The organism is Allorhizobium undicola ORS 992 = ATCC 700741, assembly GCF_000621665.1.
GTDB lineage: Bacteria > Pseudomonadota > Alphaproteobacteria > Rhizobiales > Rhizobiaceae > Allorhizobium > Allorhizobium undicola.
Genome location: NZ_JHXQ01000014.1, coordinates 1 through 115,343, shown reverse-complemented (window position 1 = coordinate 115,343; position 115,343 = coordinate 1). Strand labels below are relative to the sequence as shown.

At 59.3% G+C, this 115,343-nt stretch carries 88 protein-coding genes, 11 pseudogenes and 1 other annotated feature (1 of these 100 running past the window's edge); of the genes and pseudogenes, 42 read left to right on the top strand and 57 right to left on the bottom strand.

What is annotated here, in order from left to right:
* Both T424_RS0113340 and T424_RS0113335 read left to right on the top strand, forming a co-directional pair.
* Positions 1-277, top strand: the 3' portion of a protein-coding gene (locus T424_RS0113340; RefSeq protein WP_027488174.1) for a sensor histidine kinase. The gene continues 2,432 nt to the left of window position 1, outside the view; the window shows 277 of its 2,709 coding nt (coding positions 2,433-2,709); the start codon falls outside the window, past its left edge; its stop codon occupies positions 275-277.
* Complete coding sequence (locus tag T424_RS0113335) at positions 274-981, top strand: response regulator (protein ID WP_027488173.1); 708 nt, start codon at positions 274-276, stop codon at positions 979-981. Before T424_RS0113340 ends, T424_RS0113335 begins: the two co-directional genes overlap by 4 nt.
* 211 nt (positions 982-1,192) lie before the next feature.
* Here the strand turns inward: T424_RS0113335 and dhbA are convergent, their stop codons facing one another.
* The 4 genes from dhbA to T424_RS0113315 all read right to left on the bottom strand — a co-directional run bounded on the left by dhbA (position 1,193) and on the right by T424_RS0113315 (position 5,723).
* Positions 1,193-1,948 (bottom strand): 2,3-dihydro-2,3-dihydroxybenzoate dehydrogenase, encoded by a 756-nt coding sequence (gene dhbA / locus T424_RS0113330; protein ID WP_027488172.1) that lies wholly within the window; start codon positions 1,946-1,948, stop codon positions 1,193-1,195.
* A gap of 14 nt (positions 1,949-1,962) precedes the next feature.
* Positions 1,963-2,832 carry an isochorismatase gene (locus T424_RS0113325; RefSeq protein WP_027488171.1) on the bottom strand — a complete coding sequence of 290 codons (870 nt, stop codon included), beginning with the start codon at positions 2,830-2,832 and terminating at the stop codon, positions 1,963-1,965.
* A 72-nt stretch (positions 2,833-2,904) separates the two neighbouring features.
* Positions 2,905-4,524 (bottom strand): (2,3-dihydroxybenzoyl)adenylate synthase, encoded by a 1,620-nt coding sequence (locus T424_RS0113320; protein ID WP_027488170.1) that lies wholly within the window; start codon positions 4,522-4,524, stop codon positions 2,905-2,907.
* A 26-nt stretch (positions 4,525-4,550) separates the two neighbouring features.
* A complete protein-coding gene (locus T424_RS0113315; RefSeq protein ID WP_084268500.1) occupies positions 4,551-5,723 on the bottom strand; it encodes an isochorismate synthase in 1,173 nt (390 codons plus the stop codon).
* 79 nt (positions 5,724-5,802) lie between these two features.
* Here T424_RS0113315 and T424_RS0113310 point away from each other — a divergent pair, with 79 nt between their 5' ends.
* Both T424_RS0113310 and T424_RS0113305 read left to right on the top strand, forming a co-directional pair.
* Positions 5,803-10,281: an amino acid adenylation domain-containing protein gene (locus T424_RS0113310; RefSeq protein ID WP_245269554.1), complete on the top strand. Its 4,479-nt coding sequence runs from the start codon at positions 5,803-5,805 to the stop codon at positions 10,279-10,281.
* A gap of 183 nt (positions 10,282-10,464) precedes the next feature.
* Positions 10,465-11,805 carry a condensation domain-containing protein gene (locus tag T424_RS0113305; RefSeq protein ID WP_027488167.1) on the top strand — a complete coding sequence of 447 codons (1,341 nt, stop codon included), beginning with the start codon at positions 10,465-10,467 and terminating at the stop codon, positions 11,803-11,805.
* Between the two features lie 36 nt (positions 11,806-11,841).
* On the opposite strand, the gene T424_RS0113300 is transcribed toward T424_RS0113305, so the two are convergent.
* From T424_RS0113300 to T424_RS0113280, 4 genes are all read right to left on the bottom strand, one after another.
* On the bottom strand, positions 11,842-12,342 hold the full coding sequence (locus T424_RS0113300; protein ID WP_027488166.1) for an RES family NAD+ phosphorylase: 501 nt from the start codon (positions 12,340-12,342) through the stop codon (positions 11,842-11,844).
* Positions 12,343-12,348: 6 nt separating this feature from the next.
* Positions 12,349-12,699 carry an antitoxin Xre/MbcA/ParS toxin-binding domain-containing protein gene (locus tag T424_RS0113295; RefSeq protein WP_027488165.1) on the bottom strand — a complete coding sequence of 117 codons (351 nt, stop codon included), beginning with the start codon at positions 12,697-12,699 and terminating at the stop codon, positions 12,349-12,351.
* Positions 12,700-12,767: 68 nt separating this feature from the next.
* On the bottom strand, positions 12,768-15,629 hold the full coding sequence (locus tag T424_RS0113290) for a condensation domain-containing protein (protein ID WP_051558972.1): 2,862 nt from the start codon (positions 15,627-15,629) through the stop codon (positions 12,768-12,770).
* A gap of 280 nt (positions 15,630-15,909) precedes the next feature.
* Positions 15,910-16,746, bottom strand: a complete 837-nt coding sequence (locus tag T424_RS0113280) for a siderophore-interacting protein (protein WP_027488162.1) — start codon at positions 16,744-16,746, stop codon at positions 15,910-15,912.
* Positions 16,747-17,279: 533 nt separating this feature from the next.
* On the opposite strand from T424_RS0113280, the gene T424_RS0113275 reads away from it, so the two are divergent.
* Positions 17,280-19,367 carry a TonB-dependent receptor gene (locus T424_RS0113275; protein WP_027488161.1) on the top strand — a complete coding sequence of 696 codons (2,088 nt, stop codon included), beginning with the start codon at positions 17,280-17,282 and terminating at the stop codon, positions 19,365-19,367.
* 417 nt (positions 19,368-19,784) lie between these two features.
* Here T424_RS0113275 and T424_RS0113270 read toward each other — a convergent pair whose 3' ends face one another.
* The 3 genes from T424_RS0113270 to T424_RS0113260 form a co-directional block, all read right to left on the bottom strand.
* Complete coding sequence (locus T424_RS0113270) at positions 19,785-21,125, bottom strand: MFS transporter (protein ID WP_027488160.1); 1,341 nt, start codon at positions 21,123-21,125, stop codon at positions 19,785-19,787.
* A 306-nt stretch (positions 21,126-21,431) separates the two neighbouring features.
* Entirely contained in the window at positions 21,432-22,607 is a 1,176-nt protein-coding gene (locus tag T424_RS0113265; protein ID WP_027488159.1) for a LysR family transcriptional regulator, read from the bottom strand.
* A 250-nt stretch (positions 22,608-22,857) separates the two neighbouring features.
* Complete coding sequence (locus T424_RS0113260; protein ID WP_027488158.1) at positions 22,858-23,742, bottom strand: NAD(P)-dependent oxidoreductase; 885 nt, start codon at positions 23,740-23,742, stop codon at positions 22,858-22,860.
* Between the two features lie 176 nt (positions 23,743-23,918).
* Here T424_RS0113260 and T424_RS0113255 point away from each other — a divergent pair, with 176 nt between their 5' ends.
* From T424_RS0113255 to T424_RS0113210, 9 genes are all read left to right on the top strand, one after another.
* Positions 23,919-24,653 carry a PIG-L deacetylase family protein gene (locus T424_RS0113255; protein WP_027488157.1) on the top strand — a complete coding sequence of 245 codons (735 nt, stop codon included), beginning with the start codon at positions 23,919-23,921 and terminating at the stop codon, positions 24,651-24,653.
* 280 nt (positions 24,654-24,933) lie between these two features.
* Positions 24,934-25,893, top strand: coding sequence for a VOC family protein (locus T424_RS0113250; protein WP_027488156.1), 960 nt, complete (start codon positions 24,934-24,936; stop codon positions 25,891-25,893).
* Position 25,894: 1 nt separating this feature from the next.
* Complete coding sequence (locus T424_RS0113245; protein WP_027488155.1) at positions 25,895-26,566, top strand: 4-carboxy-4-hydroxy-2-oxoadipate aldolase/oxaloacetate decarboxylase; 672 nt, start codon at positions 25,895-25,897, stop codon at positions 26,564-26,566.
* Positions 26,559-27,614 (top strand): 4-oxalomesaconate tautomerase, encoded by a 1,056-nt coding sequence (locus tag T424_RS0113240; protein ID WP_027488154.1) that lies wholly within the window; start codon positions 26,559-26,561, stop codon positions 27,612-27,614. The genes T424_RS0113245 and T424_RS0113240 overlap by 8 nt, the downstream gene beginning before the upstream one ends.
* A 299-nt stretch (positions 27,615-27,913) precedes the next feature.
* Positions 27,914-28,768, top strand: coding sequence for a branched-chain amino acid ABC transporter permease (locus tag T424_RS0113230; protein ID WP_027488153.1), 855 nt, complete (start codon positions 27,914-27,916; stop codon positions 28,766-28,768).
* On the top strand, positions 28,765-29,811 hold the full coding sequence (locus T424_RS0113225; protein ID WP_051558970.1) for a branched-chain amino acid ABC transporter permease: 1,047 nt from the start codon (positions 28,765-28,767) through the stop codon (positions 29,809-29,811). The genes T424_RS0113230 and T424_RS0113225 overlap by 4 nt, the downstream gene beginning before the upstream one ends.
* A complete protein-coding gene (locus T424_RS0113220) occupies positions 29,808-30,560 on the top strand; it encodes an ABC transporter ATP-binding protein (protein WP_027488151.1) in 753 nt (250 codons plus the stop codon). The genes T424_RS0113225 and T424_RS0113220 overlap by 4 nt, the downstream gene beginning before the upstream one ends.
* Entirely contained in the window at positions 30,553-31,263 is a 711-nt protein-coding gene (locus T424_RS0113215; protein ID WP_027488150.1) for an ABC transporter ATP-binding protein, read from the top strand. The genes T424_RS0113220 and T424_RS0113215 overlap by 8 nt, the downstream gene beginning before the upstream one ends.
* Before the next feature lie 49 nt (positions 31,264-31,312).
* The gene (locus T424_RS0113210; protein ID WP_027488149.1) at positions 31,313-32,479 is read left to right on the top strand and encodes an ABC transporter substrate-binding protein; all 1,167 of its coding nucleotides are present in this window, start codon (positions 31,313-31,315) and stop codon (positions 32,477-32,479) included.
* A gap of 345 nt (positions 32,480-32,824) precedes the next feature.
* Here the strand turns inward: T424_RS0113210 and T424_RS22895 are convergent, their stop codons facing one another.
* Both T424_RS22895 and T424_RS23075 read right to left on the bottom strand, forming a co-directional pair.
* The gene (locus tag T424_RS22895; RefSeq protein WP_169737301.1) at positions 32,825-33,592 is read right to left on the bottom strand and encodes a siderophore-interacting protein; all 768 of its coding nucleotides are present in this window, start codon (positions 33,590-33,592) and stop codon (positions 32,825-32,827) included.
* A 249-nt stretch (positions 33,593-33,841) separates the two neighbouring features.
* Positions 33,842-34,156: pseudogene (locus T424_RS23075) on the bottom strand (PadR family transcriptional regulator); the annotation flags it as partial.
* A 134-nt stretch (positions 34,157-34,290) separates the two neighbouring features.
* Between T424_RS23075 and T424_RS0113200 the strand changes: the two are divergent.
* The gene (locus T424_RS0113200; protein WP_051558969.1) at positions 34,291-35,112 is read left to right on the top strand and encodes an ABC transporter ATP-binding protein; all 822 of its coding nucleotides are present in this window, start codon (positions 34,291-34,293) and stop codon (positions 35,110-35,112) included.
* 20 nt (positions 35,113-35,132) lie between these two features.
* Here the strand turns inward: T424_RS0113200 and T424_RS0113195 are convergent, their stop codons facing one another.
* Genes T424_RS0113195 through fepB form a run of 3 tightly spaced genes read right to left on the bottom strand, consistent with a single transcriptional unit; the run spans position 35,133 to position 38,169 of the window.
* Positions 35,133-36,173, bottom strand: coding sequence for a FecCD family ABC transporter permease (locus tag T424_RS0113195; protein WP_027488146.1), 1,041 nt, complete (start codon positions 36,171-36,173; stop codon positions 35,133-35,135).
* A gap of 2 nt (positions 36,174-36,175) precedes the next feature.
* On the bottom strand, positions 36,176-37,228 hold the full coding sequence (locus T424_RS0113190; protein ID WP_084268497.1) for a FecCD family ABC transporter permease: 1,053 nt from the start codon (positions 37,226-37,228) through the stop codon (positions 36,176-36,178).
* Positions 37,225-38,169: a Fe2+-enterobactin ABC transporter substrate-binding protein gene (gene fepB / locus T424_RS0113185; RefSeq protein ID WP_027488144.1), complete on the bottom strand. Its 945-nt coding sequence runs from the start codon at positions 38,167-38,169 to the stop codon at positions 37,225-37,227. The genes T424_RS0113190 and fepB overlap by 4 nt, the downstream gene beginning before the upstream one ends.
* 448 nt (positions 38,170-38,617) lie before the next feature.
* On the opposite strand from fepB, the gene T424_RS0113180 reads away from it, so the two are divergent.
* Complete coding sequence (locus T424_RS0113180) at positions 38,618-38,800, top strand: DUF3008 family protein (RefSeq protein ID WP_027488143.1); 183 nt, start codon at positions 38,618-38,620, stop codon at positions 38,798-38,800.
* A gap of 15 nt (positions 38,801-38,815) precedes the next feature.
* Here T424_RS0113180 and kdgD read toward each other — a convergent pair whose 3' ends face one another.
* The 9 genes from kdgD to T424_RS20980 all read right to left on the bottom strand — a co-directional run bounded on the left by kdgD (position 38,816) and on the right by T424_RS20980 (position 56,768).
* Positions 38,816-39,733: a 5-dehydro-4-deoxyglucarate dehydratase gene (kdgD, locus tag T424_RS0113175; protein ID WP_027488142.1), complete on the bottom strand. Its 918-nt coding sequence runs from the start codon at positions 39,731-39,733 to the stop codon at positions 38,816-38,818.
* Between the two features lie 172 nt (positions 39,734-39,905).
* On the bottom strand, positions 39,906-40,652 hold the full coding sequence (locus T424_RS20985) for a FadR/GntR family transcriptional regulator (protein WP_037067622.1): 747 nt from the start codon (positions 40,650-40,652) through the stop codon (positions 39,906-39,908).
* Between the two features lie 250 nt (positions 40,653-40,902).
* Complete coding sequence (locus tag T424_RS0113165) at positions 40,903-41,862, bottom strand: mannonate dehydratase (RefSeq protein WP_027488141.1); 960 nt, start codon at positions 41,860-41,862, stop codon at positions 40,903-40,905.
* A gap of 279 nt (positions 41,863-42,141) precedes the next feature.
* Positions 42,142-48,573, bottom strand: a complete 6,432-nt coding sequence (locus tag T424_RS0113160; protein WP_027488140.1) for a beta strand repeat-containing protein — start codon at positions 48,571-48,573, stop codon at positions 42,142-42,144.
* Positions 48,574-49,234: 661 nt separating this feature from the next.
* Positions 49,235-50,422: a UDP-galactopyranose/dTDP-fucopyranose mutase family protein gene (locus tag T424_RS0113150; protein ID WP_051558967.1), complete on the bottom strand. Its 1,188-nt coding sequence runs from the start codon at positions 50,420-50,422 to the stop codon at positions 49,235-49,237.
* Positions 50,419-52,440, bottom strand: a complete 2,022-nt coding sequence (locus T424_RS0113145) for an O-linked N-acetylglucosamine transferase, SPINDLY family protein (RefSeq protein WP_027488138.1) — start codon at positions 52,438-52,440, stop codon at positions 50,419-50,421. Before T424_RS0113145 ends, T424_RS0113150 begins: the two co-directional genes overlap by 4 nt.
* Positions 52,441-52,604: 164 nt before the next feature.
* Complete coding sequence (locus T424_RS0113140) at positions 52,605-53,519, bottom strand: amino acid ABC transporter substrate-binding protein (RefSeq protein WP_161712575.1); 915 nt, start codon at positions 53,517-53,519, stop codon at positions 52,605-52,607.
* Positions 53,516-54,376 carry an amino acid ABC transporter substrate-binding protein gene (locus T424_RS0113135; RefSeq protein ID WP_154664907.1) on the bottom strand — a complete coding sequence of 287 codons (861 nt, stop codon included), beginning with the start codon at positions 54,374-54,376 and terminating at the stop codon, positions 53,516-53,518. The genes T424_RS0113140 and T424_RS0113135 overlap by 4 nt, the downstream gene beginning before the upstream one ends.
* Before the next feature lie 187 nt (positions 54,377-54,563).
* Positions 54,564-56,768, bottom strand: coding sequence for an EAL domain-containing protein (locus T424_RS20980; RefSeq protein WP_161712573.1), 2,205 nt, complete (start codon positions 56,766-56,768; stop codon positions 54,564-54,566).
* A 453-nt stretch (positions 56,769-57,221) separates the two neighbouring features.
* On the opposite strand from T424_RS20980, the pseudogene T424_RS22585 reads away from it, so the two are divergent.
* Positions 57,222-57,685 (top strand): annotated as a pseudogene (locus T424_RS22585) (M20/M25/M40 family metallo-hydrolase).
* Here the strand turns inward: T424_RS22585 and T424_RS22885 are convergent.
* From T424_RS22885 to T424_RS0113080, 4 genes are all read right to left on the bottom strand, one after another.
* Complete coding sequence (locus T424_RS22885; RefSeq protein WP_169737300.1) at positions 57,644-58,093, bottom strand: hypothetical protein; 450 nt, start codon at positions 58,091-58,093, stop codon at positions 57,644-57,646. The pseudogene T424_RS22585 and the gene T424_RS22885 sit on opposite strands and share 42 nt — an antisense overlap.
* Before the next feature lie 600 nt (positions 58,094-58,693).
* Positions 58,694-60,790 (bottom strand): catalase, encoded by a 2,097-nt coding sequence (locus T424_RS0113090; protein ID WP_027488132.1) that lies wholly within the window; start codon positions 60,788-60,790, stop codon positions 58,694-58,696.
* A gap of 271 nt (positions 60,791-61,061) precedes the next feature.
* The gene (locus T424_RS0113085; RefSeq protein ID WP_037067618.1) at positions 61,062-63,338 is read right to left on the bottom strand and encodes an FdhF/YdeP family oxidoreductase; all 2,277 of its coding nucleotides are present in this window, start codon (positions 63,336-63,338) and stop codon (positions 61,062-61,064) included.
* Positions 63,339-63,609: 271 nt separating this feature from the next.
* Positions 63,610-64,542, bottom strand: coding sequence for an MYG1 family protein (locus T424_RS0113080; RefSeq protein WP_027488130.1), 933 nt, complete (start codon positions 64,540-64,542; stop codon positions 63,610-63,612).
* Positions 64,543-64,744: 202 nt separating this feature from the next.
* Between T424_RS0113080 and T424_RS0113075 the strand changes: the two genes are divergently transcribed.
* Together T424_RS0113075 and lldD are read left to right on the top strand one after the other, a co-directional pair.
* Positions 64,745-65,494, top strand: coding sequence for an FCD domain-containing protein (locus T424_RS0113075; RefSeq protein WP_027488129.1), 750 nt, complete (start codon positions 64,745-64,747; stop codon positions 65,492-65,494).
* Positions 65,491-66,627, top strand: a complete 1,137-nt coding sequence (gene lldD, locus T424_RS0113070) for an FMN-dependent L-lactate dehydrogenase LldD (protein WP_027488128.1) — start codon at positions 65,491-65,493, stop codon at positions 66,625-66,627. The genes T424_RS0113075 and lldD overlap by 4 nt, the downstream gene beginning before the upstream one ends.
* 13 nt (positions 66,628-66,640) lie before the next feature.
* On the opposite strand, the gene T424_RS0113065 is transcribed toward lldD, so the two are convergent.
* From T424_RS0113065 to T424_RS0113050, 4 genes are all read right to left on the bottom strand, one after another.
* Positions 66,641-68,041 carry a BNR-4 repeat-containing protein gene (locus T424_RS0113065; RefSeq protein WP_154664905.1) on the bottom strand — a complete coding sequence of 467 codons (1,401 nt, stop codon included), beginning with the start codon at positions 68,039-68,041 and terminating at the stop codon, positions 66,641-66,643.
* A 241-nt stretch (positions 68,042-68,282) separates the two neighbouring features.
* Positions 68,283-69,905, bottom strand: coding sequence for a ribosomal protection-like ABC-F family protein (gene abc-f / locus T424_RS0113060; RefSeq protein ID WP_027488126.1), 1,623 nt, complete (start codon positions 69,903-69,905; stop codon positions 68,283-68,285).
* 145 nt (positions 69,906-70,050) lie between these two features.
* Positions 70,051-71,013: a dihydrodipicolinate synthase family protein gene (locus T424_RS0113055; RefSeq protein WP_027488125.1), complete on the bottom strand. Its 963-nt coding sequence runs from the start codon at positions 71,011-71,013 to the stop codon at positions 70,051-70,053.
* Between the two features lie 95 nt (positions 71,014-71,108).
* A complete protein-coding gene (locus tag T424_RS0113050; protein WP_037067616.1) occupies positions 71,109-71,804 on the bottom strand; it encodes a GntR family transcriptional regulator in 696 nt (231 codons plus the stop codon).
* Positions 71,805-72,044: 240 nt separating this feature from the next.
* Between T424_RS0113050 and T424_RS22160 the strand changes: the two are divergent.
* Positions 72,045-72,161 (top strand): annotated as a pseudogene (locus T424_RS22160) (IS481 family transposase); the annotation flags it as partial.
* On the opposite strand, the gene T424_RS22950 reads toward T424_RS22160, so the two are convergent.
* Genes T424_RS22950 through T424_RS0113040 form a run of 3 tightly spaced genes read right to left on the bottom strand, consistent with a single transcriptional unit; the run spans position 72,147 to position 73,029 of the window.
* On the bottom strand, positions 72,147-72,467 hold the full coding sequence (locus T424_RS22950; protein WP_210164396.1) for a hypothetical protein: 321 nt from the start codon (positions 72,465-72,467) through the stop codon (positions 72,147-72,149). The pseudogene T424_RS22160 and the gene T424_RS22950 overlap by 15 nt on opposite strands.
* A 58-nt stretch (positions 72,468-72,525) precedes the next feature.
* Positions 72,526-72,756: a CRISPR-associated endonuclease Cas2 gene (gene cas2 / locus T424_RS20960; protein ID WP_245269549.1), complete on the bottom strand. Its 231-nt coding sequence runs from the start codon at positions 72,754-72,756 to the stop codon at positions 72,526-72,528.
* 39 nt (positions 72,757-72,795) lie between these two features.
* Positions 72,796-73,029 carry a hypothetical protein gene (locus tag T424_RS0113040; protein WP_027488123.1) on the bottom strand — a complete coding sequence of 78 codons (234 nt, stop codon included), beginning with the start codon at positions 73,027-73,029 and terminating at the stop codon, positions 72,796-72,798.
* 737 nt (positions 73,030-73,766) lie between these two features.
* On the opposite strand from T424_RS0113040, the gene T424_RS20955 reads away from it, so the two are divergent.
* The 12 genes and pseudogenes from T424_RS20955 (at position 73,767) to T424_RS0112990 (ending at position 87,438) form a co-directional block, all read left to right on the top strand.
* Entirely contained in the window at positions 73,767-74,189 is a 423-nt protein-coding gene (locus tag T424_RS20955) for a recombinase family protein (protein WP_084268496.1), read from the top strand.
* Positions 74,173-75,522, top strand: coding sequence for a hypothetical protein (locus tag T424_RS0113030; RefSeq protein WP_027488122.1), 1,350 nt, complete (start codon positions 74,173-74,175; stop codon positions 75,520-75,522). The genes T424_RS20955 and T424_RS0113030 overlap by 17 nt, the downstream gene beginning before the upstream one ends.
* A 306-nt stretch (positions 75,523-75,828) precedes the next feature.
* The gene (locus tag T424_RS0113025) at positions 75,829-76,920 is read left to right on the top strand and encodes an RHE_PE00001 family protein (protein WP_051558965.1); all 1,092 of its coding nucleotides are present in this window, start codon (positions 75,829-75,831) and stop codon (positions 76,918-76,920) included.
* Positions 76,921-76,999: 79 nt separating this feature from the next.
* Positions 77,000-78,022 (top strand): LysR family transcriptional regulator, encoded by a 1,023-nt coding sequence (locus tag T424_RS0113020; RefSeq protein WP_245269546.1) that lies wholly within the window; start codon positions 77,000-77,002, stop codon positions 78,020-78,022.
* Between the two features lie 109 nt (positions 78,023-78,131).
* A complete protein-coding gene (locus T424_RS0113015; protein ID WP_027488119.1) occupies positions 78,132-78,986 on the top strand; it encodes a transketolase in 855 nt (284 codons plus the stop codon).
* Entirely contained in the window at positions 78,983-80,017 is a 1,035-nt protein-coding gene (locus tag T424_RS0113010; RefSeq protein WP_027488118.1) for a transketolase family protein, read from the top strand. The genes T424_RS0113015 and T424_RS0113010 overlap by 4 nt, the downstream gene beginning before the upstream one ends.
* Before the next feature lie 247 nt (positions 80,018-80,264).
* Complete coding sequence (locus tag T424_RS0113005) at positions 80,265-81,017, top strand: SDR family NAD(P)-dependent oxidoreductase (RefSeq protein WP_027488117.1); 753 nt, start codon at positions 80,265-80,267, stop codon at positions 81,015-81,017.
* A 239-nt stretch (positions 81,018-81,256) separates the two neighbouring features.
* Positions 81,257-82,282, top strand: coding sequence for a TRAP transporter substrate-binding protein (locus T424_RS0113000; RefSeq protein WP_027488116.1), 1,026 nt, complete (start codon positions 81,257-81,259; stop codon positions 82,280-82,282).
* Between the two features lie 454 nt (positions 82,283-82,736).
* The gene (locus tag T424_RS0112995) at positions 82,737-84,617 is read left to right on the top strand and encodes a TRAP transporter large permease (protein WP_037067613.1); all 1,881 of its coding nucleotides are present in this window, start codon (positions 82,737-82,739) and stop codon (positions 84,615-84,617) included.
* A 290-nt stretch (positions 84,618-84,907) separates the two neighbouring features.
* Positions 84,908-85,012, top strand: a pseudogene (locus T424_RS22580) (IS481 family transposase); the annotation flags it as partial.
* A 62-nt stretch (positions 85,013-85,074) separates the two neighbouring features.
* Positions 85,075-85,167, top strand: a pseudogene (locus T424_RS22150) (AAA family ATPase); the annotation flags it as partial.
* Between the two features lie 897 nt (positions 85,168-86,064).
* Positions 86,065-87,438, top strand: coding sequence for a radical SAM/SPASM domain-containing protein (locus tag T424_RS0112990; RefSeq protein WP_084268494.1), 1,374 nt, complete (start codon positions 86,065-86,067; stop codon positions 87,436-87,438).
* Between the two features lie 181 nt (positions 87,439-87,619).
* Here T424_RS0112990 and T424_RS0112985 read toward each other — a convergent pair whose 3' ends face one another.
* The 4 genes from T424_RS0112985 to T424_RS0112970 form a co-directional block, all read right to left on the bottom strand.
* Positions 87,620-87,829, bottom strand: coding sequence for a hypothetical protein (locus T424_RS0112985; protein ID WP_027488113.1), 210 nt, complete (start codon positions 87,827-87,829; stop codon positions 87,620-87,622).
* Between the two features lie 90 nt (positions 87,830-87,919).
* Positions 87,920-89,065 (bottom strand): tyrosine-type recombinase/integrase, encoded by a 1,146-nt coding sequence (locus tag T424_RS0112980; RefSeq protein WP_027488112.1) that lies wholly within the window; start codon positions 89,063-89,065, stop codon positions 87,920-87,922.
* Entirely contained in the window at positions 89,062-89,466 is a 405-nt protein-coding gene (locus T424_RS0112975) for a type II toxin-antitoxin system VapC family toxin (RefSeq protein WP_051558964.1), read from the bottom strand. The genes T424_RS0112980 and T424_RS0112975 overlap by 4 nt, the downstream gene beginning before the upstream one ends.
* Positions 89,463-89,720, bottom strand: a complete 258-nt coding sequence (locus tag T424_RS0112970; protein WP_027488110.1) for a type II toxin-antitoxin system VapB family antitoxin — start codon at positions 89,718-89,720, stop codon at positions 89,463-89,465. Before T424_RS0112970 ends, T424_RS0112975 begins: the two co-directional genes overlap by 4 nt.
* A 193-nt stretch (positions 89,721-89,913) precedes the next feature.
* Here T424_RS0112970 and T424_RS0112965 point away from each other — a divergent pair, with 193 nt between their 5' ends.
* The 3 genes and pseudogenes from T424_RS0112965 to T424_RS20950 all read left to right on the top strand — a co-directional run bounded on the left by T424_RS0112965 (position 89,914) and on the right by T424_RS20950 (position 91,697).
* On the top strand, positions 89,914-90,153 hold the full coding sequence (locus T424_RS0112965; RefSeq protein WP_027488109.1) for a type II toxin-antitoxin system Phd/YefM family antitoxin: 240 nt from the start codon (positions 89,914-89,916) through the stop codon (positions 90,151-90,153).
* Complete coding sequence (locus T424_RS0112960; protein WP_027488108.1) at positions 90,153-90,572, top strand: type II toxin-antitoxin system VapC family toxin; 420 nt, start codon at positions 90,153-90,155, stop codon at positions 90,570-90,572. The genes T424_RS0112965 and T424_RS0112960 overlap by 1 nt, the downstream gene beginning before the upstream one ends.
* Positions 90,562-91,697, top strand: a pseudogene (locus tag T424_RS20950) (tyrosine-type recombinase/integrase). Before T424_RS0112960 ends, T424_RS20950 begins: the two are co-directional and overlap by 11 nt.
* A gap of 345 nt (positions 91,698-92,042) precedes the next feature.
* Here T424_RS20950 and T424_RS0112940 read toward each other — a convergent pair.
* From T424_RS0112940 to msuE, 8 genes are all read right to left on the bottom strand, one after another.
* Positions 92,043-93,290, bottom strand: a complete 1,248-nt coding sequence (locus tag T424_RS0112940; protein ID WP_027488105.1) for an SfnB family sulfur acquisition oxidoreductase — start codon at positions 93,288-93,290, stop codon at positions 92,043-92,045.
* A gap of 31 nt (positions 93,291-93,321) precedes the next feature.
* Positions 93,322-94,116, bottom strand: a complete 795-nt coding sequence (locus T424_RS0112935) for an ABC transporter ATP-binding protein (RefSeq protein ID WP_027488104.1) — start codon at positions 94,114-94,116, stop codon at positions 93,322-93,324.
* A 92-nt stretch (positions 94,117-94,208) separates the two neighbouring features.
* Complete coding sequence (locus tag T424_RS0112930) at positions 94,209-95,543, bottom strand: ABC transporter substrate-binding protein (RefSeq protein WP_027488103.1); 1,335 nt, start codon at positions 95,541-95,543, stop codon at positions 94,209-94,211.
* A gap of 92 nt (positions 95,544-95,635) precedes the next feature.
* Positions 95,636-96,688 (bottom strand): branched-chain amino acid ABC transporter permease, encoded by a 1,053-nt coding sequence (locus T424_RS0112925; protein WP_027488102.1) that lies wholly within the window; start codon positions 96,686-96,688, stop codon positions 95,636-95,638.
* 3 nt (positions 96,689-96,691) lie between these two features.
* Positions 96,692-97,588: a branched-chain amino acid ABC transporter permease gene (locus T424_RS0112920; protein WP_027488101.1), complete on the bottom strand. Its 897-nt coding sequence runs from the start codon at positions 97,586-97,588 to the stop codon at positions 96,692-96,694.
* Positions 97,588-98,481 (bottom strand): ABC transporter ATP-binding protein, encoded by an 894-nt coding sequence (locus T424_RS0112915; protein ID WP_027488100.1) that lies wholly within the window; start codon positions 98,479-98,481, stop codon positions 97,588-97,590. Before T424_RS0112915 ends, T424_RS0112920 begins: the two co-directional genes overlap by 1 nt.
* Positions 98,482-98,644: 163 nt before the next feature.
* Positions 98,645-99,748 (bottom strand): dimethylsulfone monooxygenase SfnG, encoded by a 1,104-nt coding sequence (gene sfnG / locus T424_RS0112910; RefSeq protein WP_027488099.1) that lies wholly within the window; start codon positions 99,746-99,748, stop codon positions 98,645-98,647.
* Between the two features lie 17 nt (positions 99,749-99,765).
* The gene (gene msuE, locus T424_RS0112905) at positions 99,766-100,341 is read right to left on the bottom strand and encodes an FMN reductase (RefSeq protein ID WP_027488098.1); all 576 of its coding nucleotides are present in this window, start codon (positions 100,339-100,341) and stop codon (positions 99,766-99,768) included.
* 418 nt (positions 100,342-100,759) lie between these two features.
* Here msuE and T424_RS20945 point away from each other — a divergent pair.
* The 3 genes and pseudogenes from T424_RS20945 to T424_RS23250 all read left to right on the top strand — a co-directional run.
* A pseudogene (locus tag T424_RS20945) lies at positions 100,760-101,530 on the top strand (IS5 family transposase).
* A 330-nt stretch (positions 101,531-101,860) separates the two neighbouring features.
* Positions 101,861-102,658, top strand: a complete 798-nt coding sequence (locus T424_RS0112890; protein WP_027488096.1) for a calcium-binding protein — start codon at positions 101,861-101,863, stop codon at positions 102,656-102,658.
* A gap of 176 nt (positions 102,659-102,834) precedes the next feature.
* Positions 102,835-102,945 (top strand): annotated as a pseudogene (locus T424_RS23250) (invasion associated locus B family protein); the annotation flags it as partial.
* Here T424_RS23250 and T424_RS0112885 read toward each other — a convergent pair.
* The 8 genes and pseudogenes from T424_RS0112885 to T424_RS0112855 form a co-directional block, all read right to left on the bottom strand.
* Complete coding sequence (locus T424_RS0112885; RefSeq protein ID WP_027488095.1) at positions 102,943-103,344, bottom strand: hypothetical protein; 402 nt, start codon at positions 103,342-103,344, stop codon at positions 102,943-102,945. The pseudogene T424_RS23250 and the gene T424_RS0112885 sit on opposite strands and share 3 nt — an antisense overlap.
* A gap of 323 nt (positions 103,345-103,667) precedes the next feature.
* Positions 103,668-105,080, bottom strand: a pseudogene (locus tag T424_RS20940) (M10 family metallopeptidase C-terminal domain-containing protein); the annotation flags it as partial.
* A gap of 364 nt (positions 105,081-105,444) precedes the next feature.
* Positions 105,445-106,761: an HlyD family type I secretion periplasmic adaptor subunit gene (locus T424_RS0112875; RefSeq protein WP_027488094.1), complete on the bottom strand. Its 1,317-nt coding sequence runs from the start codon at positions 106,759-106,761 to the stop codon at positions 105,445-105,447.
* Positions 106,758-108,533: a type I secretion system permease/ATPase gene (locus T424_RS0112870; protein WP_051558974.1), complete on the bottom strand. Its 1,776-nt coding sequence runs from the start codon at positions 108,531-108,533 to the stop codon at positions 106,758-106,760. The genes T424_RS0112875 and T424_RS0112870 overlap by 4 nt, the downstream gene beginning before the upstream one ends.
* A 162-nt stretch (positions 108,534-108,695) precedes the next feature.
* Positions 108,696-108,917, bottom strand: coding sequence for a hypothetical protein (locus tag T424_RS0112865; protein ID WP_027488092.1), 222 nt, complete (start codon positions 108,915-108,917; stop codon positions 108,696-108,698).
* A 379-nt stretch (positions 108,918-109,296) separates the two neighbouring features.
* Positions 109,297-109,460: pseudogene (locus tag T424_RS23070) on the bottom strand (IS3 family transposase); the annotation flags it as partial.
* A 96-nt stretch (positions 109,461-109,556) separates the two neighbouring features.
* Positions 109,557-111,062: an SDR family oxidoreductase gene (locus T424_RS0112860; protein ID WP_027488091.1), complete on the bottom strand. Its 1,506-nt coding sequence runs from the start codon at positions 111,060-111,062 to the stop codon at positions 109,557-109,559.
* A 120-nt stretch (positions 111,063-111,182) separates the two neighbouring features.
* Positions 111,183-111,755 (bottom strand): nuclear transport factor 2 family protein, encoded by a 573-nt coding sequence (locus tag T424_RS0112855; RefSeq protein WP_027488090.1) that lies wholly within the window; start codon positions 111,753-111,755, stop codon positions 111,183-111,185.
* 619 nt (positions 111,756-112,374) lie between these two features.
* On the opposite strand from T424_RS0112855, the pseudogene T424_RS22145 reads away from it, so the two are divergent.
* The 3 genes and pseudogenes from T424_RS22145 to T424_RS0112835 all read left to right on the top strand — a co-directional run.
* A pseudogene (locus T424_RS22145) lies at positions 112,375-112,853 on the top strand (transposase); the annotation flags it as partial.
* Positions 112,602-112,718 (top strand) — a sequence feature (AL1L pseudoknot). (Overlaps the previous pseudogene by 117 nt.)
* Entirely contained in the window at positions 112,840-113,217 is a 378-nt protein-coding gene (locus tag T424_RS21775; protein ID WP_027488088.1) for a hypothetical protein, read from the top strand. The pseudogene T424_RS22145 and the gene T424_RS21775, both read left to right, overlap by 14 nt.
* A gap of 54 nt (positions 113,218-113,271) precedes the next feature.
* A protein-coding gene (locus T424_RS0112835; RefSeq protein ID WP_407921399.1) for an IS3 family transposase occupies positions 113,272-114,454 on the top strand; the annotation gives its coding sequence in 2 pieces (ribosomal slippage) (positions 113,272-113,531 and positions 113,530-114,454; 1,185 coding nt in all).
* Positions 114,455-114,760: 306 nt separating this feature from the next.
* Here T424_RS0112835 and T424_RS20925 read toward each other — a convergent pair.
* Positions 114,761-114,964 (bottom strand): hypothetical protein, encoded by a 204-nt coding sequence (locus T424_RS20925; RefSeq protein ID WP_051558963.1) that lies wholly within the window; start codon positions 114,962-114,964, stop codon positions 114,761-114,763.
* A 126-nt stretch (positions 114,965-115,090) separates the two neighbouring features.
* Between T424_RS20925 and T424_RS0112825 the strand changes: the two genes are divergently transcribed.
* On the top strand, positions 115,091-115,343 hold a 253-nt coding region (locus tag T424_RS0112825; RefSeq protein WP_037067467.1), incomplete at its 3' end, for an IS5 family transposase.

Genomic DNA, 115,343 nt, shown 5'->3' with positions numbered 1-115,343 from the left:
GCGCGACCTCTTGCTGTCTGTCACGGATATGGGCCGGGGGATTCCGCCGGAAGATCTCGACAGGATTTTCGAGAAATTCTATCGTCGGGGCAAGCCGGACGGCCGCGCGCCCGGAACGGGCCTTGGTCTTTCCATTGCGCGCGGCTTCGTCACCGCCATGGAAGGGCGCATTCATGCCGAAAGCCCGGCACTGCGCAAAAAGGGCACCCGCATCGTCATGCGCTTTCCCGTCCATGACGATAAATCCGCCACGGAAAACGAGGAGCAGAGGGCATGAGCGCATCGCGGATTCTCGTGGTGGATGACGAACCGCAAATACAGCGTTTTCTGAAACCGGCGCTGACGGCTGCGGGCTTCGACACCGTGGAGGCGCTGACGGGGGCGGAAGCGTTGAAAGCGGTTGCAACCCAGGCGCCCGATCTCGTCATTCTCGATCTTGGCCTGCCGGACATGGATGGCAAGGACATCATCGCCAATCTGCGTGGCTGGAGCGATGTGCCGATCATCATTCTTTCCGCCCGTGACCGCGAAAGCGAAAAGATCGCCGCCCTCGATCTCGGGGCCGACGATTACGTGGAAAAGCCCTTCGGCATTGGCGAGTTGACCGCCCGCATCCGCACGGCGCTGCGCCATCGGGGACGCACAGACTCCGTTCCAGGCCCGATCCGCGCCGACGGCCTGCTGATCGACCCGGTCAAGCGGATCGTCAGCCGCGATGACGAAGCACTGCATCTGACACCGAAGGAATATGACCTCCTCACCCTGCTTGCCCGCCATGCCGGGCGGGTGGTGACGCACCGCACCCTGCTGACCTCCGTTTGGGGGCCTGCCCATACCGATGACCTGCATTATCTGCGCGTCTTCGTGGGTCAATTGCGCCAGAAAATCGAACGCAACCCCACCGAACCGCACATTGTCAGAACGGAACCCGGCGTGGGCTATCGCTTCGTCAGCGATCAGGACTACTGCATAATTCCTTAAACCGGAATCGATTTAAGGTGAAAATTATGCAGCAGATTTAAAGTGTTACAGCGTCCTTTGTGCGTTTGATAAAACGCACGGCGCTGTAATGTGTCCTTCGCGCATTTCCAGCAAAGATATATTCGGTTTGTGTTCGCAAATGCGTAAAATCAAAAGGCTGGAATGGTCAGGCGGCAGAGCAGACAGTTCTTGCCGCCCTGCCGCTTATGGTTCATGCGGCAAGCGTTGCTCCGCCATCCACCACAATATCCTGAAGGGTGACATGGCTTGCCGCATCGGAGGCAAGGAACAGCACCACATTGGCAATCTCGTCAGGCCTTGCGATCTTGCCCAGCGGAATGCCGAGCTTGAACTGCTCGGGCAGGCCGGAAATCAGCTTCGCCTGACCGGAAGGGTCGCCCAGCATTCCGGCAAGCATCGGCGTATCGGTCGAGCCGGGAGAAACGACATTGCAGCGAACGCCAAAGGGGGCAAGCTCCAGCCCGATACAATGGCTGAGGCTGGCAAGAGCAGCCTTCGAGGCGCAATAGACGGTCATGCCCGTGCGCGGCACATGCGCCGCATTGGAGGCAATGTTGACGATTGCGCCGCTTCGCTGCGCCTTGAACCGGCCGATCCACTGGCGCATCAACAGATAAGGCCCGCCAGCATTGACAGCCATGGAGCTTTGCCAGTCTTCCGGGGTCAGCTCCTCGGCGGCACCGATGCGCAGAATGCCCGCCGCATTCACCAGCACGTCGAGATGGGGGATCTCGCGCATCAGGCTCGCGCAAACTCTCTCGACATCATCGGGCTTTGCCAGATCGACCGCCACCAGCCGGAAACCCTCATCCCCGTTTGCCGGTTTGAGGTCGAGGCCGATCACATCGGCCCCTTCCTCCACGAAACGTTCGGCAATGCGCCGTCCAATCCCGCTGGCCGCACCGCTGACCAGCACGCGCTTTCCGGAAAATCTCTGCTCGCTCATGGGTCTTCCAGCACTCATGCCGCCTGCCGCTTGGCTTCGATCAGCGACCACCAGCCATTGAGGGTGGGAACGCGGGCCAGTTCATCGAAGCCAACCACGATCCCATGGCCTTTCAGCTCGCCTGCCAGCGTCATGACCTGAATGGAATCGAGCCCGTAGAGAATGAGGTTTTCCTCCGGATCGATTTCCGTCCCCTCCTCCACCATTTGCAGCACACGCGCTTCAAGCCAGCTGCGCGACGGCGCCGATGCGCCTTGCCCGGCAAAATGCGCCGACGGCACCACGACGCCGCAGCGGGTTGCCACATAGGTCAGCGCCATGCGGTGTTCCTGCTCGGAAAAATCGGCTACCGCATCCCCCAGCATGAAGGGTTGAATGTCACGCATGAAGGCATCCACCGCCGTCATCATGCAGCCGATATGGGCATAGACTCCGCCGATAATCAGCTGATCGCGGCCCCACTGCGCCATGCGCTCCTGCAAGTCGGAACGGTGAAAGGCGCTGTAGCGCCATTTCGTCAGCACCACGTCGTTTTCGGTGGGCTTCAGCGGCTCCACCACCTGTTGCAGCGACGGATCGGCAACCGTCAGGCCCGGCCCCCACATGTCGTTGAGGAGGGCGCGGTCACGGGCAGGCTGGTCATGCGGCTGGGCGGTGTACACCACCGGCACACCATTGGCGACAGCCCATGCCTTGACCTTTTCGAGATTGGCGACAAGGGCCGGCAAAAGAGCGCCATTTTCCTCGTAAAAGCGCAGAAAATAGCGCTGCATGTCATGGATCAGCAACACGGACCGCTTCGCCTCCGGCTGCCACTTCACCTTGTTTTGCGGAAAGCTTTCCGGCTGCGGCATCCGGTAATCGGCAATTTTAGGAATAGTCATCGAATATCTCCGTATTTCAGGGCCTTTCCGTGGCGCAATGAGACCGGATGGAAAGGCTCAAAATCTCTGTTCTCAGGGAAGGGCCAGTTCGTTGGCCATTTGGCGCAGAATTTTCTTGTCGATCTTGCCCACCGGTGTCAGCGGCATGGCATCGATGAAGCGCACGCGGTCGGGCAGTTTGTAATCGGCAACACCAAGGCCCATCAGATGACGGCGCAGGGCCACCGCCTTCAGTTCCTCGTTGCGCGACACCACGAAGGCGCAGCTTTTTTCTCCCAGCAGCTTGTCTTCCACGGCCACCAGGGCGGCATGGGTGACATCCTGATGGCGCAGCAGCAGGTTTTCGATTTCCTCCGACGCCACCTTCTCACCGCCGCGATTGATCACGTCCTTCACCCGGCCAACCACCCGTAGATTGCCCTCCGGCGTGCGCTGCACGACATCGCCGGAATAATAGAAGCCGTCGCGGTCGAAGACGCGGCCATTCTGCTCGGGGCTGCGATAATAGCCGCGGAAGGTGTAGGGGCCGCGCGTGGCAAGAAGCCCGGCCTCCCCCTCCGGCACGGCATTGCCGCTTTCATCGACAATGCGAACCTCGTCATCCGGGCTGATCGGCCTGCCCTGCGTAGTGAAGACAAGCTCGTCGGGATCATCGAGACGGGTGTAATTGACCAGCCCCTCCGCCATGCCGAAAACCTGTTGCAGCTTCGCGCCCAGTTTTTCCGGCACCTGCCGCGCAAGCGCCTCGGCAAAGCTTGCGCCCCCCACCTGCACAAGCGCGAGGCTGGAAAGATCGTGCGACGACCCGGCGGCGGCATCGAGCCACAGCGAAACGGCGGGCGGCACAAGCGCCACCATGGTAACGCCATGGGCAGCGATCAACCGAAAGCAGGTCTGCGGATCGGGATTTGGCGCCATCACCACGGTTCCACCCGCATGGAATACCCCAAGCGCGCCCGGCGAACTCATCGGATAGTTATGCGCTGCGGGAAGGGCGCAGAGATAGCGCGTGTCCGCCGTGACGCCACAAATGTCCACACTGGCGCGCACACTGTAATCATAATCGTCATGGGTGCGGGGAATGAGCTTGGGCTGCCCGGTGCTGCCGCCGGACAACTGGAAAAACGCCACCTGCGAGGCCGGGGATGGCCGATAGTCCACGACGCGCGCAGGCGCCTCGCCCATCAACGCCTCAAGGCTTTCATCTTCTTCCCCCGCGCCATGGAAAAGCACATGGGTCAGCTCCGGCACCTCCCGGCGCAACTCGCCCAGGAAGCGGTCATCGGCAAAGACGGAATGGCGCCGGTCTGCAATGAAAAGCCGGGGCCGAAGCTGCGATGCGTAGGCCAGAAGCTCGCTCTGCTTGTGGCTGAACAGCGCGTTGACCGGGGCAATTCCAGCCTTCAGCAAGGCAAAGAAAGTGATGTAGAATTCCGCGATATTCGGCAATTGCACGACGGCGCGATCGCCGTGGCCGAGGCCTCGCAGCGCAAGCTGCCCGGCAAGATTGCCCGAAAGCCTGTCAAGCTGGCCATAGGTGATGGTGCGGTCGCCGCAAATGACCGCAACGGCCTCTGGACGCTCGGCGGCCTGGCGTTCCAATGCCTCTGTCAGCGGCTGGCCGATCCAGTAGCCTTTCTTGCGATAAAGCGCGGCCAGATCATCCGGCCAGGGGGTAAATTCAATGCTCATGAGGAAATCCGTTTGCTTCGAAAGGCTCAATCGCCAAGCCCGAAGGCCTTGAGCATGGTGCCGAGCTTGGTCTGCACCTCGTTCCACTCCGCTTGCGGATCCGAGGCTTCCACGATGCCGGCGCCAGCAAACAGGCGAACGCGGTTTTCATGCACCGTACCGCAGCGGATCGTCACCACCCATTCGCCATTGCCCTGAGCATCCATCCAGCCGACCATGCCGGTGAAAAGACCTCGCTCGAAGGGTTCGACAAAGCGAATGAGCCGCCGGGCGCGCTCCGTGGGGAAGCCGCAAACGGCAGGCGTCGGATGCAGGACAGATGCCAGTTGCAAGGCATTCTGGCGGGCATCGGCCGCCGTGCCTTCAATGCGGGTGGAAAGATGCCAAAGCGCCGCCGTGCTGATCAGCGACGGCTTTTCCGGCACGTCGAGCAAAGCGCAATGCGGGGAAAGGCGATCGCGAATATCCTCGATGACGAGGCTGTGTTCGTAGTGATCCTTCTCGGATGCGGCAAGCTGATCGGCATTGGCGCGGTCTGCCGCCGGATCGGCAAGACGGCGCGCCGAACCGGCCAGCGGATTGGACACCACAGACGCCCCCTGCTTGCGCAGCAGAAGTTCAGGGCTGATACCGACCAGCGTACCGCCATCGGCCATCGGCACGCGGAAGCGGTAGCCGGAGCTGTTTTGCGCTCCAAGCCGGGCAAGGATCTGCTCCACATCCACCGCGTCGGCAAATTCAAGCTCTCGCGTCGTGGACAAGACCGCCTTGCGCACATCGCTGAGCTTGAAATTGGCGACCGCCAATTCCACACAACGCTTGAAACCAGCCTCATCCGGCACGGCCTTTTGCGCCACGAGCGCAGGCAGCGATACCTCTGCAAGCGTGGGAGAGGCCATATCTTCCCAGCGATAGCTTTCCGGCACATGCAGGCAGGATGGCTCATCGACATCGAAGGGAATGGCGCCGAAAACCAACGGATTGGCCTGCCCTGCCTGTCGCGCCCGCGCAAAGGCGGATGCAATTTCCTGTTGAAGAGGACTGTCGGATCGTTCGCTCCCGCGCGCCGCAATGACAATGGTTTCGCGTATGGCGTCGGCCTTGAGTTCACGGCCCGCGCTGGAAAAGGCGAGGCGGGCCTCATGCCCGGCAATGGCGACGGGCTCTTCGTAATACAATCTCGAAGTTCCGGCTGACATGGGAACATCCTTTGCGTGTAGTTGACGTTGGTTTATACCTGAGTATATTCATCATGTTTTGTCAACGGTATGACGTAAAATGAAATCTCTTACACCCATGCAGGCAGCCTACTGGGCAGGCCGCAACGCAACCGGCCCGCTCGGCGGCGTAACCGCCCATCTTTACGCGGAGTTCGACGGCACCGGGCTCAATGCCGGACGACTGGAGGCAGCCCTTGAACGTCTTGCCGCGGCGCATCCCAATACACGTCTTAAAATTGTAGAGTCTGCATATCAAATTATTGATGAAGCGGGTTTAATTCCGTTTTCCACAGAAATATACGATAATAAATATGCAACTTCTGTGAATGAATGGCTGGAGCACCGTCGCGCGGCCCTTTGCGGCACCGGCCTTGATCTTTCTAAAGGCAAGGCCCTGGTGGCCAGCCTCAGCCAATTGCCCGAAGGCAGAAGCCGATTCCATCTTGATTGCGACATGGCCGCAATCGATCCGGTCAGCTTTCTTACACTCATGGATGATCTCGCCTCTCTTTATGAGGACCCTCAAAAGCCATGGGACGGCGGCATCGGCAGCTATGAAGACTATCTCGCCGCCTTGATGTCCGCGCCGGATCGGCTTGAGCGTATGAAGGCCGACCGGAACTGGTGGCAGGCCAGGCTGGGAGAAATTGCACCTGCCCCGCCACTCCCGATCACGCCGACGGGAAGCACAATCCGAAGTAGAAGGCTGAGCGCGCGGCTTTCACCGCAACAGCGCCAAAGCCTTCAGGCCTGCGCCCGCAAAGGCCGGGTAACGCTTTCGGTTCTTCTGCTGGCCTTGTTTGCCGCCGAACTCGGCAAGGCCACGGGCGCACGGCGCTTCCGGCTGAACGTTCCCGGTTTCTGGCGCGAGAGACTTGTGCCGCAGGTGGAGCGTATCGTCGGCGAATTTGCCAATGTCCTGGTCATCAGTGTCGATCTCGACCGCGCCTCGTCGCTGGCGGACCTGGCGCGGCAGGTGGGCGTTTCGGTGGCGGGCGCCCTGGGCCATGCCTCCTATCCGGGCGTTCATGTGATGCGGGACCTATCCCGACACACCGGCGCACTGGAAGTCGCACCTGTCGTCTTCACCGCCGGACTTTCGCTCGGTCCCGGCCACCCGTCTGACACTCTGCTGAGCGAGCGGGTGAAGAGAGTGTTCGGCGAGATGACCTATGTGATCTCCGAGGGCCCGCATGTGGCCATCGACGCCCAGATCGCCACCATGGATGGCGGACTTTTTCTCAACTGGGACATTCGCCAGGATGCCTTGCCGGATGCCTTTGTTGACGATTTCTTCCATGGCTATGCGGGCCTGCTGACCAAAATCGCCGGACATCCGGCCCATCTGGAGGCAAAGACGATGCCGGATCCCCAACGCCCGATCGAATGGCCGCTGACCGGCCTGCAAAAGGCCTATCTCATGGGGCGCAGCAATGCCCTGCCGCTGGGCGGCGTTGCCATGCAGGAATTCCGCGAATATCGCGGCAGCCTCGATTTGCGCTGGCTAGAGCAAAGACTGCAATCCCTGGTGCAGGCTCATCCGGCACTGCGCACAGTCATCGATGCGGAGCGCCTCGTGGCGCGGATCGATGCCCAGCCAAAGGTGCATTTCGAACCTATCGACCTCACCCATATGCCGCGCGAGGCAGCGCTGGCTTCCGTGGAGGCGCGGCGGGAGGCGTTTGCCCATGCCCTCAGCGATCTTTCCACCTCGCCTTGGCAGGTCATGGCATTTCAATTACCCGGCGGAGAAGCCGTTATTTTCCTGCGCATCGATGCGCTGATTGCCGATGGCAGATCGATTGCGGCATTGATGACCGATCTCTTCGGCACGCATGAGCTTCAGGCACAGGAGGCTGATCCGCCTGCCGAAGACGGCCTGGACGAAGCCCGCCGTCATGCCGATCAGCAATACTGGACGGAAAAACTTGCCGCCACGGGCGGGCCACCGCAATTGCCCTATCTCCAGCCACCGGAAAAAATCGCCACATCGCGCTATGATCGCCAGAGCCTGACGCTTTCGAAAGAGACCGGCACCAGCCTGTTGCGTGCAGGCGCCAAGGCTGGTCTCTTTGCCAATTCCATTCTCACCGCCCTGCTTCTGGAAGCACTTTCGCACTTCCTGAGCGAAGGCACGCTGACCGTCGGCCTTCCCGTCGCACCGCAGGGCGGGCCGGGGCTGCCATTGCAGAACCGCTCCAGCTTCATTGCGCTCGACTGGCGCGCCCGCGAAGACGATTTCGCGCGCCGGGCCGCGCGTCTACAACAGGATGTTCTCGAAGGGCTCGATCATCTGGCCTTTTCCGGCATCGATCTCAACCGGCTGCTGATGGGCAATGCGCCGGGCCAGCTCCAGCTGCCCGTCGTCATCACCAATGGCCTTTCCTGGCCGATGCTGCCGAAAGTCGCGCCCGTGGCACTGCACGGCAGTCGCACCCAGACGCCGCAGGTGGCAATGGACCTGCGCTTTTCAAAAGACATGGATGGCCAGCTGCGCTTCGATATCGATTATGCGCGTTCGGCCTTCGACGCCGCCACCGTTGCCGATCTGCTCGCGGTCGTCGCACGGCTTGCCGAGGCCATCCACTGGCAACAATCGCTCGACCTTGGCTCCATCAATCCGGTTGCGGTTTCCCATTATCATCGCAACAGCACACCGCAGGATGCCGTTCCTTACGCATTTCTGGACAGGATCGCAGACCACCTTTTCCTGAACCCACCGGCCAGAAATGCCATTGTGCAGGCCGAAAGAAGCCTGAGCTACGCGGAACTGGGAAATGGTGTGGCGCGGATTCTCCAAGCCTTCCGCCAGTTAGACATCCGCACCGGCAATGTCGTTGCCATTGCGCTCGCCCGCTCGCCGGAACACAGTATGGTGGCTCTGGCGGCAGCACTGTCCGGCGTGATCTGGGTGCCGATCGATGCCTCCTCCCCTTCAGACCGGCTTGCCTATCTTCTGGAAAACTGCAAGCCCGATCTGGTTGTCAGCCTTGCCGCGCCCGATGCGGAAATGGCCGGACGGCACCGGTTCATTACGCCCGAAGCCCTGCTTGCCCACCATCCGGCAACGGACACGCTTGCCGATTGCCCCGATCCCCGAATGTTGAGCCTTTCGGAAGAGCCAGCCTACTATCTCTACACCTCCGGCACCACGGGACGGCCCAAATGCGTGGTGCTGAACAATCGTGCAACCGATAATGTCATTGGCCGCACGCTGGAAAACTGGGCGGTGACAGCAGAGGATGTGTTTATTTCCGTAACGCCATTGCATCACGACATGTCGATATTCGATGTGTTCGGCGCGTTTGCCGCCGGGGCAACGCTGGTGCAACCGGCAGCGGGCGAAGAAAAGGATGCCATGGCCTGGAACCGGCTGGTGGACCGCCACGGCGTCAGCCTCTGGTGTTCGGTTCCTGCCATTCTCGACATGTTCCTCGCCTGCCGTCCGGGCAATTCGCTCGGCAGTCTGCGTCTGATCGCCCAGGGCGGAGACTATATCAAACCAGCGGTGATTGCCGATCTGAGACGGCGCAAGCCTTCGCTGCGGCTCGTATCCCTGGGAGGGCCAACGGAAACGACGATCTGGAGCATCTGGCACGAAATCGGCCCGCAGGATCACGATCTCATCCCCTATGGCGAGCCGCTGCCGGGAAATCGCTATTTCGTGCTGGACGACCAGGGCCGCCATTGCCCGGCGGGCGTGGTGGGCCGCATTCACACGGCTGGCGTCAACGTTGCGCTGGGCTATCTTGAGGATGCGAGGCTGACCCAGACCGACTTCGTGACGGTCGAGGACGAACATGGCGTGGCTGTGCGCGCCTTCCGCACCGGCGACCGGGGCAAATATCGCCGCGATGGGCGCCTGATATTCGACAGCCGCGTCAACGGCTATGTCAAGATCAGGGGCGTTCGCGTTTCGCTGCCGGACATCGAAAATGAATTTGCCGCCCATCCGGACCTGCGTCGCGCCATGGTCGTGGATTATGGCGCCGAAAGGCAGGGAGAAACGGCAATCGGGCTGCTCTATGTCGGGGCGGTGGAAAATCCGCCGACACCGGCAGCGCTCCGCAGCTTCGCACTCCAGCATCTGCCGCAATCGCATGTGCCGGGGCTTTTTCTGGCGGTGGAGGATTTGCCGCTTTCAGCCAATGGCAAGCCCGACCGCCGCAAGGCGCGGGCTCTGCTGGAACAGGCCGCCAGCGCGCCACGCCCGGCGAGAGCCGATGCACCGGTCCTGCGCCAGCGCGACCGGCCAAATGCCCCTCTCGCCGTAACGCCGCAAGTCCCCGCCGCCAATGATGATGGACCGGTCAGGATAGCGGCCATTTACAAGGCCGTGATCGATGGCAGGAATGCGGCGGCCCTTGGGCCAGCGGGCGATTTTCTGCGCGCTGGCCTCCTGCCGTCGCACCTCAAAACCATCTCTCTCCGGTTGAGGGAAGAGCTTGGCATCGACCTTCCGGTTCCGGCTCTTGCCCGTTGCCGCACGGCCGAACAGGTCGCGGCACTGGCGTCTGCGCGAAAGAACAGCCGGTGAAAACACCTTGCCGAACCGCCTTCCACGGCGAGCGGATGCCAGGGCCGCGTTTGCCGGTCCGGCTTCCGCTGCCATCCTTCAGAGTACAGGACCGGAAGACCGCAAAGGGTTTTCCTCACAATGCTTGAAGGCGTCCGTTGCGCCACCCCGTCAAGCTTTGAGATCATGAACAAGGAAATATCCATGTCCGCTCGCAGCCATGCCGCTCCGGCCCTGCCCCTCACGCTCCCGCAACTGGATTTCTGGGAGGAGTTCTGCTGCCATCCAGACGAGCCGCTTTCCACCGTTGCCCATGGCATCGAGGTCAGGGGCGAGGTCGATGAAGCAGCCCTGATCCGGGCAATCGAAACGACCATCGCCGAAAGCGATGTGCTTTGCGTGGAGTTCGTCACCCAGGGCGCGGAGAACCCGCCCCGCCAAAGGCTCGATCCCGCCCGCCGTCCAGCGCTTGAGCGCATCGACCTTCGCCATCACGCCGATCCCGCCGCTGAAGCCGAGCAACGCATGAAGGCGGATGTGGAGGCCGAACTCGATCTTACGCGGGATCGTCTTTCGGCGCAGATCCTGTTTCGCCTTGGTGAGCAGCATTATCTCTGGTATCTGCGCGCCCACCATATCATTGTGGACGGCTACGGCCTGACCCTGATGGAAAATCGCTGCGGCCAGCTCTACAGCCACTTCGCGGGCGTCGGACAGGCCGGGCCGTCCTTCCATGCCTATCCCGATTTTCTGGATGAGGAAGAGGCCTATCGGACCAGCCCCCGCCACAAAAGCGATGGTTCCTTCTGGCGCGACTATGTGGCCGGGCTGCCGCCATTGCCGGTCTTGAGCAAGGAGGCAGAGGATTACGGTGCAGCCGGTCTGCATCATAAAGCCACCCTGCCCGGCCTGCTCTCTGAAAGACTTGCCGAAGCCGCGCGGGAATTGCGGATGGGCTGGCCGGACCTTCTGACGCTGCTGAGCGGGCTTTACCTCAACGAAAAGCTGGTCGGTCCCTGGCGCCATCAGGCGAATGGCCTGACCCTGTGGCTGCCATTCATGAGCCGATGGGGCAGTGTCGGGGCGCATATGCCTGCTATGCTGGTGAACATTCTGCCCCTGCATATTTCCAGAATGGATGACGAGACGCTTCGTGGCTTCCTCAGCAGAATGAGTGCAACCATGCGCAAACAGCGCATCCACGGCCGCTACCGGATCGAGGAGATCGCGGCCGATTACGGGATTGCAAAAGGAAGCCGCTTCTTTTTCTCACCGCTGATCAACGTCCTGCCCTTCAGCGCCCCGACCTTCGGCAAGCTGGAGGTCAGACGGCGCGTGCTGGCCAACGGCCCTGGAGACGGCTTCAACCTCACCTATCGCGGCGAGGAAGATGGCAGCGACCTCAGTGTCTCGATGGATTGCGATACGCTGACCACGGATGTTGCAGCCTTCGAGAAGCACAAGGCGGCGCTGCCCGCCTTTCTCGCCGCCGCCCTGGAGCCTGGCGCACTGGATCGCCCGATCGCCAGCCTTGCGACGGGGTGAAAACGGCTCCCACTTTCCGGTCTTAAGTTCTTCCTGTCAGGCACGGGAGAGACGATCTTCGTCATCTATGAGGTGTAAAGCGCAAGGGGCATCCGGCCCCCAGCGCCACAGCACCATATTCAGGTCGCTTGCTGCCGCCCCCGGTGCAAAACTGCGGACGATAAGCCCACTGAAGCCTGCTGCCATCAGGCTTTCGGCAAAGCGCTGCGTGGCAGAAAGCCCGTGCAGCGCCATGTCATCCCGCCATGCGGGCGACGCCAGAACGTCGTCACTCATGGCATGGGACGCAAGGGCACGCTCATCGCGACAGTCGAAGACCAGCTCTATGGCCGCCTCGTAGCTGACAAGCGTCAAGGGTTGAAGGCTTCCCACCTGATTTGCTTCGCGAATGGCCGTGAGGATGGAAAGAGAGGTGTAAAGGGCAGGAACGCCCTTTCTATTGAAGCGCCCGCCATAAAGCTCGGCGCCTCGTCCCGACAGCGGTTCACGGGCATAAACCGGGTTCAGGGCACGGTAAAGCTTGCCATCATAGCGCATGTCGGCTCAGGCATGTATGCCGGCATCGACGGCATCGATATAGTCCAGCACCTCGCCAGCCCGCCCCTCCTGCACGAGCTGCATGGCCGTGCGGCCCGAAAAACCCGCCAGCGGCTCGGAGCGGTACCACGCAAAGGCAATCAGCGCCGAACCAAACCGAGGCTCGACCTTGTTGACGATTTCCACCATCTCCCGTAGCCGCCGCTGCGTCCGGTCAGAGGCGATGCGTTCCTTGCGTTGCACGGCATCCTTGCCAAGGCCAGCCGAGCGCGCCACTTCGCCACTCGTCGTCCTGAAGACCTCGGCAATTTTCTGGGGTGCGAAAAAGCCATTTTCCGCATACTGAACCAGGCCCATTTCAAGCTCCTTCACCATGCATTCTGACGCAATATAGCGTCAGAATGCATGTGCTTCAAGGAGCGCCGTTACAAGAACGCCGGGAGGTCGGCAAGGCTGCGGCTGGCAGCGCCCGGCATTGCAAAGGCCTCGAACACAGCCTGCGCGGTTCGGGTAAGCTTTTCCACCGCCTCTGCGCCGTAGCGGTCGGCGCGATAGCTCATCAGCACCCGGATCATGCGCTCGCCATCGATAATTTCCTCCATCACCTCGAACTGCAAGCCGAGCAGCGATTCATGCTTGTCCGGATCGACCTGACGGAAGGCAATCTCCGCTCCATCGGAACGCTCAAGCGCGCCATTCAGCTTGTTGCGGGCGTGGATCTGGATGAAGACCTCGAAAAGATGGTCTTGCCCCGGCGCCATGCCCAGCGCCTCCTCGATGAGGTCAATGGGAATATCGGTAAAGGGCATGGACGTATTGACCACCGATCTGGCCTGATCGATCAGCGCTCCGACCGTCATGTCAGGCGAGAAGCGCAACCGATGCGCAACGACGGTGGTGAAATAACCGATCGTATCGAAATAGGCGGCATCGGTGCGGCCGGACGCCGAGGTGCCGATCACCAGATCGGTCAACCCGCCGAGACGATGCAGCGCGCCCGAAATGCCGGCATAGGCCACATTGAACAGCGAGGCACTGTTTTCCTTTGCAAGGGCGTACAAGCCCTCGGAGACCTGCCTTTGCAGCTTGAACTCCACCCAGCCGCCCGCCGGAGAGCTGGGCTGGCTGGCTGCCGCCCCATCGCCCTTAGCCGGAAACAGCACCAGTTCCCGCGGCGCATCGCCCAGCATTTCCGTCCAGTAGGCCAGATGTCGCGGGTCCACGCCTTCGGCAAGCTGCTTTCGCGCAAAGTCCTGGAAGGGCGCCGGATTGTTCGGCCATACCACGTCATTACCTGCTGCCCGGGCGCGATAGGCAAGCTTCAGCTCGTCCATCAAAAGATTGACCGACCACTCATCCAGCACGATGTGATGGAAGAGGAAGGAAAGAACCTGATGCGCCTTGCCCGCCTCTTTCACGAAGCGCAGCCTGACCGGCAGCTCACGGGACAGATCGAAACAATAGCCAGCTTCCTGCTGGCGCGTCACACCCTCGCTTTGATCGGTCGTCCAGAACCAGCGATAGTCATCGAGCCGGTCCTCCGGCACCACTTTCTGGGAGACCGTGCCACCGTCCTCGGAAAACAGGCTGCGAAGGCCCGGATGACGCAGAAGCACATCGCGAAAGGCGGCATGGAAAACCGTCTCGTCCACCGGATCGAGGAATTCCAGCGCAAAGGGAATGTTGAAAATATCGCCGAATCCGAAAGCCGAATAGGCCTTCCACAGCGACATCTGCGCCCGTGAAAGCGGCGCGGTTTCCTCGCCTGTACCGCAAGGCGCAGCATCGGCCACCACGGAAAGATGGCGCTTTGCCCGCAGGGCAAGACCACGGGCCGTCGGCGCACTGAACAGATCGTTGAACTGTATCTCGACGCCGTGAAGGCTGAGCAGGCGGCCGATGATGCGGGTGGCAATCAGCGAGTGACCGCCATGATCGAAGAAATCATCTTCAGGCCCCATGGCCGGAGAGGAAAGCGCCTCCCTGAACTCGGCAAGAATGATGTCTTCCATCGTCGTGGCCTGATGAGAGCCCTGCCCGGCGTCGGCGTTTGCGTCGGACCGCACCTCCTGTGCCAGCCAATGCAGGAACCGGTCCATGAGAAAACCACCTGCTTCGGCAGACACGCCTCGTCCGGCCGTCAGCATCAGCTCGATTTCGCCCTGGCCAGCGCCATCACTGCCAATGGAAAGATGAAAATCCGGCCCGTCCTGCAAGGCAGGCAGCGCAAGCGCCCGCGCGGCAAGGCTCGCGGCAGCAAAGAAGCGCTCCGCAGACTGCCGGAAGGCCAAAGTCACTGTCGCGTCCACCACGTCCGGCACATCCGCCGCACTGTCTTCCTTCGCCAGTTGAGAAAGCGCTTCTGTCCTTGTCCGGGGAGATTGCAACAGAAACTGCCGGTTGCCCGTCAGATCGACCCAGCGGGAGGCCATGGCCATTTGCGGGCTTGTGTCACGGGGCAGCGCCATCCAGATCCGATCGACGCCCGCAAAGCCATGCAGGAAGGCCGAAAATTCCGCCCCGACGGCTTCGATCAGCGCCCTGCCGGAGAGATCCGCCAATCCCGCCTGCCGCAAGCTGGCCACCGGTAGGCGCACCTGCCAGCTTGCCAGTCCTTCCATCTTCTCCGGGCCCGGAAAACGCGCATCCTCCGCAGGCCGCAAGATGCAGCTCTCGGCATTCATACGTGCGCCAAGCCAGCCATGACCGGCAAGCGTGGAAACCGGCAGCCGCGCAAGCCTGGCATCTGCCACGTCCCTCGCTGCCGAACCCGCCCCCGCCAGAATCGATGCCAAGGCTTCCATCAGCCGCTCGAGGCTCCAGCTTTCCGCCAGAATATCATGCATGAGCAGGCCAAGGATCACTTCGCCCGCAGTCATGAACACATGCGCCTCGAAGGGCGGCACGGCCTCGCTGTCCGACCCCTGCCGCTGGCGCTGCAAGATGAGATCGAGCGCCGCTGCCCGATGCGGCGTGCTGGTCAGGCTGTAGCATTCTTCCACTGCCGCACCCGAAACGGCAACGAGCGAGCCCTCGTCATTGAAAGCCAGCCGTTGATTAAGCTCCGGATGAGACTGAATGAGACGTCGCAATGCCGAGATCACGCGCAACGCATCGATTTCCGGCGGAAGCGACAAGGCCACAGCCTGCTTCTGCACCATCTCCGGCATTTGCTGCGCCTCAAGCCAGATCTGTTGCTGAAAATCAGACGGCTGACGCGGCGCGATCGCACCACGCATCATCGCCCGCGCATCGTCAAGCTTCACCGCGTGAAGATGATCCGCCATTAATGTCTCCCTGAAATCGATCCGAAGCCTTCCGGCGAACGATCCGCCCGCCCACGCTCCAGCCTTTTGTTTTATTGCCTAAAAAGAAAACCGGAGCCCACTTTCCCTGGAAATGCTTTTTTCTTCGCATTTCCGGACGGGAAACCGGAAGCCACTTTCCCTGGAAATGCTTTTTTCTTCGCATTTCCGGACGGGAAACCGGAGGCCACTTTCCCTGGAAATGCTTTTGCCTTCGCATTTCCGGACGGGAAACCGGAGGCCACTTTCCCTGGAAATGCTTTTACTCATCATAATGATCATGCACCCCGGATGCGCCGCGACGCCAATAGCCGGATGCGCGCACCCATTTTGGATTCATGCCGCGCTCTTCCACCAGAAGACGCCGCAGATCCTTTGCAACAGCCGATTCGCAGCCGATCCAGGCAAATCCATCGCCTTGCGGCAGCGCGCGCTCTCGCAGCGCCGATACGAGCGGAGCTTCAATCGCGACAGACCCTTTATGCCGGTGAACCCAGATCGTCTCCACCTCGGCAGCGCTTTCCATGGGCAACTCGTCTTCCCGGCCATCCACCTCCACCAGCACCAAAGCCCGCGCGGAGGCCGGCAGCTCCGCAAGCCGGCGCTGAACAGCAGGAAGGCCCGTCTCGTCGCTGACCAGCAAATGCCAGTCAAACGTGAAGGGAATGATGAAAGAACCCCGCGGCCCGGCAATCCATGCCCCGTCTCCCGGCTTGACCGCACGCGCCCACAGACTGGCAGGCCCCTCGTGATGGATGGCGAAATCGATGTGGAGTTCATTTTTCGCCGCATCGAAATGGCGGGGCGTGTAATCGCGCGCCAGCGGCTTCAACCCGTCTTTGCGCATTTCCAGACCGTCCGGCCCCACATGCGGCAAAATGGGAACAACATCACCCGGCACGGGAAAAAACATCTTCACATGATCGTCGAAGCCAAGGCTGGCAAAACCCTTCAGCTCCTCACCTCCCAACACGACCCTGACCATGGACCGGCTGAGCACCCGCACGTCCAGCACCTCAAGCTGGCGCAACACCACGGGATAACGTTGACGCCGGGGCGCGCGATCGGGCGTGGAGACAAGACTGTCATGCGTGTTCATGTTCTGAATTTTCCTGTGGCCTACGGTAAACGACCAGCGGATCCGGCCTGCCAACCGCCCACCCGGTCAGGCGCGAAGGCCACCGGGGGTTGTTTTTCTATGTCGGGCCAAGACTATAGCCGCCAAGAGATCGCACTGCAATAAAAACATGGGTGTTTTTATCATGTTTATCGCTGCGACATGGCGCATGTCGAAATAAGGCGTACGTCTATCCGGCTCCGATTTTTCCCACCCCATGCACAGCTCGCGCCATGCACCTATAATTATACGACTTTTCTTGGTATCCGCTCACCAAACACCTGTGGAAAAGAAGGATGCGGGATTGAGCAATGTAACAACCTGGTCACATTTTACCCTTTGCACTTTTAGCGAACCCAATTGATTTGTGCTAAAAATGTTACAATCCACACACAACCCGTAGGTTCAGCCCGACAAACATTGACAAGGGGGTGCGAAATGATGATTACGACACTCAAGTTTTGTCGTGCCTCGCGGGGAGGAATGGCAAAACCCGTGCCTTAAGGGGGATTGTGATGTTTCGAAATGTAAAGGGCTCCCTGTTGCGGAGTGTGAGCGTTGTAACGCTGGCGATGTTGGGCGCCATGCCCGCCTTTGCCGAGGACGCTGCGAACAAGGAAAAAGAGACCGTTCTCGACACGATCGTCGTTACCGGCGAAAAGGTTGAGCGCAGCCTCCAGCGCACCGCATCTTCGGTCGAGGTTCTGACCGACAAGAAGATCAAGGAAGAGAAGACCGGCGACTCGACGGTTTCGGAAGCCACCCGTGACGTTCCGAACGTCGTCTATACCGATACGGTAAGCGCTCCCGTCATTCGCGGTCAGGATACGCAAGGCCCCAACACCGGCTCCATCGCCTTCCTTTCGGGCACGGTTCCGCGCGCTTCCATCGATGTGGACGGCCACTATCTTGGCTATTACGAATATGTGTTCGGCGCCTCCTCCATCTGGGATGTGAGCAGCATTGAAGTGTTCCGCGGTCCGCAGACGACCTCGCAGGGCGCCAACGCCATTGCCGGTGCAATCGTGGTCAATACCAAGGACCCGACCTTCGAACGCGAAGCCGCCTATCAGGCAGAGCTGGGCAGCTATGGCTACAAGCGTGCCTCCGGCGTGGTTTCTGGCGCTCTGGTCGAAGACCAGCTTGCCGCGCGTCTGGCGCTGGATTATTCCGGTCGCAATACCTTTATCGATTACATAAGCAATTCCTTCGCCAAGGGCAATTCGGATCAGGACTTCCAGGAGTTCAACGCCCGCTTCAAGCTTTTGTGGGAACCGACGGAAATTTCCGGCCTGACCGCCAAGCTGACCTATTCGCACAACAACAGCAATCGCCCCAGCCAGGAAGCCGCCTTCGCGCCTTATGACGATCTCGACAGCAAGGCCACCTATATGCCGAGCTGGCGCCAGTTCACCAATACCTGGATCGGCGATGTCAATTACGACCTGGAAAATGGCATCAAGCTGACCAACACGACGCAATACAGCGACAGCAATGTCTATCGTATTTCCAACGTGCAATCGAATGGCAGCGCCGACATTCTTCAAAATACGATCTCGAACGAAAGCCGCGTGACCTTCGGGGACGAAGAAGACAAGCTGAGCGGCTTCATCGGTGTTTACTACGCCCATACCGATTCCGACGAAACGCTCTACCTGACCCAGACGTCCGTCTTCAAGGACAAGAAGGACAATCTCGGCGTCTTCGGCGAAGCCAGCTATCGTTTGACCGACGACTGGAGATTGACGGGCGGCTTGCGTCTTGAGCATGACCAGGTTCAGCGCACAGGCTATTACGCGACCGGCGGCAGCCAATACGCTATCGATTATGACGAGAGCTTCACGGCCCTGCTGCCCAAGGTTTCGTTGTCTTACGACATCAACCCGGACTGGACCGTCGGCGGCCTTATCAATCGCGGCTACAATCCGGGCGGCGTCTCCATCAATACCAGCACCCGCGAATGGCTGACCTTCAAGGAAGAAACGCTCTGGAACTACGAGCTGTTCAACCGCGCCAAGTTCCTGGATGACCGTCTGGTCCTCGGCACCAACGTCTTCTACATGGATATGAAGAACGCCCAGCGTTATGTCGGCGTTTCCCTCGGCAACGGCCTGACGCAGTATTACACGGTCAATGCCGACGAGGCCTATGCCTATGGTCTGGAACTGAGCGCCGAATACGAGGTGCTGGACAATGTTCGCCTGAAGGCCTCTGCTGGCGCCATGCGGACTGAAATCACCAAGATGTCCAGCAAGACCGAATATGAGGGCAATGAATTCCAGAAGTCTCCGGGCTTCATGGGTACCTTCGGCGCAAGCTGGGATATAACGGACCAGATCACGCTTTCGGGTGACGTTCGTTACACCGATGGCTACTATTCCGACGATGCCAACGACGCCCGCTATGCCGTGGACGCCTATACCATTGCCAATGCCCGCGTCAGCTACAAGCTGAACGACAAGGTCGAATTCTACAGCTACGTCAAGAACATCTTCGATGAGCGCGTACCGACCTTCATGCAGGCAAACCGCTCTGTCGGCCTTACCGAAGCCAGCATGACGGCGCCGCGCACCTTCGGCATCGGCATCCGGGGCAGCTTCTGAGGTGCTTCCCCGCCTCACGGATTGGTGAAGCCTCATGCCTGCTTTGACCATCCGTTGGAAACGAAATTTCCGACGGATGGCAGGCAGGCACCGGGCGGACGCCATCACATCCACGCAAAAAGCTACGGAGGGTCACGCCAAGTGACCCTCCGTTTTGCATTGTGCAATTCCGAATCTTTTCCGGGGTGGCGCACAGCGCCGTACGTTCTATGAAATTCAACAAGACACGACGCAAAGATTTCCGTGCGAGTTTCCGGCAAAAGGGATTGATGTCTCGCAACAGAAACGGTCCAGGCAAGCCCGGAAGACACCACAAAAAGCCCGGTGACGGAACCGTCACCGGGCTTGGAACATCGTCTTGACGTCTGTTTCAGGCGGGCTATCAGTACTGATCTGCGCCACTTGGGGGCTTATGTATCAGGCCTTGGCTTGCGCCACCTTGCCGCTGCGGCGGGCGCTCAACGCGGTTATGGAAATGGCGACGGCGCCAAGCACGGCCGGAATGGCCAGAACCGTGAAGATACCCTTGAAGTCCCAGCCGAAGCTCAACAGGACGCCACCGATGGACGATCCGAAAATGCTGCCCAGACGGCCAACGCCGAGCATCCAGCTGACGCCGGTTGCCCGCGCCTGCGTCGGGTAGCATCCCGGCGCAAAGGCGTTGAGGCCGGTTTGGCCACCGCTCATGCAAAAGCCGACAACGGCGACGATCATGGCAAGCATTGCCGATTCCAGACCGGAAAGGCCCAGCACCACCAGGGCCAGCGCCCCAAGGAGGTAAGCGGCGGCAATGGCGCGCTGCGCGCCGAAGTAATGCATGAACACCCCGACCACCACGGCGCCGATCGTGCCACCCAACTGGAACATGGCCGTCACATTCGCAGCCGTCTGCATCGGCATTCCGGCATCGCGGATCATGCTCGGAAGCCAGCTTGTGGTGAGATAAATCACCAGAAGGCCCATGAAGTAGCAGATCCACAGCATGAAGGTGCGTAGCGCAAAGTTTTTCGAAAACAACACGCCAACCGGCTGCTTGGATTCAACACGCTCTTCCGTCAGCGTGAAGCGGTCAACGCCATCAAGCCTGGAACCGGAGACAGATGCGAGAACCGCGCGGATGCGATCGGCAGGGTGATTGCGCACCACCATGTAGCGCACCGATTCCGGCAGAAAGACCAGCAGCGCCACGAAAAGCACCAGCGGCAACGCGCCACCGAAATGCAGAACGGACTGCCAGCCATGGGCAGGCAGAAGAAAGGCCGCCACGAAACCTATGATGGCCGAACCGAGATTGAAGCCGGTGAACATGGTGGCCAGCAACAGCGAGCGACGCTTTTCCGGCACATATTCAGACAGAAGCGTCGTGGTATTCGGCATGGCGGCACCAAGACCAAGACCGGTAAGAAAGCGCAAGACCGCCATTTGCATGGGCGACTGGGCGTAGGCCGTCAGGAAAGTCAAAACCCCGAAGGCAAAGACGGAGGCGAGCAGAACCTTGCGACGCCCGATCAGATCGGAAGACGAACCGGCAAAAATCGCGCCGATCGCAAGGCCCACGGGTGCAGCACCCATGACAAGCCCGAAGGCTGATTTGGAAATTCCCCATTCCGCGGTGATGGCAGGGGCAAGAAAGCCCATGATTGCCACATCGATCCCGTCGCAGAAGACGATCAGAAAACAGAGAACGGTCAATAACCATTGCCGGGCGGACATGCCGCGGTCATCGATGAAAGATTTGACGTCGAGAGTTCCGGTCATAGAACTTCATTCCTCCCATAGGGCTAGAGCATTTCCAGGAAAAGTGGAGTCACGGTTTTCCGTGCGGAAATGCTCAAAAACAAAAGCTGTTTCGCAACAGCTCCCCCGTTTCCGTCACGAGCTGTTGCCGCGCGGCGAAGATATGGAAGACGAGGCACGCGCCTCTTCTCGCACCGCCTGAACGCCTCCAGCGTCAGACCAAACTCCTCACCTTGGGCAGCAGCATTAGGTCAGGCAGGCGCGCTTCACCATTTGGAAAGACGGGAAAGGCCATAAGCGGAGGCTATACCGGACAGTCACCGGCAATTATGCCGCATCGCCGCTCAAAGCTTCCAGATGGTCGAGAAAGAGGCTTTGGGCAGCCGTCGGCAGCCATCCCATGCGCCGCGTCAGACCAATCGGGCGGCGCGTATGCGCCAGGTCAACATTCAGGGCGGTGACAAGGGACCGATCGATTTCGGCCCGCGCCTGACCGCCGGAGATAAAGCCAAGGTGGTCGCTGCGATCAAGAAGCTCCCGCATCAGAATGAGCGATCCCGACTCGACAATGCTGACCGGAAGATCGCAACCGCTATCGTTGAAAAGCGCTTCGAAATGCAGACGGATCGGTGTTCCCACCGTCGAAACGACCCAAGGATAGGCCGCCAACTCCTCCACCGGGATCCGATCGCGGCCGATCAGAGGGTGGTGATGACCCGCCACGATGACGACCGTATCGTAAAACAGGACAGATTGCTCGACATCGCCGATCGGCGGCGGATCGCGCAAGGCGCCGATGAGGAAATCGATCTCCCCCCGCCGAAGACCAGCAAGAAGCTCGCCATAAGCGCCTTCCACGACCTGAATAGGCAATCGTGGGCGCTGTTGACGAAAGCGCGCAATCGCCGTGGGAAGAATATAGGAGCGCGACAGAGGCATGGAGCCGATCACCAGCCTTCCAGCTTCCTCCGAACGGTGATCGGCAAGATCGGCTTCTGCCTGAGAAAGCTCGGCCAGCGCAAGGCGGGCTGCCTGCGCCAGAACCTGGGCGGCCCGCGTTGCCATCGTGCCATAGGCCGTGCGCTCGAAAAGCGGCCGTCCCGCCTCCCGCTCCAATTGCGAAACGGCGCGATGCACGGTGGGCTGCGACACACCCATGCGCCGCGCCGCCAGCGTGTAGTTTTCCCGTTCGCGCACCGCGATCAGCGCTTCGAGCTGAGAAAAGGTGGCCGTGACCTTCAGCCGCGGCGCCACCTCCTCGAAAGCGGGATCAAGAAAATTCAGCGCGCGGCGAACGCGCCGCGCCAGCACATCGCACAGGGAATTGGCAAACAGGCCATGCGGACTTCTGGTAAACAAGACCTCGCCCACCATGGCCTCGATCTTGGAAAGAGCCTGGGTGACGGCAGGCTGGGACACATGGCACAATTCCGCCGCCCGCGTGACCGAATGCGTATCGACAACCGCCAGCAGAACGCGCAGATGCCGAAGATTGAACCGCATGACCCTTCTCCAATCGCCAGCCCCCAAGACGGACCTGCCATCCTTACAGCGCCGTGCGTTTTATCAAACGCACGAAGGACGCTGTAAACCTTTAAATCTGCTGCATAATTTTCACCTTAAATCGATTCCGATTTAAGGAATTATGCAGTAAACAATAGTCGCGTTAAGGATGAATTGAAGGTGATATTGAGCCCGGACTTGCCTTGATGTTCGCAAGGGTCATCTCTGCAACAAGCGATGAGCCGCGTCTTTAGCCTCTGCTTTCCAGAATACGATCGAGACGCAGGGCAAGATTATCCTCGCCGCCCTCCATACGAAGCCCGGCAATCTCATCCTGCCACTCGGCTATTGCCGTCGCAAGCCGGTTGGAAATGCCATAGTCGCTCAGCGTTTTGGCCACTTCCCGCATTTCGGCGGCACGGCGTGCGCCATGAACCATCATTCTTTCCAGATTATAGGAGAACCGCTTTTGCCAATCAATGCCGGGGTCGGAAGCCTGAAGGGAGGCGATAACGGCATCTTCGACGCCTGCGCGTCTTGCCGCGAGCATGGATTCAGCCGTCAGGGCCTCCAGCCCCTTGATGATGACAGAACGCATCATCTTGATGGCAGATGCCTCACCCACACGGTTTCCGGCAATCTTGCCCTGCATTCCAAGAGCCGAGAGATAATCAAGCGCCGGTTCGGCATGGGGACCGGCGATCAGAAGCGGGGTGCGATGGCGCAAGGGATGGACCGGAGCCATGACCGCAACATCCACATATCGGCCACCCGCCGCCTCGATCACCTCGGCATTCTGCGCCTTCGTCACTGGCGAACAGGAATTACAGTCGAAGAAAAAGGCGCCAGCGGCAAGGTGGGGCGCAGACTGGGCGGCCGCATCTGCCGCGCAGTCGGCCGTGACAAGGCTGAAAACGCCGCCCGCATCGCGCAGCGCCTCGGACGAAACGGGGCAAAGCACAACGCCAAGCTCTTCTCCCGCTTTCTCCATCGACGGAGCGGCCTGCGCATCGGCAAGCTTCGGATCAAACGCCGCCACCTCGCTTTCTTCCCCGCGTGTCCAGCCGGATGCAAAGGCGCGCGCCGCCTCACCAAAACCCGCAATGGCTATTTTCCGATGATTGATCATGGTCATGGACCTGCTGCGCTCCTCTCGCCGCATTCTTGAATTATGCCAATTTCTAACGGCGCGACGCCGTGAAATGCCAGCCATTATAGCAGGATCTTATGACGGGCGCGGCTCTTCCGAATTGTCGCCTCCCGTATTTGGGGCCAGAACTGCGGCGGGAAACACAATCGAGGGAGACAGTCATGTCCGAGAAAAAAACCGCGCTGGTCATCAGCGCCCATGCTGCGGATTTCGTTTGGCGCTGCGGCGGAGCCATCGCTCTCCATGCAGACAAGGGTTACGAAGTCACCGTTGTCTGCCTTTCCTTCGGCGAGCGCGGTGAATCGGCCAAGCTGTGGAAGGATGCCGGCATGACGCTCGATCGCGTCAAGGCCGCCCGCCGCGCCGAATCCGAAAAGGCCGCCGAAGCGCTTGGCGTGCATAACCTGATTTCCTTCGACCTCGGCGACTATCCCTTGCGCCTGACGGACGAGGACAAGTTCCGTCTGGTCGATGTCATTCGCGACGTGCAGCCCTCCTTCATGCTGAGCCACTCGCAGTTCGATCCCTATAACACCGACCACATGTATGCCACGCAGGTGGCGCTTGAAACACGCATGATCGCGCAGGCCTGGGGTCACAATCCGGGCCAGAAGGTTCTGGGCGCCCCGCAACTCTACCTTTTCGAACCGCACCAGACCGAGCAGATGGGCTGGAAGCCGGACGTTTTCCTCGACATCACGCCCGTCTGGGAAAAGAAGTGGGCCGCAATCCAGTGCATGGAAGGCCAGGAGCATCTCTGGGCCTATTACAAGAATGTCGCCGAAAACCGCGCCAACCACTTCATGCGCAATTCCGGCGGTCAGTCCGGCGGGCGCAAGGCAAAATATGCTGAAGGCTTCCAGTCCTTCTTCCCGCGCACGCTGGACGAGCTTTGAGGGCCTGAACAAGCGTGATCCTTCCGCCTTTGACCGAAGGCATCCGGGATTGCGCTTGACCTGTTGAAATAGGGATCGTTTCTCTTGCGCCATCAGCCTTGGGAAGCGATCCGAAAGCCAGGCAGCCATGGCGGCGCCTGCGCCATGAGGATGCAGCAACAACCTGCCACAGCCCCGGCACATTGGGGAAGCGCCCGCCCATCCCGGCGTGGACGCTCGCGTAACAACGCGGCTCCGCTTGACAAGCATCCGCTGTGGCAAATTTGGATCGGGAGGAACAATGGAAGCCTGCTTTGATATTGCCCATCTGGGGCATGTGGAAATTCTCACCAATAAATTTGACGAAAGCCTCGACTTTTTCACCCGCGTCTACGGCCTGAAACTGTCGGGACAGGACGATCAGTCCGCCTATCTGCGTGCCTGGGACGATTATGAATATGCCTCGCTGAAGCTGACCCGTTCCGATACGACGGGCGTTGCCCATATCGGCTATCGCGCCGCCTCGCCCGAGGCTCTGGAGCGCCGCGTGGCGGCCATCGAGGTCTCCGGCTACAAGGTGATCGGCTGGAACGATGGCGATCTCAGCCATGGCCGCGCCTTTCGCTTCGAAGATCCCTTTGGCCATGTCTTCGAAATCTATTACGACACCAACTGGTATGCACCGCAGGACGAGGCCGAAAAGGCAGCGCTCAAGAACACCGCGTCAGCCTTTACGGGTGCCGCACCCCGGCGCATCGATCACCTCAATCTGCTTTCCGCCGATGTCACTGAATTCAAGCGCTTCATGCAGACCTGCCTGGGTTCGCGCGTCACGGAATATATCCAGCTCGACAACGGGCGCCTTGGTGGCTGCTGGTTCACGGTCAACAACAAGACCTATGATCTGGCCTGCACGGAAGAACATGGCGGCGGCAATGCGCGTCTGCACCACGTGACCTATGCCACGGACCAGCGGGAAGACATTTTGCGCGCTGCCGATATTTTCCTGCAAAATGGCGTTCATATCGAAACCGGCCCGCACAAGCACGCGGTGCAGGGCACCTTCTTCCTGTACGTCTGGGAGCCTGCCGGAAACCGCATCGAGCTGGCCAATGCCGGTGCGCGCCTCATTCTGGCGCCCGACTGGAAGCCTGTGGAATGGACCCAGACCGACCGTTTGAAGGGCCAGGCCTGGGGCCTGAAGACCATCGAGACGTTCCACACGCACGGAACGCCTCCCATAGCCAAAAAGGAGCATTGATATGGCTGTCGTCGTTCAGAACATCGAGCGGGCCTCGTCCGACACGATCGACAGGCTGGCCAAGGCTGGCGTGGCGACCGTGCATGAAGCACAGGGCCGCAAGGGCATGTTGGCAAGCTATATGCGCCCCATCTATGCCGGCGCGCAGATCGCCGGTTCGGCGGTGACGATTTCCGCCCCTCCCGGCGACAACTGGATGGTCCATGTGGCCATCGAACAGATCAAGCCCGGTGACATTCTGGTTCTCGCGCCCACCAGCCCCTGCGACAACGGCTATTTCGGGGATCTTCTGGCCACCTCCGCGCAGGCGCGCGGCTGCCGCGGCCTGATTATCGATGCGGGAGTGCGTGATATTCGCGATCTCACCGCCATGCAGTTTCCCGTCTGGTCCAAGGCCGTCTCGGCTCAGGGCACGGTCAAGGAAACGCTCGGCTCCGTCAATGTTCCGGTGGTGTGCGCCAGCGCCTATATCGAAGCCGGCGACATCATCATTGCCGATGACGACGGCGTTTGCGTGGTCAAGCGCGCCGAGGCCGAAACGGTGCTGGCGGCAGCCGAACAGCGCCTTGCCAATGAAGAGGCCAAACGCAAGCGTCTGGCGGCCGGTGAACTTGGCCTCGACATTTACAACATGCGCGAGACCCTGGCTGCGAAGGGGCTGAAATATGTCTGAGGACGGTATTCGCTGCCTGTGGATGCGCGGCGGAACCTCCAAGGGGGCCTATTTTCTCGCCGAGGACATGCCCGCCGATCCCGCCGCACGGGATGACCTTCTGTTGCGCATCATGGGATCGCCCGATCCCCGGCAGATCGACGGGATCGGCGGCGCCGATCCCTTGACCTCCAAGGTGGCGATCCTGTCGAAGTCGTCGCGTGCGGATGCCGATGTCGATTACCTGTTTCTTCAGGTCTTCGTCGATCAGGCTCTGGTCAGTACGGCCCAGGGCTGCGGCAATATCCTTGCCGCGGTCGGCCCTGCGGCAATCGAGCGTGGGCTGGTAAAGGTTGCGGGAGACGAAACCGAGGTCCGCATCCACATGGTCAATTCCGGAGAAGTCGCCATTGCCCGAATTGCCACCCCGGAAGGCCGGGTGAATTACCATGGCACCGCCTCCATTGCCGGGGTGCCGGGTCGCCATGCTGCCATTCCCTTGCTGTTTGCCAATATTGCAGGCTCCATGTGCGGGGCCTTGCTGCCGACGGGCAAGGAAGTGGATGTCATCGATGGCGTGGAAACCACGCTGATCGATAACGGTATGCCCTGCGTTATCCTGCGGGCCAGCGATTTCGGCCTTACGGGAACCGAAAGCCGCGAGGCGCTGGAGGCAGACGAGGCCCTCAAGGCGCGCATCGAAGCCATTCGCCTCAAGGCAGGACCGATGATGAATCTTGGCGACGTCAAGGAAGCATCCGTCCCGAAGATGACGCTGGTTTCCGCACCGTCTGCGGGTGGGGCGATTTCCACGCGCAGCTTCATTCCGCATCGGGTTCATGCATCCGTCGGTGTCTTTGCCGCCATAACGGTTGCCACCGCGACGCGCCTTTCCTCCGGCCCGGCTGCGGCACTGGCCGTTCAGCCGCAGGATGGCCGCTTCCTTGTCGAACATCCAACCGGCGACATGGAGGTTTTTCTCGATCTGGCCGAGGATGGCGCCATCCGTGGCGCCGGAAACATCCGCACGGCACGCAAGCTGTTTGACGGCATGGTCTTTCCGCGCTGAACAACGGGCGAAAAATTCCACCGGCATGAATGTGGGCACCCCCCTGAAAGATGAAGGTTCCTGTTGCACCCAGCAGGAGCCTTTCTTCGTTTCGTTCAGCCCCGAATGCCAAGGCCTCTTTTTCGATTTCGCATGAAATTCAGGGCCGAGCGAAAATTTTATACACTCATCTATAGCCTTTTCTTATGCCATGTTCACCATTTTTAAATGGGAAAGATTCCCCGTTCAAGACATGGTGCTGGAAAGATTGCCCGCGGGAGGAGAACCGTGGATCAGTTTTACCCGGACTGGGAGGATCAATGCTCACCCTTTTGTTCGACGGCCTTGCCTATGGTATGCTGTTGTTTGTACTGTCCTGCGGCCTTGCCGTGACGCTTGGATTGATGAATTTCATCAATCTCGCGCATGGAGCCTTTGCCATGGCGGGCGGCTATATCACCGTGCTGCTGACCAACAGGATCGGTCTGCCATTTCTGGCCACCTTGCCCATTGCCTTCGTGATGACGGCTCTTGTCGGCGGCGTGCTGGAAAAGCTTCTTTACAAGCCGATGTATGAGAAGGGGCCGCTCGATCAGGTTCTGTTTTCCATCGGCATCGTCTTCATGGCGGTTGCTGGCGTGGATTATCTGGTGGGATCGCAGCAGCAGATCCTCAATCTTCCCGAATTCCTCAAAGGCCGTATAGAAATTGCGGGCGTGGGCATCGGCGTCTACCGCGCCTTTCTGATCGTCGTCTGCGGCCTTCTGGCTGTCGGCCTTCAGCTCATCAATAGCCGCACCCGTTTCGGCAGCCAGCTCCGGGCCGCGGTGGACGACCGGCGGGTGGCGCGCGGCGTCGGCATTCAGGTCAACACGATTTTTGCCGTCACCTTTGCCGTCGGCTCCGGTCTTGCCGGTCTTGGCGGCGCGCTGGGCGCCGAAATCATCAGCCTCGATCCGACCTTTCCGCTGAAGTTCATGGTCTACTTCCTGATCGTCGTTTCCGTCGGCGGCACCTCCACGCTCTATGGCCCTCTGGTCGCATCGCTGCTTCTTGGCATGGCCGATGTGCTGGGCAAATATTACGTTCCCTCGCTCGGCGGCTTTGTCATCTATTTCGTTCTTGTGGCCGTTCTCGTTTTGAAGCCGCAAGGCCTGTTTTCAAGGGGGCAATGATGACCTCTCCGGTTCTTTCCCCCTCCCTGCGCCGCGTCAGCACAGCCCTTGGACGCAGCCGGCGCTTCGGCCTTCTCGAAATCCTGTTCTGGCTGCTGGCGGTTGCCGCCTGGTTCCTCCTGCCGGACTATCATCTCATTCTCAACGAGGTGATCGGCTTTGCCATTCTGGCCCTGTCGCTGGACCTCATCCTTGGCTATGCGGGCATGGTTTCGCTTGGTCAGGCTGCGATGTATGGGTTGGGCGCCTATGCCGCCGGGCTTTATTCCATCCATGTCACCGGCGAACCCATCAGCGGCCTGCTGGTTGGCGGCGCCTGTGGAGCGCTGGCCGCCTTTTTCACGGGCTTTCTGCTGCTGCGCGGTGCAGACCTCACCCGCCTGATGGTGACGCTCGGCGTTGCCGCCGTGGTCATGGAAATCGCCAATCAGGCAAGCTGGCTGACGGGCGGCGCCGACGGCTTGCGCGGCATGGAGATGCAGCCGCTGTTCGGCCAGTTCGAATTCGACATCTTCGGCCAGACGGCCTGTGCCTACAGTCTTGGCGTGCTGTTCATCCTGATGATCGTCGCGCGGATCCTGCTCTCTTCGCCTTTCGGCTATTCGCTGCGCGCCATTCGCGACAATCCGCTGCGGGCCTCCGCCGTCGGCATTCCTGTCAATGCGCGGCTGATTGCCATCTATACGCTGAGTGGCGCCTATGCGGGCATTGCGGGCGCCCTGTTTGCCCAGACGCAGCAATTCGTGTCACTCGATGCGCTTTCCTTCCAGAAGTCGGCAGATGGACTGATGATCCTGACAATCGGCGGAACCGGCTATCTTTACGGCGGCCTGATCGGCGCTCTGGTCTACGAAGTCATTCAGGATGCACTCTCCAACGTCACGCCGCAATATTGGCAGTTCTGGATCGGCCTTCTCCTGGTGATCTTCGTTCTTGTTGGCCGCGAACGCCCGCATCAGGCCGTCGCTGCCATGACGCAGCGCCTGGCACGGCTTTTCAGCCGCAAAACCGGCCACCGCCCCTCGGGTGAGGAAAATTCATGACCGCCGTTCTCGAAACCCGCCACCTCAACAAAGCCTTCGGCGCGCTGAAAGCCACGACCGACGTGACCTTCCGCCTCGAACGGGGCGCCCGCCATGCCCTCATCGGCCCGAACGGCGCCGGAAAAACAACTTTCATCAACCTGCTGACAGGGGTTTTGACGCCCTCCTCCGGCGAAATCCTGCTGGAAGGCAAGCCGATCACCAGCCTGAAGCGCGAAAGCCGCGTGCAACGGGGTCTGGTGCGCACCTTCCAGATCAACCAGCTTTTCGGCCAGTTGAGCGTCGTGGAAAGCCTTGCGCTGGTGATTGCCGAACGCATGGGCCACGGCTGGAACCTGATGAAGGGCATTGGCCGCATTCGCGGCATCGATGCCGAAATCGCCGGGCTTCTTGCCGATTTCGGGCTGGACAGCGTGGCGGAGGACCGGTGCGCCGACCTGCCTTATGGCAAGCAGCGCCTGCTCGAAATCGCATTGGCCATTGCGCTGAAGCCGCGCGTGCTGCTGATGGATGAGCCCGCTGCGGGTGTGCCGGAGGCTGATCGTCAGGAAGTTCTTTCCCGGCTTGCGGCGCTGCCATCGGATGTTTCGATCCTGCTGATCGAGCATGACATGGACCTCGTCTTCACCTTTGCCAGCCGCATTTCGGTGCTGGTGTCGGGGGCGCTGTTTGCCGAAGGCACGGTGGATGAGATTGCGCATGATCCGCGCGTCAGGGAAGTCTATCTGGGAGGCGCGCACCATGACTGATGTGTTGACGCTGGAAAACCTCACGGCTGGCTATGGCCGTGCCGTGGTGCTGCAAAAGGTCAGTTTCAACCTTGAGCAGGGCAAGGCGCTGGCGCTGCTGGGCCGTAACGGGGTTGGCAAGACGACGACGCTCAACAGCATTGTCGGATTGACCCGCTATCATTCCGGGCGGGTGATGCTGAACGGTCAGGACATCAGCCGTCTTTCGCCAGAGCGGCGGGTGGAAGCCGGTGTGGGCTGGGTGCCGCAGGAGCGCGGGATTTTCCGCTCACTGACGGTTGAGGAGAACATCACCGCCTCGGCCCGGCCCGGTCGCTGGACACTGGAAGCCGTCTACGACCTCTTCCCCCGCCTGCGGGAACGGCGGCAGAATTTCGGCAACCAGCTTTCCGGTGGCGAACAGCAAATGCTGTCCATCGGCAGGGCGCTGGCATTGAACCCGAAAATCCTGCTGCTGGACGAACCGACAGAGGGACTTGCGCCGATCATCGTCGAGGAATTGCTGGCCTCCATTCGCCGCATCGTGCGCGAGGAAGGCATGGCCGCAATCATCGTGGAGCAACATGCCCAGCAGATTCTGGCCATCACCGATAGCGCCGTCATTCTTGATCGCGGCGCGGTGGCCTTCTGCGGAGAAAGTGCCGCCCTTTCGGCGGATAAGGCAACCCTTGGCCGCTTTCTGGGGATTGGCGGCGAGGAATAAAGGGCGACGCACTTGCAGTTGCGCCCGATTTTTTAAAATGGAGGAGACCATGTTGAAAAGAAGAACAATGTTGGGCGGTATTGCCGCCGCTGCCATGCTGGCCGCTTCCGGCGCGGCCATCGCCGCCGATGCCGTCAAGGTTGGCGTCATCATCCCGCTCACCGGCGGCTTCCAATCCAACGGGCGCCAGATCAGCGCCGCCCTCAAGACCTTCGTGGCAACGCACGGCGATACAGCCGGCGGCAAAAAGGTCGAGTTCATCGTCAAGGACGATGCATCCACGGCGGACAACGCCTTGCGGTTGGCGCAGGAACTCGTGACCAAGGATCGCGTCTCGGTTCTCACCGGCTTCGGCAATACGCCGGCTGCCCTTTCTGTCGCCCAGCTTTCCAAGCGCGCAAAAATCCCGCAGGTGGTCATGGTCGCGGCAACATCGTCGATCATGGACGCCTCGCCCTATATGGTGCGCGCCTCCTGGACCGTTCCGCAAATGGCAAGCGTCATCGGCCAATGGGCGGCGAAGAACGGCACGAAGAAATTCGTCAGCATCGTTTCCGACTACGGGCCGGGCGCCGATGCCGAAACCTGGTTCCAGAAATCGCTGGAAGCCAATGGCGGCACGGTGATGGAAAAGCTGAAGGTCCCGCTTGCCAACCCCGACTTCTCGCCCTTCCTGCAAAAGGCTGCGGATCAGAAGCCTGAGGCGCTGTTTGTCTTCGTTCCGACGGGTGCCGGCACGGCTTTCATGAAGCAGTTCGTGGAACGCGGCCTCGACAAGAGCGGCATCAAGGTCATTGCCATGGCCGACGTGACCGATGACGACCTGCTGAACAGCATGGGCGACCCGGCACTTGGCGCGATTACCGGCGGCCCCTATTCGGCAAACCACAACTCGCCGGAAAACAAGGCTTTCGTTGCCGCCTTCAAAAAGGAAAACAACGGAATGCGTCCGAACATGGTGGCTGTTGCCGCCTATGACGCCCTGGACCTGATCTACAAGACCCTGGATAAAACCAAGGGCGATGCCACCGGCGACGCCTTCATGGCGGCGGCAAAGGGCATGGAAATCAACAGCCCGCGCGGTCCGATCTCCATCGATCCGGCAACACGCGACATCGTGCAGAACATCTACATGCGCAAGGTGGAACGCGTCGATGGCGAGCTTTACAACACCGAGTTCGAAACCATCGAAAAGGTCAAGGATCCGGCTCATTAGAGCATAATCCGACCGGAGTGAAACGAGGATCGACAAGATTATGCTTCAAAAAGAAAACGTTAGAGCGCCGATCTGATTCAATCAGATCGAAAAGCGCTCTAATATCAAAGCTCGCAGATGCTAGAACATTTCCAGCAAAAGTGTAGTCGGTTTTGCGTCCGGAAATGCGCCGAAACAAGAAGTTAGAGCATTGTAGGTGAACCCGTGTTCACCGGAAGTGCTCTAACGCATCCTCGCTTTGAAAGGATCTCGATTATCTCAACTGCGGCAAAGGCTTGAGATATTCGAAAAGCAACAAAATATTGGATGAGGTCCGGTAAACTGCTGTTTACCGGACCTCATTTTTTACTCATCAAACTTTTCAACCGTATCCGCCTTGCCCTGAACCCAATAGCCGGACGCTTTCAGCCAAGGCATCGGATGACCCCGCTCTTCCACCAGATAACGTCTGATGGCACGGGCGACAGAGCCCTCGGCTGCGATCCACACAAAGGTCGAAGGCTCGATCTCCATTGTCTTCAGTTTTTCGAGGTAGGGAACAGCATCGGTCGGATCGGCACGATGCAGCCAGTGCATGTCGAGCCTTGCCCCGGTTTCGAAGTTTTGCTCATCCGCCCGATCAGGGACGGCCGCAACGACAGAAACCGGTACGCCAGCCTGCATTTCTTCCAGACGCCGCCCAATGGAAGGAAGCGCCGTCTCGTCGCCGATCAACAGCCATGCCGCGATCGAGCCGCCAATAATCTGCGAGCCGCGCGGTCCACCAATCTGCAACCCGTCCCCAACCTTGGCCGAAAGCGCCCAGCGGGTCGCGGGTCCGGCTTCATGCACGGCAAAATCGATGGTCAATTGCCGCTTGACCGGATCGAAGAAGCGCGGCGTATAATCGCGCATGGCAATACCGCCGTCACCATCCGGCACGAAGATCTTGATGTGATCCGCCGGAGAGAGCGATGCAAATCCTTGCAACTCATCGCCACCCAGAACAATGCGGATCATTGCGGGCGAAAGCCGCTGGACATCCACGACAGTAAGCTGTCGGCGGCGAAGCTCATGCTTGACGCGCTCGATCACCGGCAATGCTTCGTTCTGCGATCCTGTATCCGTGCTCATTTCCTGCCTGTTCCTTTTCTCCATGCCCTCGCCCGCGCCATCCTCGATGCGGCGCGCCGCCTCGTGCAGAATTGCGACCACCCGTTCGACCGCGCCGTCTTCCACATCCGGGCGCTTCAACTGACTGCGCAAGGCAGTTTTCAATGCATCCATCGCCTCTGCCACGGCCAGAGGCGCACCATGGCGCCCACCGCGTTCGATGCGGGAAAGAAGATGCTGCAAGGCCGATCTGTTGGCCGACAGAAAATCCCGGCCTTCCGGGGTGATGCCATAGGTCTTGCGATTTCCCTCGCTCTCGCCGATGACGGCAAAGCCTCCATCCTCAAGCCATGCCAGGGTTGGGTAGAGAACACCCGGACTTGGCGTATAGCGGCCGCCGGATTGCTCCTCCACGGCGCGTATCAGCTCATAGCCATGGCGCGGCTTTTGACCAATCAGCGACAGGATCAGCAGGCGCAAATCGCCGTAATCCAGCAGGCGCCTGCCGGGGTGATCGTGGTGGCGGTGATGCCCTTCGCCGGAAGCTTTCCGGGAAGGCCTTTTATCGTTTCCATCATGTTTCATGGCGCATATCTATATCTCGATATATCGACTTTCAAGATATATCTGATTTTTATTTTCCGGCCGAAACCCGTTCTTTGCGCTTGACGCGCCGAAAGGGAAAACCTAACCAAAATTGACAGGATTTCGGAGGCAAGATGGATAAGGCCGTTAACGAGCCGCAGGCTGGCTGCCGTTTGCAGGCGAAGGACATTACCTTGCATTATGGTGAACGCACCATCGCGGAAGGTCTCAGCCTCGATGTGCCGGACGGCAAGTTCACCGTGATTGTCGGCCCGAATGCCTGCGGAAAATCAACGCTGCTGCGCGCTCTGGCTCGTATTCTGCGTCCGGGAAAGGGCCAGATCATTCTTGATGGCCGGGCCATTGAAACCATCGGCGCGCGCGACGTGGCCCGCACGCTTGGCCTTTTGCCGCAAACCTCTGCCGCACCGGAAGGCATTACCGTTGCCGAGCTTGTGGCTCGCGGCCGTTATCCGCATCAGGGCCTGCTGAAACGTTGGAGTAAGGCCGACGAAGACGCCGTGCGCTGGGCCATGCAAACGGCACGGGTTCATGATTTTTCCAATCGCATCGTTGACGAGCTTTCCGGTGGCCAGCGCCAGCGAGTGTGGATTGCCATGGTGCTGGCGCAGGAAACGCCACTTCTCCTGCTGGATGAACCGACGACCTATCTGGACATAGCCCATCAGCTTGAAGTGCTGAACCTGCTTCGGGCGCTCAACCGCCGCCAGCGCAATACCGTGGTCGCCGTATTGCACGACCTTAACCAAGCGTGCCGTTATGCCGATCATATCGTCGCCATGCGCGCGGGAAAGATTATCCGGCAGGGTGCGCCGGCAGACATCATGACGGCGGAGCTGGTGCAGGCGGTTTTTGGGCTGGACAGCATCGTTATCGCCGATCCCGTCACCGGCGACCCCATGGTGGTGCCGCTCGACAGGGCGGACAGCATTTAGAACAGCTCTCGCAACCCGTATTATCTGGCGCGGGTCAGCAGCCACAGCAGATAAACACCACCGACAAGGCCGGTCATGCGGCCAATCGGCAAAATCAGCGTGCTGGTAAGGCTCTGCGTCAAAAGATCGGCCAGAACAAGCAGGAATGCGCCCATGGCTGCGGCACTGAGGACCGGAACGCCTTTCCCCCGCGTGAGACGCAGCACCAGTTGCGGGGCGGCCAGCGCCACGAAAGACACAGGACCTGCGGCCGCTGTTGCAAGCCCCGCCAGCAGCACGGCTGCGGCAATCATGCCCATGCGGGTTCGCTCCACCGGCACACCAAGCTGGCGGGCAAGATCATCCCCCATTTCCATCAGGGCCAACCGCCGCGCATAGACGGAAATCAGAGGGACCAGCAGAATGCTCCCCGCCATCACCGGCAGCACGTCGCTCCATTTCCGTCCATCGAGAGAACCGGACAGCCAGAGATTGGCGGCAACCGCATTATCGAGATCGCCCCGCACGAGCATGAAACCGTTGACGGCGGTCAGCGTAGCGCCCATGCCGATGCCAATCAGGATCAGCCGGTAGCCACCACCTCTGCCATGGCGAAAAGACAGGAGATAGACAAGGGCTGCCGTCAGCAGGCCGCCGCAAACCGCAGAGACCGCAATGGCCGTGGAACCGCCACCAAGCATGACGATCTGCACCAGCGCGCCTGCGGCAGCGCCGGTGGTAAAGCCGATCACATCGGGCGAGGCAAGCATGTTGCGCGAGAGGGACTGGAACACGGCCCCGGAAGCCCCAAGCGCCCACCCCACGAAAAATCCGGTAAGCACGCGCGGCAGGCGAAGATTGAAAACGATTTCCCCCTTCATGCCGCCGCTGCCTCTCCCCGCCAGGATCGACAGCACATCATGAACCGGAATGGAAAGACGCCCGAGCGTGATGGCATAGAGACCAAGAAGCGCCGCAGCCACGACCAGAGCGAGCGTGACAAACAGCAGCCGACCGTCCAGCACCATCGATAATTGGCGATTGCGAAGCAGGATGAAGCGGCGGGACGGATCGGAATGCATGTTCACAGCCGCGCCATCCGCTTTTGCCTTACCAATACGATGAAGAACGGGCCGCCCATCAGGGCAACCATGATCCCGACACTCACTTCTCCGGGGGGCGCGATGATCCGGCCAAGCGCATCGGCGCCAACCATCAGCAGCGCGGCGATGACCATGGCATAGGGCAAAAGCCAGCGATGACCGGGGCCAGCCAGCAAGCGCGCCATATGCGGCGCTGTCAGCCCCACGAAACCGATCGGCCCTGCCGCTGCCGTGGCCGCCCCCGTCAGCACGATCACCGCAAGGGCGGCCCCTGCCCATATCCGGGCCGGATTGCCACCCAGGGCTTTGGCCAGATCACCGCCGAGGGCCGCCGTATCGAGCGCCCTTGCCAGCGCAAGCGACAAAACCAGACCCGGCACCACGATCAGCGTGACAGGCAGCAGAACATCATAATCGCGCCCGGCCAGCGAACCGACCGACCAGTGGCGAAACTGATCGAACACATGCTCATCGCTGTTGACGAGAACAATCTGCGCCAGGGACAGCAGCACGATGGAAAGGGCCGCGCCGGCCAGCACGATGCGCACCGGACTGCCGCCATGTTGGCGATGCCCGAGACATGCCACGATCAGGCCGGCAAGGCCCGCCCCTGCCATTCCAGACAGCATCAATCCGTTCATGCCGGAGATGCCGAACAAGGTCATGGCGCAGGCAATGGCCAGCGCCGACCCGGCATTGATGCCGAGAATGCCCGGATCGGAAAGCGGGTTGCGGGTCAGCGCCTGCATGATGGCGCCGGCCACGCCAAGGGCAGCGCCAACCACCGCCGCCAGCAATGTGCGCGGGATGCGCAGATGGCGCACGAGAAGATGATCGCTCTGATGCGGATCGAAATGAAAGATCGCCTGCCAGGTTACGCCAATCGGCACCGGCCGCACCCCCGCCGTCACACCGGCCAGCAACACGGCCAGCAGCATGAGGCATAGCACCACCAGACCGGCAAGGCGCTTTCGCCGCTGTACATCGGTTGGCTGCGGCAGGGATGGGGATGGGCCTGTTCGACGCAGGGTCATTTTGCAAATTTCTTGACGATACCGTCCACCACCTGCTTGCCGCTATAATAGTCCATGCGGAACGAATTGACGCCAAGACCATAGACCTGCCCCTTCTTGACGGAAGGCAGGTTGGCCAGAACAGGGTCACGCATGAAGGCTTCCGCCCGGCTGTCGTCTACCCGCAAAAGGAAGGTCGTTTCGGCCTTGAGATCGACAAGCCGCTCATAGCTTGCCCAGACAAAATCATGGCGCAGCACCGCCTGCGTATGCCAGGAGGGATCGGGATCTTCCATAGTGAAGCCAAGGGCGGTGAGCAGGGCTGCATGAGGACCGCTGACACGCGCAATCGGATTTTCCTGCCCCGGACCGTTATAGCTGATGATGTTCGTCTTGCCTTCAGGCAGCTTCAGCTTCTCACGGGCAGCGGCCACATAGGCATCGAATTCGGCGATCGTCGCGGCGGCCTCGCTTTCGAGGCCGGTGGCCTTGCCAAGCTCGGTGGCCAGCGCCTGCCAGGAGGCGGAGCTGTCATCGAGAACGATGGTCGGGGCAATCTGCCGGAAAGCGCCAATCTGGTCACGCGCCGCGCCCGCACCGCTGACCGTCACGATGATCAGATCCGGTTGCAGGGCATAAACCGCCTCGAGATCGACCTTGCCCGTCGGCCAGACATTCTGCACGCCACGCGCCCGCGCCTCCTCGGCCCATTGCGCAAAGAAGGTGCCGTTGGTGGCCGAACCGCTGGCAATGACGGGTGCGTGAATGGCCAGCAAGGTGCCCGTCAAAGTTACAGAAGATGAGAGGATCCGCTTCGGCTGCGCCGGAATCTCGGTCTTCGTCCCGTCCACGTTCTGGAAGCTGCGTGGCCAGTCACCGCCAGCCCGAGCAGTCGGCATGGCAAGCGCAAGTCCAAGCAGCATGAAGGTGAAGGACAGGAAAACTCGGGCTTTCATCATCATTTCAAGGCGCTCCCGGCGTCGAAACATATGCAGATTTCAGCGCGGCAGGAGGAATGCCCGGCACCGGGCAGAACCGGATGCCAGCTTTCGCAGCCCCATTCAGAAAACGACAAACCCGATCCATAAGGCAAACCCTGGTAGAAAGCCGTGTTCCAGCGCGCGCGGCTGATGCCTTAGCACCGCCGCAAAGCGAGCGCCAGAAAAACATGAGTAAAGAACACATGATATTTGCAACCGGCGACACGGAACACAACCCTGCCTTCACGGGTTGTGCGCTCGAACAAACCCGAAAACCGGCTTCCACGTTTCGGTCCGATGCTTTTTCTCACGCATCGGATAACCCGAAAACCGGCTTCCACTTTTCGGTCCGATGCTTTTTCTCACACATCGGACAACCCGAAAACCGGCTTCCACTTTTCGGTCCGATGCTAGAAACGGAGAAACCAGAATGCCCGCAAAAAGCAAGGCTCAGCAAAAGGCAGCAGGCGTGGCTCTTTCCGCAAAGCGGGAAGATACGCCGCGCGGCAAACTCAAGGGCGCTTCGAAAGCCATGGAAAAATCCATGTCCGAGCAGGAATTGCGCGAAATGGCCTCAACCCCGCGCAAGGGAAAGCCGGATCACGCTTCCTGAAGCTAAATCGCGCACTCAGTCCGCGCGGGGGCGTCTTCGCGGTGCGATCAGCGCGTCCAGCATGGCCTCCTCTTGCGCCGTAAGATCGGTCAGCGGGCTGCGCACACTTCCCGCAGCAAAGCCCTGCAATCTTACACCCGCCTTTACCGCCGAAACTGCGTAGCCCTTGCCACGGTTACGGATAGCCATGAAGGGATAGAAGAAATCATTGAGCAGGGCCTCGCAAAACGCCCTGTCACCAGCCCGTAGCGCACGGTAGAAATCCACCGCCAGATCCGGCACAAAATTGAAAACCGCCGAGGAATAGGTGGTAAAGCCCGCACCGAGATAGGCTTCGGCAAACAATTCCGCCGTCGGCATCCCGCCAAGATAGGTCAGGCGGTCGCCCATTTTCGCCGTCACCTGACGAACCAGCCCAATATCGCCCGTTCCATCCTTGAAGCCGATGAGATTGGGGCACTCATCACACAAGCGAGCCAGGGTATCCGGCTGAAGCACGCAATTGTCGCGATTATAAACCATTACCCCGATGCCGACCGACTGGCACACCCGGCGAACATGGGCATGAAGGCCAACCTGAGGCGCGTCGATCAGGTAATGGGGCAGGAGCAGCACCCCATCCGCGCCCGCCTTCTCCGCCTGCCTGGCGATGTCCACAGCCAGTTCCGTGCCATAGCCGCAGCCTGATACGATGGCCGTACCGCCCGCGGCCTCCTTCGCAGCCCGCACGATCTGCGGCACCTCCGCAGGGGTCAGCGAAAAGAACTCACCCGTCCCCCCTGCTGCAAACAACACCGGAGCATCGAAGCCGGAAAGCCACTCGATATGCTGTTGATAGCTTTCCTGCGCAAAGACGCCGAATGCATCGAAATGCGTGACAGGAAAAGAAAGAACGCCCGACCCCAGGCGCTGCTTGATCTGCTGCGGATTCATCATGTGCCCTCCTGGCTCTTTTCAAAGCCAAGCTTTCGCGCGTGCAGGCCATTCGGCCAGGCCCGTCCACGCTCTATTTCAAGTTACCTGTGTTCAACGGCACTCAGGCCGCAGCCCCATCAGGCCTGGAAATGCTCTAGCACCTCCACAGGAAGCTTGTCAATGATTCATATTATATGTTGAGTAAACTTCTCTGATGAGCTGCCCGGTAGCGGCTGAGGCTTCCTCGCAGATGCAGCTTCATGGAGGTGCGGGCCCCCGTCTCGTCACTATTGGAAATCGCCTCGATAATGGCGCCGTGTTCCTCATGAATTTGCATCATGTAGCGGCGCTGCTCCTGCGGGTCCGCCTCCTGCTGCAAGGCATCGCGAGGAATTGCAGAACGGCCGAGCATGGTCAGAAACTCTGGAAAGCGTGGATTGCTTGTGGCTTCGGCAATGGCCAGATGCAGGGCAAAATCCGCTTCGGCCGTCGCCTTTCCCGCCTCTATCAGCATGAAGAGGTCGCGGTGGCGCGCCCATATGACCTCTTCCTGCTGCGCAGACCGGCGAAGCGCGGCCAGGGCGGCAGCTTCAACCTCTACCGCCATGCGCAACTCAAGCAGTTCAATCACGGACGAAACCCTTGCCCGGTCGATATTCTGGAACGGCAGGGCAATGGGTGCGGGCGCATCCAGAACGAAAACTCCGGCCCCCTGCCGGGGCTCCACCAGACCGTCGGATTTCAGCGCGGCAATGGCCTCGCGCACAACGGTGCGGCTGACGGCATATTCGGCCGTCATCCGCGATTCGCTTGGAAGGCGGTCGCCGGGCCGGAACTGGCCTGACTGTATGGCCTCGCGCAGTTTTTCCACCAACTGCGTGACCAGTGTTGCCTTGCCTTTCGGCTGGGCGGGTGGATGTTTTGCATCAAATGCCACGTTAGCCTTCCCGATTTCGTCCTGCGGACATTCCCCTACAGCGCCGTGCGTTTTATCAAACGCACAAAGGACGCTGTAACACTTTAAATCTGCTGCATAATTTTCACCTTAAATCGATTTCGATTTAAGGAATTATGCAGTAGCGCTCCGCCAACTTCAAGAGCCGCCATTGCCTTGCTGGCCCCCGAAGGCTGCCACTTTCGCAGCATCCATGGACGGAAAGGAAGCGCGCATCACAGAATTGGCCGGATCAACGTGTCTGCAAAAGCGCGGCGATATAGCCGTAGCAGTAAGCAAAAGCCACCTGCTGCTGATTATCACCCGAAAGCGTGGGCGCGTGATCGGGCATGACCATGTAGCGATAGCCCGTCTGCCGCAACACATCGATGACGGCAGGCATATCGATATCGCCGTCGTCAGGAAAACTTTCCCTGAAGTTATAGATATTACCGACGATATTGCGGAAATGAATATTCATGATCTTGCCACGTTCGCCGAACCAGCGGGTCACGGCAGGCACATCCGCCACGTCCTCCAGCATTTCGCCAAGCGTGCCGATGCAGAAATTCAGGCCATGAACCGGGCTTTCATGCATCTGCACGAAACGCTTCATGCCCTCCACGCTTCCCAGAATGCGGGTAACACCCTTATAGCCGGGCGGCGTGGCCGGATCATGCGGATGGCAGGCAAGCCGCACGCCCGCCGCCTCGGCCGCCGGCACCACCCTTGCCAGAAAATAATCCACCCGTTCCCACAGCGTTTCCTCTGCCAGAATGCCCGCAGGCCCCGGCTCGTCCTGATCGACGAGATCCCACCTGAAGGCTTCCGCGCGATAGCCACCACGCCCCTCCTCCATCGGCGTGCGGGGAATGCCGATATAGTTGAAATTATAGCGCACGGAAGGAATGCCGGCTGCGCCGCAATTTTCGATCAGACGGCAAATCTCGTCGATCTGGCGATCCCGGTCCGGTCCGGCAAGGAGAATGTCGCGGCAGGGCTGGGTGTCCACCGGCGCTGACGGGAGAGGCAGCAGCAACATGTCCAGCGTGAGGCCGAAGCCTTCCATCTTCTCGCGGAACTGTTCCAGCACAGGCCGGGTCCAGCCTCGCCAGTCCCCATCCGGATTGGCAGACACATGCTCGACGCCCAATTGTTTCATCACGCGATAATCATCGTCATGGCGGGCGGGAAGCTGGGTTCCAAGATACATGCCGGTCTCCGTAACTCACTTGTAATATGATGCATATTACAGGTCGTACAAGTCTCGTCAACAGCAGCGCCATTTAGAGGATGTCGCGCAAAAGTGTGCAGCGGTTTTGCGACACCGACATGCGTTAAAACAAAAGCCTGGACCATCGAGAGAACGGCAAGGCGTTGGATTACCCGCCTAGATCGGTTCATTGTTTCACGGAAACATTGAACCGATCTAACTATTTGTTTTTACGCATTTTCAGACGGAAAACCGGCTTCCACTTTTCCTGAAAATGCTCTAGTTATCCTGATAGGCTGCCACCACGGCCGCGAGCTGGTCGGAATCGAGGAAGGACATCTGCGTATCCATCAGCGTATTCAGTTGCTCATCGGAAAGGCTGGAGATGGCCGATGTGGAAAGCCCCTGAACACCCGTTGTGCTGAGCGCGGCAATATCATCGGTGGAGAAGGTTGCCAGTTCGTCCTTCGTCAGGGCGGCAACCTGTTGCGAGGTCATGGCCGCAACCTGTTCCGGCGTCAGCGCTTCGGCCTGACCGGTGGAGAGCGCTGCGATCACCTGCGGTTTCAGGCCGGAAATCGCGCTGGAACTGAGGCCGACGAGCTGGTCGGTCGAAAGCAGCGACAGGTCTTCCACCGAAAGGGCTGCGCCCTGCAAGGCGTTCAGCCCGCCAAGCTGCTGGGTGGTGAGCGAACTGATCTGGCCTGCCGAGAGCGCCACGACCTGATTATAGGTGAGCCCACCCAGTTGCGTCCGCGACAAGGTTGCAAGCTGCTCCGTGGTCAGCGATGTCATGATGGCCGTGGACAGCCCCTTGATGCCATCCGTACTCAGCGCTTTGAGGGAGGCCGTCGTCAGGGCGGAAAATGCTGCCGTTGTCAGGCCGGAAACGCCGGTTGCGGCCAGCGCGGCGATCTGTGTCGTGGTCAGCGCACCGATCTGCGCGGCACTGAGGCTTGCCACCTGGGCGCTGGTAAGCCCATGCAGGGCAGACGTGCCGAGAGCGGAAAATTCAGCCGTCGAGAGCGAGGCGATGAAGGATGTCGGCAGGCCTGCGATATTATCCGATGTGAGTGCCGCCAGCGAAGAGGTCGGCAATTTCTGAAGCTCGCTTTCGGAAAGCCCCTGTAGACCGGTGGAACTGAGCGAGGAGACCTGAAGGGTGGAAAGCGCCGCCAGTTGATCGGCACTGAGGGCTGCTACCTGCGCGCTGGTCAAGCCGGCCATGGCATCGGTGTTCAGCGAGGCCACCTGGCTTGTGGTCAACGCTGCGATGTCGCCCGTGCTGAGGGCTGTGATCTGGCGGGAGCCGAGCGCGTTGACCTGATAGATCGACAGCGACTTCAGCTGATCCTCGCTGAGCGCCGAAATCTGGTCTGCCGTCAGCCCGCCAAAACTGGTGGCGCTGACCGCCGCAATTTGCTGCGAGGTGAGCGATGCAACACTTGCCGTGGAAAGCCCCGCTATCGCCGCCGAGCCCAGAGCCGCCATCATCTCGCTCGAAAAACGATCCAGTTGATCCGGACTGAGAGCGGCAATCTGGGCCGAGGACAGTGCCGACACCTGATCGCTGGAAAGGGACGCGATCTGCGCCAGCGTTAAGGCGGAAACCTGCGCACTTGTCAGCCGCGATACGGCGGAAGGATCGAGTGCGGCGATCTGATCGGTGGAAAGGCCTGCAAGCGTTTCAGTGGAAATGCCGCTGACGGCACTACCGCTCAGCGCTGCGAAGGCCTCTGTTTGCAGCATTTCGAGCCCGTCCAAGCCCAGTGCCGCCACCTGCGCCGAACTGAGCACGGAGGCCTGGAGATCGGACATCACCTCGATCTGGTCGAGATGCAGGGCGGAGATCTGTGCCGTTGAAAGGCCGGAAATGGCGGACGTATTCAGCGATGCGATTTGCGCGGTGGAAAGCGAGGCGACATCCGTCGCATCGAGAGCGGCAATCTGCGCCGATGACAGGGCGGATACCTGCGCGGTGGACAATGCCGTCAGCTGATCCGTGCTGAGGGCCGCGACCTGCGCCGTCGTCAGGCTTGCCACGGCACTCATGGAAAGGGCCGCAAGCTGGGCGGTCGGCAATCCGGCCATGAAATCCGTAGAAAGACCGGCAACGGCACTGCTTGAAATGGCGGCGTAATCGGCAAGCGAGAAGCTTTCCAGCGCGGCCGAACCAAGGGCGGCAAGCTGGGTTGAGGTGAGGGTCGCGACCTGCGTCGATGTCAGGGCTTCGGCCTGATCGGCGCTGAGCGCGGCAAGCTGGCCGGTGGCAAGGCCGGAAATGCCGTCCGTGTTCAGGGCGGCAAGCTGGGCGGTCGTCAACGCGGCAATTCCAGCCGTCCCCAGTGCGGCGACCTGCCGGGAACCGAGGGCAGCCATCTGCGCCGTCGTCAGGGCCTCCAGCTGCGCGCTGGAAAGCGTGGCAAGCTGGCCCGTTGTCAGGTTGGCAATGCTGCCGGTGCCAAGCGCGCTGACCTGATCGGTCGTCATTGCACCGAGCTGCTCGGTGGTCAGGCCGAGAACGGCGCTGGAACGAATGGCTGCTATATCCGCGGTGGACAGCATCAGCAGGTTTTCGGTGCGTAACACTTCGATCTGCGCCGAACTCAGGGCGGCGATCTGCGTCGTCGTCAAGGCCTCCGCCTGCTCGGTGCTCAAGGCCGCGATTTCGGCGGTGGTCAGGCCCGATGCGCCGGTGGCGCTGAGGGCGGCAATTTGTGCCGTGGTCAGGGCGGCAATATTGCCAGCACCCAGTGCCGCCACTTGCCGCGAAGACAGTGCCGCCATCTGTTTGGTGGAAAGCGCACTGACCTGATTGATGTCGAGCAGGGCAATTTGCGCCGTCATCAGTCCCGAAACCGCCGAAACGTTGAGGGCGGCCACCTGTGCCGTGGTCATGGCGGCAATGGCATCGCTGCCGAGGCCGGAAAGTGCGGTGGACGTAAGCGCGGCAATCGCGCGCGTGGAAAGGGCCGCAATGCCCTGACTGCCCAGCGCCGCAACCTGTTGCGACCCGAAGGCCGAAAGCTGCGCCGTGGTGAGCGCGCCAAGCTGGCTTGCGCTGAGCGCCTGAATTTCCGCCGTGGTCAAACCGGCAATGGCATTGCTGCTCAATGCGGCGATCTGCGCGGTATTGAGCGCTGCCATGCTGGCCGAGCCAAGGGCCGTAAGCTGATCGGATTTCAGTGCAGCCGCCTGCTTTGTGGAAAGGGCCGCAACCTGCGCGGCGCTGAGGGCTGCGACCTGGCGCGTCGTCATGCCGGAAATGGCCGCGCTGCTGAGCGCGGCGACCTGATCCGTGCTGAAGGAGGCAATGACCTCCGCCGAAAGACCGGCCAGCGCGCTTGCCGTCAAGGCCGCGACATTTTTCGTGGAAAGGCTGGCGATGTTGGCGGTGCCAAGGGTCGAAAGCTGCGATCCGGCGAAGGCGGCAACCTGCGCCGCCGAAAGTGCCGCCGTCTGGGCGGAAGAAAGCGCGCTCACCTGTTTCGACGTCAGGGCGCCAATCGCCCCGACATTCAGGGCGGAAATCTGGCCCGTCGAAAGACTTGCAAGCGCCGACGAGGAAAGACCGGCAACGCCATCTGCCGTCAGCGCGGCGATGTCACGAGTGGAGAAGGTTGCCAGATTGGCCGTACCGAGGCTTGCCACCTGTCCGGAGGAGAGAACGGCGATCTGGCCCGCGCTGAGCGCCTCTGCCTGTGCGGTGGTCAAGGCCGCGACCTGCGCCGTGCCAAGGCCGGTGATGGCCGCCGCCGAGAGCGAAGCCACCTGCGCCGCACTCAGCGTGGCAAGCTGGCCCGTCGAAAGAGCCGAAACCTGATCCGAGGTCAGGGCCAGCATCTGCCGCGAGGACAGGACCGCAAGTTGCGCGGTGGAGAGCGCCTCGATCCGTTCCGCAGTCAGGCTGGCCATCGCGCCGGTATTCAGCGCGGCAATCTGCGCCGTGGACAGGCTGGCCATATCTGCGGCGGCGATGGCGCCTGCCTGCTGGCTGCCCAGCGCGGCAATCTGGGTCACGTTGAGGGCGGCAAGCTGATCCGTGGTCAGGGACGCAAATTGCGAGGCCGAAAGTGCGGCAATGGCCGCGGTCCCCAGCCCCGCCAGCTGTTCGGAGCTTAAGGCCGATATGGCGTCGTCGCCAAGGCCCGCCAGCGTGTCGGTGGCCATGACCGCGATTTTTGAGCGCGACAAGGCGGCAATGTCGGCCTCATCCAGCACCGCGACCTGCTCAGATGTCAGAACGCTGACCTGCGCGGTGGAAAGCGTTGCCACTTGCGCGGTCGAAAGGGCATCGATCTGGCCTGGTGAAAGCGCCCGGATGCTTCGGGTGGTCAGCGCGGCAACCTGCGCGGTGGAAAGCGCTGCCACGACGTCGCTGGAAAGACCGCCAATGGCGCTTGAACTGAGCAGGGCAATTTTCTGCGTGGAAAAGGCCAGAATATCGGCAGCATCCAGCGCGCCGATCTGGCTTGCATTGAGGGCGGCAACCTGTGCCGTCGTCAGCGCCGCAATCTGGCTGCTGTCGAGGGCAGCGATGGCCAGACTGCTCAAGCCCCGCACTGCCGTTGCGCTCAAGGCGGCAATCTGTGCCGTGGAGAGCGCGGCAATATGGCTGGAAGACAGGACCGCCGTCTGGGCGGAGGTCAGGCCCGCAAGCTGCGTCGTGGACATGGCCGCGACCTGGCTGACACTGAGGGCGGCAATCTGATCGGCCGTGAGGCGCGCCACCGCGCCCGACTGCAAGGCGGCAAGCTGGCTCTCGGAAAGCGCCGCAAGCGCTGCCGTGGTCAGGCCTGCCGCCGCCGTGCCCCCGAGGGCAGCGAGGCTTGCGGTGGAAAGGCCGGAGATAACATCTGCCGTCAGCGCCGATGCCTGATCGGCCGTCAGGGATCTTATCTGGGCCGTCGAAAAGGCCTGAACCTGGGTGGAGGACAGGGAAGCCATCTGGCCGGTCGTGAGCTTTGCCAGGGCCGCCGCAGAAAGGGACGCGATCTGTGCCGTGGAAAGAAGGCTGAGGGCATCGGTGCTGAGGCCTGCAATGGCAGAAGAACCGATTGCCGCCATATCGGCTGTCGAAAAGAGCGCGATGGCGCCGCCATCGAGAACGGCAAGCTGGGAGGCGCTCAGCGCCTTCACCTGCGCGGCGGTCAGCGCTTCGATCTGGCCTGAGGACAGGCCTGCAAGCTGATCCGTTGCCAGCGCAGCAATGGCTGCCGTCGTCAGCGAAGAGATCTGCGCATTCGAAAGAGACGCCAGAGCCTGCGTGGTAAGCCCCGCCGCCGCGGAGGTGCCCAGCGCCGCCATCCAGTTCACGGACAGGGCCGAAAGCTGATCGGCGCTCAGCGACTGAGTTTGCGTCGATGTCAGGGCCTTGATCTGATTGACGGAAAGCACGTTGAGCTGGGAAGTGGTCAACACCGCCACCTGATCGCTGCTCAGCCCGGTCAATGCGCTGGAGGTCAGCGCCGCCACCTGCCCGACCGAAAGCGCCTGCAATTGCTCGGCTGTCAAGGCATGGGCCTGCGCGGACTTCAGCGCCGCAATCTGCGCGGTGGAAAGTGCGGCGACCTGAGCCGTGGACAAGGCCGCGACCTGATCCGTCGTAAGCCCCGATACGGCAAGCGTCGTCAGTGCCGCCACCTGCAAGGTGGCGAGTGCGGCAATCGCTTCGGTGGTCAGCCCGGCAGCCGCCCGGCTGGTCAGAACCGCAAGTATATCCGTGGAGAGGCCTGCCATGGCGGACTGTTGCAGGGCAGCCGTCTGAACCGCGCTCATCGCCTTGAACTGCGCCGCCGTCATCGCCGCGACCTGTCCTGTCGAGAGCGCGGCGACCTGATCGGCGGAAAGCCCCGAAACAAGGCTGGAAGAAAGGCTTGCAACTTGCGCATTGGTGAGCAGCGCCATGTCGCTGGAACTGAAGCCTGCCGCCTGCGTGGACCGCAGCGCGCCAAGCTGCGCCGTGCCGAGTGCGGCCACCTGCGCATCGGAAAGCGCATCGATTTGCAGCGTGGAAAGGCCCGTCACGCCACTGGTACTCAAGGCGGCGATCTGGCCGGTGGAAAGCGCCTGCACGGCCTCAAGCGTCAACAGCCGCACATGCGCCGCCGAAAGAGCGGCGATTTGACCCGTTGAAAGCCCGGCGACCTGATCGGCCGATAGCGCCGCCACCTGTGCCGTCGTCAACCTGCTGACCGCTGCCGTGCCAAGCGCGGAAATCTGATCTGCGCTAAGGCCGGCAAGAACCGAAGGCGAGAGGCCGGAAATAGCCGCGGAGCTGATCGCCGCCATGTCATCGGAGGAAAAGTCCTCCATATCCTGCGCCGTCAGCGCCGCAAGCTGCGCGGCTTTCAGCGCATTGACCTGCGCGGGCGTCAAGGCTTCAGCCTGGGCCGTGCTGAGGCCGTGCACCTGTGTCGTCGTCAGCGCGCCAATCTGCGTCGTCGTGAGGTTGCTGACCGCCACTTCATCCAGCACCGAAAGCTGATCAAGGGTCAGGCCGACAATGGCCGCGCGGGAAATGGCCTGCAATTGCTGGCTGCTCATGACCTTGACATCTTCGGTATCCAGCGCCGCAAGCTGCGCGGAACTGAGCGCGGCGACCTGGGTGGTCGTCATTTCCTTCACGTCTTCCGTGGTCAGCGCAGCAACGGCCGCCGTTGAAAGCGACCTGATCTGGCTTGCGCTATAGGAGGAAATTGAAGACGTCATCGGCTTGCCCCGGATCATGACGGCGCCCCGAAAGCGGCCACCTCAATGAAGCGTCCGGCAAAAGGCCCCTGTTTCCCACACACCGCCAGGTCAAGCGCAAGGCGGCCCTGAAACGGCTCGACCTTGAAACGTCCGCAATCTCTCAAAAGCGCTTTTCACGTCCCAAGCTCTTGTTCTGCGTATTTTCGGAGGGAAATCCGGGCTCCTTCCTCTCATGAAAAAGCCCGGCCCTACCGCCGATACGGAAAGCGGTGCTTGCCAAGCCTACTGCATAATTCCTTAAATCGGAATCGATTTAAGGTGAAAATTATGAAGCAGATTCAAAGCGTTACAGCGTCCTTTGTGCGTTTGTTAAAACGCACGGCGCTGTAAAGCCCACAGAAGGCGGCACCCGCGTCTCCCGGCAAAAATTTACATATCCTTACTTGTCCGAGGCTGACGGAAACCGGCTTTTCAACCGCAATTGGTAACGACAGGCTGACGAAATCGTGATCGCGACACCCGGCCTGCCTCAAACGTAGAGTGTGTGGCTATTCAACGTTGGGCGGGCTGCAAACGGTAATTTGCTGCGATTCCGGTGCTCATGTACATTAAGTACACTCCGCTCCGATTCTCGCACATCACCGTTTTCTCCTCACCCAACGTCGAATTCCCACACACCCTAGAGTGGCGCAATTGCAAAGGCGGGCACCGGCAGGTCATGCTTGCGGCAATGTTGGAAAAGTGCGGCACAATCCAGTGCTTCCCGAATGGTGACATCCATGTCGAGATAGCGGTATGTTCCAAGGCGCCCGACGAAGGACACGCCTTTTTCGGCAGCGGCTCTGGCCACATATCGAGATAACTGCTGTTTCTCCTGCACAAGGCGGATGGGATAGTAGGGAATGTCGTTTTCCCCACAGGCGCGGGAGGTTTCGCGATAACAAATCGAAGCGCCATGCTCTTCCCAGGGCGCAAAATGCTTGTGCTCGGTAATGCGGGTATGGGGGATGGACCGGTCCGCATAATTCATCACGGCACAGCCCTGATAGTCACCGGGGTGGATGAAACGCTCGAAATCCAGGGTTCGATAGCCCAGCCGCCCTTCATCGAAGCCGTAAAATGCATCGATGGGGCCGGAATAGAAGACATGATCGAAGTCCGGCAGCCATTCACGCCGGAAGGGCGTGTTCAACCTCAAGTTGATGACGTCATGATCCAACATGCGCGCCACCATGTCCGTATAGCCCGTCTCCGGCATGGCCTGAAAGCGGTGGGAAAAATAGCGGTCGTCATAATTGAACCTCAGCGGCAGACGCTTGAGAATGGCCGCAGGCAGGCTGGAGGGTGCGCATCCCCATTGCTTTTCGGTGTAACCCTTGAAAAAGGCTTCGTACAGACGGCGCCCGACGAAGCGCAACGCTTGCTCCTCGAACGTCTCCGGGCTTTCGATATGCGCATCCGCCTCAGCCGCAATGAAGGATCTTGCCGCATCCGGCCCCATCGCAGCGCCGAAAAACTGGTTGATGGTGTGCAGATTGACCGGCAGGGAATAGACCTGCCCGCCACTGGTGATCTTGACGCGATGCAGATATGGCCGAAACGTCTGGAAGCGGTTGACGTAATTCCACACGCCTTCATCATCCGTATGGAAGATGTGAGGCCCATAGACATGCAGCAGAATACCGGTTTCGGCATCGCGCTTTGTATGACAATTGCCGGCAACATGATCGCGGCCTTCGAAGACCGTGACCCTGTGCCCCGCCTCGGCCATTTCCCGCGCGATGACCGCACCCGAAAGCCCCGCGCCCGCCACCGCCAGGTTTGCAGACAGGCCTGCGATTCCGGGGCCTCTTTGCGGCCCGCTCATGGCCAGAGCCTCCCGTCTGGCGCGATCGGAGAAAACTCATGCCACTCTGAAAGCCGGGCACGATAGAGGCTTCGATAGGCCCCGTCCTCCAGTCCGTCCACGCCAGCCTCAAGAAGGGTGGCGCCGATTTCGTAATATATGTCCAGATTTCGCAGATTTGGCACTGGTCTGCGGCCTGCCTCCGCCTCTTCCTGCATGTGCCGGTAAAGCGCCTGAAGGCGCTGCGCCAGTCCTTCCATGTCATGCAGCTCTGCCGCATTCGGGCGCTCGTTCAGCATGGTTGCCATGGCCTTCAGCCGTTCCGGCGTTCGGGAAAGAGCAATAGCCGTCTCCACATAGCCCTCAGGGCTGTTGCATATCAGCTCCGGCAAGCCCGCTGCGGTCACGATACTGGCGCAAAAACGGGCGGCAAAGCTCTTGCCTGCAAAGGTCAGCACCGGCAGCCCCATGGTCAGGGCATCCGCCGCCGTGGAATGGGCGCCATAAGGGAAGGTGTCGAGGAAAAGATCGGCCAACCCAAGCCGCGCCAGATGGTCGGGATTGGCGGCCTTGGGTGCGAAAATCAATCTTTCCGGCGAAACGCCTGCGTCTTGCGCAAGGCCGCGCAATCTCTGATCCACCGCCTCGCCACCGCTCAACAGCCACAAGAAGCTGCCCGGTGCGCCTGAAAGAATGTGCATGAAGCGGGCAAAGGTTTCGGCGGTTATTTTCTGCATTCCGTTGAAGCAGGCGAAAACGAAGCCTTCATCCGGCAGCCCTGCCTCCACCCGGCTTGGCCGCGCGCCGCGCAACCGTTTCCGGTCGATGGGCTGGGTGCACGGGATATGCAGAACCTTTTCGGAATAGAAAATCTCGTTTTCCGGGGGAATGACCCGTTCATCCGCAATGATGTAGTGATGAAACGGGCTTCCCATCGAGCCCGGATAGCCACAGAAATTGACGATGACCGGCGCCGGCCGGTAGGCGAAGATACGGGTGCGGGCGTTTTTCGTATAACCATTCACATCGATCAGAATATCGATGTCATCGTCGCGAATGCAGCGCGCCGCCTTGTCATCCTCCATGGCCGTAATGTCGCGCCAGACGGCGAAGACGGCCTTCATGCGGTTTTGCGTCTCGTCATTCGTGACAGGATCGCCGCAGTAATAGGCATAAAGCTCGACCTGGGCGGGATCATGCAGTTCCAGCACCTCGCGGAGCGCAAAGCCGACGGCATGATCGCGCAGGTCCGAGGACACATAGCCCACCCTCAGCCTCTTGCCCGTTGCGCATTTGGCCTGCACCGGCTTTGCTGCGAAATCGCGGATGTCGGGCCTGCCGACGAAGGATTTGCTGTAACGATGCGCCCTGGCAAGCTGAAACAGTGGATCGTCGCAATAACAGGCCAACGCCAATGGCGACATGGCATCCAGCATTTGCCTGAAGGTAACGTGCTGGGAGGCGGCGAGGATCGGCCATTTGCACTGCCTTTGCCGAAGCGCGCTCCAGTGCTGCCCCGCCTCCGTCCGGTCGGGGCGCAGTTCCATGGCCTGCCACAGCGCGGTTTCCGCCTCTTCCAGCAGATTGGCATTTTCCATGACCCGGCCAATATGCTGGAGCGCCATCAACCTGTGGCTGACCCGATCGGCCGTGCTTTCAGCCGTTGTCTCCAAAAGCGCCTGCCATTGCTGGATGGCTGCCGCCGCAAGGCCGCTATCCTCCAGTGCCCGGCCCAGATTGATATGCGCAGGGCCGAAACGCGGATCAAGCTTCAGGCAGGCGCGCAAGGCGTGAATGCTCCCGGCCACATCGCCCAATTGCCGCAGCGCCACGGAATAATTGAACAGCACGAGGTGCAGGAAGGGATGGCCGTCATTGAAGGCGATCCAGCTTTTATAGACCTCGGCCGCATCCACGGGCCTGCCTGCCCGCTCAAGACCTTCGGCAACCCGGAAAAGATCGTTGAAGGAAAGTTGCTGTCCACGCGCCGCCGCCAGCAGAGGCATCAACGGCAAATCACCCGGATGTTCCATCGTCATGATTTCCCCACGCTTCATTGAGGCGCTCCAGCTTTGGCGTCCTTGACCAAAACGGGCTCAACCAACCTGCATGAGGTGTAGCGCAGATCCGGCGGGTGATCGCCCTGCTCCTGCCTGCGCCCGGCCTTATCCACAGGTGTTATGCATATCCCCGGCTGGACAGGTTACTCCACGCTTTCCATCATCGCGCGCAGTTCGGCGCTCATGGGAAGGTTCAGGCAATGCGGCGGTTCTCCGAAAGGCTGCATGAACCATCGGTCGTAGATCTTCTGCATCCTGTCGCTGCGATAGACCCGCCATAGGGCCTTGGCAACCAGATCGGCAAATTCGGGATCGTTGATGCGCGTCATGAAGCCATAAGCCGCAGGCTCTCCCAACCCCTCCTCGCTGACGGAGAAATCCTGCGGATGACCCGATCGGGCGATCATCTCGTGAAGCAGGATGTCGTCCATGGCGAAGGCCGAGACACTGCCGTTGTTGACAAGTTCGAAGGCTCGCTCCACCTCGTCAACCGGCACCGTAACGAGACCGAGCCTGCGCTCTCGGGAGAGCTGGAGGATCTGACTGATATTGACCGTTCCCAGCACAACGCTGACGCTTTTGCCGCGCAGATCTTCGAGTTTATGGATATTATTGCGCTTCAGGCTGACAAGGCGGGTGCGCATGAAGAAATGCGCCGGTGCAAAATTCGCAGCCTTGCGCCGTTCCGGCAAATTCGTGCTGGCATTGCATTCGATATCCATGCCGCCCTCGTTCAGAAGCTGTAGCCGGTTGGCGGGCGTGCGGAAAACATACTCCGTCCGGATTTCCGGCAATTGCAGGATCTGCCGCATCTCCTCGGCCATTTCCCGGCAAAGGTCTATCGAATATCCGCTGATGTCTCCATTGGCGTTGGTGAACGAGAAGGGCGCGGCAGTGCCATAGCCGACGCGCAGGACGTGTGTTTGACGCAGCCGTTCGATGGTCAGGCTGACCGTATGCCCCTGGCCATCCGCGACGTCCTGCGCATAGACCCGGCTGACAACGGCCAGAACCACCAGCACAAGCGCCAGAAAACGTGTCGTAAGGGCCGCCATCATCGCAGGTGATCCGTCATATATCCGGGTTTTTCGAACACCGCCCGCAGCTCGGCGGAAAGGGGCAGGTTCATCCTCTGTCCCTGCGGCGGGATCGGCTCCTCGAACCATCGGCTGTAAAGCTGGCGAATTTCACCGCTTTCGTAGATCGATCGCAGGCTTTCATTGACGGCGGCAATGAAGGTCTCATCGTCATGCGGCAGCAAAAGCCCGTAAGGCTCCGGCGCGCTCAGCGCCTCCTGGGAAATCTCGTAGAGTTGCGGATCGGCCGAACCTGCCACCAATCCCGCCAGAAGAATATCGTCCATGACATAGGCGGAGGCCTTGCCGCTCGTCACCATGGCGAAGGATTCTTCATTTTCCTTGTTCAGCAGAACGGAAATATTAAGCCCCCTCTGACGATTGACCGCGTTGAGCTGATCGAGATTCACCGTGCCCGAGGTGGCCGCGACGCTTCTTCCGGCAAGATCGCCCACACGGTGGAGATTGGCAGTTTTCAGAGAAACAAAGCGCGTCGCCGAAAGGAAATGCGGATAGCTGAAAGCCACAAGCTTGCGGCGCTCTGCGGTATTTGTCGTTGCCGCACATTCCATGTCGATCTTGCCGGTTCGCATCATGACAAAGCGCGTGGCCGAGGAAACCGGCACATAATCTATGCTGATACGGGGCAGACCGAGCTTTTTCGCCAGACGTTCGACAATGGCCACGCATAATTCCGTGGAGTAGCCCGTGGGCTTTCCGTCCACCACATAGGAAAAGGGCGGCTCGGCCTGTCGATGTCCGATGGTAATCACCCCGCTCTGGCGCAGTTTGGCCAGCGTTCCGCCATCCTGCCCTGCCCAAAGCGCAGGGGCGGCCATCAACCAAACGGCCAATGCGGGTTTGCAAAACCTGAATAACGACATGCCGCTTTCTCCTGCCAATATCACCATGCGGCGGCCGGAAATACTCCGCCTGACCCGGAACATTCATTTGCTGTCCAACCACGCCGCCCGGAAACCTGGCCTTGCGCGGGCTTGAACTTCGAGCGTTTATGACAGCGCTTTCTCAAACAATTGCACGAAAGCGCCCCGACCCTTCCGCATCATCCTCCTGAAGCGGTTCGGCCTGCGGTTTTCCGAAAAGATAGCCCTGCGCCGACTTGCAGCCGAGCCCGCGCAGAATGTGAAGCTGCTGCCGGTTTTCGATACCCTCCGCCGTGGCCTCGATTCCAAGTCCGTTGGCAAGCATCATCAAGGCCCGCAGGATATTCAGCGCCCGTGGATTATCGACCAGTCCGGCGACGAAGCGGCGGTCGAATTTGATGCGGGTCAAAGGCAGGTCGAGCAGATAGGAAAGCGAACTGAAGCCGGTACCGAAATCGTCGATCGCCACACCTATTCCCATGCCGCGGATGGCATGGAGCGCGGTCACGGCCTCCCGCTCGGCGATAGGGCTGGTTTCAGTGACTTCGATTTCCAGCCGATGCGGCGCAAGCCCCGTGGCGTCCAGCGTCGCACGCAGAAAGTCCGGCAGGTCACTGCGCAACAGATCCGCCGCGCTGATATTCACCGCCAGTGTCCCGGCATTGGGCATGGCGGCGAAGGTCCGGCAGGCATTGCTCAAGACCCAGCGATCAAGCTCCACGATAAGGCCGCTTTCCTCGGCCGCTTCAATGAACTGGTCCGGCGTCAGCAGGCCTCGCACGGGATGACGCCAGCGCACCAGCGCCTCGTGGCCACACAGGCGGCCATCCTGTATGGCAATGATGGGCTGGTAGAAGATCTCGAACTGATCTTCCCCCAAGGCCAGCATCAGTTCCTGCTCGATGGCCGAACGGCCGGAGCTTTCCATGGTCATGCCCGGCTGGTAGTGGCGAAGGCAGCCGCGCCCGGCGCCCTTGGACGTGTAAAGCGCCACATCGGCATGGCTCATGATGTCCTTGAGGGTCCGCCCATGCAGGGGCGCTGTCGCGACACCAATGCTGATGCCGATGCCAATCGAAAGATCATTGATCTGAAACGGGCGATTCATGGCGTCGATAATGCGCTCACCCAGCCGTGCGGCATCCGTGCGCGCATTGACGGAAACCGCCTGGATCAGCGCGAACTCGTCGCCGCCAAGGCGGGCAAGCACATCCTGCGGCCCCAAAAGCACCGAGAGCCGATGGCAGGTGGCGATGAGCAACTGGTCTCCCACCGCATGTCCGTAAGTATCGTTGACCGGCTTGAAACGGTCGAGATCAAGCAGCATGACGTTGATTGTGCGCCCGAAAAGCTCGACCTCTTCCAGCATCCGGCTCAATGTTTTCTGCAAGAAGGCCCGGTTTGGCAGCCCCGTCAACGGATCATGGTGGGCCAGGTGTTCCAGTTCGCGGGCGGCCTCACGCACCTGTCGCAGATGCTCTCTCTCCACAACCCCCTCGCGCAGGGTTTCGATGGCATTGGCCAATTGCCCGATTTCATCGCGTCGCTGGCGAAAGGGCGTCGTGCGGCCTGTTTCATCGCGGGCAATGCGTTTCAGGGCCTCGATCAGCGCCGGAATGGGATGGAACAGGCGGCGCATCACGAGCATGATGGCAATGCCGGTCGCCAGCATGATGAGTGAGCCATAAACCAGCGAATTGCGATAAAAGGCCGTTTGCATCCGCATCAGCCTGTCGGCATTGCCAGCGCTTGCGGCAATCGCGCCCAGCAGTTTTCCGTCTGGCGTGGTGATTGGCAGAAGCGCAATATAATGGCGGGTCGAGCCAATCGAGGCAAAGCCGGTTGCGTATTTGTCCGGCGGATGGGCATTTCCCTTCTCATCGGAGAAAACCAGCGGCAGGTTCTCCCCTCCGCCCTCGCTGTCGGTCAGGGTCAGCAACTGCCGGCGCTCCTCGTCATACCGCAACAGCCACACCGGTTCCTTTGTCTGAAGCGATGCCAGCGACAGAACATCCAGCGGCACGAAGCCCGTATCCAGGACCGATTGATCGTCACCGATCATACGATCGGAAACGATACCGGTAATCTGGCCCGCAGGCGTCATATCCACCGTCACGAAGGTATAGACACCCCGAATGGCGCTGCTTGAAATCTGCGCATTGGTGCTGGCCTGGCGCGCCCAATCGGCCTTCTGCGCCCTTTCGATCATTAGCCAGCCGGTTGCTGCTCCGCTGACATAGGCGAAAGCCACCGCCAAAAGCAGGAAGAAGGCAACCTTACCGAGAATTGAGTTGCGCCATCCCGGAGAATGATCCAGGTCCGGCGTCTTAACCTCGTCTGACAACATCGACAGTTCCAATGGATAGGAGATGATAAAACAATATACGTCCGACATAGATTGTCAGCCGAAACTTTCAAAACGTTTGACGCAAGGCAAACCAGCGACATCTCCAGTCAAGCGACGCCGTCGCAAGCGATCGAACAGCGCCCTGCGAGGACGCAATCGATTGATCGAAAATCTCCACTATCGTCGTAAAGCATCTCGTTGCAAAGACGGCAGACGCGAACCAATTTATCAAGGGCTTGACCCGCTATATTCCTAACAGGCATCCAATTGGACGGCATCAAAGAGATCCGGCATCGCCTTCACCGGCATCCCGAAATCTCCGGAGAAGAGTGCAACACCGCAAAAGTTGTGGCGGAGGCTCTCCAGGCAGCAGGCGTAGATGATATCATAACCGGAATCGGAGGCTATGGCATCGCAGGAATTTTCTCCGGAGTGGCGGATGGCCCGACCTTGATGTTCAGGTCGGAACTGGATGCCTTGCCCATCCGGGAGGTTTCCAACCTTCCCTACAGGTCGCAAATTCCCGGCAAGGCCTATCTTTGCGGTCATGATGGACATAGCGCCATTCTCTTGCCGTTGCTACCGCTCTGGGGCAAAAGCGCCCAGCCAGCGGCCGCGTCGTACTGATGTTCCAACCTTCCGAGGAAAATGGCACAGGTGCTGCAAGCGTGGTGGCAGACCCGAAATTTGCGAGGATCGCACCGGATTTTGCCTTCTCACTGCACAACCTGCCGGGCCTGCCTCTTGGGCGGCAAGGTCCGGTCACATGCGCATCACGCGGGATAAAACTGGCCTTTTCCGGTAAGACCGCCCCTGCATCGGCACCGGAACAAGGCGTTGCGCCAACATTTGCAACCACCCGCCTACTGACCGCCCTAAAGTATGTCGCGCAAAAGTGTGCAGCGGTTTTGCGATAACGACATGCGACAAAACAATGACTTAGAACATAATCCGACCGGAGTGAAGCGAGGATCGACAAGATTTTGCTTCCAAAATAAAATCTTAGAGCGCCGATTTGATGCAATCAGATCGAAAAGCGCTCTAAGCGTCAGGAGCGAATCTGAAAGATCGCGACACGCTTTAATGGGCGGGGACAGGGTAGCGAGATCAACGAAAGCTTCTTCCGGGTAACGATCACCCACGCAATCTTGGGCGAACCTGTATTCGGCATCAGCCCGGGGCATGGAGAGATCTGGGCCACCTTGAGATGCCTGACCAGCCGAAGCATGGAAAATTTCGTCAAAACCGCAGAAGAACTGGCCAGACGGGAAGCGACAGCGTCTGGTCTTTCGATAAGAATTTCCTGTCAGGATATCTTCGAGCATTACGATAATGCAGCGCGTCCCGTTCAGGAATTGCAGCAGGCAATGCGGGTGCCGGTGTGACCTTCGATGAGGGGGATGGCCTTCTGCCAATGCGCTTTTCAGAAGACTTCGGCGTCTTCAGCCGTCACGCTCCTTCGGCGATGCTGTTCCTTGGCGCGGGCGAGCATCATTCCGGACTTCATAACCCTGACTAGATTTCCCGGACGCCCTGATTGCCATCGGGTCCAATATTTTCACACAGACGGCGAAGAACCTGCTGAGATGAGGAGGCAATACCTTTGTCAGCCTGCCTCAGGCCAAGGCTCGAAGATGCACACGCATCCTCATCTTGAAGATTTTTCGAATATCTCAATTGCGTCAGCGGCTTGAGATATTCGAAAACGAAATACCAGGGGGCATTTTCAATGCCCCCTGGTATCATATCCTTCAAAAAAACCAGTTTCCAGTTTCCTCAGAACAATGCTTTATATAGTCCGGGAAGACATCAAGATTGTGAAATCAGACCTTGCCAGGCCTTTGCCAGCCAGTCTTCAGCAGTGGACGCCTGACGAAACCCCGAATAATACATTCGATTTTGTATGGGATGTATAAGTTTCCGGATCAGGCCAGAGAGCGCAACTTTGGTTCGCGCTCCCAGAACCGCTTTGCCGCGGCCTTGAGAAAATGTGCATCCAGTCCAGTTATGCCTTCGTCCGGCTCAATCCCGGCCTTCTGCAACAGCGGTAACGAGGCCTGCGTATGACCGATCGCCTTGAGGTGGCCGAAGCCATCCATGACCCATTGAATGGCTGCCGCTTCGGAAAGCATCTTTTTGGTAGCCTTCTCATCGAGCAGAATGGCAAGAGCATCGAAAAGAACAGAAGGAGAGCCCGCTAACTGGCCGTCAGCGGCAATGGCCTCGCCGCTCGACAATTTCACCGAGCCAACCTTCGGCGCCACGAGGAAGGCGGTCGCGCCAGCTGCGCGAACCGCCGCCGTCACCTGATCCAGCATTGCGGCATCCGTGCCATCGGCGATGAGAATGCCGATTTTGCGCCCCTCCAGCGTCTCAAGCATATTCTTCTGAATGGAGAGCGCCGGTGAAGGCTCAAGCTCCAGGGGCTCGCGGGCGCAAGGGTTGGCGTCGGGAAGATCGATGCCCAAACCTTCGGCTACCCGCTCACCGAGGCGCTTGTCCACATTCAGGAGATTGGCGATCATCCGCGGCGGCACATGCTGGAATTCGACCTTGGAAAGTTCGAATACAAAGGCAGAGGCAACATGCGCCTGTTCCGAGGCGGTGAGCGATTTCCAGAAAAGCCGCGCCTGAGAGTAATGATCGGCAAACAGTTCCGCGCGCACCCGCAGCTTGTCGCCCTGCTCCTCCTTGCCCGTCTGCCGCTCGAACGACCGAAAGCCCGTGGCGGGACATTCTCGCGGACCGCTCTCTTCATTGGCCTGATCCAGACTGTTCGGTTCGTAATTGGCGCGGCCTTTGGGCACCACCATCTGCATCATGCCGTCACGTTGAAAATTATGCATGGGGCATTTCGGGGCATTGATGGGAAGCTGATGAAAATTTGCGGTTCCAAGCCGTGACTTCTGCGTGTCGAGATAGGAAAACAGCCTTCCCTGAAGCAGGGGGTCATTGGTAAAATCGATGCCGGGAACGATATTGGCCGGGCAATAGGCCACCTGCTCCGTTTCTGCAAAGAAATTGTCCGGATTACGATCCAGCACAAGGCGGCCCACCGGCTTTACCGGCAGCAGTTCTTCCGGAATGATCTTAGTTGCATCCAGAACGTCGTAAGGAAGCGATGCGGCGAATTCCTCATCGAAAAGCTGCACGCCAAGTTCCCATTCGGGAAAATTGCCGCTGGCGATTGCTTCCCACAAATCACGGCGATGGAAATCATTATCAGCCGATTGCAGCTTCAGGGCTTCGTCCCAAACGGTGGACTGCACCCCAAGCTTCGGCGTCCAGTGGAATTTCACGAAAGTTGATTTCCCCTCGCTGTTGACGAAGCGGAATGTGTGAATCCCGAACCCCTGCATGGTGCGCAGCGAACGGGGAATGGCGCGATCCGACATGGCCCACATCAGCATATGGGTGGTTTCCGGCATCAGGGAGACGAAGTCCCAGAAGGTGCCATGGGCGCTGGCGGCCTGCGGAAAGGCGCGATCCGCCTCCATTTTCACCGCGTGGATGAGATCGGGAAACTTGATGGCGTCCTGAATAAAGAAAACCGGAATGTTGTTGCCAACCAGATCCCAATTGCCTTCACGGGTGTAGAATTTCACCGCAAAGCCGCGAACGTCACGCGGGGTGTCCACGGAACCGGCACCGCCTGCCACCGTGGAAAAGCGCACGAATACGGGAACCTTGTCGCCAACGCGCTGGAAAAGATCGGCGGAGGTAACATCGCTCAAGGAATGCGTCAGCTCGAAATAGCCATGGGCGGCTGAACCGCGCGCGTGAACGATGCGTTCGGGAATGCGCTCATGGTCGAAGTGAAAGATTTTTTCACGCAGGACGAAATCTTCAAGGAGCGTTGGCCCGCGCCTGCCCGATTTCAGACTGTTCTGGTTGTCGGAAACGGGAATGCCCTGATTGGAGGTCAGGGTGCCATGGCCTTGTTTTCCCGCCGAGGCCCCGGTGACTTGATGGGTTTCTCCGCCTTCGCCACGGCGGGTTTCATAGGTCGTCCGATCAGTCATGATGATAGTCCTCTGCGTGGATTGGTTTCTTTGATTCGAAGCGACCCGCCGGACACTGCCCGCCCGATGGCGAACCTTGACCGCCGCAAGGTCCAAATAAAAACCGGCCCTGCGCCAGTCTGTTCCAAGGCGACCGACCATTGGCGCTACAGCGCCGTGCGTTTTATCAAACGCACGAAGGATGCTGTAACACTTTAAATCTGCTGTATAATTTTCACCTCAAATCGATTCCGATTTAAGGAATTATGCAGTAGCAGGCGCCATAAGACGCTCACACCTGAACGCGCACGGGAATGGATTTGGATGCTGGCGTTCCGGACATAACATCATGATGATCGATGGAGATCAGCACGTTGCACTCGGGATAATAGGCAGCGATCGTGCCGCGCGGCAGCGTATGTGCCCGGATTTCAAGGCCCGGAAGCTGGCGGTCCCTGCCGTCTTCAAAATCGCTGACGAGCGTGACCACCTGCCCTTCGCGCAGGCCGGCGGCGGCGATGTCTTCGCTGCTCATCAACACCACGTTGCGCGTGCCTTCAATGCCGCGAAATCGATCGGAATAACCGTAAATGGTCGTATTGAACTGATCGTTGGAGCGCATGGTCAAAAGCCGGTAGCGGCCCTGCGCATCGGAAAAGGACAGCGCATTCAACCTGTCGGGCGCTGTGAAGACCGCTTTCTTTTCTTCTGTTTTCCAGATGCGGCAATGAGCGCCATTTCCGCGATAGAAGCCGCCAGCCTCGAACATGCGGGCGTTATAGTCGTGGAAGTCCTGCGGGTAAGTCTGTTCGATGAGATCGCGCACAAGGCCGTAATCCCCGGTCCACTTGTCCCATTCCAAACGCGGATTGGGTTTGAGCGTCGCCCTGGCAAGGCCTGTAACAATGGCAAGCTCGCTTTTGAGATGAGGAGAAGCCGGTGTCGCTTTGCCAATCGAAGCGGAGATATTGGAAAAGCTGTCTTCCGTTGTCACGACTTGTACCCCACCGGCCTGCTCGTCCCGCTCCAGCCGCGACAGGCATGGCAGAATGAAGGCCTCGCGACCGGGAAAAAGGTGGCTTCTGTTCAGCTTGGTGGAAACCATCACCGTGAGGTCCTGCGCCGCCCAGGCCCTCTCCATCTCTTCCTGCTCCGGCACCGCGCGCACGAGATTGCCGCCCAGAGAGAGGAATGCCTTTACTCTGCCTTGCATCAGCGCTTTCACGGCATCCACGATGGCCATGCCGTCATGATCCGGCGGATCGAATTCGAACAGGGATTTCAGCCGATCCATCGGAACGAGCTTTGCCTTTTCGGCGATGCCCACCGTTCTTTGTCCCTGCACGTTCGAATGCCCGCGCACGGGACAGCATCCAGCGCCTTCGCGCCCGATATTTCCCCGCATCAGCAGGAGATTGACCAGCATCTCGATGTTCAGCGACCCGTGAGAATGCTGCGTAAGGCCCATGCCGTAAACGCCGATCACCCGTTCAGCCTGAACGTAAATCTCACCCGCCCGGCGAAGGGCAGCCTCGCTCAGCCCGCTTTCACGCTCGATGTCACTCCAGCTGGTGTCGCGAATTCTGGCAAGAAAGGCGGGAAAACCGGTTGTGTGCTGAGCGATGAAGTCAACGTCCAGAACCCGCGCGCCACCCGAGGCAAGAGCCCGGTCATCCGCCTCGACCACGACCTTGCACAGGCCGAGCATCGCAGCAATATCGCCGCCCGCCTGCACCTGAAGATATTCGTCGGAGATGACCGTTTCCCGCCCCGTCAGCATATCGGTCGGATTTTGTGGATTGACGAAGGAGACCAGCCCCTGCTCGATTACCGGATTGAAGGTGACAATGCGCGCACCGCGTTGCTTCGCCTCTTGCAAGGGATGCAGAAAGCGCGGACTGTTTGTACCGGGATTTTGCCCGAAAAAGAAAAAGGCGTCTGCCTTTTCGAGGTCATCCCAGACAATCGTGCCGACAGGGGAACCAATGACCCGTTTCAATGCGACGGACGTGGTTTCATGGCACATATTGGAGCTTTGCGGCAAATTATTCGTGCCGAAAGCCCGTGCGAACAGAGCATAGAGATAGGAGGCTTCCAGGCAAGCGTGACCGGAAGAGTAGAAAACGACCTCATCCGGCGACAGGCTTTTCAACCGGGCGCCGATGGCTGCAAAAGCATCTTCCCAGCTTGTTTCCACATAGCGGTCCGTCGCCGCGTCGTAGCGTAGCGGATGCGTAATCCGTCCGGTCTGCTCCAGATCGTGATCGCTCCAGCCCCGCAAGGCCGTAACGGTGTGATCCTGCCAGAAATCCGGGCCACATCGCGCACTCGTAAGATCAGACAGCGTCGCCTTGGCGCCGTTTTCGCAAAATTCGAAAGGGTGATAATTTTTCGGCTTGGGCCATGCGCAGGATACACACATCACGCCCTTTGGCTTATTCTGCCGCGCCAGGACTTCCAGCGCCGCAGGCCTCGACCTGTTGTCGCCATAAATCCGGACAATGGATTTCAACGAACCCCAGCCGCCTGCCGGGCCTTCCGCTTCCGGGTTTTCAACGGCGTCATCCATGGCGATAGCCACAAACTGAAGCGGTACGGATTGGATGTGTCAGCATGGCAGTCTCCCGAACGAAGAGCAATGCTGCCTAATGACTGGCGGGCCGCATTGTTCCTGCGCCCGCCATTCATCCATGACGCTTCAGGTGTGTGGACATTCGGCATTGGGGGTGGCGAAAACGGTGATTTTCGAGAACCGGAGCGGAGTGTACTTGAGTACATGAGCACCGGGAGCGCAGAAAATTACCGTTTGCAGCCCGCTCAAGGGCGAATGTCCACACACCCTAGATCACATCCGGCCCCGAAACCGTATTCACCGCAATCTCTGCCAGACGCAATGTCGCCTCCCGCGTGCGTGCAGCCGCGATGAAGCGTCCGTTGTGACAGAAGCTCGCGCCCTCGACACCGCTGGCTGCCTCCAGCGCAGCACCGCTCAGGCCTGCCCACGCCGCCGGAAGATCCGCGCGTAGCGCAAAACCCTCATCCGACTTGCGAATGCCGGTTACGCACCAGTCTTTTTCGCGCGGATGGACCACGAACAACAAATGCTCGGCGCCAGCCTTCTCTATCGCCGAACGGAAGGGCATCCCCATCGGAAGTTCCAGAATTCTGCTCGTTCCAGCCTTCGCAATGGCATCGAGCACCAGCGTTTCCGCCCTCAGCTTGGCGTGAAGCCCGCTGATTTTCGCTTCGACGAAATTCCGCGCCATCGCGATCGCCAGACGGAAGGCCTCTTCAAGGGCCTCCGGGTCCCGATTGTCAAAGGCAGGCTTGAGCGATTCGATCAGCGAAGGCAGGGTCAAACCCGCCAGCAGGCCAGCGTTATCGGGGCTGATAGCCCCGTTATCGGCAAGATCCACGGGCAGAACGAAGGCATTATCGAAGGCCGCATGGACGTCAGCAATGAAACCATCCGGCAAACCAAGCGCGGCGAGATAATCTGCGCCGAAATGCTTCCAGACAAGACCAAAGGAACTGAAGGGCTGTCCGCTCTCACGCAGGGGCGCACCGCGCTGGTGATGATCGAAAATACCCGCAGCCGCATCGTAATCCCCGCCGACATCGTAAATGAGCCGGTCTGCGCCGGGCGTGATCCACTCCGGCGCGCGGCTGCGAACCAGTTTCGCCTGCGGAAAAAGCCGCGTCAGGATAACGCTGGACAGCACTTCGTCAGCGTGAAAGCCGCCGGAATGTGTCACGAGATAATCAGGGACCATGCGGGAAAACCTTCGAGTTTCACGAGTAATCCTGCGGCGATAACCGTTTGCCGCTACAAGTACAATAGCTTGCGGATTTCGACGCTCATCATACTGGTATTACCAATTTCGTCCTAACTTCAAAAACCGTCATTTTGACAAAGGAAATTTGCATTTTTGTTGATTTTTGGTATGACCACTGACAAGCACGGGATGCCGAGAGATGAAACTGGCAGCGAAGATCGAAGCGTTTGTCGCCGAACAGGGGCTTGTGGCGGGAGACAGGCTGCCCGCCGAAAGGGTTCTGGCGGAGCGGCTTGGCGTTTCGCGTCCGCGTCTTCGTGAAGCCATTCAGCAACTGGTCAGCCGTGGCATTGTCGTCAGCCGGCATGGCGGCGGCACCTTCGTTGCCGATCGCACGGCGCCGCTGCTTGAGCAGGCGCTCCGCCCGTTGGAGCCGCTGATCCGCCGGGATCGCGGCTATTGGCAGGACGTGATGGAACTTCGCAAGGCTCTTGATCCCGAGGCGGCCTTTTACGCAGCCCGGCGCGCCGGGGCCGAAGACCGCAGCCGGATTGCGGCCGCTTTGGAAGATATGCAGGCCGCGGCTGGATCCTCCCCTGACCTTCAGGCCAGCGCGGATGTGGCCTTTCATCTTGTCATTGCGGAAGCATCGCAGAATATCGTGCTGCGGCAGGTTCTTGCCGGACTTTCCGCCCTGTTGCGCGAAAGCATTTCCGAAAGCCTTGCAGACCTTCACGCCCATCCGCAGCAGATGGCCGCACTCCAGCAACAGCATCACGCGATCGCAACGGCCATTCTGGCAGGCAATGCCGAAGAAGCGCGCCGCGCCATGACGGAACATCTTGCCTTCGTCGAAACCAGCCTGCGCTCGATCGAGCAGGATGCGTCCCGTATCAAACGCCGCAAGGCCTCCATGAACACCCCTTTGAAACCCGGATCTCGTCCATGATCATCTCTTCTTCTTCCGATTACCGCGAAGCTGCACGGCGCAGGCTTCCGCCATTTCTGTTTCATTACATCGACGGCGGCGCCTATGCGGAACACACATTGCGGCGCAATGTGGATGATCTGAGCGACATTGCATTGCGCCAGCGCGTGTTGAAAAACGTCGGCGACGTGGATCTGACGACCACCTTTTTCGACGAGGCCGTCTCTATGCCCGTGGCGCTGGCCCCCGTGGGTCTTACCGGCATGTATGCAAGGCGCGGAGAGGTACAGGCCGCCAAGGCGGCGGAGAAAAAGGGAATTCCGCTGACGCTTTCCACCGTCTCCGTCTGCCCCATCGAGGAGGTTCAGCAGGCAGTGAACCGGCCCATCTGGTTTCAACTCTACGTATTGCGTGACCGGGGCTTCATGAAAAACGCGCTGGAGCGCGCCTGGGCGGCAGGCATCCGCAAGCTGGTTTTCACCGTGGACATGCCGGTGCCCGGCGCACGCTACCGCGATGCCCATTCCGGCATGTCCGGCCCAAATGCCGCTTTCCGGCGGATCCTGCAAGCCATGACCCATCCCCGCTGGGCACTGGATGTCGGCCTTGGCGGACGCCCGCACGATCTTGGCAACATCTCGGCCTATCGCGGCGAAAAAACCAATCTTGCCGATTACGTTGGCTGGCTTGGGCAGAATTTCGATCCCTCGATCGGTTGGGCAGACCTGGAATGGATCCGTGATTTCTGGAAAGGTCCGATGATTATCAAAGGCATACTGGACCCGGATGATGCCCGCGATGCAGTACGCTTCGGCGCTGACGGCATTATTGTTTCCAACCATGGCGGACGCCAGCTGGATGGCGTGCTCTCTTCCATCCGCGCATTGCCGCCCATTGCCGAAGCAGTCAAGGGCCAGTTGACGATCCTTGCCGATTCCGGCGTCCGATCAGGTCTCGACGTGGTGCGCATGATCGCCCAGGGCGCCGATGGAGTCTTGATCGGACGCGCTTTCGTTTACGCCCTCGCCGCCGCAGGTCAAGCCGGGGTCGAAAACCTGCTTGATCTCTTTCAGAAGGAAATGAGAGTTGCCATGACGCTGACCGGAGCCAAGTCGATTGCCGGGATTTCAAGCGACGCGCTGGTAAAGGCGTAGAACAGATGGGCGATTATTGCCCGCTGACCAGGCTCTCAGGGAAAACCCATTTCATGGGAGAAGGTGGCGGATTGCAGGCAAGCGGAGCCTCACTGGTACAGGGGCGTGGATGGTCCCGGTTCGGCTGCTGCGCATACCAGATGAGACGCCCCATCACCGGACCGTCGAACCCTTCCTGCCTGACGGGAATGGCCATCGAAATGGCGGCTGGCATTCCCTTTGGCGGTTCTATACGCGGTTCCGCAGTCGTCTTCACTAATTGCGCTGCATTCGGCATCGCCGGAGGTTTGGACGTCGAAAGATCGGGACCAACGACAAGCTTCGTGCGGGCGCCAGAGGGGAAGGTGATGGTAATGACCGGATCCTTGCCTGTGGAGGCAACCACATTCATCGAAACGAGCCCGACCATCGTGCCGCCGCCCTGGACGGGACTTCTGACAGTGTCGGCTGCGATTTCCTTATGAACCCATTCGCCTTCGCCAGGGCGGGCGGCGAAAACAGCGTTCTTGCCGGCCTCGTTATATTTTGTATAGAAAATGACTGGCTCGCCATTCCTGCCAAGAACGAGTTGGGCGCTATTGACCAGCCCCTGTTTCAATCCCGGCTTATCGACGATATCGGCTTGTCCCGGCATGACAGGACCGGCATTGCCCTTGGCGAAATAGCCGGACCAGTGAACGAAATCCCGCGTCTGGGCGTAATCGACCTGATAATTCGTGGCCACATCCGGCGTCTCTCGCCAGACAATGGCCACATGGCTGACGCCCTGGCTGTCGGTGACGATGGTTGATGGATAGGCGCTCACGCTATGATGGCCATTGGTATCGCCATAGGCAGGAGCCATTCTGAACCATTTGCCATTATCCCACCGGTTCGTAACCCAGACACCCTCCCCTGAATGACCGATCCGATACATGACCAGGAGTGACTTGTCCGTTGCCTTGAGAAAGGTCGGGTAGGTCGCTTCCTGCTCATCCTCCCCCTTTCCAAGCATGTAACCCTCCCGGAAATCATCGAGCCGTCCGGTCTTTGAAACGGCATAGAAAATTGGAGAACCATGGGATCCACCGGCCACATGCACGCTGCCGTCTTCACCCACCGCCATTCTAAGATTGTTGTGAGCATCCCAGCCTTCAAACCGAAAGCCGAAGGAGCGGGAACACACCACCCCGCTTCGTGGATCGACGCTTGCAATGGAGACATATCGATCCTTGTTGTAATAGGCGATCATCAACGAGCTGCCAACGGTCGCAGCGCCGGGCTGGGCGCGGACACCGCTCCAGACATCATCGATCCGGATGCTGGAAAGCTGATCGAGACGATCAATCTTTTCCTGCCGGCAAAAAGACCCTGCGTGCGCTGAACCGGCGAGACAAAGCACGATCAGGGAGGTCAGGCAGGAGAGGACTTTCATGGACGAGGCCTTTCGTAAGACATCTTTAGAGCGCTTTTCGATCTGATTGAAATAGATCGACAATTTAACATTCTATTTTTGAAGCATAATCTTGATCGTCCCCGTTTCACCCCGTCGGATTATGCCCTCTTGCTTCCATGCCATTTTTGACCAAAGTGAGGTGGCAGATCAATCGGTTTCATCGGCCGCCAGACATTCTGCCAGCGGGCATAGGGCGGCGGTTGCCTGCGTGCCCGCAGTTTCACCCTCTCAGTCCCGGCGCTTCCTGACCGGTGCGTTCAACATATTCCGTATACCCCCCATCGTAACGGTGAACGCCGTCGGGTGTCAGTTCCAACACACGATTGGAGAGTTCCGCAAGAAAGTGGCGATCGTGGCTGACGAAAAGCATGGTGCCTTCGTAAGTGGACAGTGCCTTGATGAGCATTTCCTTGGTGTCCAGATCCAGGTGGTTTGTCGGTTCGTCCAGCACCAGGAAGTTGGGCGGATCAAACAACATGGCCGCCATGACCAATCGTGCCTTTTCGCCCCCGGACAGAACGCGGCACTTCTTTTCCACATCGTCGCCGGAGAAGCCGAAACAGCCGGAAAGCGCTCTTAACGGCGCCTGACCGGCCTTGGGAAAACGCTCCTCCAGCCATTGGAGAATGGTCAGGTCGCCATCCAGCACGTCCATGGCGTGCTGGGCAAAATATCCCATTTTCACACTGGCGCCGATTGCAACGCTTCCCGTATCGGGTTCCGCGGTTCCCGCAATCAGCTTCAGCAATGTAGACTTGCCCGCACCGTTCACACCCATGATGCACCAGCGCTCGCGCCGCTTGATCATGAAATCGAAGCCTTCGTAAATCTTGCGGCTGCCATAGGCTTTGTGAACGTTCTTCAAACTAACCACATCGTCGCCGGAGCGGGGTGCTGGCTGAAATTCGAAAGCGACGGTCTGTCGCCGCCGAGGGGGCTCCACCCTTTCGATCTTGTCAAGCTTCTTCACGCGGCTCTGGACCTGGGCGGCATGGCTGGCACGTGCCTTGAAGCGCTCGATGAATTTGATCTCCTTTGCCAGCATGGCCTGTTGGCGCTCGAACTGCGCCTGCTGCTGCTTTTCATTCTGGGCACGCTGCTGCTCGTAAAATCCGTAATCGCCGGAATAGCTGTTCAGGGCTCCCGCATCGATTTCGATGATCTTGTTGACGATGCGATTCATGAACTCGCGATCATGCGAGGTCATGAGCAAGGCGCCGTCATAATTCTTGAGGAAGGATTCAAGCCAGATCAGGCTTTCAAGGTCCAGGTGGTTGGAAGGCTCGTCCAGCAACATCACATCCGGCCGCATGAGAAGAATACGGCCCAGGGCAACCCGCATTTTCCATCCGCCGGAGAGCTTGCCAACGTCCCCATCCATCATCTCCTGCGAAAAGCCCAGCCCGTCCAGCACCTCGCGCGCCCTGCCCTCCAGCGCATAGCCATCGAGTTCTTCGTAACGGGCCTGCACCTCTCCATAGCGTTCGATGATGGCATCCATTTCATCAAGCCGTTCCGGATCGACCATCGCGGCCTCAAGTTCGCGCAGCTCACCGGCCACGGCGCTTACCGGCCCTGCCCCTTCCATCACCTCGGCAACCGCGCTGCGGCCGGACATTTCCCCCACATCCTGGTTGAAATAGCCGATGCTCACGTTTTTCTCGGTGGCAACCTGACCCTCGTCTGGCTGATCCTCACCGGTGATCAACCGGAACAGCGTTGTCTTGCCAGCACCGTTCGGGCCGACAAGGCCGATCTTCTCACCCCGGTTCAGCGCCGCCGATGCTTCGATATAGAGAATCCGGTGGCTGTTGGACTTGCTGATATTTTCGATGCGGATCATGTGGGCGCCTGTGTGAAAGAGAAGATGCCGCTATGCCATGACTGCGGCTTCCTGTCACGAAAGGGCTGCGGCCTGCGGCCAAAATCCTTCTCCAGCCGCCATGAGGCAATGGATCTGCCCCATGGCGCGCCGTACCCGATCCGGATCAGGGTTGGCAGGCCTGCACGGCTCCCGGCAGCTTGCTCCACTCTTGGTACCAGGTTTCGAAGAGCCTCAACTGCGCCTCTACATAACGCTGCTGACTTTGCGAAAGACAATCGGTGTCATTGAAATGCAGCGCGTATTCGACATTCCCCTTCAGCACCATCATATGCTTGAAGTAGAGAACAAGGTCAGGGCCCTCGTCGAATGAGGAAAGGACAGCAAGCGCCTGCTCAAGTTCCAGAGCCCGCCTGCGAGCATCCGCATTTCCCTGCGCCGCCGCCTGCGCCAGATTGCAAAGATGCAGAACCTCGCGGGGCAGAACATTGCCAATCCCGGTAATCGCGCCACGCGCTCCGCAATTCACATAACCGTGAAACACGGCGGTATCCACGCCGATCATCAAGGTCACATCATCGTCTTGGCTCGTGATGTTTTCGGCCGCATAGCGCATATCCGCAGGGCCGCCGAATTCCTTGAAACCCACCAGATTGGGATGCTCTGCCCTGAGCGAGAAAAACAGCTCCGCGCGCGTGGCAAACCCGTAATAGGGGCTGTTGTAGATGACGGCGGGCAGGCTGGGGGCTGCGGCGAGAATTGCCTTGAAATGCGACCGTTGCGCCGAAACGACCGAGCCCCGCGAAAGAACACGCGGTATTACCATCAGGCCCTTGGCCCCAACCTGTTCGGCATGGGCCGCATGGGCAACGGCAACAGACGTGTTGACCGCCCCCGTGCCGACGATGACCGGAATGCCAGCGGCGGCAAGGCGTTCCACGCCCGCCATTCGCTGGGCATCGGTCAGAAGCGGCCAATCCCCCATGGAGCCGCAATAGACAACGGCCGACATGCCTGCATCCATCAACTCGGCGGCCGTGCGCACCAATGCCTCAACATCGGGGCTGCGGTCCTGCTTGCATGGCGTCATCAATGCGGGAATGACACCTGAGAAAATATCTGCGCTCATGGGATCTCCTTGAAACTGACCGTGGCCTCGATTTCCCCTTTTACCGCTTTGTATTCAAGTTGTCGACAAACTTTTTTACTGAATGTCTGCCGGGATTACAGCTCTATCTCAAGGCGCCCCTGAGCGGTCAACAACCTACGGACCTGTTCGACAATCTGCTGGGCGTGGGAATGGGCAAGGCGATCTGCAAGGTCCATGTCGCGACCGGCAATGGCGGCAATCATCTCGTCATGTTCATCGACAAAGCGAGAAGGCAGCCGGTCCTGATAGGACTGATAATAAAGCCGAAGCAGCCGGCGCCCCTCATCAAGCAGCCGCCGGAAGAGCGAAGTGAAATAAGTATTGCCTCCCGCCTCGGCGATGGACAAGTGAAAGGCGGCGTTGGTGGCGATCATCGCCCGCGCATCCTGCGCGACCACGGCCTGAGAAAACTCTCCCTGCAAGGCCCGAATTCTCTGCAAATCCTCGGCCTTGTGATGCTGCGCCGCAAGACGCGTGGTGGCGCGGTACATGAGGGTGAGGGCATCGAAATAATGATGCATATTCAGAAAATCGATGGGCGCCACCATGGTTGTCCGGTTTGGCAGACTTTCGATCAACCCCTCCCCCGCAAGGCGGACCAACGCCTCGCGGATGGGGGTGCGGGACATGCCGAAACGCTCCGCCAACTGGACCTCGTCGATCGCACTGCCAGGCGCAAGTATCAGATTGAGAATTTCATCCCGCAATTCGTCATAGACATGCCGTGCGCCTGAACCGCGTTTACGATCGTTTCCATCCGTTTCGTTCATGATGTCCCCTTTTCATCGGCAGGTTTTGCTGATGCCCTATACCGCCAATGCTACAGCCACATGCTCTCTTTCATCGCTGATGGTTTGATTGTGACACGATCAAATATCAAAATCAGACCACCAGATGTGAGGTTTCAGGAGGTTGTCCATTCGGAGCGAATCTAGAGCATTTCCAGCAAAAGTCCGGAAGGGCTCTAGGAGACTGGAATACCACACCTCAGTCTTCCAGAATCGCTCCGAATGAACATCCATAAGAATGCCCGACTGACACCTTTGCGTCGAGCGGAAATGGCCATCGCCGTTCTTGCTGGCAAACTCACGAAGACGCAAGCTGCCATAGGTCTACAAATAACCGCGCACAAGACTCGTAAGAACGTGTGCCACGTGAGTTGCGGCTGGACCGCGTTTTCTGATCTGATATGCGGTCAATTTCCTGATTTCAAAGAGAAATTGACCGTCGCCGAGACATATTTTCGCGTGAAATTCATCAAACAGCGCCAGTTGATCCGGATTTTTTCGTCGCTTTCTTCGTGCCTGATCCGAGAATTGGATGATATTTTCATACTGCCGGTCAGTGAAAGGAAAGATATAGACATCGCCCCACTCAGGCAAACCCCTTTCAATTTGCCGCACATAGAGCATTTCCAGGAAAAGTGTAGTCACGGTTTTCCGTCTGGAAATGCGGAAAAACAGAAGGTTAGGGGGTCCGGTGAACCTTTGTTCACCGGACCCGCACATAGCTTTCAAACTGTTCTTTGCCGTTGCAAAAGCGCAGGTAATTGGAAAGCTGGCTCATCTCGAAGCCGATGTCGAGAAGATGCTGACGGAATTTCGTTGCGGCCGCTCTTTGCTTTTTCGTTTCGACCGGCAGGTCGAATGTCACCAGCATCCACATGATCTGATACCCGCTGAGATGACGCGGCCCGTGATTGGCCTTGCGTAGATGAGACATCATTCCTCCTGATCGATGGAAAGCCTTGTTTGCTTCTTCTTAGGGCTCCCAGTCGACAAAGGCGGCGCCCGCTTCCCTAATCACCGCATTCAATCCAGCCATGATCGCTATTGCCGCAAGCCTACTTCTCGGCAGCGGTTGTCGGCTCAGAATACGTTCGGCATCTTGCTCAGCCTGCTCGGCGCAGGCACTGTCATTATGTCGAGGAATAGGATTGGCTCCACGTTCGTCATCAGCGACGGCGATCTTCTGATCCTTGGCTGCGTTCGTCATGGGTTGTTTACAGCGTTTTCTGTCCGAAACTGTCGAGTTCGCTCAGTCCTCTCGCGACTGCCAGCTATTCAATCCGGCGAGGGATGGCGGTGCTGGTCGTAGCCACGCTCGTCAGCCCACCCATAGCAACGATCCCAAACACCGTTGCCCGGTTCGGGACCGCACAGTGGCTCAGCCTGCTCCATCTCGGAGCCGTTGGATCGGCGCCCGCCTACATCCTCTACTATGAAGCGCTCGGGTGCATTCATCACCCTCAACCCCATCACGGGAGTCTGCTTCGGAGCGCTTCTTTTTGGTGAACCAGTGACGCCGGCGATCTTCCTCGGTGGGGTCGGGTGGCGGCCGGAATCTGCGCGATCAACTGGAGCCCTCGGTACCGCGCGATTGAGGGCAAGCAGTCTTGATTGCGGCTATGCTCCTCGCGCTCGCGCCGGTCTTCCTGCTCGTTGCCCTGGGCGCTCTGCTACCTTGCCAAGGTAGCGTCCAATATCCTTTCAAAAAGCACTTGCCTTAATACCAAGGCGCGAGGATGCTAACACATCCTCGCCTTGAAGGGATTTCGAATATCTCAACTGCGTCAGTGGCTTGAGATATTCGAAAAGGGAATACCAAGAGTCGTTTTCAATGACCCTTGGTATAAGAGGTCATATTGAAAGAGGATTGTGAAAGGAATTTCATCCTGATTTGTCAGCAGGACCGGCGAAGTTCCACAAACGACCGCTTATGAAAGGACCTGGATGCTGATCGGCTATGCCCGCGTGAGCAAGGGAGACGAGCAATCGAACAAGGCCCAAGAACGCAGCCTGTCCGAAGCCGGTTGCAAGCGCGTGTTCGAAGAAAGGGCCTCCGGCGGACGATGGGACCGGCCCCGATTGCACCACATGCTCGCTCAACTCCATGATGGCGACACCGTCGTTGTCTGGAGGCTGGACCGAGCGTCGCGTTCCTTGAAAGACGTCCTGCATCTCATGGATCGCATTACTGCGGCGGGCGCCGGTTTCCGGTTGCTAACGGAAGCGATAGACACCACAACGCCAGCGGGACGCATGATGATGCAGATGGTGGGATCCTTCGCGAAATTCGAGCGCGCCTTGTCAGGCCGCAAAAGCCTCGCCGAACATCGCCAGAATATGGAGAACTTCCATGCCGACCAGCCATGATCTCAAGGGTCTTATGAAGTTCCTTGCCCGGGAAGAATGGCGCGAATGCTTCGACGAGGTGTTCTGCAATCATTTCGGACCGGTGCTGGATGCCGGCGAGATGGACTTCGAGGACATTGCCGAAATCCTCGGCGAGGTTTGGGCCATGACGCTTTGGGGCTGCGCCTTTGAGGATTTCATGACCCAGGACTTCGAGGTCGAGGGCGGCAACATTGTCGACGAATATCTCAAGCGTCGCGGCTGGAAGGAAAATGCTCAGGTAAAGGCTTATATGAAAGCACTGAGGATTTCTGTCATGAGCCTTTATGAAGTCAGTGAGATCGTTCCTGGCAAGTCACTGGTTGCGCGCGACCTTATTCGCGGCGGTGACATGATCCTCGTCAGTGAGGGAACGGCAACCCAGACGCTTAAACAATGGGACCGTATCGCCGCCCGCATTGTTCCTGTCATGGGAAAAAATGTGTTCGCCGGAGGACTTCTGCCGTTCACGCCGCAGGCCACCGAGGCGCTGTTCGATGGCCTGCGACAGATGTTCGGCAAAAAGAATACGAAGAAGCTGCCGGTCATCAAGGACGAGGAGCTTCAGGCCGCGGCCTCCATGTTCACACTTTCATGGCTGTTCGATACGCTTGAGCGCGCCATGGGCATCCCGTCGATGCAGAACGCTGATGGTGATGAGCTTGTATTCCACGACGTCAGGTTTCCGCTCGTCTCCGGCGTTACCCAGAAGGATATAGCTGCACGGGTTAGCGGTATTCCCGGTATGTCGCAGGAAAACGCAAAATTCTGGAACTGGCTTGAGCAAAAGCCAAAGCATAGTGCCGGCAAGCGCGCTGGACCGTCCTTTGACACCACAATGGACCACGGCGCGCGCGTGCTGGGAAATGTCGAGTTAAAGGGAAAATTCCTCCATCTCTCGACCAACTCAGCCGAGCGCGCTCAAACGGGAACGACGTTGATACAGCAGGCTCTCGGGGATCTCGTGCGTGTTCCGCTGACTGAAATCCGTACCGTCGAACAAATGATGGCCGAGCGCCCGACGAATAAAGAGCAAGACCCGGTATCTGAAATCCCGCCAGAAATTGCTGAGCAGGTCATTCACCAGTTCATGGACCGGCAATATCGTGAAACCCTTGATCAGCCAGTTGGAATGCTCGGCAACAAGACACCGCGCCAGGCCGCAAAATCAGCCGCTGGTCGCAAGAAGGTCGCCGAATGGCTCAAATATCTCGAAAATCAATCGTCCCGGCAGCCTAACCCGGCAGATCCTATGGCGACGTACAGTTTCGAGTGGATGTGGCACGAACTTGGGGTCATCGATCTGCGCCAATAGTTGCTACCTTATATGTGTGATGGGGTGGACACCCTCAACGCCATCGATGCGCCAGAATTATGCAGCAGATTTAGGGCGTTACAGCGTCCTTTGTGCGGTTGACAAAACGCACGGCGCTGTAGGGTGTGTGGACATTCGGCTTTGGGCGTCGCGAAAACGGTGATTTTCGAGAACCGGAGCGGAGTGTGCTTGAGTAGATGAGCCTAGGTAAGCACAGGAAATCGCCGTTTGCAGCCCGCCCAACGTCGAATCCCCACACACCTTAGACCAGGGGAAGGCGGCGCTTTTTCATGCAGGCAGTGAATCATGAATTACAAAAAACCGGAATCCCTTCTGCCACAGGCTTTGCTCCAGTTACTTCTCCAGCCAATGTCGCGCGCCACAGAAGCATTGGTGCGCCTTGATGAACGTCTTTCACGCTCGGACATATCCGAGGGCTTGCTCTCCCGGCTGGATTTCGCGGACGCCATTGCAAGCCTTTGGGTGGATGGCGAGCTGGCGCATATGGAAGATCTGGTATTTCACGATGCGCGAATGGATGTGCGTAGCCCCTCGCCAGAACTGGTGCTGGCTCACCTTGTCTTGCGCGCCCGCCGGGAGATTGCCTCTGCACCGGCTGACTGGCCGTTCACAGCCGCAGGCCTTGCCCGGCTGCGGGGGCGGGGTGTGAATGACGAAACACACACGCCCAAGCCCAGCAGCCTTTCCAAGCTGGCGCCGGACGATGATTTCGACGAAGCACTTGCAGCCTTCGATGCCGCGCTGGCCAAGGCAACAACGGCACTGGAGGTTGCGCGGACCAGCACGTCCGCCAAGGCTGAGAGACATCCACTGCTCTACGATCTCGATTGGGATGAGGATGCGCGGCTGCAAAAATGGCAGGCTGTTGTTGGCGAAGTGGAGTCGCTACCTTCAGTTCTTGGTGCTGCCATCATGCTTGATGCGTGGCAAACAATTGCGGTGAGTGAACACAGCCCGTGGCTGGGGCGGCAATTGGCTGCCGCTTATCTGCGGGAGAGACGGACGGCGCTTCACCATCTCCCGACCCTGAACGTCGGCCTGCGCCTAATTGCGCGTGAACGCCGTCACTCGCGAGACCGGAGCGAGCGTCTCATTGCGATTCTGGAGGCGATCGAGCTTGGCGCCGGACAGGGCCTCAAGGAGCATGACAGGCTGGTTCTGGCCCGGGCTGCGCTGGAGCGCCGCTTGCAGGACAAAAGAGACAGCTCACGTCTGCCGGCTCTTGTTCAACTGGTGCTGTCGCGCCCGATGGTCAGCGCAGCCATGGCCGCCCGGGAGCTTTCGGTAACGCAGCAGGGGGCCTTGCGTCTCATCAAGCAGTTGCAGCTTAGGGAACTGACGGGAAGGGGCCGTTTCCGTGCATGGGGCATTCTCTAGATGTGGAGCCTCAATAGGTTGTCCATTCGGAACGGATCCAGGAGACGGGAGTAACCCGGACTTACCGGTGAACGCAGGCATGGATCGAGACATTGCGATCCGTTACAATGTTTCCATGCGTGATCTCAATCTCAAAGCGACAGAATATTTCGAAGCCGTCGCCCGGCTCGGCAGCGTCACCAAGGCATCGGAAGAACTGGGAATTTCCCCCTCCGCCGTCAGCCAGCAATTGACGCTTCTGGAGGCGCAACTGGGGGTGAAGCTGTTTCGGCGCGAGAAGCGACGGCTGGTGTTGACCCTTGATGGCGACCGCCTGTTTCAGACCACCACACAGGCCTTCAGCGCCATCCGCAATGCGCGTTCCGCAATCTCCTTTCAGCGTGACAGACGCAATTTCGTCATCCGCGTCAGTCCCAGTTTCGGGGTGCGATGGCTGGGGCCGCGGGTCGGCGCGTTTGCCGCGGAAAACGAGGACTGGAACATCAGGATCGACGCCACGCCCGATTTTTCAGCCTTTGAAACCGAAAGCGTGGATGTGGACCTGCGCTATGGCATGGGCACATGGCATGGGCTTGCCGTCACGCCGCTCATGCATGACCTCGTTCTTCCCCTGTGCAGCCCCGCCTATCTCGAACGGCTCCGCAACATGGCTCCCGATCCGGCAAGCCAGCTGGCCAGCGCAAGATTGATCGACAGCGTCAAGACACTCTATCGCTGGGATCTCTGGCTGGCATTCAACAAGATCTACATTCCGAAGATCAATTACCCCCTGCGCTTTGACCGCTCGTCCATGGCCATCGAACTGGCCAAGCAAGGGGGCGGCATTGCCCTCGACAGTGTCAGTCTTTGCCTCGGCGAACTCCAGCGCGGCGAACTCGTGCCGTTTTCGACAGACTTTGCCGTCATCGATTTTCCGGCCTACTGGTTCGTTTGCCCATCCCGGCATCTTAACCGGCGGATCGTGCAGCGTTTTTCCAATTGGCTCACGACGGCCTGCCAAAGCCATGATGCTCTTGCCCGTTCGCATCTCAAGGCGCTGGGCTGCCATTTCCGGCTTGAATCGCCAACCGATCTGATCGACGTGAAACCCTGGGGCCTGTGAGTGGATAAGGGCAGTTGTTAAGCTCAGCTTCAAATCCCTTTCATGTTTCTTAAAATCATTCTCCTGACGGCGATGCTATCTGAAGCTGCATAACGTGCAGGAGGAGACTATGAGTTTGCCAAAGCATTCTGTGCCGCTCTCCAATGTTTCATTGGAGTTGCGGGCATGGAATATTCGCCGCAAGGCCCTGTTGATGGGGCAGGTTCAGGGACAGGGCTATATCGGACAAGCGCTTGGAATAGCAGATGTGCTGGCTGCATCCTATTTCCATGCCCTTGAGTATCGTCCCGACGAGCCGGAATGGGAAGGACGGGATCGCTTCCTTCTGTCGATCGGCCACTATGCCATCGCCCTTTATGCGGTTTTGATGGAAGCCGGTATTCTTCCCGAGGATGAGCTCGAAACCTACGGCATGGACGATAGCCGTATGCCGATGTCGGGCATGGCGTCCTATACGCCGGGCATGGAAATCACCGGCGGATCGCTGGGCCATGGCCTCGGTATTGCCGTTGGCATGGCCATGGGCCTGAAGCGCAAGAACAACAAGGCGCTCGTCTACAACCTGATGTCCGATGGCGAACTGGGCGAAGGCTCGACATGGGAAGCCGCCATGTCCGGTGCCCACCACAAGCTGGACAACCTGATCTGCCTTGTCGATTTCAACGACCAGCAGGCGGACGGCAAATCCACCGAAATGCTTTGCTCGGAACCTCTGACGCAAAAGTGGGAAGCCTTTGGCTGGCACGCACAGCGCGTGAACGGCAACGATCTTCAGGCTGTCGTCGCCGCATTTGACGCGGCGCGCGCCGTCAAGGACGCCAAGCCGCGGGTCATTATCTTCGATACCACCATGTGCAAGGGCGTTCCGTTTCTGGAAAGTCGAGAAATCACCCATTTCGTGCGCGTCGAAGCAGACGAATGGGATAAGGCGCTCGCAGTTCTGGAAGAAGGGAAGCCAGCATGACACTCGCATCCATGGCCCGCAAATACGAGGCCCGCAAGCTGCCTGAAGGCGAACGCCAGGCCACTTCCGCGATGATCGCGTCGCTGGCGGCCGAAGGCTATGACACGATTGCCGCCCCTTTCGGCAATGCATTGGTCGAAGCCGCCCGCAAGGACGAGCGCATCGTCGGACTGACGGCCGATCTTGGCAAATACACCGATCTTCACGTTTTCGCCAATGCGATGCCGGATCGGTTCTACCAGATGGGCATGGCCGAACAGGTGCTGATGTCGGCCGCTGCTGGCCTTGCGCGGGAGGGCTTTCTTCCTTTTGCCACCACTTATGCGGTTTTCGCCTCCCGCCGCGCCTATGATTTCATTGCCATGGCGATTGCAGAGGAAAACCTGCCGGTGAAAATCGTCTGCGCTCTTCCGGGCCTGACAACCGGCTATGGGCCAAGCCATCAGGCAACGGAAGATCTGGCGATCTTCCGCGGCTTGCCGAACATGACCATCATCGACCCTTGCGACGCCGATGACATCCTCGGCATGGTGCCGGAAGTCATCGCCCATAATGGCCCTGTTTACGCACGGCTTTTGCGCGGAAAAGTGCCCTCCGTTTTGAAAAGGCACAAGCCGGACTACAAATTCCAGCTCGGCAAGGCGCAAATGATCCGCGAGGGCAAGGATGTTCTCGTCATCTCCACGGGCCTTATGACCATGCGGGCATTGGATGCGGCTGTGAAGCTTGCCGAAGACAAGGTGGATGTGGCCGTTCTGCATTGCCCGACGATCAAGCCGCTGGATCTGGAAACGATTGCTGCCGAAGCCGCCAAGGGTGGCCGTCTGGTCGTCACGGCCGAAAATCACACCGTGATTGGCGGGCTTGGAGAAGCGGTTGCCGCCGGTCTTCTGACACGCGGCCTTGCGCCACGCTTCCGCATGATTGGTCTGCCGGATCAGTTTCTGGAGGCAGGCGCCTTGCCGACCCTGCATGAGATGTACGGGATTTCCACGGCCAAGGTCGTGGACCAGATCAAGGGCTGGCTCTAGAGCATTTTCAGGATAAGCGAAAACCGGATTTCCGTCCGAGAACGCGAAAAACAAACAGTTAGAGCGGCTCATTGTTTTCGTGAAACAACGAACCGCTCTGGCGAGCCACCCATTTCGCTGACTGGGCGCAGCACTTCACAAAGCGCATGGCTGGCAATTTAACACACTAATTTATTTGCATAATTTTCACTCTAACCGGATGTGGTCCAGAAAATTATGCTCCGCTATACGGGAGGACTTGCAAGCCATGGGACTTTTGAAGGGTAAATATGCCATTATCACCGGTGCGGCCTCAGCGCGCGGACTTGGCAAGGCAACTGCAAAGCTGTTTGCAGAACATGGTGCGACGGTTGCCATTCTCGACCTCGATGCCGATGCAGCACGTGCCGCTGCCGCCGATCTGGGCCCCGATCATATTGGTCTTGCCTGCAATGTCACAGACAAGGCCGCCTGCGATGCAGCCATGGCCGAGCTTGAAAAGCGTTGGAGCCGGGTAGACGTGCTTGTCAACAATGCCGGCATCACCCAACCGTTGAAAATCATGGACATCGGGCCATCCAACTATGATGCGGTTCTGGACGTGAACCTGCGGGGAACGCTCTATATGAGCCAGGCCGTCATTCCCGCGATGCGGAGCCAGAAGTCCGGCTCTATCGTCAATCTGAGTTCTGTCTCGGCCCAACGCGGCGGCGGCATTTTCGGCGGCCCTCACTATTCTGCGGCAAAAGCAGGCGTTCTGGGTCTGACCAAGGCCATGGCGCGGGAACTGGCACCGTCGAATATCCGCGTTAACGCCATCTGCCCCGGCTTTATCGCAACCGACATTACCGCCGGCAAGCTGACGCCCGAAATGCTGGAAACGATTATCGAAGGCATTCCAATGGGCCGGGCTGGCGAAGCCTCGGATGTAGCCGGTTGCGCCCTCTTCCTGGCGTCTGACCTTGCCGCCTATTGCACCGGCACGGAAGTCGATGTGAATGGCGGGTCGCTCATCCACTAGAGCAGGTCCCGCAAAATCGTGTCAGCGGTTTTGCGTCCGGTGAATACCGGTTCACCGGAAGTGCTCTGGCAGCATTCGGATTTTCATCGGATTGCCCCGCCCTGTGCGGGGTAACACCAAACCCTTGCGCTGCAAAAGGGATATTCGACGGCGGGAGGTATGCCGTCGGGAGCAGCAGAACGTTATGAACGCGATTTGCCGAAGCAGGACGCGCAATCTGATGACATGGGAGAGGACACATGAAAAATAGCACACTGACGATGAACCGGAGAACGATGATGGCGGGCGCACTGGCGTTGCCACTGGTCTCCGTGCTGAAATATCCTGCTTACGCCGCCGAGTTCACATTGAAATATGCGAACGGACAGGATCCGACCCATCCCGTCAACACGCGCGCCAAAGAGGCTTTTGACCGCATTCGCGAAGCAACGTCCGGCAAGGTGGACATCAAGCTTTATCCCGCCGCCCAGCTTGGCTCCGACACCGATCTTCTTGCACAGGTCCGCAGCGGCGCGATTGATTTCTTCAATCTTTCTTCGCTGGTTCTGGCCACCTTTGTGCCCCTGTCCGGCATTACCAGCCTGGGCTTTGCCTTCAAGAATTATGACCAGGTGTGGCAAGCCATGGACGGAGATCTCGGAACCCACATTCGCGAGATGATCGCCAAGACACCGATCTTTGCCATGCCGAAGATCTGGGACAATGGCTTCCGCCAGATTTCGTCATCGACAAAAGAAATCAAGACGCCGGACGATCTCAAGGGGTTCAAGCTGCGCGTTCCGCCGGCGCCCGCCCTGACATCGCTGTTCAAGGCGCTGGCTGCTGCGCCCTCCCCCATCAATTTCAATGAGCTATACTCTGCCTTGCAGACAAAGGTTGTCGAGGGTCAGGAAAATCCCCTGGCGATCATTGCCACGGCCCGTCTTTACGAAGTGCAGAAAAGCATCAGCCTGACCAATCATGTCTGGGATGGCTATTGGGTGCTGGGCAATAAAAACGCCTTTGCCCGTCTCCCCAAGGATGTTCAGGATATAATCATAAGCGAATTCGACCGCTCGGCGCTGGACCAGCGCAGCGATATTGCCCGCTTGAGCGAAAGTCTCAAGACAGATTTGAAGGCAAAGGGCATCAACCTCATTGATGTCCAGCAGGATGATTTCCGCACCGTACTCGGATCCACCAGCTTCTATGCCGACTGGAAACAGAAATACGGCGATGACGCCTGGAAAAGCCTCGAAAAGGTATCAGGGCCGCTTATCAAATAAGAGCTGCAACGAGCACGCCTGCATGATTCCTGAAAACGGGAATCGGGTAAGCGTCGAATTATTTAGCTTATTCAGATAATTACAGCGCCATTCGTGTGTTTTACAAACCTCAGGCGCTCGTATAAGGCGCCTTGTATTCTGCCGGGCGATGACGGGAGGTTGCTGCATAATTCCGTAAATCGAAATCGATTTAGGTTGAAAATTATCCAGCAGATTTAAGGGATTACAGCGCCCTTCGTGTGTTTGAGAAAACGCAAGGCGCTGTAATATCCCTGCCGCGATGGGACGCGGCAAGGGATCGAGGTGATCACGGCCTCCGGCATAGCCTGCCATTTATGGCTTTGCCGGCAAGTCAGCCACGCACCTGAATCTCCCCGAGCCCCCTCCATTTCGCTGCCAGGCTGGCAGCCTGTTGGGAAAGGCGGATTGACGAAATGAAGGGAGGAAGAAAATCATGACAAGCCAACACTATCACCAAACTGAAATGCAGGGCATTGCCCCCGTGGGGGTTGCCGCATTCGCTGCACGGGCGGAACGGGTCATTGGCCTGATTGTCGAAGTCCCTGCGGCTCTCTTGCTCTTTGCCGAGGTGGTGGTCTTGATGATGGGCGTGATTTGGCGTTATGCGCTGCATCAGCCATTGATCTGGTCCGATGAGCTTGCCGGGATTCTTTTTCTGTGGCTTGCCATGCTTGGTTCCGTCGTTGCGCTTCAACGCGGTGAGCATATGCGCATGACCGCAATTGTCGGCGCGATGCAGCCGAAATGGCGCGCCCTGCTGGACCTCGTTGCAATAGCCGCGGCGCTGGCTTTCCTGTTGCTCACCGTAATGCCCGCCTATCATTTCGCGGCGGAAGAAGTGTGGGTCACAACGCCTGCTCTCGAAATTCCAAACAGTTGGCGTGCCGCCGCACTTCCCGTTGGCATATTCTTCATGCTGCTGATTGCGGCCTTGCGCCTGTTGCAGACGGGAAGCTGGCAGCAGGTGATGCTGGCGCTCCTGGGCGTCGGTGCAACGATTGCCGTGGTGACGGCACTGGCGCCTGTGCTGGCTGGCCTCGGAAACTGGAATCTGCTGATTTTCTTCGTATTTGGCGTCGGAGCTATGGTGTTTCTCGGCGTTCCGATTGCTTTTTCTTTCGGGCTGGCCACATTCGGCTACATAGCCTGCACAACCACGACGCCGACAGTGGTGGTGATCGGCCGAATGGATGAGGGCATGAGCCATATCATCCTGCTCGCAGTTCCTCTCTTCGTGTTGCTTGGCCTGCTGATTGAGATGACAGGCATGGCACGCGCAATGGTCGGGTTTCTGGCCAATCTCCTTGGACATGTCAAAGGCGGTCTTTCCTATGTTCTGATTGGCGCCATGTATCTGGTCTCGGGGATTTCAGGCTCGAAGGCCGCGGATATGGCGGCCGTTGCCCCCGCCCTGTTTCCGGAAATGCGTGAGCGGGGCGCCAAGCCGGGCGATCTGGTCGCACTTCTCTCTGCCACCGGCGCGCAGACTGAAACCATTCCGCCTTCCATCGTGCTGATTACCATCGGTTCTGTAACAGGGGTCTCGATCGCCGCCCTGTTTACGGGAGGCTTGCTGCCGGCGGTTATCCTCGGCCTCACCCTCGCAGCCGTCGTCTGGTGGCGTTATCGCGACGAGGACCTTTCCAGCATTCGTCGTGCAAGCTGGAAGGAGATCGTGGCAAGCTTCGTGGTGGCTCTTCCGGCAATCGCGCTGCCGTTCCTGATCCGTGCAGCGGTTATAGAAGGGGTTGCAACCGCAACAGAAGTCTCGACAATCGGCATTGCCTATACGGTTCTGGCTGGTCTGTTGATCTATCGCCGGTTCGACTGGAAGCGAATTTATCCGATGCTGGTGGATGCAGCCGCCCTTTCCGGCTCAATCCTGCTGATTATCGGCGCTGCAACCTCGATGGCCTGGGCCTTGACACAATCCGGCTTCTCGACCCAACTCGCCGATATTATGCGAAACATGCCCGGTGGCGCCGTAAGCTTCATGGCAGTCTCGATCCTGGCATTCATCATCCTGGGCTCTGTCCTCGAAGGAATTCCCGCCATCGTGCTTTTCGGCCCGCTGCTATTCCCGATTGCCCGAGAGGTAGGCGTTCACGAAGTCCACTACTCGATTGTCGTCATCCTCGCCATGGGCATCGGTCTCTTCGCCCCGCCATTCGGCGTCGGCTACTACGCCGCCTGCGCCATCAGCCGCATCAAGCCGGATGAGGGCATGAAGCCAATCGTCGGCTATATGCTTGCATTGCTGGTTGGCCTGATCATCGTTACGGCCATCCCGTGGATCTCTATCGGTTTTCTTTAATGTAATGCCAAGAGTCATTAAAATGACTCTTGGCATTACTCCTTGCTTTGACGCATTTCCGGACGCAAAACCGAATATACTTTTGCTGGAAATGCTCTAGCAGACAGACGGATATTTTGCCAGGGAGCGCGACGTCCCCTGGCAAACAACACCAGCTTTACCACGTGCCTTCCAACAGATCCAACTGGCTGCCAAAGTCCGCAGCTTGCCGCCCTGTGCGGTTGGTTAAGGAAGCGTACAGACCCGGCCTTTAATGGTGTATTATTTTCCCATGCTTGGAGAGATGCACTATGGGACAATTTCTACACACAAGCGCCACGACGACTGAGACAATCCGTCGAGCAATACAAAATAGTCAAGAGAGCCTGATGGCGTTGTCGAAGCGCTATGGGGTGGCGCTAGGCAGGCATCATACTCCGACGCAGGCCGGAGGAGGCATCCACCCAATCAGTTCAATCTGCTCGATCACACCACTCACCACGTCAACATCCTTGAGATGAACGGCGACAGCTACCGTCTCGCCCAAAGCCGCGACCGCAAGGTTGGCTGAACCCCGTCAAAAAATCGCCGCGCGCGCATGAGAGCGGCCGCGACATGTGTTTCGCCTGTGCCCGGATCGCCGACGAGGCCGTTATACCAAGTGTCATTTTCAATGACCATTCGTATTAGCATGTTTCAAGGAACAGATCTTGTTTTGCCCCAAGAAGGGTTGGCAGGGACTTGTGTCGCCGTACCGACAAATTGTCGACGCGACCGCTTGTATCGCTACAAATTGCGCCTCGCCAGCAGGTGCGTGCTAATCGCAAAACTTCCAATCCACGAGTTCGCTCTCGACCTTTTCCGGTGAACACGGGTTCGCTTGCATTGCGCTAACTTCTTGTTTTGACGCATTTCTGGACGTAAAAACGAACACACTTTGCTGGATATGCTCTTATGCCAATGGTCATTGAAAATGACACTTGGTATTCCCGTTTTCAATATCTTAAGCCCCTGAGGCAATTGAGATATTCGAAAAATCTTCAAGGTGAGGATGCGTGAGCATCTTCGAGCCTTGGTATTATATCCGCAGGAGCGGAAATTTTCTCAGGTTTCGATATTCCAAGTTCCCCCACCTTGAGGGATGCGGCACGATTTTTGCCGGGAATAGCTCGGGCTCCCTCTAGGGGTCTCGTCAACCAAAGGAGCATGGCAATGGCAACTAATACGGATCAACCAGGACTGTTGCACACCCCAGAACATCTAAAGGCATTGGCTGAGCAGCTTCGCGCCGAGGCCGCCCGTGCCGAGGCAAGAGCGCTGCGCCTTCAAGAGGGAAGAGAGGCCGCAAGTTGTGCGCCAGGCTGTTGGAATGCTTTATCCACCTGTATCGCGGTGCAGCAACTTTGAATTGAGCAGCGTTGGGCGGCAGGGCTGCCGCCCAACGTTTGTACAGCCGGGATAATATCAGATGAAGAATCACTGGAAGCTACCCCCCTGTCTTGAAACGAGTGTGCGACTTAAGCCGATGTCAGGCTATGCCTTGGTCCATGGGCGCCATCCGTCGCAAATCAGAATAATCGATCCCTCCCATGCATTCTTTCTATCGTTGTGTGGAGGTTTGCTCCTATCCACCGAGATTGCATACGTGTACGGCCATACATTTGGCCTATCCGAAGGTGACGCAAAATCGCAAGTCGAACATTTGCTCAACTTGTATCGGGTTTTCCTCACATTCGAATCAAAACTACCTTCCGAAAAGCGATTTGACCCAAAGAAGTTCCTTTATCCTGCCAACACGTCGATCGTAGAATCCGCCGCCCTGGGGAAGTGGCCTGTCCCAGCGGGAGTGAGTTTAAATTTGACATTCAAATGCAATTTTAACTGTTCTTACTGTTACCAGAATCGCCTTCAGGAGAGCGATCATCGGTGGAACTTACGGAAGTGTCTTGAACTCGTGGATGAGGCGGCAGACTGGGGCGTCGTATTTCTGGGGCTAACAGGCGGTGAGCCGACGATGTTCAGGGGGTGGCTCGAGTTGGTGGAGAGGGTTCTAAAACTTGGGATGATCCCGATCCTTACCAGCAACGGCACTGTGATCGGGACGGATCCAAGCATAGCGCCAAGGCTGGCTGCAGCTGGCATGCAAGAAATGACAATCAGCTTGGATGCCTCAACACCACGGCTACATGATGAAGTCACTAGATCCCGTGGGCACTTTCCGAAGGTTGTGAACGCAATCCGCTTTCTACAAGAGGCTGGGATCCGGGTCATTGTGAAAAGCGTTCTAACGCCGGCCACGCAGCACATGATTGAAGACTTGATCGATTTCCTGGTGGAAGCAAGGGTTGCAGAAATTGGCATATCTCATATGGAGAAGGGTGCTATCCGGGCTGATGCCAACGACGCGATCAATGTAACGGCAGAGGAGTTAGCCCACGTCAGAGAACTGGTACGGCGCAAGCGCGATGAGTACGCGCAAGCATGTGTCGTGTATTTACCGAAAGATGCCGGTAAAAGATGGCAGGACGATGAGTGGTATCCCTGCGGTGGCATCAATATGGGCATGTCGGTCTTCCCAAGCGGTGATGTCTCAGTTTGCGATAAGATGCACGGCGTGAAGGAGTTCACTTACGGCAACGTCTTTGAAGCCGGGCTTGAGGCAATCTGGCACGGAGATGCTTTTGCCGCTCTGCGCGCAAGGACTGTAGACAAGAAAGTCATCGCCCCAGAATGTGCACATTGCCAGAAGTTACATCAGTGTCGAACATCCTGTTTCGTGGATTCATTCGCCGTGACGAGCAGCTACTATGATAAACACCCATCTTGTGGTGGCCCCTTCTAGGGTCAGGACCTGTTAATTTGCAATGAGGCAATTGATGTGATTCATGATGGCAAAGGAGTTTGCCATGTCTGATTTGTTTTTGCTCTCCCCGCTCAGATGGCGAAGATCGAGCCGTTCTTTCCGCTCAGTCCGGGTTCATCGTGCGCGATATCGCCTGTCCGCCAAAAGGCCGGTGCTTTGGCTATTCTTCTGGGCTCAAGCCATCGAAGACCTCGAGAAGCGCATCAACGATCGCTTGGCCTAAGGCATTTCCTGCAACACCTATCTGTGTTTCGTCCATATCACGTACGGCGACGGCAAGATCTCCGCCCTGTTCGGCGACAATGGCACGCGCGCGTTCTATTGCCCAAGTGGCAAAGTCTGTGCGTGTCTCGATGGTAACAATTTCCAAGCGGGTCTCCGGTTCGGTTATCGAACTCTTTACAGTTCTAAGAGAGAAGAGGCCAGCGCGTGTCATGTTCTGCGTCCGCGCGGTATTGTCCTAATCCATCAGGCGAGCAGCTCGCCCGCTTCGTCTCGTTGCATTGTTGTAATAGCTCGACGCCTGCTGTACGGACCGATGCCGGGACTGCTCCATAGCCTCGGGTAGCGGAATGCCGCGATTGGCTGCTTCGGTGAGATAGCCTGATCGCAGGCCATGGGCGGAAAACTCGGCCGGATCCAGTCCTGCCAGAAGCGCGCGCTGCTTGACGATATCGTTGACCGCCTTCGGATCAAGCGCGCGGGTAGAGACATTGCCCCAACGATCGATCGCCCGAAACACACTGCCAAGCTCGATGCGCGCAGCGGCCATCCATGCATTCAGCGCCTCGACGGGACGGCCGGTGAGATAAACGACTTCGTCATTGTCGCCACCGCTGGTCTTGGTGCGCCCCAGGTGGATGGACAGCGAGGGAAGCGGAGAACCTTCAGCAACAGGAATGGGCGCCTCTCTGCTCAGTTGCTCTTTGCGCAGCCCGGCGATCTCACTGCGGCGTCGACCACCAGAGGCAAAGGCGACCATCAGGATAGCGCGGTCGCGGAGGTCGCGCAGACTGTCGCTCTGACAAGTTGCAAGCAGCTGGGAGAGAACATCACCCGTGACCGCCTTGGCACTCTTGCGCTTTCTCGGCCGCGGCGTCGCGCGCACGGCCAGCCGGATGGCGGATTTCAGGGCAGGGGAGGAAAACACCCCGTCGAGCCCACGCCATTTTGTCAGTGTTGACCAGGTGGCCAGCCGTCGGCGGACGGTGTCTGGCGCATGGGGGCCGCCTGAGCGCAGAACCCCCTGTATCCTAAGCTTGTCCTCGACACCGTTTGGCATGCCATGCTGTGGATCGCTCAAACGTTTTTCCGGATCCCAAAGATGATGGGCCACGAATTTCAGAAGAAGCGCTTCGGGTGCCGGCCAGGGGAGAGCGTTTCCTGTCGCTGCCAGTGACCAGGCCTGAAGATAGGCGAGATCCGAGGTCAGCGCTCGCAGCGTATTGGCGCCCATGCCTTGGTTGACGAGGTGCCGGAGTGTCTCGACATCCTCGTCGGTCAGCAGTTCGGCCAGCTCATCGCGCCGCTCCATTGGGAGAACGGCGGCGATCGTATCGAGCTGTTCAGCACGGCCATCAATGTTATCGCGGCCAAGGTGTGTCATGTCGTTGATGACGACGGATGCAGTTTGAGATCCGTCAGCCCAAAGTCTTGCCCTTTGAACAAGAGCGGCGCCTTGGCGATTGCGGCAACGGCATAGGAGAAACAGTCGCCCATGTTCAGGGCAGCTGGATGGCGCCCCCGGCCAAAACGCTCGAAAGCGTCTTCGGCTGAGCGATAGTGCTTCTCATCGAATGCGACGGTCGTGACATTCGCAGTTTTGGCAAGCCGCTCAACGATCCTGGCGGCACTGACGAAACCTTTGCCCGACAGAACCATCCGCACCTCCAACAAGGTCGGCCAACCTATGATGATCGGCTCACGACCCAACAGTGTTCTGAAGGTCTCCGCTTCTGGCTCCTTCATCGATATCGCGACTATGACAGAGGTATCAACGGCGATCATACTGGCAGACCGTTTTCGTCGTAGAATTCATCATGGTTGGATGTGGCGCCAGGTGCGATTTTGTCGAGATCCTCGGCAGCCAGATCCCATACCGCGTCCATGGGATAACGGGTTTTTCCAGCTCGCAGCTCCTGGTCATAGCGCTCCAGCGCGAGCTCAACGAGACGGTTGATCGGCTGACCGGTCCGGCGGGAGAGGGCGTGGGCCAGGTCACGAGCCTTGCTGCTGCGAATGGAAAGCTGTGGTTCGGACATGGTGCACCTCGTGGAGAATTTGAACTTATAATAGGGATTGCGGCGCCAGATGGCAAGAAAATCGCGTGAGATGGCTAATTTCTGATAAGGGATACTTATCGGATGCCAGATAGTCCACCCATTGACCAATATTGATATTGCCTCTATCCTCCGCACGAAAGCGCGCAAAAACCCGATCAGTGAAGGAATCGTCATGACTGTCACCGTCAAGGTCGCCGAGGCCAAAACCCACCTCTCCGACCTGCTGGCGCGGGTCGAAGCCGGCGAGGACTTTATTATTGCCCGCGGCAATGATCCGATCGCCCGCCTGGTCGCCATCGACAAACGTCGCCAGCGTCTGGCCGCCATCGAGGCCGTTCGGGCTCTGCGCGCACAGGCCAAGCCGGTCACGCAAGCAGAAATCCAGGACTGGAAACAGGAAGGCCGTCGCTGATGACCTTTGTTGTCGACGCCTCGATCGCCGGCGCCTGGCTGCTGCCGGACGAGGAAAATCTGCTCGCCGAGCAAGCGATGGCGCGCATGGCCGATGAAGACGCCATAGCGCCCGATCTGCTGCGCCATGAGATCCGCAGCATTCTCTTGAGCGCCGAGCAGCGCGGCCGGATTTCGGACGATTTTGTGCATTCGGCGCTGGCGCGTTTCCGCGGACTGCCCTTGCAGCTTGGCGGCCCTGGCGACGATACCGAGGTGGTGCGCCTGTCGCGCAAGTACCGTCTCAGCGCCTACGACGCGGCCTATCTTGCCATCGCACTGCTTGAGCAACTGCCGCTGGCCACGCTCGACCGCCGGTTGGCGGACGCCGCACGCTCGGAAGGCGTGGTCATTTTGGGACCAATCGAGCATGAGCATTGATCTTCCCGCATCGATCTCGGCGCGCGTTGCGGCTCTGGACACGATTGCGCCGTGTTGCCGATCGACCGCCGTCACAGGCTCGCGGAGCTGTTGACCGACCACGACGTCGAGACCCTCAAACACCTCGTCAACGAGGGCATGGGCGAAAACACACTTCGAGCGTTGACCTCGGATCTCACGTACCTGGAAGCTTGGTGTGCGGCGGCGATCGGGACGCCTCTGCCCTGGCCGGCGCCGGAAGCGCTGCTGCTGAAATTCGTCGCCCATCATCTGTGGGATCCGGCAAAGCGGGAAAACGATCCCGAGCACGGCATACCGGTCGATGTCGACCAGGCATTGCGAGACAGCGGCCTTCTCAAAGCAGTCGGCCCGCATCGCCCGACACGTGGCGCCGGCGGCTCGCCAACTGGTCGACACTGACCAAGTGGCGCGGCCTCGACGGCGCCTTGGCCTCCCCTGCCCTCAAGTCGGCGCTCCGGCTCGCCGGGCGCGCCGTGCCGCGACAACGTCGCCGCAAGAGCGCAAAGGCAGTCACCGGCGACGTGCTGGCAAAGTTGCTGGCGACTTACGACGACCACAGCCTGCGCGATTTGCGCGACCGCGCCATCCTAATGGTTGCTTTTGCCTCCGGCGAGCGCCGGCGCAGCGAAGTCGCCGCTCTGCGCAAGGAACAGCTGACGATCGAGCCACCGCTGACCGTCGAGGACGGAAGCCCCCTCGCTGTCCATCCATCTCGGACGCACCAAGAATTCTGGCTCAGGCCAGGAAGAGGTCGTCTATCTTACCGGCCGCCCGGTCGAGGCGTTGAACGCCTGACTGGCGGCCGCGAAGATCGACAGCGGCAGCGTATTCAGGGCGATCGATTGCTGGGGCAACGTGAGCCACCGCGCGCTCGATCCGAAGGCGGTGAATGATATCGTCAAGCAGCGGGTGGCGATGGCCGGGTTGGAGGTTGGGGAGTTTTCTGCGCACGGGTTGAGATCCGGCTATCTGACCGAGGCTGTCAATCGCGGCATCCCGCTTCCCGAGGCAATGGAGCAGTCGCGCCATCGGTCGGTGCAGCAGGCATCGAGCTATTACAACAACGCCACGCGTAGAAGCGGGCGGGCTGCGGGCCTTCTCTGAACGCCTGCGATCCGGCGAATTCCTACTGCCGGGCCTCTGTCGCCGGGAGCAGACAGACCGCTATTGGTTCAGTTTACTCCGCATCGGACACGACCCCACCCCGCTCATGGACCTTACCGATTGGCAGAAGCCATAGATATCCATCTCAATGCGCATGACTGCAGCATCTTGCGAGGTCAGACAATCATATTCAGCCATAGTGGGTTCGAGTGTATGGGGGGCAATTCAACTAAGGAGTGAATAGATTGAAGCGGCCCTCGTCACATATGCCTTGCGCTCCGCACTCAAATGTAAAGCTAGGCTTGAAGAGTTTGAGGGGCGGCTCACCGCCCCTCCATGTGACGCTCAGCTCCAGGCATGCAGCGGCGGTTTTTCGCCGTTCAGGAAGTACTTGCCGAGGATTGAGTATTTCCAGCGGACGGGGTCGTGCAGCGTATGCGTGCGGGCATTGCGCCAGTGCCGGTCGAGGGCGTGTTCGGCAAGCGTCGAGCGCGTGCCGGCAAGCTCGAACAGCTTGTTGGTGGCCTCTATGGCGATCTCGGTGGAGAGCACCTTGGCCTCGGCGGTGATGATCTGAGCCTCAGCCACCGTTTCGGCATTCGGCTCGGCAACAGCTTTGTCGATTGCAAGACCTGCCTTCTCCAGCAGCGCCTGCGCTGCATGCAGATGCAGCGCCAGCTGGCCCACGGCCTGGATGGTATAGGGATCGTCCCAGGCATTTTCGACGCCGGAATCCACCCAGGCGCGGCTCTTGGTGCGCACGAAATTCACCGTTTCATCGATGGCGGCCTTGGCGATGCCCGTATCGACCGCGACCTGGATGATCTGGAAGATGGCACCATCGGCGGTTGGCACCGCATAGCCCTTGTAGCCGGGAACGAGGTGTGTCTTCGGCACCTTGACATTGTCCAGAAGCACCGTGCCGGAGAGCGTGGTGCGTTGGCCGAAGGAGGTCCAGTCGTCGATGACGGTGAGGCCCGGCGCATCCCGGTCGGCAATCGCATACCAAGCACGCCCTTCGTCATCCAGCGCCACGATCGGCACCAGATGAGCCAGAAGCGCGCCGGAGGAGTAGAACTTGCGGCCATTGACGATCACGTGGTCGCCGGCATCGGTAAAGCGGGTTTCGAAATCGGCGGCGCGCTTGGAGCCGAATTCGGAAAAGGCATTGCCGAAGCGGGTGCCGCGCAGCACCTCGGCGAACAGAAGTGCCTTCTGCGCCTCATCCGAGACGGTTCGGATGGCAGCGACCACGCCCAGGTGGTTCTGCGAGATCTGGCCAATGGAGCTGTCGGCGGCGGAGATGATTTCCACCACCTTCGCCAGGGTTGCATAGGACACCTCGGGGCCGCCATAGGCCTTCGGCACGTTGATCGACCAGAGGCCGCTCTGAGAGAAGGCATCGAGTTCCCTGACCGGCCAGATGCGGTCGCGGTCGCGCTCAGCGGAGCCGACCGCGAAGTCCGCGGCGAGCCTTTCGGCAACCGCAATCGCCTCTTCGTCGGAGCGGATGATATGGGCGGGCTCGGTTGGCCGTGGGACGGGCGGCGCCGCCTTGGCGGCATTTTCGGTGTTGATCGCATTGATGGTCATAGGAATATCTCCTCTTCGAAAGGGGTCAAGTTCAGGCCATCAACGCCGGACTGGATGGGTTGGAACGAGGCGTGACCCGGTTGTTCTGGCCGAGATAGAAGGATTTTACGTCGTCGCGGGCGCGGATCTCTCGTGCCGTACCTGTCAGCACGTCCGTGCCGTTTTCGAGAATGACTGCGCGGTCGGCATAGGTGAGTGCGATTGCCGAATTCTGCTCGGCAACAAGGATGGACAGGCTTTCCTCCCGGTTCAGGCGCCGGAGCGTGCGGAAAATGTCCTGCACCACGATGGGCGCCAGGCCCATGGATGGTTCATCCAGCACCAGCAGACGCGGCCGCGACATCAGCGCCCGGCCGATCGCCGTCATCTGCTGCTCGCCGCCCGAGGTCAGGCCGGACGCGGTGCGCCGCTTGTCCTTCAGGCGAGGGAAGAGCGCGTAGATGCGTTCGAGATCACCGTCGATTTCGGTGCGCGAACTGCTCCGTCCAAGGCCACCGGAAATCAGGTTTTCCTCCACCGACAGGCTGCGGAAGCAGTGCCGTCCTTCGAGCACCTGCACCAATCCTGCCCGCACCAGCGCCGCTGGTCGGGTTCTGGTCACGTCGATCCCGTCGAAACGGATGGTCCCGGCGGTAATCTGGCCGCGCTCGGCAGGCAGCAGATTGGAAACAGCTTTCAACACCGTGGTCTTGCCCGCGCCATTAGCGCCAAGCAGCGCCAAGATTTCGCCGCGGGCAAGGGAGAAGCTAACTCCGTGCAGCGCCGTGATAGTGTGGGTATAGGTCGCCTCCAGCCGATCGACGGCCAGCACCGTATTGTCCGTCATGAGATCCGCACCTCGCAATATCCGCGTTCAGAAGCTCCCCATAGCCCGGCCCGTCCCTCCAAGGAGGCCGCCGGGGCCGGGAAAGACTTGGCTTAGTTGGTCACGGCGTCCGCATCGGCGGCGGTACGGATCTTGATGCCCTTCTCCTTGGCATAGGCCTCGGAGGACTTTTCAATGATCGGGCGAAGCAGGGCCCAGTCCGGCGCGATCCAGTCGGACACCACCTTCCACTTGGCGCCGTCCCACTGCTGGAAGGTCACGTAGCCATTGCCTTCGTGGTTATCCCAGGTGACGTTGATCGAGTGGAACAGGTCCTTGGCACCCAGTTCCTCGACGCGCTTCGGGTCGAGCTGCAGGTGTTCGAAGCCCCAGCGCACTTCGTCGCCGGTCAGCGTGCGCGTGCCGAACTTGCCTTGCGCGATGCGGATCGCCTCGACATTCAGGATGCCGTTGACGATACCGAGATTGTGGTAGACGGAGCCGATACGCTTCTTGTCTTCCAGATTGCCCTTGCCGACATCATAAACCGTCTTCACGATTTCCTTGACGACGGGATATTCCGCGCCCGAGGCCTGCGTGGTGATGGCGGTATAACCCTTGGCGGCGTCACCGGCCGGGATCGCATCTTCTTCGGAGTTGGACCAGACATTGCCGATGATATGATCGACCGGGAAGCCGGTCTTGGCAGCCGTCTTCAGGGCGACGGGGTTCATCACACCCCAGCCGCGCAAGACTACATAGTCCGGCTTTGCACGGCGGATCGTCAGCCACTGGGCCTGCTGCTCATTGCCCGGATGCGGCACTTCGATCTGCTGCACCTCGAACCCATACTTCTTGGCAAGCAGTTCATAGATCGGGATGGTTTCCTTGCCATAGGGCGAGCCGTGATAGAGCACCACGATCTTCTTGCCCTTCAGGTTGTCGTTGCCGCCCAGCTTGGAGCCGATGTAGTTAACGATGCCGGAGGTTTCGCTGTAGGGGTTGAGCAGCAGCGGGAAGACGTAAGGGAAGACGCGGCCGTCGGTGCTGTCGGTGCGGCCGTGATTGATCGTGATCAGCGGTGTTTTATCGGCCGTAATGCGGTCGATCATGGCATAGGCGATGCCGACCGAGAGCGGGTTCCAGGCGGCGACATTCGGATTGCTCTTGAGGCGTTCATAGGCCTCGACACCGCGCTCGACCTCGTACTGGGTCTCGGCTTCCGACCATGTAAGCTTGACGCCGTTCACACCGCCGTCGCGGATGTTGATCAGGTTGAGGTAATCGATGAAACCACCGAAGAAGCCGGTGCCGCCTGCCGCATAGGGGCCGACGCGGTAGCTCTGCAGCGGGAAATACTGCTCGTCCGCATGGGCGGCTGGCAGGGCGATGCTGAAGGCGATGCCGGCTGCAAGGGCCGCGATCCTGAATTTCGAAATGAGGCTCATAATAGATAGACTCCGAGGGTTGACCGATGCCGAGGGCTGCCGGAAGGGTTAGAAGGCGGATAGGGAATACGGGATCTGCGGACTGTGGGCGGTCAGGATGGACCGGGCAGTCCGATGCCCTTGCGGATCCGGTCCATCAGGGCGGCAAGTCCGTCCGGTTCCAGGATCAGGAAGAGGATGATGAGTGTGCCGAGCACGATGCGCTGGGCCATGTCGAGCACGCCGCTGTCGAAGAGATCGCCGAAGACGAAGGCGCCGAGCCGCGACAGGACCAGCGGGAAGACAACGATCAGAGCCGCGCCGAAAAAGGCCCCACGGAGCGTAGCAAGCCCGCCGATGATGATGATGAACAGAATCTGGAACGAGCGGTCGAGATTGAAGCCTGCCGACTCCACCGTGCGCAGATAGGAAAAGGCCCAAAGCACGCCGGCGACACCGATGATGAAGGAGGAAATGGCAAAGGCCAGCAGCTTGGTGCGCAGCACCGGCACGCCGATGATCCGCGCCGCGGTCTCATTGTCGCGCACCGCGATGAAGTTGCGGCCAGTCTGGGAGGCAACCAGACGATGGGCAAGAAAGGTCAAGACGGTGACAATGATTAGTGCGAAATAATAGCGCCCTACCGGCCCCTCGAACGTGTAGCCGGCAATGGTCAGCGCCGGCGCATCGATGACGCCGGAGGCACTGTCATTGGAAAACCAGCTGAACTTGGACAGCGCCCATTGTACGAAGAACTGTGCTGCCAGCGTCGATACCGCCAGATAGAAGCCGCGCAGCCGGAGGCTCGGCAGGCCGAAAACGATGCCGATGGCCGCAGCCGAGAAACCGGCGGCAAGGATGCTGACGAGGAGCGGCAGCGACCCGGCGCGGAGATCGAAGTTGAAGCAGGCAAAGGCGCCGACGGCCATGAAAGCGGCGGATCCGAGGGATACCTGACCGGCATACCCAGTGAGAATATTCAGACCAACGCCTGCCAGGCTGAACGCCAGGAACGGCAGCAGGATACCCTCGAACAGATAACTTGTACCAATGGCCGGGATGACACCATAGGCGACGACAAGCACCAGAAGCGGAGCCACCGAGGACGGCAGGGACGTCGCCTTGCCAGGCAATGACGGGGACAGGTCGGAGGGAGTGGCAGACATGAATCAGACCCTTTCCACGAGCTTTTGGCCGAAGAGACCGGTAGGCCGGACGAGGAGGAAAAACAGGGCGACCACATAGGCAAACCAGCCCTCGATGCCGCCGCCGAAATAGTCACCGATATAGACTTCTGCGAGCTTCTCCGAGGTGCCGATGAGCAATCCGCCGACGATGGCGCCGATAATGCTGTCGAAACCGCCGAGAACCAGCACCGGCAGCGCCTTGAGCACGATCAGCGACAGCGAGAACTGCACACCGGACCGGGCACCCCAGAGCAGCCCGGCGACCAACGCCACCAGCCCCGCCGCCGCCCAGACGCTCGCCCAGATCCAGTGCAGCTTGAAGCCGACTGCGAGTGCGGCGAACTGATCGTCAGCAACGGCGCGGAAACCCAGACCGATGCGGGTATAGCGGAAGAAGGCGGAAAGTGCTGCGACCAGACCAATGGCAACCACGGCGGCGAAGATGTCGAACTGGCTGATGAAGACACCGGCGACGTCGAAGGGCACGTCTTCGACGCCGAGGTCGAGCCCGTGCACCTGCGTGCCCCAGACCAGCTGGGCCGCGCCTTCTATGACGTAGGAAAGACCGAGCGTCGCCATGAAGAGGGTGATCGGCGGCTTGTTGGTCAGCGGCCTCAGCACCGCGCGCTCGATGCCAATGCCGAGCACGATCATGATGGCGAAGGTGGCGGCGAACGCTAGCGGGAAACTGAGGCCCCGCTCCGTCAGGCTGACGAAGGTGAGCGCCGCAAAGAGGAGCATGGCCCCTTGCGCGAAGTTCAGCACGCCCGAGGTCTTGTAGATCAGTACGAAGCCGATCGCGACGAGCGAATACATGACGCCCGAGAGCAAGCCGCCCACGAGCACTTCGGTGAAGAACAACCCGTCGAAATCGGCCATCAGATGCCCTCCCCGTCTTCGTTTTGCGGTGCTACGCCCAGATAGGCATCGATCACCCTTTGATCGGCAGCGACATCCGCCGGCGTGCCATCGGCAATCTTCCGGCCATAATCCAGCACGGCCACATGGTCGGAGAGACCCATGACCACACCGATATCGTGTTCGATCAGCACTACGGTGGTGCCGAAGGTGTCGCGCGCGGAGCGCACATAGCCGGCCATCTCGTTCTTTTCGGTGGCAGTCATGCCCGCCATGGGTTCATCGAGAAGCAGGAGGTCCGGTTCGGCGACCAGCGCGCGGGCCAGTTCGACGCGCTTCTGCAGCCCGTAGGGCAAGGTCCCGGCCAGGCGGTCGCCGAAGGCATCGAGATGCAGGAAATCCAGCACTGCAGCGGCGCGGTCGCGCGCATCGGCCTGCTCGCGGGCCGCCCGGCCGAATCCGATCATTTGCTCCACGAAGCTCGCCCTACTCCGGTAGCCGCGGCCGGTGATCACGTTTTCAAGGACGGTCAAGCCCTTGAACAGGGCGAGGTTCTGAAAGGTGCGGGCAATGCCGAGCCGGGCGAGCTTTTGCGTCGGCACACTGGCGAAGCGCTGGCCGCCGATCGACACATGTCCCCGGTCCGGACGATAGACGCCGCTGATCACGTTGATGATCGAGCTCTTGCCGGCCCCGTTCGGACCGATGATCGCCCGGATTTCGCCACGCTTCACCTCGAGATCGATATCGCTCAGCGCAACGACCCCACCGAAGGACAGGGATACGCCGTGCAACGACAGGGCTGCGGATGGGGGATGGTCACGGGTGGCAGCATACCCGAAGGCATCCCGGCCACCGGATCTTGTATCTCCGGCTAACACACCGGACCTCTCCGCCTGAAGAGCGATCGTCATCGTGTCCTGACCCCCTGTCTCCTGGCCCGCAGCATCGGTTAGCGATGGGCAAGCGCTTCCCTTCACACCGCGGCCTCGCTCGGAAGCACGCAGACGTGTTGCATCATTCTTCTGGGCAGCGAAGATGCGTTACCCGCGCCTCGCCGCCCTCCTGTCCTGTGGCTTATTCGGCAGCAACTGCCTGATTGGTCTGCGCCTCTTCCAGTTCCCGAATCAGAGGGATCACGTGCTTGCCGAAATACTCGACCTCTTCCTGGAAATGCAGGAAGCCGAGCAGGATCAGGTCCGCACCCGCGTTCTTCAACGCCACGACCCGCTCGGCCACCTGTTCCGGCGTGCCGATCAAATTGGAGCGGAAGCCGTCATTGTATTGCACCAGATCCTCGAAGGACGATTTTGCCCAGTTGCCTTCGCCTTCCGGCGATGCCTTGCCGGCGTTCTTCACCTCATGGCCGAAGGCATTGACCGCCTCCGGATTTGCCTTTTCGATGATTTCGGCGAGAACGGCTTTCGCCTCCTCCTCCGTATCGCGCACGATGGCAAAGGCATTGACGCCGACCTTGACACTATGGCCGTTTACTCGGGCCTTGCCCTGGATATCGTCCACCTGCTTCCTGATTTCTGCGGGCGTGTTGCCATTAGTGAAATACCAGTCGGACACACGCGCCGCCATGTCGCGTGCGGCGCGTGAGGAGCCACCCTGGAAGATCTCCGGCTGCGGATCAATCGGCTTCGGCTTGAGGGAATAATCCTGGAACCGGTAGAAATCGCCCCGGAAAGTGAAATTGTCGGTGGTCCAGATGCCACGAAGGGCACGGATGAATTCTTCCGACCGGCGATAGCGCTCGTCGTGATCCAGCCAGTGCTCGCCGATGGCGTGGAATTCGCCCTTGAACCAGCCGCTGACCACATTGACCGCCACACGACCATTGGTGAGGTGGTTGATGGTAGCGATCTGCTTGGCCGCCAGAGCGGGGTTCCATGGGCCCGGCAGAATGGCGGCGATGACTTTGAGGGTCGTCGTCGCTTCCAGCAGCGCATGGCTGAAGGACACGGATTCGTGTTGGTTCTCTGCGCCGTATCCCGCCGTGAAGCGGATCTGGCTCAACGCGTAGTCAAAGCCGCTCGCCTCGGCGATCTGCGCCAGCTTGCGGTTATAGTCGATCGTCCAGCTGGTGCGCTGCTCGATGTTGGAAATGACCAGGCCGCCGGAGACGTTCGGCACCCAGTAGGCGAATTTGACGGGATCTCGGTGATGATGGGACATGGGTTCCTCCAGATGGATCAAGCGTGAGCCGGAATGGTTGAAGACGGGATGAGCGAGGGACGATGAACGGCGGCCGGCAGAAGCGTGACGAGTTCCCCGACAGCCCGCTCGATGCGAGTCTGCACCTCCGGGTTCTCCAACTGGTGCCCGGAAAAATCGGTAGTCGTCGCATACACGCTGGTCGGCACAGTCAGCGCATTGAAAAAGGCAAACATAGGACGCAGTTGGTGATCGATCATCAACCCGTGCAGAGGCGTGCCGCCGGTAGCGGCCAGCAACACCCGCTTGCCTGTCAGCGCCCGGTGATCAACGAGATCGAACAGGTGCTTCAAGGCACCGGTGTAGGATGCACGGTAGACTGGCGAACCAACCACCAGCACATCAGCTTCCTCGATGGCTTTGATGATTTCTCTGCCTTCCGCATCAAGCTGATCGGCTCGCAAAGCGCGGAAGAGAACGGGAGCGGCCGCGGAAAGCTCAACATGCTGGATATCGACAGCAATCACGCTGGCGATCTGATGGGCAATGGCCCTGACCAGCTCGACCGTCCGAGACGGATTTGAAACGCTTCCTGCGATGATCACTACACGCATTGTTTAAACTCCCTTGGCCTCAATCTCTACTAATTCAATAGATTTTAAAAACAAATATTTGCTAATTTTTTGGATCGAAGGAGAATGATGATCGTCAAAAAGGCGCTGCGGCAGTTGCGACTTGATGAGCAGGGTGGCGCCAGATACCAACAAAACCGGAGAGCGTTAGGAAAAGCGAGGGCGCTATGGACGGCGGGTTGCTGAGCCAGGACCGATCGACATTCATCGTATCCAGATCATGATGGCGGCGAGATGGATTAATCCAGTAAGTGAACGGTCCTTCGTTCATAGCGCGTGGCAACACGGCGAAAGTGTTTGAGGCGGCTGAAGCATCGTTCGATACGATCTCGATGCGTGTAGACGATCGGATCATGCCCGCTGGCAATATGCCCGGTGGACGGCACGCTATGCAAGCGACATGACAGATCGGGAATGGGCACTGGTTGAGCCTTTTCTGCCCATGCCCCGCCGGCTGGGTCGTCCGCGGACCACGGATTTGCGTGAGGTCGTCAACGCCCTGCTTTACATCGCTACGACCGGTTGCCAGTGGCGCATGTTGCCGAAGGATTTTCCGCCCTGCTCGACCGTCCAGCGCTATTTCTATCAATGGCGGGCATTGGGGCTGTGGTCCCGCATCAACCATCATCTGGTAATGGAGGCCCGCGAGCTGGAGGGCAGAGAGGCCTAACCGACGGTCCGTGTCATCGACAGCCAGAGAGTCAAAACCACGGAAAGCGGTGGTATCCGGGGCTATGACGCGGGCAAAAAGATCAAAGACCGCAAGCGCCACATGATCGTTGATACGCTCGGCCTGATGGTTGGCCTCATTGTGCACAGCGCCGACATTCAGGATCGCGATGGTGCTCCCGATCTCCTGAAATCCATTCGCCACAGGTGGCCGTGGTTGCTGCATGTATTTGCCGATGGCGGCTATGCGGGCGACAAGCTGAAGCGGCGGCTGAAGAAGATCGGGCGCTGGACGATTGAAATCATCAAGCGCTCCGACAAGGCCAAAGGCTTCGAGGTTCTGCCGCGTCGCTGGGTCATCGAACGCACCTTCGCCTGGCTCGGCAGGTGCCGGAGATTGGCAAAGGACGTCGAACGTTCCATCGCATCAGCCGAAACCTCGATTATGATTGCCCACATACGCCTGATCACCCGACGGCTCGCAAGATACGGATTTCGTTGAAGCCTTTTCGAGCAGACTCTTAGAACGGCAACTGGCGTGCATGGTTAGTTTAGGCGGTTGTGAAGCGCTTGATTGACCACAGTGAATCGAGGAGCGGCTATGTTCGGGCCGCAGGAGGTAGACAGCGGGAGCTGCTCCCCCTGGGCCAGCATGTTTATTCCCGCGCCACCGTTGGAGTCGGCCCGCAAATCCAAGCTGTGAGGGAAAGTGCCCGTGGATGCATCCATTATGTCAATGCGCTCCATCAAAACAATCAATTATCATCATTATCCAAAGGGGAATATGAAAGCTTGAGGGGGCGTCTGGGGCTGCAACATAAGGATTTTCTGGATGTCTATCAAAGGTGGCCCGTATGATAATAGTCTCTTTGGCACCAGTGGTGACGATGTGATGTGGGATATTTCCGGCAATGACTGGATCGACGGTCGTGCCGGCAACGATTCCATCTCGGCCGGCACAGGTAATGACCGGGTCTTCGGCGGCGCCGGCAATGATCACATCTTCGGCGAAGCTGGCAACGACTACCTCTACGGCGACAACGGCCGCGACAACCCACGCATCACTGATGAGGACAATGATAAGCTCTATGGCGGTTCCGGCGACGATGTCCTCTTCGCGGGTGACGGCAGGGATTCTCTGACCGGGGGCGACGGCCACGACACCTTTGTATTCCAATTCCACAACCCGATCCCCGGAGTTGACCTAGAGTTCGGGCCGAACCCGGACAATACCAACATCTTGGATTTCGATCCGGCGGAGGACACTCTTGCTTTCGATGCGGTAGGCCTCTATAATGACGGTTTTGGCGCGAACTTCGTCGACAACTCAAGTGCACGAGGTGGCCACCCCGTAAGCACTTTCTACAGCGGTGCGGCCTCGGGGGCGAACGGCGAGCACGTTGTGGTGATCACCGAGTCTTACCTCAATGGCTCCGATGTCGCGCGTGATATTTCCGGTGAGCACGCTGGCGACATTATCGTGTATTATAATCCCGGCACCCAATCAGCGAATCTGGCCTATGTCACCTCCGAGAACCACGCGGAGGATTTCGCTCATTTCGGTGGCATCCACAGCGCGGCCGCCCTAGCCGGTTTCGGCTTGAGCGCGTGGGACTTCACCTTCGTTTGATCCGCGACTCGTACCGAACCGCGCCATCCCCGCCCTCGTGCGGGGGGCTTTCCTCGCAGCTACTTGCCGCAGTCGTACGAGAAATGGCTCTGAGAACCATCATGCCTGCGATCACAAGATTTATCTTTTCCTCGCTGGAGGGCAAGAATGCGCCACGATGGCCTGCACAGCTCACCGTGCACTTAAAGCGTAATCCGACCGGGGTGAAACGAGGATCGACAAGATTATGCTTCAAAAAGAAAACGTTAGAGCGCCGATCTGATTCAATCAGATCGAAAAGCGCTCTAATACATCACGGTGTTGAGTATGACGTTGACAGGCGAAGCCGCATTGAGCTGGGTGCTGCCGCGCGCCACCAGCCAGCCGTCCTCACGCTCCAGGCGCACAACGATCCGCAGCATTTGCGAAATCGCCGAGCTTGCGGGCGGGGGCAAGGAAAAAGCTATCGCCTTGGACCCGCCGTCGCTTCTGATGCGCGTTTGCGAGGCGCGACGTCGCGGGTTATTTTGACTGGCGGTGTCCTCGAGATAAATCTCAAGATGCCCCTTAGGGATAACCGCGCCGCCCTCGAACGTGACGGAGCCCCGGATATCTGTCGATTGGGCAGCGACTGGCCCGGCGAGCACCGCGAATGCCGCAACCCCGACGGCCTGTAATACTGTGCGAAGGTCGGTCCGGCGCTTCATCGCACATTCTCCATGATCGCCTCGCAAGGCCCTGCGCTAGCGGGATTGCCGCTAAGGGCTCAAAGAGATAAACAACTGCAAATGTAGTATCAAGAGGGGCGCCTTCAAGCGCCCCTCCTGGTATGGAGTTAGATGACAATGAAACCGGCTGCCGAAAGCCTCAGATGTGGGGTCAACTGCGCAACCTGAATGGCCGCAAGCTCTCCGTCTCCGGCGACGTCATATGACAAGGCGCCGCTATCGGTGTTGTAGATCATGAGGTCGTCTGCGTTATGAGCGTTGTCCTCCGCACTCCTGTGGAACGCGCCCAAGGCGAGAGCGCCGTCTCCACCGCCGCTCTCAAAGACGAAATTGTTCAACAGGACCATGTCTTTGATCACCCTGAAGTCCTTGATCCGGTCAACATTCCCGTTCCCAAGCTCGGTCGAGAAGCGGAATGTATCCTGCCCCCCGCCGCCGGTCAGCGTGTCCTCGCCAGCTCCGCTACAGAGGATGTTGCCATCTTTGCCTGGCAATTCGTCGGCGTAGATGATATGTTCGACGTTGGGGATTTGTGGAATTTTCAGGTTCCTGGACAGGAGGATGACGGTGTCGTTCCCGCCGTTAGGCTCCTCGTGAACGACGTCGTCCGGGGAGTCGACGAAATAGATATCGTCGCCGCCGTTGCCAGCCATGAAGTCGGCGCCGCCGCGGCCGTCGAGGATGTTGGCGCCGTCGTTGCCGATCAGGACATCGTCATGGCTGCTGCCGATGCCGTTCTCGATGTAATAGTCGGTCGCATCCGCATTGTGTCCATCGAAGATCGAAACATTGTTGCTGAAACCGTTGACGCTGGAGAAATGTCCGGGGCGCAAGTCGAGGATCGTACCCGCCGTCGAGCCGGAGAAATCGATCGTGTCGGTCCCGCCGGTATCATGGATCGCGAAGCCGATGTTATGCTGCTTGCCAGAGGATGTCAGCTGGTAGCTACGCTGTGTGCTCCCGAATCCGTAGATATTGTCCTCTGTGTTGAGGTCGATGTGCTGGTAGGTGCGCACTCCATTCGCGTCGACTGTTGAAAAATGGCGGCGAATGACGGCCTCGATGTCGGCCATAAGCGGCGTCGACGCAAACCAGTCGCTGGTTTCGCCGACAGCTATGCTATCGAAATAGGACATTACGCTGTATTGCCACCGATCATATATCCAGGTCGCATCGTTCCGATAGGTGATCGGCTCGCCGTCGGGACCGCTGTAATTGTAGTCTCCAGGATGATTCAGACCGAATTGATGGCCGAATTCATGCATGAAGGTTTGGAAGACATAGCCGCCCACATCGGTCTTGTGGGCTTCCTTCTTGTCGAAACTCTGGCCGATGCTGACATGGTGACCATTCGAAAAAGCCGTCCCATCGTCCTCCTCGCCAAGTTCGGGGCTGACAACCTCAATCTGGTCCGTTGTGCCGTCGAACGGCGCGTCGTCGATGATCTCGAATTTCAGGGGCGTGACAGACTCCCACATCTCTAACGCGCCGATCGCGGCGGTCTTGTATTCCGGGTGGTTGTTGAGTTCATAGAGGTTGATTCGCACCGTTCCCGCAGCGATCTCGGGCGTCATCCAACTGGGCAATGCCCCAAGATGGTCGATAAAGGACTCATAATCCTTGCTCTTGCCATATGGGTTGTCTGGCGTCTGGTCGTTAATCCACCAGTCGTCGCTCGTCCGGCTTGGTTTTCCGGTCTGGCTTGGATGCGGCATCTTGGGATTCCTCTCTCTTCGATTGACGGCCGTTACGGCTGTACCGTGTTGCAGGGGTCAAGACTTCCGGTACTAGTTTGGAGGACGCACGGTAGAGAAGGGTTGCTCTCACCATAAATCGCCCGATCGCTTAGGTTTTCCTGTTCCGTTGCTACTCAGAGGCCAATAACCGATGTTCATGATCCATTGTCCTCCTCTTGTCCTAACCCCAATCGCATAGGATCCACAACCTGAACGTGAGTCGCTACGACCCCCCATACGCCGACGAAGTATTCCCCGGAACGCATCGTTCTTAAAAACCGCAGCCCCGCCCGAGGCCTACCTCATTCGCCGATACCTACTCGCCGCTGCAACCACGCGCTGCTCAATCCTCCCGAAACGCATGCTGCATCTGGTCGGTGAGCGGCTTCGTCAGGTAGGAAATGACGGTACGGTCGCCGATCTTGATGTAGACCTCGGCAGGCATGCCGGGGTAGAGCGAAAGGCCCTTGAGCTTGGCGAGGCTTTCTGGTTTGGGGCGGATGCGCAGCGGATAATAGGTGGCCCCGGTGCGCTCATCGGTTACGAGGTCGGGAGCGACCGTCACGACCTCCGCCTCGACTTCGGGCGTGGTGCGCTGGTTGAAGGCGCTGAAGCGGATCTCGACCAACTGCCCGACATGGATCTGGTCGATGTCACGGGGGGCCACCCGGGCTTCGACGGTCAGATCATCTGCCTCCGGCACGACGAGCATCAGCGTCTCGCCTGCCGTGACGACGCCGTTGATGGTGTGGACTGTGAGCTGGTAGACCCGCCCGGAAAGCGGCGCTGTGATGTCGAGATGGCGCAACTGATCGGTTGCCGCGATGCGGCGCTCCTCATATTCGGCGATCTTCGCCTCGACCTCCGTCAGGTCCTTGGAAATCTCCGTGCGCCGGTCTTCATCGAGCTGCAGGATTTGAAGGTTCATTTCGCTCGACTTGCCGCGGGCCTGAGCGCGCGCGGCGACGTGCCGTCCCCGCTCGCCTTCGAGCTCCGCGCGCTGGCGCTTCAGCGTGGTCACCTGCTGAATCGGCACGAGCCCCCGGCGATAGAGCGAATCGATGCGGGTCAGCTCTTCCTCGATCAGCATGAGCCCATCCTCGATCGCCTTCAACTGCACCGTCAGGCCTTCGATCTCGTCCGCGAGCTGCGCCTTTCTCGATGCGAGCTGGCTTTTCATGCCGGCGAGCGCCACGTTACGGCTTGCGAATAGCTTCTGCTCGCCTTCGATCAGCTTCGCCGCCGCCGGGCCGGAGATGAGCTGGTCGAGATCCTCGTCGAGCGAAAAGGAGACCACACCACTGCGCTCGGCTTGGAGCCGGGCCCGCTGCGCATAGAGCTGCGCTACGGTGCTTTCGACGATGGCGAGATTAGCGCGCGCAGTGGTGCCATCGAGACGGATCAGAATCTGTCCGGCTTCGACACGATCGCTTTCCTTGACGAGGAGTTCGCTGACGATGCCGCCTGTCAGGTGCTGGATCTTCTTGACGTTTTCGTCCACGACGACCACGCCCCCGGCGACAACGGCGCTCGACAGTTCCGTGGTCACCGCCCAGCCGCCGACGCCTACGACCAGGGCAAGCGCCAGCACGGCAACGCCGATCAGATGGCGTGAAAGCGAACGGCGCGAACTCGATGTCTGCTGCATGCGGCCGTTCATTGCTTCGTCTCCTGGCCTTCAACGATCTTAAGTGGCGCAGGCCTCTGCTGCTGGCGCAGTACCTTGCCAAGGACTTCTGGCTTCGGGCCGAAGGCCTGCATGCGGCCCTCCTGCATCGTCAGCACGAAGTTGACGCTCGCAAGCGCGCTCTGGCGATGAGCGACAACTACGACGATGCCGCCGCGCGTACGCACATTCATGATCGCTTCGCTCAATGCCTGTTCGCCTTCCGCATCAAGGTTGGAGTTCGGCTCGTCTAGGACGACCAGGAAGGGATCGCCGTAAAGCGCCCGTGCCAGCGCGACGCGCTGGCGCTGGCCGGCTGAAAGCGCCATACCGCCCTCGCCGATCTCGGTATCGTAGCCATTGGGCAGACGGAGGATCAGATCATTGACCCGGGCAGCCTTGGCGGCGGCGACGATCGCCTCGGAGGTAGCGTCCGGCGCAAAGCGAGCGATGTTCTGGCCAACGGTTCCAGCGAAAAGCTCGACCGCCTGAGGCAGGTAGCCGATATGCTTGCCGAGAGCATCGCTATCCCATTGGTCGAGTGCTGCGCCATCCAGGCGGACCGAGCCGCGATAGGCGGGCCAGACGCCGATGATGGCGCGCGCCAGCGACGATTTTCCCGATGCGCTCGGGCCTATGACGCCAAGGGCGTCACCCGCTCGCATGGTGAAGGTCACATCCGCGACAACGAGGCGCTGCGCCGCTGGCGGACCACTTGCCAGGGCCTCGACGCTGAGCCGCTCTTGCGGGCTTGGCAGGGCCAGGGACATTTCCGTCTCGGGCAGGGCTTTCAGCAGTTCCTTGAGGCGCTGCCAGCTCTGGCGCGCCGAGACGAGACCGCGCCAGTTGCCGATCGCGAGTTCGACCGGAGCAAGCGCTCGGGCAGTCAGGATGGAGCCGGCGATGATGATGCCCGGCGACGCCTGTCCCTCGATCACCAGGACCGCACCGGCTGCGAGCACGCCCGATTGCAGCACCATACGGAACACCTTCGACATCGCACTATAGCCGTTGCCGATATCGGAGGTACGGCGATTCTCTTCACGATATTCGGCATTGCATCGCTCCCAACGCTCGGTCATGCGCTCCGACATGCCCATAGCCTGAACGACCTCTGCATTGCGCTGCGACGCCTGCAGTAAGGCGTTGCGGTGTCCGCCCGCTTCGGCCGCCTTCTTGGCGGGCGCCTGGGTGCCACGATTGGTAAGATAGGTGAGAAGCGTCAGGATCATCCCGCCGACCACGGCGACCATGCCGATGACCGGGTGAAACAGAAAGCAAATGGCGAGATATACGGGAAGCCAGGGCAGGTCGAAGAGAGCAGCCGGCCCGGTGCCTGAAAGGAATGACCGGACCTGATCGAAATCGCGCAGGCCCTGAAGGCCGTCCCCTCGCATCTTGAGCTTCAGCGGTGCCTTGACGAGCGCCCGATGGATGCGCCCGCTGAGGCTTTCGTCGAGCGCGCCGGCGATACGCACGAGCATGCGGCCGCGGATCAGCTCGAATACCCCCTGGAATCCGTAGAGCAGCAGTGCGAGGAGACAGAGGGCGATGAGCGAAGGAATGCTCCGGCTCGGCAGCACGCGATCATAAACCTCGAGCATGAAGAAGGAGCCGGTGAGATAGAGAATGTTGACGAGTGCGCTCGCAATGCCAACGCCAATGAAGGCCGTTCGGCAGTCGCGTAGGGCGGAGGCGGGATCAGCGCTCCTGCTGCTCGATATTGCTGCAAAGTCAGTCACTAATAATGTCTCCCCTCGGGGCATTCGGCCGCGCACGACCTTACCTCCGTCCTCGGCGGTGAAACACAACGCCATGGCCAGAACGCGATGCATATAGAAAACAAAGGTGCCGCTGTTTGGTAGGATCAAAGCCTGTAGAGCGGAATCGGCAGCCTTTCGCTGCCGGTTCCAAAACTGTCTAGTCGCTCAGAGCAGCCAGGGGCTGTCGTGACACGGGATATCCACAACTACAACGTAGACTTCAGGCACATGCGCGACGATCAAGTCATCTTTACCGTGATCGGGGATGGTTTCAGCAAAGCCGGAACTCCTCTCTCCTACGGATACGGCCTGTTGATCTGTCACTGTGAGAGCCGGTGCCGCCCGGTCTTCGACGGTTTCAAAGGACCTTTCGGAAGTCTGGGTCATTTGGGCTTTCCTTCTATCTGGTCGCTGTGACCTATGATGCTAATCGACCCGGCGATTACGAGCTGACTGCTTTTGTCGCCGGGCGAGAAGGGAATTGCAAACTACATGCCAACTGTGCGGGCGGGCCTGTCGCAAAGATTTTGCAGGCAATTAACCAACAAAATTTGCGACAAGCCCCCCAAAGCCTCTGCCGCCGCCTAACAGAGCCGGAATAATCGCTACAAATGCGAGGGCGGTTCACCGGTCAGGCCGTCAATGCGCATGGAAAATCGCGCTTACATTTGATGTGGGGTTGTCTCCAATTTTGTCCGTCATCGAATGATTTGAGACGTTTTTGGCTTTTGAAGACTTGAGTTTCCGGCTCGGTTAGCGGGTTGATTTAAGCGGCTTTGGCTTGGTGGTTCGAGCGGCTCTGTTTGATGGTGTCTCGTTTGATCCTTTCGCGTTCGGTCAGGATGGTCTGGCCGCGTCCGAAGTAGACGTCGGCGGGGTGAGATTATCGCGGCTTTCGTGGTATCGGCCATAATTGTAATGCTCGATAAATCCCCTCTGCTCAGTTAAACCAAACCTGTCTCATGGGCGCTGATCCGGGACACCCCGTGAATGTTCTGATCGTGGGACAATCCAATCGTCCGACCTTCAGCCGTTGCCGACGTAGAGGGTCGAACCGTTGATGTAAGAAGCATCTGGCGAAGCTAGAAAAAACGCGGCGTTTGCCATGCCTTCGAACTGCCCACCGCTACGGGCCGGGTTGCGGCGGCTGATCGCTTTCCGTGCACTATCAGGTGTGTGAATGAAGCCAGGAGCAATCGTCGCAGTCCGAATGCCAACCGGCCCGAGTTCGGCCGCCATGCAGCGGGTCAGAATTTCCAACCCCGCCTTTGATGCGCCATACGCATGGCGCTGGGCAATCGTCAGGGAACGGTCAATTGATCCGATGTTCAGGATTACCCCGTCTGGCCGCATCATCTTGATAGCCTCACGCGCGCAGGTGAAGGCACCGGTGAGGTTGACATCAATGACGCGCGCGATTTCCGGAGGCGTATGCTCAACTCTCGACTCGTAGCTGTCGGGCCAAGCGGTACTGTTGACGAGGACCTCAAGCCGCCCGAACCGCCTCCGCACATCGTCGAACAGTGCTACCACCTCCGTTTCACTTGAGACGTCCACGGATTTTCCCATGTGCTCGCCGCCGAGGGATTTTGCGAGCTTCACCGCTGCCGCGCCGTTTATGTCTGCAATTACGACGGTATCGCCGTTTGCTGCAAAGCGGCGAACAACGGCCGCGCCTATGCTGGTCGCGGCGCCCGTGACGAGGACGATCCGCTTAGTGGTTGATTGTAGCGGGCAGGAAAGCTCGGCTACTGGTATTTCGCTTACTCGCGGGTGCGCATCGCCGGGCTGGTTGAAGGACATCCACCCCCCATCAATTGTCAGCACCGTGCCATTGATGTAATGCGCATCCGGGCTGGCGAGAAACCGCACGGCTCGCGCAATTTCGTCCGGACGCGCCATCCGCCCCATCGGCACACGGCTACGCGCCGCCGCCAAGTTCGTCTGGCCAGCGCGTTCCAATTGCGCAACCATCGGCGTGCGCACATAGCCCGGCGCCACTGCCGTCACGCGGATGCCAAGTGAAGCCAACTCGCATGAGAGCGATTTCGTAACCGAGATAAGGCCCGCTTTCGAAGCAGCATAGGCGTTGCGTTTTGGGTTGCCAATTATGCCCGCCATTGAGGCGACGTTGATAATCGCAGCACCTGGCTGCATCCGCCGCGCCGCTTCGCGAGCCATGAGGAAGGGCCCGATCAGGTTTACCGCCAATGCGCGTCGGAAGTCATCGATGGGGGTCTCAGTGGTCGCGGCCATGCTGGGTCCCATCGCAGCATTTTTGACAAGAACGTCGATGTGGTCGAACTGCGCGTCGATCCGCGCATAAAGGGCAAGGATATCTTCTTCCCGCGAGACATCGAATTCAAGCCCGAGATCCGCCGCGCCGAAACCGCGAACCAGTTCAAGCACGCCGCTGTCCGGAAGGTCTGCGGCAACAACTATGTCCCCGACAGCGAGATGAGCGTCGACGAGTGCGCGGCCGATCCCGCCTGCAGCGCCTGTAATGATGACGACGCGTCCTTGCTGTTTCATGAGGAATTCTCCTGACCGTTTCCCGGTCCATGTCTTTTCGGACGACCACCCCGGTATGGCCGTAGATTGAGAGGTCGGGTGGTTTACATTCGGCCACCGACGAAGATTTTAAACCGCTCATCACCGAGGCGTTTTCGCAATGTGGATCAGTTCTTCACGTTTTTGAAGAAAACGACGGTTCACGAGCGCGTAGACCGGATCGGCCGGATACGATGCCCCGATCGGCTGCCGGAGACCGAAACGCTCCGTTTCGGAGGTCACTGGCGCGGTCTGCTCCTCGAGCCAATCGTAGACGACGGTCCGCTCGGCAATGCGCCATTCACCTTCTCTTTTCTGAAACAGATCGCAATAGCGGCCACACAAGAGAACCTGACGTATCGTCCTCGCGCCGTCCGGTCCCCGCTGCAACGCAGTGAAGTAACTCTCGACGGCAGCCTCCGTCGGATCGATGAACTCAATCAGAACATTCGTGATCTGATGGATATTGCGCGGTTCGGTCTTGAAGACACCCAGAGCGAACTCTATAAACCCCTCGGCGGAGCCGGAATAAGCGCCGTGATTGTCATGCGCATCGGGCCAGTACGCACTGCGCAGCGCCGCCTCGTCTGCCCGATCTATCCCGCGACAGTATCGATAAAGACAGTCGCGGATCGCCTCGCGATCAAGTAATTCGGTAATTTGTTCGTGGCACATCGCTTTGTCGCTAATTCCAGGTTGGGAAGAGGCATTCGTGCATTGATCGACGCGGCAACGACGCCAGGATGTTCGTAGCCGACGGACCATCGAGGAGATGCTGCACTGTGCACCTGGTACGGGGTGGCCCGGCAATATGCGTCCCATCTATCAAACCGTCGTTTGGCTCAAGATCCGTAACTGCGCTCGTCCGCGGTTGAAAGTTATCGGGGATGTGGCCCCTCAGACCGTTCGCTCTCTGGCTTCCATTGTTCTCTTCTTCGACGAAATCCATTTGACGATTTGATATGGTCCGCCTCCCCTCCTGCCGACCGGTACCGAATAATCATTTACCGGCCGGCATCGCCGTTACAGGCCCCACCACTTTCAAAGACAAATACTTTCAAATCTCATGCCAACGCGACTGGCATCGCCGGACGAGATGTCTTAGCGGCTTGATTTTAAATGCTTACGTTGGGAGCAGCGAGATTGACTTAACGAAGGCTGTGTCGGGCATCTGACAAATTGGACAGTGAACCGCACCGGATTTACCGGAGACCCCAACTCGAGAGAAGTAGGGTCTATCACAAGCAAAACGACGACCAAATTTTCTCCTGAAGTCCGCGCCCGCACCGTTCGAATGGTGGCTGAAAATGAAGCCGATCATCCGTCCCGTGGGGCGGCGGTCTCCTCGATAGCGGCCAAGATCGGCTGCTCGGCACACACGCTCAATGAATGGGTGAAGAAAGCCGAGGTCGACAGCGGCAAGCGGGCTGGCCTGCCGAGCGATGTGGCGGAGAAGATGAAGGCTTTGGAGCGCGAGAACCGGGAGCTTCGTCAGGTTAATGAAATTCTGCGCAAAGCCTCAGCATATTTTGCGATGGCGGAGCTCGACCGCCCACTGAAGCGATGATTTCCTTCATCGACGAACACCGATCGCGGCTCGGGGTCGAGCCGATCTGCAGACTGCTGCCAATTACCGCGTCCACCTATTATGAGGTCATCGCCAAACGTATGGGCGTCGATCGCCTGTCAGCCCATGCTCGGCGCGACATGGCCATGAAAGTCGAGATACGTCGGGTGCTCAACGAGAACTTCCAGGTCTATGGTGTGCGGAAGGCTCGGCCAGTTCGTCTATCCTGCGGGCAACGGCGTGCGGCCGCACGCTTCCACGTCAATCAATGGCGTTGCTTTCACCTATGATGCCAATGGAAATCTCGTCAGCGACGGCACGCGCGCGCTCGCCTATGACCCCGCCAACCGAATTTCCTCCGTCACATCAGGTGGGGCGGAAACCAGCTTCGTCTATGGCCCAGATGGCGCCCGCGCCCAAAAAACCGGTCCGCAGGGAACGACGTCCTATCACGACGCAAACGTCGAATACGACCCGACGGACGGCATCTTCACCAGATACCCGCATATGGACGTCAAGGTCGTTGGCAGTGAGGTCTACAGAGGTGGCTTGGGAAAATTGAACAGGTGAGATAAGTGGCTTTCGGCTTTTGAACACGGCAGTATGCCGGGAACAGGAGCCATGATGACGAAACGATCACGCCATAACCACAGCCGCGCCTTTAAGGCGAAAGTCGCACTCGCTGCGATCAAGGGCGAGAGAACAATGATCGAGCTCGCCCAGCAGTTCGATGTGCATCCGAACCAGATCAAGCAATGGAAAGATCAACTGCTCGACGGCGCGGTTGGCGTCTTCGGCGACGAGCGGAAGGAGGATGCGGCCCACGCCGTCGATGTCAAAAGCCTGCACGCCAAGATTGGCGAGCTGACGCTGGAGAACGATGCTCCGCTTAGGGCTTACGCGGCCCCACTGGAGCCACGGTCCCTGCTTCGATAGCCGGCGCGCTCGGCAAGGCCGGATTGCTGAGCGGAAAACGATGATTGACCGGAACCACGAACTGTCCGTCTCCCGCCCGGCCAGAGTACTCGGCATCAGTCGAGGCAGCGTCTACTATCTTCCGCAACCGGCTTCGACCGCCGATCTGGCTTTGATGCGTCGGATCGATGAACTGCATCTGGATTATCCTTTCGCCGGGAGCCGGATGCTGCAGGGGCTTTTGAATGCAGAAGGCCATGAGGTCGGCCGCCTGCATGTGCGCACGCTGATGCGGAAGATGGGCATCGAGGCGATCTATCGCCGTCCGAACACCTCCAAACCCGCACCGGGCCACAAGGCCTATCCCTATCTTCTCAAGAACCTCGCCATTACCCGACCCAATCAGGTTTGGGCGATGGACATCAGTTATATCCCGAGGGCGCGGGGCTTCGTTTATCTCTGCGCCGTCATCGACTGGTTCAGCCGCCGGGTTCTGTCATGGAAGCTGTCGATCACGCTGGAAACGGCATTCTGCATCGAGGCGGTGGAGGAAGCCCTGTCGCGCCACGGCAAGCCAGAGATATTCAACACGGACCAGGGCAGCCAGTTCACCTCCGTCGACTTCATCAAGCTGTTGAAGGCCGCTGAAATCAGCATCTCGCTGGATGGCAAGGGAGCGTGGCGGGACAATGTCTTCGTTGAGAGGCTGTGGCGGTCGATCAAATACGAAGAGGTCTATCTCCACGCCTACAAGTCGGTCCCTGAGGTTCGCGCCGGGATCGATCGATACCTGGCCTTCTATAACAACCGACGCCCACATTCATCCCTTGACCGGAAAACCCCGGATCAGGTCTACTTCAACCAGCCGCAGCCAATTTCGCTCGCGGCATAAACAGCGCCGAAAACCACTTAGCGAAACGCACGAAGCTGTTCAGACAAACCGAGCCACCTCTGTCAGTCGCAACGGACGCCAGGCGCGCGACAGTATGCTGGGCCTGATGAGGACTTGCCAAAAGCTTGGTCTGTCGTTCTGGCACTATCTCGGCGATCGGCTGGGGATCGACACATCGCTCCCGACCATTCCTCCATTGGCCACGATGATCGTTGCCAGGTCCTGACCGCATCACCGACTTGACCCCGGTGGGCTTCATTAGGGTCGGCGAAACATTCCATTGACGGTTATCATCGGCCTGCACCGTCAGCGTCTTCTTGTTCCGGCGGATGACGACACCACGAACCAGAAGACCGCCAGGACCTTCCAAACTCCACGGCTGCCCATTCTGATGCCTTGAAGGGCCGCCGTGGTTCGCTGGTGATGCAAAAGCTGCAGACGCTCGACGATGCGCGCGTTGAGTTCGATGAGGGTTGCCTCGTCCAGGCTGTCGATATCGATCTGCCGCATACGTTGTGCCCTACCCTCCTGTTCGGCGTTACGGCTACAATGCCGATAGCCGCGCTAGGTCTTGTGGACTCTTGGGATTCCCAAGGCTGAGCAAATCAGATTCAAGACTGTCTTTTGGAGGCAGTCATGGGCGTATTGGACCGGTTGATCCTTCGGGACGAGCAGTGGGCGCGGATATCGACGCACATCATTGGTGACGAACGGACACGGGGGTCGTCGGGCCGCGACAACCGGATGTTCGTGGAAGCCGTGCTTTGGATCGTGCGCACGGGCTCGCCCTGGCGTGACTTGCCAGAGGTCTTCGGCGAGTGGAATAGCGTCTTCCGGCGCTTCAGCCGCTGGAGCAAAAAGGGCGTCTGGTGGCGTATGTTCGCTGCGA

Bases quoted from the DNA above. Each gene is read 5' to 3' on its own strand.
- T424_RS0113160 (WP_027488140.1), bottom strand. From the start codon at position 48,573: ATGACGTCTTCAATTTCCTCCTATAGCGCAAGCCAGATCAGGTCGCTT.
- T424_RS0113140 (WP_161712575.1), bottom strand. From the start codon at position 53,519: ATGATGGCGGCCCTTACGACACGTTTTCTGGCGCTTGTGCTGGTGGTT.
- T424_RS0113020 (WP_245269546.1), top strand. From the start codon at position 77,000: ATGGATCGAGACATTGCGATCCGTTACAATGTTTCCATGCGTGATCTC.
- T424_RS0113195 (WP_027488146.1), bottom strand. From the start codon at position 36,173: ATGCATTCCGATCCGTCCCGCCGCTTCATCCTGCTTCGCAATCGCCAA.
- T424_RS0113015 (WP_027488119.1), top strand. From the start codon at position 78,132: ATGAGTTTGCCAAAGCATTCTGTGCCGCTCTCCAATGTTTCATTGGAG.
- T424_RS0113215 (WP_027488150.1), top strand. From the start codon at position 30,553: ATGACTGATGTGTTGACGCTGGAAAACCTCACGGCTGGCTATGGCCGT.
- T424_RS0113165 (WP_027488141.1), bottom strand. From the start codon at position 41,862: ATGTATCTTGGAACCCAGCTTCCCGCCCGCCATGACGATGATTATCGC.
- lldD (WP_027488128.1), top strand. From the start codon at position 65,491: ATGATCATCTCTTCTTCTTCCGATTACCGCGAAGCTGCACGGCGCAGG.
- T424_RS0113295 (WP_027488165.1), bottom strand. From the start codon at position 12,699: ATGGGCCTGGTTCAGTATGCGGAAAATGGCTTTTTCGCACCCCAGAAA.
- T424_RS0113010 (WP_027488118.1), top strand. From the start codon at position 78,983: ATGACACTCGCATCCATGGCCCGCAAATACGAGGCCCGCAAGCTGCCT.
- T424_RS22885 (WP_169737300.1), bottom strand. From the start codon at position 58,093: ATGCTCGAAGATATCCTGACAGGAAATTCTTATCGAAAGACCAGACGC.
- msuE (WP_027488098.1), bottom strand. From the start codon at position 100,341: ATGCGTGTAGTGATCATCGCAGGAAGCGTTTCAAATCCGTCTCGGACG.
- T424_RS0113290 (WP_051558972.1), bottom strand. From the start codon at position 15,629: ATGGCGGATCATCTTCACGCGGTGAAGCTTGACGATGCGCGGGCGATG.
- cas2 (WP_245269549.1), bottom strand. From the start codon at position 72,756: ATGTCTCATCTACGCAAGGCCAATCACGGGCCGCGTCATCTCAGCGGG.
- T424_RS21775 (WP_027488088.1), top strand. From the start codon at position 112,840: ATGGTGTGCGGAAGGCTCGGCCAGTTCGTCTATCCTGCGGGCAACGGC.
- dhbA (WP_027488172.1), bottom strand. From the start codon at position 1,948: ATGAGCGAGCAGAGATTTTCCGGAAAGCGCGTGCTGGTCAGCGGTGCG.
- T424_RS0113085 (WP_037067618.1), bottom strand. From the start codon at position 63,338: ATGGATGACGCCGTTGAAAACCCGGAAGCGGAAGGCCCGGCAGGCGGC.
- T424_RS20980 (WP_161712573.1), bottom strand. From the start codon at position 56,768: ATGTTGTCAGACGAGGTTAAGACGCCGGACCTGGATCATTCTCCGGGA.
- T424_RS0112920 (WP_027488101.1), bottom strand. From the start codon at position 97,588: ATGGCCGATTTCGACGGGTTGTTCTTCACCGAAGTGCTCGTGGGCGGC.
- T424_RS0112990 (WP_084268494.1), top strand. From the start codon at position 86,065: ATGAAGAATCACTGGAAGCTACCCCCCTGTCTTGAAACGAGTGTGCGA.
- T424_RS0112965 (WP_027488109.1), top strand. From the start codon at position 89,914: ATGACTGTCACCGTCAAGGTCGCCGAGGCCAAAACCCACCTCTCCGAC.
- T424_RS0113150 (WP_051558967.1), bottom strand. From the start codon at position 50,422: ATGAGCGGGCCGCAAAGAGGCCCCGGAATCGCAGGCCTGTCTGCAAAC.
- T424_RS0113005 (WP_027488117.1), top strand. From the start codon at position 80,265: ATGGGACTTTTGAAGGGTAAATATGCCATTATCACCGGTGCGGCCTCA.
- T424_RS0113335 (WP_027488173.1), top strand. From the start codon at position 274: ATGAGCGCATCGCGGATTCTCGTGGTGGATGACGAACCGCAAATACAG.
- T424_RS0112855 (WP_027488090.1), bottom strand. From the start codon at position 111,755: ATGTGCCACGAACAAATTACCGAATTACTTGATCGCGAGGCGATCCGC.
- T424_RS0113305 (WP_027488167.1), top strand. From the start codon at position 10,465: ATGTCCGCTCGCAGCCATGCCGCTCCGGCCCTGCCCCTCACGCTCCCG.
- T424_RS0113260 (WP_027488158.1), bottom strand. From the start codon at position 23,742: ATGACCATGATCAATCATCGGAAAATAGCCATTGCGGGTTTTGGTGAG.
- T424_RS0112875 (WP_027488094.1), bottom strand. From the start codon at position 106,761: ATGAACGGCCGCATGCAGCAGACATCGAGTTCGCGCCGTTCGCTTTCA.
- T424_RS22895 (WP_169737301.1), bottom strand. From the start codon at position 33,592: ATGAGCACGGATACAGGATCGCAGAACGAAGCATTGCCGGTGATCGAG.
- T424_RS0113000 (WP_027488116.1), top strand. From the start codon at position 81,257: ATGAAAAATAGCACACTGACGATGAACCGGAGAACGATGATGGCGGGC.
- T424_RS0112960 (WP_027488108.1), top strand. From the start codon at position 90,153: ATGACCTTTGTTGTCGACGCCTCGATCGCCGGCGCCTGGCTGCTGCCG.
- T424_RS0113065 (WP_154664905.1), bottom strand. From the start codon at position 68,041: ATGAAAGTCCTCTCCTGCCTGACCTCCCTGATCGTGCTTTGTCTCGCC.
- T424_RS0113270 (WP_027488160.1), bottom strand. From the start codon at position 21,125: ATGACCGGAACTCTCGACGTCAAATCTTTCATCGATGACCGCGGCATG.
- T424_RS0113310 (WP_245269554.1), top strand. From the start codon at position 5,803: ATGAAATCTCTTACACCCATGCAGGCAGCCTACTGGGCAGGCCGCAAC.
- T424_RS0113180 (WP_027488143.1), top strand. From the start codon at position 38,618: ATGCCCGCAAAAAGCAAGGCTCAGCAAAAGGCAGCAGGCGTGGCTCTT.
- T424_RS0112885 (WP_027488095.1), bottom strand. From the start codon at position 103,344: ATGAAGCGCCGGACCGACCTTCGCACAGTATTACAGGCCGTCGGGGTT.
- T424_RS0113225 (WP_051558970.1), top strand. From the start codon at position 28,765: ATGATGACCTCTCCGGTTCTTTCCCCCTCCCTGCGCCGCGTCAGCACA.
- T424_RS0113025 (WP_051558965.1), top strand. From the start codon at position 75,829: ATGAATTACAAAAAACCGGAATCCCTTCTGCCACAGGCTTTGCTCCAG.
- T424_RS20955 (WP_084268496.1), top strand. From the start codon at position 73,767: ATGCTGATCGGCTATGCCCGCGTGAGCAAGGGAGACGAGCAATCGAAC.
- T424_RS0113210 (WP_027488149.1), top strand. From the start codon at position 31,313: ATGTTGAAAAGAAGAACAATGTTGGGCGGTATTGCCGCCGCTGCCATG.
- fepB (WP_027488144.1), bottom strand. From the start codon at position 38,169: ATGATGATGAAAGCCCGAGTTTTCCTGTCCTTCACCTTCATGCTGCTT.
- T424_RS0113230 (WP_027488153.1), top strand. From the start codon at position 27,914: ATGCTCACCCTTTTGTTCGACGGCCTTGCCTATGGTATGCTGTTGTTT.
- T424_RS0112980 (WP_027488112.1), bottom strand. From the start codon at position 89,065: ATGACACACCTTGGCCGCGATAACATTGATGGCCGTGCTGAACAGCTC.
- T424_RS0113275 (WP_027488161.1), top strand. From the start codon at position 17,280: ATGTTTCGAAATGTAAAGGGCTCCCTGTTGCGGAGTGTGAGCGTTGTA.
- T424_RS0113050 (WP_037067616.1), bottom strand. From the start codon at position 71,804: ATGAACGAAACGGATGGAAACGATCGTAAACGCGGTTCAGGCGCACGG.
- T424_RS0112860 (WP_027488091.1), bottom strand. From the start codon at position 111,062: ATGAAACAGCAAGGACGCGTCGTCATCATTACAGGCGCTGCAGGCGGG.
- T424_RS0113075 (WP_027488129.1), top strand. From the start codon at position 64,745: ATGAAACTGGCAGCGAAGATCGAAGCGTTTGTCGCCGAACAGGGGCTT.
- T424_RS0112940 (WP_027488105.1), bottom strand. From the start codon at position 93,290: ATGACCATCAATGCGATCAACACCGAAAATGCCGCCAAGGCGGCGCCG.
- T424_RS0112975 (WP_051558964.1), bottom strand. From the start codon at position 89,466: ATGATCGCCGTTGATACCTCTGTCATAGTCGCGATATCGATGAAGGAG.
- T424_RS0113190 (WP_084268497.1), bottom strand. From the start codon at position 37,228: ATGACCCTGCGTCGAACAGGCCCATCCCCATCCCTGCCGCAGCCAACC.
- T424_RS0113145 (WP_027488138.1), bottom strand. From the start codon at position 52,440: ATGACGATGGAACATCCGGGTGATTTGCCGTTGATGCCTCTGCTGGCG.
- T424_RS0112930 (WP_027488103.1), bottom strand. From the start codon at position 95,543: ATGAGCCTCATTTCGAAATTCAGGATCGCGGCCCTTGCAGCCGGCATC.
- T424_RS0113255 (WP_027488157.1), top strand. From the start codon at position 23,919: ATGTCCGAGAAAAAAACCGCGCTGGTCATCAGCGCCCATGCTGCGGAT.
- T424_RS20925 (WP_051558963.1), bottom strand. From the start codon at position 114,964: ATGCGGCAGATCGATATCGACAGCCTGGACGAGGCAACCCTCATCGAA.
- kdgD (WP_027488142.1), bottom strand. From the start codon at position 39,733: ATGAATCCGCAGCAGATCAAGCAGCGCCTGGGGTCGGGCGTTCTTTCT.
- T424_RS0113040 (WP_027488123.1), bottom strand. From the start codon at position 73,029: ATGACGAACGCAGCCAAGGATCAGAAGATCGCCGTCGCTGATGACGAA.
- T424_RS0112865 (WP_027488092.1), bottom strand. From the start codon at position 108,917: ATGACCCAGACTTCCGAAAGGTCCTTTGAAACCGTCGAAGACCGGGCG.
- T424_RS0112915 (WP_027488100.1), bottom strand. From the start codon at position 98,481: ATGACGATCGCTCTTCAGGCGGAGAGGTCCGGTGTGTTAGCCGGAGAT.
- T424_RS0113240 (WP_027488154.1), top strand. From the start codon at position 26,559: ATGTCTGAGGACGGTATTCGCTGCCTGTGGATGCGCGGCGGAACCTCC.
- T424_RS0113250 (WP_027488156.1), top strand. From the start codon at position 24,934: ATGGAAGCCTGCTTTGATATTGCCCATCTGGGGCATGTGGAAATTCTC.
- T424_RS0113055 (WP_027488125.1), bottom strand. From the start codon at position 71,013: ATGAGCGCAGATATTTTCTCAGGTGTCATTCCCGCATTGATGACGCCA.
- T424_RS0112870 (WP_051558974.1), bottom strand. From the start codon at position 108,533: ATGCCCCGAGGGGAGACATTATTAGTGACTGACTTTGCAGCAATATCG.
- T424_RS0113300 (WP_027488166.1), bottom strand. From the start codon at position 12,342: ATGCGCTATGATGGCAAGCTTTACCGTGCCCTGAACCCGGTTTATGCC.
- T424_RS0113135 (WP_154664907.1), bottom strand. From the start codon at position 54,376: ATGGCCGCCCCTGCGCTTTGGGCAGGGCAGGATGGCGGAACGCTGGCC.
- T424_RS0113200 (WP_051558969.1), top strand. From the start codon at position 34,291: ATGGATAAGGCCGTTAACGAGCCGCAGGCTGGCTGCCGTTTGCAGGCG.
- T424_RS0113220 (WP_027488151.1), top strand. From the start codon at position 29,808: ATGACCGCCGTTCTCGAAACCCGCCACCTCAACAAAGCCTTCGGCGCG.
- T424_RS0113245 (WP_027488155.1), top strand. From the start codon at position 25,895: ATGGCTGTCGTCGTTCAGAACATCGAGCGGGCCTCGTCCGACACGATC.
- T424_RS0113030 (WP_027488122.1), top strand. From the start codon at position 74,173: ATGCCGACCAGCCATGATCTCAAGGGTCTTATGAAGTTCCTTGCCCGG.
- T424_RS0112890 (WP_027488096.1), top strand. From the start codon at position 101,861: ATGTCTATCAAAGGTGGCCCGTATGATAATAGTCTCTTTGGCACCAGT.
- T424_RS0112935 (WP_027488104.1), bottom strand. From the start codon at position 94,116: ATGACGGACAATACGGTGCTGGCCGTCGATCGGCTGGAGGCGACCTAT.
- T424_RS0113280 (WP_027488162.1), bottom strand. From the start codon at position 16,746: ATGAACACGCATGACAGTCTTGTCTCCACGCCCGATCGCGCGCCCCGG.
- sfnG (WP_027488099.1), bottom strand. From the start codon at position 99,748: ATGTCCCATCATCACCGAGATCCCGTCAAATTCGCCTACTGGGTGCCG.
- T424_RS0113090 (WP_027488132.1), bottom strand. From the start codon at position 60,790: ATGACTGATCGGACGACCTATGAAACCCGCCGTGGCGAAGGCGGAGAA.
- T424_RS0112925 (WP_027488102.1), bottom strand. From the start codon at position 96,688: ATGTCTGCCACTCCCTCCGACCTGTCCCCGTCATTGCCTGGCAAGGCG.
- abc-f (WP_027488126.1), bottom strand. From the start codon at position 69,905: ATGATCCGCATCGAAAATATCAGCAAGTCCAACAGCCACCGGATTCTC.
- T424_RS0112995 (WP_037067613.1), top strand. From the start codon at position 82,737: ATGACAAGCCAACACTATCACCAAACTGAAATGCAGGGCATTGCCCCC.
- T424_RS0112970 (WP_027488110.1), bottom strand. From the start codon at position 89,720: ATGTCCGAACCACAGCTTTCCATTCGCAGCAGCAAGGCTCGTGACCTG.
- T424_RS0113080 (WP_027488130.1), bottom strand. From the start codon at position 64,542: ATGGTCCCTGATTATCTCGTGACACATTCCGGCGGCTTTCACGCTGAC.
- T424_RS0113320 (WP_027488170.1), bottom strand. From the start codon at position 4,524: ATGAGCATTGAATTTACCCCCTGGCCGGATGATCTGGCCGCGCTTTAT.
- T424_RS0113325 (WP_027488171.1), bottom strand. From the start codon at position 2,832: ATGACTATTCCTAAAATTGCCGATTACCGGATGCCGCAGCCGGAAAGC.
- T424_RS0113315 (WP_084268500.1), bottom strand. From the start codon at position 5,723: ATGTCAGCCGGAACTTCGAGATTGTATTACGAAGAGCCCGTCGCCATT.
- T424_RS0113265 (WP_027488159.1), bottom strand. From the start codon at position 22,607: ATGCGGTTCAATCTTCGGCATCTGCGCGTTCTGCTGGCGGTTGTCGAT.